General features: G+C 42.1%; 135 protein-coding genes (3 of these 135 running past the window's edge). 81 read left to right on the plus strand and 54 right to left on the minus strand.

Translation table 11 applies throughout. The features are described 5' to 3' along the window. From TERMP_RS01670 to TERMP_RS01680, 3 genes are all read left to right on the plus strand, one after another. On the plus strand, nt 1–752 hold the end of the coding sequence (locus tag TERMP_RS01670; protein WP_013466605.1) for a DUF4350 domain-containing protein. 1,312 nt of this gene lie to the left of the window's left edge; only the last 752 of its 2,064 coding nucleotides appear in the window; its start codon lies beyond the left edge, outside the window; the stop codon is at nt 750–752. A 104-nt stretch (nt 753–856) separates the two neighbouring features. Further along, entirely contained in the window at nt 857–2,275 is a 1,419-nt protein-coding gene (locus TERMP_RS01675) for a TldD/PmbA family protein (RefSeq protein WP_013466606.1), read from the plus strand. A 4-nt stretch (nt 2,276–2,279) separates the two neighbouring features. Beyond that, nucleotides 2,280–3,605, plus strand: coding sequence for a TldD/PmbA family protein (locus TERMP_RS01680; RefSeq protein WP_013466607.1), 1,326 nt, complete (start codon nt 2,280–2,282; stop codon nt 3,603–3,605). Nucleotides 3,606–3,620: 15 nt separating this feature from the next. Here the strand turns inward: TERMP_RS01680 and TERMP_RS01685 are convergent, their stop codons facing one another. From TERMP_RS01685 to cobB, 4 genes are read right to left on the minus strand one after another with little or no spacing between them, the layout of a single operon-like run. After that, nucleotides 3,621–4,163: an ASCH domain-containing protein gene (locus TERMP_RS01685; protein ID WP_048159886.1), complete on the minus strand. Its 543-nt coding sequence runs from the start codon at nt 4,161–4,163 to the stop codon at nt 3,621–3,623. Further along, nucleotides 4,150–4,878, minus strand: coding sequence for a TIGR02253 family HAD-type hydrolase (locus tag TERMP_RS01690; protein ID WP_013466609.1), 729 nt, complete (start codon nt 4,876–4,878; stop codon nt 4,150–4,152). The genes TERMP_RS01685 and TERMP_RS01690 overlap by 14 nt, the downstream gene beginning before the upstream one ends. 34 nt (nt 4,879–4,912) lie before the next feature. After that, complete coding sequence (locus TERMP_RS01695) at nt 4,913–5,308, minus strand: DUF3783 domain-containing protein (protein WP_013466610.1); 396 nt, start codon at nt 5,306–5,308, stop codon at nt 4,913–4,915. Next, nucleotides 5,305–6,060 carry an NAD-dependent protein deacetylase gene (gene cobB / locus TERMP_RS01700; RefSeq protein ID WP_048159712.1) on the minus strand — a complete coding sequence of 252 codons (756 nt, stop codon included), beginning with the start codon at nt 6,058–6,060 and terminating at the stop codon, nt 5,305–5,307. The genes TERMP_RS01695 and cobB overlap by 4 nt, the downstream gene beginning before the upstream one ends. Nucleotides 6,061–6,196: 136 nt before the next feature. Between cobB and glyA the strand changes: the two genes are divergently transcribed. The 9 genes from glyA (at nt 6,197) to TERMP_RS01740 (ending at nt 13,120) form a co-directional block, all read left to right on the plus strand. Then, nucleotides 6,197–7,474, plus strand: coding sequence for a serine hydroxymethyltransferase (glyA, locus tag TERMP_RS01705; protein ID WP_013466612.1), 1,278 nt, complete (start codon nt 6,197–6,199; stop codon nt 7,472–7,474). Nucleotides 7,475–7,565: 91 nt separating this feature from the next. Beyond that, nucleotides 7,566–8,078 carry a hypothetical protein gene (locus TERMP_RS01710; RefSeq protein ID WP_048159713.1) on the plus strand — a complete coding sequence of 171 codons (513 nt, stop codon included), beginning with the start codon at nt 7,566–7,568 and terminating at the stop codon, nt 8,076–8,078. A gap of 26 nt (nt 8,079–8,104) precedes the next feature. Continuing rightward, nucleotides 8,105–8,368 carry an immunoglobulin-like domain-containing protein gene (locus TERMP_RS01715; RefSeq protein WP_308735481.1) on the plus strand — a complete coding sequence of 88 codons (264 nt, stop codon included), beginning with the start codon at nt 8,105–8,107 and terminating at the stop codon, nt 8,366–8,368. A gap of 137 nt (nt 8,369–8,505) precedes the next feature. Further along, the gene (locus TERMP_RS01720) at nt 8,506–8,835 is read left to right on the plus strand and encodes a transcription factor S (RefSeq protein ID WP_013466615.1); all 330 of its coding nucleotides are present in this window, start codon (nt 8,506–8,508) and stop codon (nt 8,833–8,835) included. After that, nucleotides 8,832–9,008, plus strand: coding sequence for a hypothetical protein (locus TERMP_RS11505; protein WP_158304564.1), 177 nt, complete (start codon nt 8,832–8,834; stop codon nt 9,006–9,008). The genes TERMP_RS01720 and TERMP_RS11505 overlap by 4 nt, the downstream gene beginning before the upstream one ends. Before the next feature lie 2 nt (nt 9,009–9,010). Beyond that, nucleotides 9,011–9,763: a DNA polymerase sliding clamp gene (locus TERMP_RS01725; protein ID WP_013466617.1), complete on the plus strand. Its 753-nt coding sequence runs from the start codon at nt 9,011–9,013 to the stop codon at nt 9,761–9,763. A 31-nt stretch (nt 9,764–9,794) separates the two neighbouring features. Then, nucleotides 9,795–10,367, plus strand: a complete 573-nt coding sequence (locus TERMP_RS01730; protein WP_013466618.1) for a DNA replication complex subunit Gins51 — start codon at nt 9,795–9,797, stop codon at nt 10,365–10,367. 6 nt (nt 10,368–10,373) lie between these two features. Then, nucleotides 10,374–12,281: a molybdopterin-dependent oxidoreductase gene (locus TERMP_RS01735; RefSeq protein WP_048159714.1), complete on the plus strand. Its 1,908-nt coding sequence runs from the start codon at nt 10,374–10,376 to the stop codon at nt 12,279–12,281. 161 nt (nt 12,282–12,442) lie between these two features. Then, nucleotides 12,443–13,120: a peroxiredoxin gene (locus TERMP_RS01740; RefSeq protein ID WP_013466620.1), complete on the plus strand. Its 678-nt coding sequence runs from the start codon at nt 12,443–12,445 to the stop codon at nt 13,118–13,120. A gap of 62 nt (nt 13,121–13,182) precedes the next feature. Here TERMP_RS01740 and TERMP_RS01745 read toward each other — a convergent pair whose 3' ends face one another. After that, nucleotides 13,183–13,707, minus strand: a complete 525-nt coding sequence (locus tag TERMP_RS01745; RefSeq protein WP_013466621.1) for a ferritin-like domain-containing protein — start codon at nt 13,705–13,707, stop codon at nt 13,183–13,185. Between the two features lie 254 nt (nt 13,708–13,961). Between TERMP_RS01745 and TERMP_RS01750 the strand changes: the two genes are divergently transcribed. The 12 genes from TERMP_RS01750 (at nt 13,962) to TERMP_RS01805 (ending at nt 22,929) form a co-directional block, all read left to right on the plus strand. Further along, nucleotides 13,962–15,674: a 2-oxoacid:acceptor oxidoreductase subunit alpha gene (locus TERMP_RS01750; RefSeq protein ID WP_013466622.1), complete on the plus strand. Its 1,713-nt coding sequence runs from the start codon at nt 13,962–13,964 to the stop codon at nt 15,672–15,674. After that, nucleotides 15,671–16,546: a thiamine pyrophosphate-dependent enzyme gene (locus TERMP_RS01755; RefSeq protein ID WP_013466623.1), complete on the plus strand. Its 876-nt coding sequence runs from the start codon at nt 15,671–15,673 to the stop codon at nt 16,544–16,546. Before TERMP_RS01750 ends, TERMP_RS01755 begins: the two co-directional genes overlap by 4 nt. Before the next feature lie 297 nt (nt 16,547–16,843). Then, entirely contained in the window at nt 16,844–17,347 is a 504-nt protein-coding gene (locus TERMP_RS01760) for a peroxiredoxin (RefSeq protein WP_013466624.1), read from the plus strand. Between the two features lie 45 nt (nt 17,348–17,392). Continuing rightward, the gene (locus TERMP_RS01765) at nt 17,393–18,625 is read left to right on the plus strand and encodes an FprA family A-type flavoprotein (protein WP_013466625.1); all 1,233 of its coding nucleotides are present in this window, start codon (nt 17,393–17,395) and stop codon (nt 18,623–18,625) included. Nucleotides 18,626–18,757: 132 nt separating this feature from the next. Continuing rightward, nucleotides 18,758–19,309 (plus strand): ferritin-like domain-containing protein, encoded by a 552-nt coding sequence (locus TERMP_RS01770; RefSeq protein WP_237702843.1) that lies wholly within the window; start codon nt 18,758–18,760, stop codon nt 19,307–19,309. A gap of 9 nt (nt 19,310–19,318) precedes the next feature. Next, nucleotides 19,319–20,416, plus strand: coding sequence for an NAD(P)/FAD-dependent oxidoreductase (locus TERMP_RS01775; RefSeq protein WP_013466627.1), 1,098 nt, complete (start codon nt 19,319–19,321; stop codon nt 20,414–20,416). Between the two features lie 86 nt (nt 20,417–20,502). Next, nucleotides 20,503–21,018, plus strand: coding sequence for a rubrerythrin family protein (locus tag TERMP_RS01780; RefSeq protein ID WP_013466628.1), 516 nt, complete (start codon nt 20,503–20,505; stop codon nt 21,016–21,018). 82 nt (nt 21,019–21,100) lie between these two features. After that, entirely contained in the window at nt 21,101–21,262 is a 162-nt protein-coding gene (rd, locus tag TERMP_RS01785) for a rubredoxin (protein ID WP_013466629.1), read from the plus strand. Between the two features lie 10 nt (nt 21,263–21,272). Continuing rightward, nucleotides 21,273–21,620 carry a class II SORL domain-containing protein gene (locus TERMP_RS01790; protein ID WP_013466630.1) on the plus strand — a complete coding sequence of 116 codons (348 nt, stop codon included), beginning with the start codon at nt 21,273–21,275 and terminating at the stop codon, nt 21,618–21,620. Between the two features lie 76 nt (nt 21,621–21,696). Beyond that, nucleotides 21,697–22,050 (plus strand): iron-sulfur cluster assembly protein, encoded by a 354-nt coding sequence (locus TERMP_RS01795; RefSeq protein WP_013466631.1) that lies wholly within the window; start codon nt 21,697–21,699, stop codon nt 22,048–22,050. Between the two features lie 45 nt (nt 22,051–22,095). Further along, nucleotides 22,096–22,401 (plus strand): iron-sulfur cluster assembly protein, encoded by a 306-nt coding sequence (locus TERMP_RS01800; RefSeq protein WP_308735121.1) that lies wholly within the window; start codon nt 22,096–22,098, stop codon nt 22,399–22,401. Between the two features lie 3 nt (nt 22,402–22,404). Beyond that, nucleotides 22,405–22,929, plus strand: a complete 525-nt coding sequence (locus TERMP_RS01805) for a ferritin family protein (RefSeq protein ID WP_013466633.1) — start codon at nt 22,405–22,407, stop codon at nt 22,927–22,929. A 47-nt stretch (nt 22,930–22,976) separates the two neighbouring features. Here the strand turns inward: TERMP_RS01805 and TERMP_RS01810 are convergent, their stop codons facing one another. Both TERMP_RS01810 and dps read right to left on the minus strand, forming a co-directional pair. After that, nucleotides 22,977–23,279, minus strand: a complete 303-nt coding sequence (locus TERMP_RS01810) for a ferritin family protein (RefSeq protein WP_013466634.1) — start codon at nt 23,277–23,279, stop codon at nt 22,977–22,979. A gap of 42 nt (nt 23,280–23,321) precedes the next feature. After that, nucleotides 23,322–23,873, minus strand: coding sequence for a DNA protection during starvation protein (gene dps / locus TERMP_RS01815; protein WP_013466635.1), 552 nt, complete (start codon nt 23,871–23,873; stop codon nt 23,322–23,324). 104 nt (nt 23,874–23,977) lie between these two features. On the opposite strand from dps, the gene TERMP_RS01820 reads away from it, so the two are divergent. Continuing rightward, complete coding sequence (locus TERMP_RS01820; RefSeq protein ID WP_013466636.1) at nt 23,978–24,355, plus strand: Fur family transcriptional regulator; 378 nt, start codon at nt 23,978–23,980, stop codon at nt 24,353–24,355. On the opposite strand, the gene TERMP_RS01825 is transcribed toward TERMP_RS01820, so the two are convergent. After that, nucleotides 24,352–24,828 carry a ferritin-like domain-containing protein gene (locus TERMP_RS01825; protein ID WP_048159889.1) on the minus strand — a complete coding sequence of 159 codons (477 nt, stop codon included), beginning with the start codon at nt 24,826–24,828 and terminating at the stop codon, nt 24,352–24,354. The genes TERMP_RS01820 and TERMP_RS01825 overlap by 4 nt on opposite strands. A 60-nt stretch (nt 24,829–24,888) precedes the next feature. Between TERMP_RS01825 and TERMP_RS01830 the strand changes: the two genes are divergently transcribed. The 8 genes from TERMP_RS01830 to TERMP_RS01865 all read left to right on the plus strand — a co-directional run bounded on the left by TERMP_RS01830 (nt 24,889) and on the right by TERMP_RS01865 (nt 29,191). After that, the gene (locus TERMP_RS01830) at nt 24,889–25,419 is read left to right on the plus strand and encodes a GNAT family N-acetyltransferase (RefSeq protein WP_013466638.1); all 531 of its coding nucleotides are present in this window, start codon (nt 24,889–24,891) and stop codon (nt 25,417–25,419) included. A gap of 190 nt (nt 25,420–25,609) precedes the next feature. Then, the gene (locus TERMP_RS01835; RefSeq protein WP_013466639.1) at nt 25,610–26,305 is read left to right on the plus strand and encodes an RAD55 family ATPase; all 696 of its coding nucleotides are present in this window, start codon (nt 25,610–25,612) and stop codon (nt 26,303–26,305) included. Nucleotides 26,306–26,316: 11 nt separating this feature from the next. Further along, nucleotides 26,317–26,919 (plus strand): hypothetical protein, encoded by a 603-nt coding sequence (locus tag TERMP_RS01840; protein WP_013466640.1) that lies wholly within the window; start codon nt 26,317–26,319, stop codon nt 26,917–26,919. Then, entirely contained in the window at nt 26,912–27,529 is a 618-nt protein-coding gene (locus TERMP_RS01845) for a hypothetical protein (protein ID WP_013466641.1), read from the plus strand. The genes TERMP_RS01840 and TERMP_RS01845 overlap by 8 nt, the downstream gene beginning before the upstream one ends. Then, complete coding sequence (locus tag TERMP_RS01850) at nt 27,529–28,083, plus strand: hypothetical protein (protein ID WP_013466642.1); 555 nt, start codon at nt 27,529–27,531, stop codon at nt 28,081–28,083. The genes TERMP_RS01845 and TERMP_RS01850 overlap by 1 nt, the downstream gene beginning before the upstream one ends. A 44-nt stretch (nt 28,084–28,127) precedes the next feature. Then, entirely contained in the window at nt 28,128–28,373 is a 246-nt protein-coding gene (locus TERMP_RS01855; RefSeq protein WP_048159716.1) for a LysO family transporter, read from the plus strand. Beyond that, a complete protein-coding gene (locus TERMP_RS01860; protein WP_013466644.1) occupies nt 28,370–28,951 on the plus strand; it encodes a lysine exporter LysO family protein in 582 nt (193 codons plus the stop codon). Before TERMP_RS01855 ends, TERMP_RS01860 begins: the two co-directional genes overlap by 4 nt. Nucleotides 28,952–29,011: 60 nt before the next feature. Further along, on the plus strand, nt 29,012–29,191 hold the full coding sequence (locus TERMP_RS01865) for a helix-turn-helix domain-containing protein (protein WP_013466645.1): 180 nt from the start codon (nt 29,012–29,014) through the stop codon (nt 29,189–29,191). On the opposite strand, the gene TERMP_RS01870 is transcribed toward TERMP_RS01865, so the two are convergent. Together TERMP_RS01870 and TERMP_RS01875 are read right to left on the minus strand one after the other, a co-directional pair. After that, entirely contained in the window at nt 29,192–29,782 is a 591-nt protein-coding gene (locus tag TERMP_RS01870) for a ferritin-like domain-containing protein (RefSeq protein ID WP_237702845.1), read from the minus strand. Nucleotides 29,783–29,868: 86 nt separating this feature from the next. Continuing rightward, a complete protein-coding gene (locus TERMP_RS01875; RefSeq protein WP_013466647.1) occupies nt 29,869–30,432 on the minus strand; it encodes a hypothetical protein in 564 nt (187 codons plus the stop codon). Nucleotides 30,433–30,596: 164 nt separating this feature from the next. On the opposite strand from TERMP_RS01875, the gene TERMP_RS01880 reads away from it, so the two are divergent. The 6 genes from TERMP_RS01880 to TERMP_RS01905 all read left to right on the plus strand — a co-directional run bounded on the left by TERMP_RS01880 (nt 30,597) and on the right by TERMP_RS01905 (nt 34,259). Then, nucleotides 30,597–30,881 (plus strand): 50S ribosomal protein L44e, encoded by a 285-nt coding sequence (locus tag TERMP_RS01880; protein ID WP_013466648.1) that lies wholly within the window; start codon nt 30,597–30,599, stop codon nt 30,879–30,881. Between the two features lie 2 nt (nt 30,882–30,883). Beyond that, nucleotides 30,884–31,081, plus strand: a complete 198-nt coding sequence (locus TERMP_RS01885; RefSeq protein ID WP_013466649.1) for a 30S ribosomal protein S27e — start codon at nt 30,884–30,886, stop codon at nt 31,079–31,081. Nucleotides 31,082–31,168: 87 nt separating this feature from the next. Next, nucleotides 31,169–31,996: a translation initiation factor IF-2 subunit alpha gene (locus TERMP_RS01890; protein WP_013466651.1), complete on the plus strand. Its 828-nt coding sequence runs from the start codon at nt 31,169–31,171 to the stop codon at nt 31,994–31,996. Beyond that, on the plus strand, nt 31,993–32,175 hold the full coding sequence (locus TERMP_RS01895; RefSeq protein WP_013466652.1) for an RNA-protein complex protein Nop10: 183 nt from the start codon (nt 31,993–31,995) through the stop codon (nt 32,173–32,175). Before TERMP_RS01890 ends, TERMP_RS01895 begins: the two co-directional genes overlap by 4 nt. After that, nucleotides 32,172–32,966, plus strand: a complete 795-nt coding sequence (locus TERMP_RS01900; protein ID WP_013466653.1) for a proteasome assembly chaperone family protein — start codon at nt 32,172–32,174, stop codon at nt 32,964–32,966. The genes TERMP_RS01895 and TERMP_RS01900 overlap by 4 nt, the downstream gene beginning before the upstream one ends. A 27-nt stretch (nt 32,967–32,993) precedes the next feature. Next, nucleotides 32,994–34,259: a TIGR00375 family protein gene (locus TERMP_RS01905; RefSeq protein ID WP_013466654.1), complete on the plus strand. Its 1,266-nt coding sequence runs from the start codon at nt 32,994–32,996 to the stop codon at nt 34,257–34,259. 2 nt (nt 34,260–34,261) lie between these two features. On the opposite strand, the gene TERMP_RS01910 is transcribed toward TERMP_RS01905, so the two are convergent. After that, complete coding sequence (locus TERMP_RS01910; RefSeq protein WP_013466655.1) at nt 34,262–34,867, minus strand: diacylglycerol/polyprenol kinase family protein; 606 nt, start codon at nt 34,865–34,867, stop codon at nt 34,262–34,264. Nucleotides 34,868–35,017: 150 nt separating this feature from the next. On the opposite strand from TERMP_RS01910, the gene TERMP_RS01915 reads away from it, so the two are divergent. The 9 genes from TERMP_RS01915 (at nt 35,018) to TERMP_RS01950 (ending at nt 41,932) form a co-directional block, all read left to right on the plus strand. Then, entirely contained in the window at nt 35,018–35,953 is a 936-nt protein-coding gene (locus TERMP_RS01915; RefSeq protein ID WP_013466656.1) for a thiamine-phosphate kinase, read from the plus strand. Nucleotides 35,954–36,009: 56 nt separating this feature from the next. Further along, nucleotides 36,010–36,423, plus strand: coding sequence for a nucleotidyltransferase domain-containing protein (locus TERMP_RS01920; RefSeq protein ID WP_013466657.1), 414 nt, complete (start codon nt 36,010–36,012; stop codon nt 36,421–36,423). Then, nucleotides 36,392–36,790 carry a type VII toxin-antitoxin system HepT family RNase toxin gene (hepT, locus tag TERMP_RS01925; protein ID WP_013466658.1) on the plus strand — a complete coding sequence of 133 codons (399 nt, stop codon included), beginning with the start codon at nt 36,392–36,394 and terminating at the stop codon, nt 36,788–36,790. The genes TERMP_RS01920 and hepT overlap by 32 nt, the downstream gene beginning before the upstream one ends. Before the next feature lie 63 nt (nt 36,791–36,853). Continuing rightward, entirely contained in the window at nt 36,854–37,111 is a 258-nt protein-coding gene (locus TERMP_RS11230; RefSeq protein WP_013466659.1) for a hypothetical protein, read from the plus strand. A gap of 1 nt (nt 37,112) precedes the next feature. After that, the gene (locus TERMP_RS11235) at nt 37,113–37,334 is read left to right on the plus strand and encodes a hypothetical protein (RefSeq protein WP_013466660.1); all 222 of its coding nucleotides are present in this window, start codon (nt 37,113–37,115) and stop codon (nt 37,332–37,334) included. Nucleotides 37,335–37,396: 62 nt separating this feature from the next. Then, complete coding sequence (gene amrS, locus TERMP_RS01935) at nt 37,397–38,443, plus strand: AmmeMemoRadiSam system radical SAM enzyme (protein WP_013466661.1); 1,047 nt, start codon at nt 37,397–37,399, stop codon at nt 38,441–38,443. A 2-nt stretch (nt 38,444–38,445) separates the two neighbouring features. Beyond that, on the plus strand, nt 38,446–39,273 hold the full coding sequence (locus TERMP_RS01940) for a hypothetical protein (RefSeq protein WP_013466662.1): 828 nt from the start codon (nt 38,446–38,448) through the stop codon (nt 39,271–39,273). Nucleotides 39,274–39,504: 231 nt separating this feature from the next. Then, nucleotides 39,505–41,223 (plus strand): S-layer protein, encoded by a 1,719-nt coding sequence (locus tag TERMP_RS01945; protein ID WP_013466663.1) that lies wholly within the window; start codon nt 39,505–39,507, stop codon nt 41,221–41,223. 43 nt (nt 41,224–41,266) lie between these two features. Next, nucleotides 41,267–41,932, plus strand: coding sequence for a hypothetical protein (locus TERMP_RS01950; RefSeq protein ID WP_013466664.1), 666 nt, complete (start codon nt 41,267–41,269; stop codon nt 41,930–41,932). On the opposite strand, the gene TERMP_RS01955 is transcribed toward TERMP_RS01950, so the two are convergent. The 6 genes from TERMP_RS01955 to TERMP_RS01980 form a co-directional block, all read right to left on the minus strand. Beyond that, nucleotides 41,925–43,670, minus strand: coding sequence for a radical SAM protein (locus TERMP_RS01955; RefSeq protein WP_013466665.1), 1,746 nt, complete (start codon nt 43,668–43,670; stop codon nt 41,925–41,927). The genes TERMP_RS01950 and TERMP_RS01955 overlap by 8 nt on opposite strands. 52 nt (nt 43,671–43,722) lie before the next feature. Further along, complete coding sequence (gene rsmA / locus TERMP_RS01960; protein ID WP_013466666.1) at nt 43,723–44,565, minus strand: 16S rRNA (adenine(1518)-N(6)/adenine(1519)-N(6))-dimethyltransferase RsmA; 843 nt, start codon at nt 44,563–44,565, stop codon at nt 43,723–43,725. Nucleotides 44,566–44,567: 2 nt separating this feature from the next. Beyond that, nucleotides 44,568–45,191 carry a DUF655 domain-containing protein gene (locus tag TERMP_RS01965; RefSeq protein ID WP_013466667.1) on the minus strand — a complete coding sequence of 208 codons (624 nt, stop codon included), beginning with the start codon at nt 45,189–45,191 and terminating at the stop codon, nt 44,568–44,570. 93 nt (nt 45,192–45,284) lie between these two features. After that, on the minus strand, nt 45,285–45,647 hold the full coding sequence (locus TERMP_RS01970) for an RNA polymerase Rpb4 family protein (RefSeq protein WP_013466668.1): 363 nt from the start codon (nt 45,645–45,647) through the stop codon (nt 45,285–45,287). A gap of 6 nt (nt 45,648–45,653) precedes the next feature. Then, nucleotides 45,654–45,947: a 50S ribosomal protein L21e gene (locus TERMP_RS01975; protein ID WP_013466669.1), complete on the minus strand. Its 294-nt coding sequence runs from the start codon at nt 45,945–45,947 to the stop codon at nt 45,654–45,656. A gap of 134 nt (nt 45,948–46,081) precedes the next feature. Further along, the gene (locus tag TERMP_RS01980; protein WP_013466670.1) at nt 46,082–47,251 is read right to left on the minus strand and encodes a tRNA pseudouridine(54/55) synthase Pus10; all 1,170 of its coding nucleotides are present in this window, start codon (nt 47,249–47,251) and stop codon (nt 46,082–46,084) included. Nucleotides 47,252–47,360: 109 nt separating this feature from the next. Here TERMP_RS01980 and TERMP_RS01985 point away from each other — a divergent pair, with 109 nt between their 5' ends. From TERMP_RS01985 to TERMP_RS02005, 5 genes are all read left to right on the plus strand, one after another. Then, nucleotides 47,361–47,654 carry a transcriptional regulator gene (locus tag TERMP_RS01985; RefSeq protein ID WP_048159717.1) on the plus strand — a complete coding sequence of 98 codons (294 nt, stop codon included), beginning with the start codon at nt 47,361–47,363 and terminating at the stop codon, nt 47,652–47,654. Nucleotides 47,655–47,658: 4 nt separating this feature from the next. Continuing rightward, nucleotides 47,659–48,978 (plus strand): Glu-tRNA(Gln) amidotransferase subunit GatD, encoded by a 1,320-nt coding sequence (gatD, locus tag TERMP_RS01990; RefSeq protein WP_013466672.1) that lies wholly within the window; start codon nt 47,659–47,661, stop codon nt 48,976–48,978. Next, the gene (gene gatE, locus TERMP_RS01995) at nt 48,978–50,867 is read left to right on the plus strand and encodes a Glu-tRNA(Gln) amidotransferase subunit GatE (RefSeq protein WP_048159718.1); all 1,890 of its coding nucleotides are present in this window, start codon (nt 48,978–48,980) and stop codon (nt 50,865–50,867) included. Before gatD ends, gatE begins: the two co-directional genes overlap by 1 nt. Nucleotides 50,868–50,925: 58 nt before the next feature. Continuing rightward, nucleotides 50,926–51,549 (plus strand): hypothetical protein, encoded by a 624-nt coding sequence (locus tag TERMP_RS02000; protein WP_013466674.1) that lies wholly within the window; start codon nt 50,926–50,928, stop codon nt 51,547–51,549. A gap of 104 nt (nt 51,550–51,653) precedes the next feature. Then, nucleotides 51,654–52,295, plus strand: a complete 642-nt coding sequence (locus TERMP_RS02005) for a hypothetical protein (RefSeq protein WP_013466675.1) — start codon at nt 51,654–51,656, stop codon at nt 52,293–52,295. A 6-nt stretch (nt 52,296–52,301) separates the two neighbouring features. Here the strand turns inward: TERMP_RS02005 and hmgA are convergent, their stop codons facing one another. From hmgA to TERMP_RS02020, 3 genes are all read right to left on the minus strand, one after another. After that, nucleotides 52,302–53,528 (minus strand): hydroxymethylglutaryl-CoA reductase (NADPH), encoded by a 1,227-nt coding sequence (gene hmgA / locus TERMP_RS02010; protein WP_013466676.1) that lies wholly within the window; start codon nt 53,526–53,528, stop codon nt 52,302–52,304. A 21-nt stretch (nt 53,529–53,549) separates the two neighbouring features. Then, nucleotides 53,550–54,302: a MinD/ParA family ATP-binding protein gene (locus tag TERMP_RS02015; protein ID WP_013466677.1), complete on the minus strand. Its 753-nt coding sequence runs from the start codon at nt 54,300–54,302 to the stop codon at nt 53,550–53,552. Between the two features lie 145 nt (nt 54,303–54,447). Next, nucleotides 54,448–54,690: a TRAM domain-containing protein gene (locus TERMP_RS02020; RefSeq protein ID WP_013466678.1), complete on the minus strand. Its 243-nt coding sequence runs from the start codon at nt 54,688–54,690 to the stop codon at nt 54,448–54,450. Between the two features lie 294 nt (nt 54,691–54,984). On the opposite strand from TERMP_RS02020, the gene tdh reads away from it, so the two are divergent. From tdh to truA, 5 genes are all read left to right on the plus strand, one after another. Next, nucleotides 54,985–56,037, plus strand: a complete 1,053-nt coding sequence (gene tdh, locus TERMP_RS02025) for an L-threonine 3-dehydrogenase (RefSeq protein WP_013466679.1) — start codon at nt 54,985–54,987, stop codon at nt 56,035–56,037. A gap of 74 nt (nt 56,038–56,111) precedes the next feature. Continuing rightward, a complete protein-coding gene (gene pheS, locus TERMP_RS02030) occupies nt 56,112–57,623 on the plus strand; it encodes a phenylalanine--tRNA ligase subunit alpha (RefSeq protein ID WP_013466680.1) in 1,512 nt (503 codons plus the stop codon). A gap of 10 nt (nt 57,624–57,633) precedes the next feature. Further along, nucleotides 57,634–59,313 (plus strand): phenylalanine--tRNA ligase subunit beta, encoded by a 1,680-nt coding sequence (gene pheT / locus TERMP_RS02035; protein ID WP_013466681.1) that lies wholly within the window; start codon nt 57,634–57,636, stop codon nt 59,311–59,313. A 20-nt stretch (nt 59,314–59,333) separates the two neighbouring features. Further along, nucleotides 59,334–59,744, plus strand: coding sequence for a hypothetical protein (locus TERMP_RS02040; RefSeq protein WP_013466682.1), 411 nt, complete (start codon nt 59,334–59,336; stop codon nt 59,742–59,744). A gap of 411 nt (nt 59,745–60,155) precedes the next feature. Beyond that, nucleotides 60,156–60,956: a tRNA pseudouridine(38-40) synthase TruA gene (gene truA / locus TERMP_RS02045; protein ID WP_013466684.1), complete on the plus strand. Its 801-nt coding sequence runs from the start codon at nt 60,156–60,158 to the stop codon at nt 60,954–60,956. On the opposite strand, the gene TERMP_RS02050 is transcribed toward truA, so the two are convergent. Next, a complete protein-coding gene (locus TERMP_RS02050; protein ID WP_013466685.1) occupies nt 60,951–62,315 on the minus strand; it encodes a DEAD/DEAH box helicase in 1,365 nt (454 codons plus the stop codon). The two genes, truA and TERMP_RS02050, sit on opposite strands and share 6 nt — an antisense overlap. A 111-nt stretch (nt 62,316–62,426) precedes the next feature. Here TERMP_RS02050 and TERMP_RS02055 point away from each other — a divergent pair, with 111 nt between their 5' ends. Continuing rightward, entirely contained in the window at nt 62,427–63,695 is a 1,269-nt protein-coding gene (locus TERMP_RS02055) for a UbiD family decarboxylase (RefSeq protein ID WP_013466686.1), read from the plus strand. A 21-nt stretch (nt 63,696–63,716) separates the two neighbouring features. Here the strand turns inward: TERMP_RS02055 and proC are convergent, their stop codons facing one another. From proC to TERMP_RS02080, 5 genes are read right to left on the minus strand one after another with little or no spacing between them, the layout of a single operon-like run. Continuing rightward, nucleotides 63,717–64,499: a pyrroline-5-carboxylate reductase gene (gene proC / locus TERMP_RS02060; protein WP_013466687.1), complete on the minus strand. Its 783-nt coding sequence runs from the start codon at nt 64,497–64,499 to the stop codon at nt 63,717–63,719. Then, nucleotides 64,496–65,482: an aspartate-semialdehyde dehydrogenase gene (gene asd, locus TERMP_RS02065; protein ID WP_013466688.1), complete on the minus strand. Its 987-nt coding sequence runs from the start codon at nt 65,480–65,482 to the stop codon at nt 64,496–64,498. The genes proC and asd overlap by 4 nt, the downstream gene beginning before the upstream one ends. Further along, nucleotides 65,482–66,657, minus strand: a complete 1,176-nt coding sequence (gene thrC, locus TERMP_RS02070) for a threonine synthase (protein WP_013466689.1) — start codon at nt 66,655–66,657, stop codon at nt 65,482–65,484. The genes asd and thrC overlap by 1 nt, the downstream gene beginning before the upstream one ends. Continuing rightward, complete coding sequence (locus tag TERMP_RS02075; protein ID WP_013466690.1) at nt 66,642–67,529, minus strand: homoserine kinase; 888 nt, start codon at nt 67,527–67,529, stop codon at nt 66,642–66,644. Before TERMP_RS02075 ends, thrC begins: the two co-directional genes overlap by 16 nt. Then, nucleotides 67,480–68,577: an aspartate kinase gene (locus TERMP_RS02080; protein WP_013466691.1), complete on the minus strand. Its 1,098-nt coding sequence runs from the start codon at nt 68,575–68,577 to the stop codon at nt 67,480–67,482. The genes TERMP_RS02075 and TERMP_RS02080 overlap by 50 nt, the downstream gene beginning before the upstream one ends. A 283-nt stretch (nt 68,578–68,860) precedes the next feature. Here TERMP_RS02080 and TERMP_RS02085 point away from each other — a divergent pair, with 283 nt between their 5' ends. The 14 genes from TERMP_RS02085 to TERMP_RS11240 all read left to right on the plus strand — a co-directional run bounded on the left by TERMP_RS02085 (nt 68,861) and on the right by TERMP_RS11240 (nt 79,713). Beyond that, entirely contained in the window at nt 68,861–69,145 is a 285-nt protein-coding gene (locus tag TERMP_RS02085) for a hypothetical protein (RefSeq protein ID WP_193385911.1), read from the plus strand. After that, nucleotides 69,142–69,807: a 1-deoxy-D-xylulose-5-phosphate synthase N-terminal domain-containing protein gene (locus tag TERMP_RS02090; protein WP_013466693.1), complete on the plus strand. Its 666-nt coding sequence runs from the start codon at nt 69,142–69,144 to the stop codon at nt 69,805–69,807. The genes TERMP_RS02085 and TERMP_RS02090 overlap by 4 nt, the downstream gene beginning before the upstream one ends. Nucleotides 69,808–69,813: 6 nt before the next feature. After that, a complete protein-coding gene (locus tag TERMP_RS02095) occupies nt 69,814–70,740 on the plus strand; it encodes a transketolase family protein (RefSeq protein ID WP_013466694.1) in 927 nt (308 codons plus the stop codon). A 4-nt stretch (nt 70,741–70,744) separates the two neighbouring features. Next, nucleotides 70,745–71,530, plus strand: a complete 786-nt coding sequence (gene aroF, locus TERMP_RS02100) for a 3-deoxy-7-phosphoheptulonate synthase (RefSeq protein ID WP_013466695.1) — start codon at nt 70,745–70,747, stop codon at nt 71,528–71,530. Further along, the gene (gene aroB, locus TERMP_RS02105) at nt 71,518–72,516 is read left to right on the plus strand and encodes a 3-dehydroquinate synthase (protein ID WP_013466696.1); all 999 of its coding nucleotides are present in this window, start codon (nt 71,518–71,520) and stop codon (nt 72,514–72,516) included. Before aroF ends, aroB begins: the two co-directional genes overlap by 13 nt. Continuing rightward, the gene (gene aroD, locus TERMP_RS02110; protein ID WP_013466697.1) at nt 72,497–73,147 is read left to right on the plus strand and encodes a type I 3-dehydroquinate dehydratase; all 651 of its coding nucleotides are present in this window, start codon (nt 72,497–72,499) and stop codon (nt 73,145–73,147) included. Before aroB ends, aroD begins: the two co-directional genes overlap by 20 nt. After that, entirely contained in the window at nt 73,140–73,958 is an 819-nt protein-coding gene (locus tag TERMP_RS02115; RefSeq protein ID WP_013466698.1) for a shikimate dehydrogenase, read from the plus strand. Before aroD ends, TERMP_RS02115 begins: the two co-directional genes overlap by 8 nt. After that, entirely contained in the window at nt 73,939–74,754 is an 816-nt protein-coding gene (locus TERMP_RS02120; RefSeq protein ID WP_013466699.1) for a shikimate kinase, read from the plus strand. The genes TERMP_RS02115 and TERMP_RS02120 overlap by 20 nt, the downstream gene beginning before the upstream one ends. A 4-nt stretch (nt 74,755–74,758) precedes the next feature. Beyond that, on the plus strand, nt 74,759–75,970 hold the full coding sequence (aroA, locus tag TERMP_RS02125) for a 3-phosphoshikimate 1-carboxyvinyltransferase (protein ID WP_013466700.1): 1,212 nt from the start codon (nt 74,759–74,761) through the stop codon (nt 75,968–75,970). Further along, complete coding sequence (aroC, locus tag TERMP_RS02130; protein WP_013466701.1) at nt 75,967–77,049, plus strand: chorismate synthase; 1,083 nt, start codon at nt 75,967–75,969, stop codon at nt 77,047–77,049. Before aroA ends, aroC begins: the two co-directional genes overlap by 4 nt. Further along, nucleotides 77,007–77,246: a chorismate mutase gene (locus TERMP_RS02135; protein ID WP_237702847.1), complete on the plus strand. Its 240-nt coding sequence runs from the start codon at nt 77,007–77,009 to the stop codon at nt 77,244–77,246. The genes aroC and TERMP_RS02135 overlap by 43 nt, the downstream gene beginning before the upstream one ends. Then, the gene (locus tag TERMP_RS02140; RefSeq protein WP_013466703.1) at nt 77,230–78,267 is read left to right on the plus strand and encodes a pyridoxal phosphate-dependent aminotransferase; all 1,038 of its coding nucleotides are present in this window, start codon (nt 77,230–77,232) and stop codon (nt 78,265–78,267) included. The genes TERMP_RS02135 and TERMP_RS02140 overlap by 17 nt, the downstream gene beginning before the upstream one ends. Continuing rightward, complete coding sequence (locus tag TERMP_RS02145; protein WP_013466704.1) at nt 78,252–79,037, plus strand: prephenate dehydrogenase; 786 nt, start codon at nt 78,252–78,254, stop codon at nt 79,035–79,037. Before TERMP_RS02140 ends, TERMP_RS02145 begins: the two co-directional genes overlap by 16 nt. A gap of 85 nt (nt 79,038–79,122) precedes the next feature. Further along, nucleotides 79,123–79,713, plus strand: coding sequence for an HAD family hydrolase (locus TERMP_RS11240; RefSeq protein ID WP_013466705.1), 591 nt, complete (start codon nt 79,123–79,125; stop codon nt 79,711–79,713). Between the two features lie 35 nt (nt 79,714–79,748). Here the strand turns inward: TERMP_RS11240 and TERMP_RS02155 are convergent, their stop codons facing one another. The 13 genes from TERMP_RS02155 to TERMP_RS02215 all read right to left on the minus strand — a co-directional run bounded on the left by TERMP_RS02155 (nt 79,749) and on the right by TERMP_RS02215 (nt 89,559). Beyond that, the gene (locus tag TERMP_RS02155) at nt 79,749–80,477 is read right to left on the minus strand and encodes an HAD family hydrolase (RefSeq protein WP_013466706.1); all 729 of its coding nucleotides are present in this window, start codon (nt 80,475–80,477) and stop codon (nt 79,749–79,751) included. A gap of 35 nt (nt 80,478–80,512) precedes the next feature. Next, nucleotides 80,513–81,526, minus strand: coding sequence for a histidinol-phosphate transaminase (gene hisC / locus TERMP_RS02160; RefSeq protein ID WP_013466707.1), 1,014 nt, complete (start codon nt 81,524–81,526; stop codon nt 80,513–80,515). Next, complete coding sequence (gene hisIE / locus TERMP_RS02165) at nt 81,523–82,149, minus strand: bifunctional phosphoribosyl-AMP cyclohydrolase/phosphoribosyl-ATP diphosphatase HisIE (RefSeq protein ID WP_013466708.1); 627 nt, start codon at nt 82,147–82,149, stop codon at nt 81,523–81,525. The genes hisC and hisIE overlap by 4 nt, the downstream gene beginning before the upstream one ends. A gap of 5 nt (nt 82,150–82,154) precedes the next feature. Beyond that, complete coding sequence (gene hisF, locus TERMP_RS02170) at nt 82,155–82,910, minus strand: imidazole glycerol phosphate synthase subunit HisF (RefSeq protein ID WP_048159721.1); 756 nt, start codon at nt 82,908–82,910, stop codon at nt 82,155–82,157. Nucleotide 82,911: 1 nt separating this feature from the next. Next, nucleotides 82,912–83,601 (minus strand): 1-(5-phosphoribosyl)-5-((5-phosphoribosylamino)methylideneamino)imidazole-4-carboxamide isomerase, encoded by a 690-nt coding sequence (gene hisA / locus TERMP_RS02175; protein WP_013466710.1) that lies wholly within the window; start codon nt 83,599–83,601, stop codon nt 82,912–82,914. Between the two features lies 1 nt (nt 83,602). Next, entirely contained in the window at nt 83,603–84,193 is a 591-nt protein-coding gene (gene hisH, locus TERMP_RS02180; RefSeq protein WP_013466711.1) for an imidazole glycerol phosphate synthase subunit HisH, read from the minus strand. Continuing rightward, nucleotides 84,193–84,372 carry a hypothetical protein gene (locus TERMP_RS02185; protein WP_048159722.1) on the minus strand — a complete coding sequence of 60 codons (180 nt, stop codon included), beginning with the start codon at nt 84,370–84,372 and terminating at the stop codon, nt 84,193–84,195. The genes hisH and TERMP_RS02185 overlap by 1 nt, the downstream gene beginning before the upstream one ends. Then, entirely contained in the window at nt 84,373–84,903 is a 531-nt protein-coding gene (gene hisB, locus TERMP_RS02190; RefSeq protein ID WP_013466712.1) for an imidazoleglycerol-phosphate dehydratase HisB, read from the minus strand. Beyond that, nucleotides 84,900–86,033 (minus strand): histidinol dehydrogenase, encoded by a 1,134-nt coding sequence (hisD, locus tag TERMP_RS02195; RefSeq protein ID WP_013466713.1) that lies wholly within the window; start codon nt 86,031–86,033, stop codon nt 84,900–84,902. Before hisD ends, hisB begins: the two co-directional genes overlap by 4 nt. Then, nucleotides 86,023–86,640 (minus strand): ATP phosphoribosyltransferase, encoded by a 618-nt coding sequence (hisG, locus tag TERMP_RS02200; RefSeq protein ID WP_013466714.1) that lies wholly within the window; start codon nt 86,638–86,640, stop codon nt 86,023–86,025. The genes hisD and hisG overlap by 11 nt, the downstream gene beginning before the upstream one ends. Beyond that, nucleotides 86,637–87,527: an ATP phosphoribosyltransferase regulatory subunit gene (locus TERMP_RS02205; protein WP_013466715.1), complete on the minus strand. Its 891-nt coding sequence runs from the start codon at nt 87,525–87,527 to the stop codon at nt 86,637–86,639. Before TERMP_RS02205 ends, hisG begins: the two co-directional genes overlap by 4 nt. A gap of 263 nt (nt 87,528–87,790) precedes the next feature. Continuing rightward, nucleotides 87,791–88,585 carry an N-glycosylase/DNA lyase gene (locus TERMP_RS02210; RefSeq protein ID WP_013466717.1) on the minus strand — a complete coding sequence of 265 codons (795 nt, stop codon included), beginning with the start codon at nt 88,583–88,585 and terminating at the stop codon, nt 87,791–87,793. Between the two features lie 2 nt (nt 88,586–88,587). Continuing rightward, nucleotides 88,588–89,559, minus strand: a complete 972-nt coding sequence (locus TERMP_RS02215) for a beta-ribofuranosylaminobenzene 5'-phosphate synthase family protein (protein ID WP_013466718.1) — start codon at nt 89,557–89,559, stop codon at nt 88,588–88,590. Nucleotides 89,560–89,663: 104 nt separating this feature from the next. Between TERMP_RS02215 and TERMP_RS02220 the strand changes: the two genes are divergently transcribed. Together TERMP_RS02220 and folP are read left to right on the plus strand one after the other, a co-directional pair. Then, a complete protein-coding gene (locus TERMP_RS02220) occupies nt 89,664–90,473 on the plus strand; it encodes an alpha/beta fold hydrolase (protein ID WP_013466719.1) in 810 nt (269 codons plus the stop codon). A 14-nt stretch (nt 90,474–90,487) separates the two neighbouring features. Further along, nucleotides 90,488–91,312 carry a dihydropteroate synthase gene (gene folP / locus TERMP_RS02225; RefSeq protein ID WP_013466720.1) on the plus strand — a complete coding sequence of 275 codons (825 nt, stop codon included), beginning with the start codon at nt 90,488–90,490 and terminating at the stop codon, nt 91,310–91,312. A 6-nt stretch (nt 91,313–91,318) separates the two neighbouring features. Here folP and TERMP_RS02230 read toward each other — a convergent pair whose 3' ends face one another. Next, entirely contained in the window at nt 91,319–92,116 is a 798-nt protein-coding gene (locus TERMP_RS02230) for a class II glutamine amidotransferase (RefSeq protein WP_013466721.1), read from the minus strand. Nucleotides 92,117–92,170: 54 nt separating this feature from the next. Here TERMP_RS02230 and TERMP_RS02235 point away from each other — a divergent pair, with 54 nt between their 5' ends. Both TERMP_RS02235 and TERMP_RS02240 read left to right on the plus strand, forming a co-directional pair. Beyond that, nucleotides 92,171–92,923 (plus strand): Rossmann-like domain-containing protein, encoded by a 753-nt coding sequence (locus TERMP_RS02235; RefSeq protein WP_013466722.1) that lies wholly within the window; start codon nt 92,171–92,173, stop codon nt 92,921–92,923. Next, the gene (locus tag TERMP_RS02240; protein WP_013466723.1) at nt 92,916–93,785 is read left to right on the plus strand and encodes a type I restriction enzyme HsdR N-terminal domain-containing protein; all 870 of its coding nucleotides are present in this window, start codon (nt 92,916–92,918) and stop codon (nt 93,783–93,785) included. The genes TERMP_RS02235 and TERMP_RS02240 overlap by 8 nt, the downstream gene beginning before the upstream one ends. Here the strand turns inward: TERMP_RS02240 and TERMP_RS02245 are convergent. From TERMP_RS02245 to TERMP_RS02260, 4 genes are all read right to left on the minus strand, one after another. Continuing rightward, on the minus strand, nt 93,782–95,305 hold the full coding sequence (locus TERMP_RS02245) for a metallophosphoesterase family protein (RefSeq protein ID WP_013466724.1): 1,524 nt from the start codon (nt 95,303–95,305) through the stop codon (nt 93,782–93,784). The two genes, TERMP_RS02240 and TERMP_RS02245, sit on opposite strands and share 4 nt — an antisense overlap. Before the next feature lie 5 nt (nt 95,306–95,310). Further along, the gene (locus tag TERMP_RS02250) at nt 95,311–95,718 is read right to left on the minus strand and encodes a CBS domain-containing protein (RefSeq protein ID WP_013466725.1); all 408 of its coding nucleotides are present in this window, start codon (nt 95,716–95,718) and stop codon (nt 95,311–95,313) included. 117 nt (nt 95,719–95,835) lie between these two features. After that, nucleotides 95,836–96,735 (minus strand): 2-phosphoglycerate kinase, encoded by a 900-nt coding sequence (locus TERMP_RS02255; protein WP_013466726.1) that lies wholly within the window; start codon nt 96,733–96,735, stop codon nt 95,836–95,838. Then, nucleotides 96,732–98,033 (minus strand): 2,3-phosphoglycerate synthetase, encoded by a 1,302-nt coding sequence (locus TERMP_RS02260; RefSeq protein ID WP_013466727.1) that lies wholly within the window; start codon nt 98,031–98,033, stop codon nt 96,732–96,734. Before TERMP_RS02260 ends, TERMP_RS02255 begins: the two co-directional genes overlap by 4 nt. 238 nt (nt 98,034–98,271) lie before the next feature. On the opposite strand from TERMP_RS02260, the gene TERMP_RS02265 reads away from it, so the two are divergent. Then, entirely contained in the window at nt 98,272–99,375 is a 1,104-nt protein-coding gene (locus tag TERMP_RS02265) for an aromatic amino acid transport family protein (protein WP_013466728.1), read from the plus strand. A gap of 168 nt (nt 99,376–99,543) precedes the next feature. Here TERMP_RS02265 and TERMP_RS02270 read toward each other — a convergent pair whose 3' ends face one another. After that, nucleotides 99,544–100,548: a phosphorylating glyceraldehyde-3-phosphate dehydrogenase gene (locus TERMP_RS02270; RefSeq protein ID WP_013466729.1), complete on the minus strand. Its 1,005-nt coding sequence runs from the start codon at nt 100,546–100,548 to the stop codon at nt 99,544–99,546. 258 nt (nt 100,549–100,806) lie between these two features. On the opposite strand from TERMP_RS02270, the gene TERMP_RS02275 reads away from it, so the two are divergent. Together TERMP_RS02275 and TERMP_RS02280 are read left to right on the plus strand one after the other, a co-directional pair. Then, nucleotides 100,807–101,565 (plus strand): molybdopterin-binding protein, encoded by a 759-nt coding sequence (locus tag TERMP_RS02275; protein ID WP_013466730.1) that lies wholly within the window; start codon nt 100,807–100,809, stop codon nt 101,563–101,565. 4 nt (nt 101,566–101,569) lie between these two features. Then, complete coding sequence (locus TERMP_RS02280) at nt 101,570–102,397, plus strand: translation initiation factor eIF-2B alpha/beta/delta subunit family protein (protein ID WP_013466731.1); 828 nt, start codon at nt 101,570–101,572, stop codon at nt 102,395–102,397. A gap of 100 nt (nt 102,398–102,497) precedes the next feature. Here TERMP_RS02280 and TERMP_RS11380 read toward each other — a convergent pair whose 3' ends face one another. The 3 genes from TERMP_RS11380 to coaBC form a co-directional block, all read right to left on the minus strand. Beyond that, nucleotides 102,498–102,893, minus strand: a complete 396-nt coding sequence (locus TERMP_RS11380) for a DUF5615 family PIN-like protein (protein ID WP_013466732.1) — start codon at nt 102,891–102,893, stop codon at nt 102,498–102,500. 96 nt (nt 102,894–102,989) lie between these two features. Further along, on the minus strand, nt 102,990–103,670 hold the full coding sequence (locus tag TERMP_RS02290; RefSeq protein WP_013466733.1) for an aspartate/glutamate racemase family protein: 681 nt from the start codon (nt 103,668–103,670) through the stop codon (nt 102,990–102,992). 77 nt (nt 103,671–103,747) lie between these two features. Then, entirely contained in the window at nt 103,748–104,962 is a 1,215-nt protein-coding gene (gene coaBC, locus TERMP_RS02295) for a bifunctional phosphopantothenoylcysteine decarboxylase/phosphopantothenate--cysteine ligase CoaBC (RefSeq protein ID WP_013466734.1), read from the minus strand. Between the two features lie 143 nt (nt 104,963–105,105). On the opposite strand from coaBC, the gene fdhF reads away from it, so the two are divergent. After that, nucleotides 105,106–107,088, plus strand: coding sequence for a formate dehydrogenase subunit alpha (gene fdhF / locus TERMP_RS02300; protein ID WP_013466735.1), 1,983 nt, complete (start codon nt 105,106–105,108; stop codon nt 107,086–107,088). On the opposite strand, the gene TERMP_RS02305 is transcribed toward fdhF, so the two are convergent. Next, nucleotides 107,085–107,465, minus strand: a complete 381-nt coding sequence (locus TERMP_RS02305; RefSeq protein WP_013466736.1) for a DUF190 domain-containing protein — start codon at nt 107,463–107,465, stop codon at nt 107,085–107,087. The two genes, fdhF and TERMP_RS02305, sit on opposite strands and share 4 nt — an antisense overlap. 5 nt (nt 107,466–107,470) lie before the next feature. Then, nucleotides 107,471–107,842, minus strand: coding sequence for a fluoride efflux transporter CrcB (crcB, locus tag TERMP_RS02310; RefSeq protein WP_048159723.1), 372 nt, complete (start codon nt 107,840–107,842; stop codon nt 107,471–107,473). After that, the gene (locus TERMP_RS02315) at nt 107,839–108,075 is read right to left on the minus strand and encodes a hypothetical protein (protein WP_013466738.1); all 237 of its coding nucleotides are present in this window, start codon (nt 108,073–108,075) and stop codon (nt 107,839–107,841) included. The genes crcB and TERMP_RS02315 overlap by 4 nt, the downstream gene beginning before the upstream one ends. After that, nucleotides 108,041–108,205 (minus strand): hypothetical protein, encoded by a 165-nt coding sequence (locus TERMP_RS11510; RefSeq protein WP_013466739.1) that lies wholly within the window; start codon nt 108,203–108,205, stop codon nt 108,041–108,043. The genes TERMP_RS02315 and TERMP_RS11510 overlap by 35 nt, the downstream gene beginning before the upstream one ends. A gap of 1 nt (nt 108,206) precedes the next feature. After that, nucleotides 108,207–108,611 carry the 3' portion of a hypothetical protein gene (locus TERMP_RS02320; protein ID WP_013466740.1) on the minus strand. 9 nt of this gene lie beyond the right edge of the window, so the window shows 405 of its 414 coding nt (coding positions 10–414); the start codon falls outside the window, past its right edge; its stop codon occupies nt 108,207–108,209. Beyond that, nucleotides 108,598–108,611, minus strand: partial view of a hypothetical protein gene (locus TERMP_RS02325; protein ID WP_013466741.1) — the 3' end only. Its footprint extends 307 nt past the window's final position; only the last 14 of its 321 coding nucleotides appear in the window; its start codon lies off the right edge, out of view — the gene reads right to left on this strand; it ends in the stop codon at nt 108,598–108,600. Before TERMP_RS02325 ends, TERMP_RS02320 begins: the two co-directional genes overlap by 23 nt.

Consider the following 108,611-nt stretch of genomic DNA (forward strand, 5'->3'; position numbering starts at 1 on the left):
CTGGTGGAAATGAAACGACAGTGCAGAATGTTACTGTGACAGTTCCAAAGCTTGTTAAGGTTCTCATAGACTCGGGACACAACCAGTACTATAATGACGAAAAAATGAGCAGTTTGATAAACAAAATTGAAGAAGAGCTTGGCTGGAAAGTTGAAATCAACCGTGGAACACTAACAAGCGAAAAGCTCCAAGGGTACAACATTCTCATTATAACAAACCCAAGGACTGACATAACTGATGAGGAGGCACAGGCAATTAAAGAATTCGTTAAGAACGGGGGAGGGCTGCTGATACTTGGAGACTGGTACAAATACGTGAACACAAAGAGCTTGAACAAAGTTGTTGAAGAATTTGGGATCAGATTCAATAAGGATGAGCTCATGGATAATGACCGCAACACCGGAAGGCCGTACTTCCCACTTGTTGGTGAATTCAACTTTGAGCACCCAGCAACTAAATTCCTCAACGAGACATCAGAACTCTATTACAACGGTGACACGCTTGATGTCTCTGGAGATGTGGTCTGGCTCATCAGAGGCTATGACAGCTCATATGCCGTTGATCAGACAGGAAAGGTTACAAAGGAAAAAGGATCAAAGCCGATAGTTGCAGCGGCAGTTGAAGTTGGAGAGGGCAGAATTGTAGCTTATGGCTCAAGCAAGGCAATAAGTGATGACTACTACGGCAGATATATTACAACAAACTGGCCGTTCATTAAGGGAGTCCTTCTCTGGCTTGCAGGGGAGATTTGATTCTTTTACTTTTATTTTTGTTTTTCATTTCAACATTCATCGAAGCGAAATGATTTTATACTTAAGGATTGTACTTTTCTATGCATGGATGAGAGGTGAAGGCTATGCATGAACTTGTTGAGTTTGCTGTTGAAAAAGCTTTGGAGCTTGGAGCAGAATATGCAGAGGCAAGGTTTGAGGAGCATAGTGGGGTAAATATCGTTATGAAGAACGGCAATCCAGAAGGAGTAGGTATAAGAGCCGACAGGGGAATTGGAGTCAGGGTTCTTGTAAATGGGGGAATGGGATTTGCATCAACAAATGTTCTGAGAAAAGAAAGTGTAAACGAAGCTGTTAAGAAAGCCGTTAAGCTTGCAAAGGCTGCTTCAAAAGTTAGAAACATACCAATAAAGTTCAGCGAAGAGAGGTTTCATGAGGTTTACTATGAAGTAAGAATGAAGAAGGACTTCAGGGACTATTCCGGGGAGGAAAAGATGGAGTACCTAAGGCTCATTGAGGAGGAAGTCCTGAACAGTGGGATCAAAGTCCCAATGAGATTCTTGAGCTACCAAGACTGGATTGCCCACAAGTATTTCGTCAACAATGAAGGGGCAAAAGTTGAGAGTGTCATTCCAAGGGTTTCAATAACATACAATTTGGTTGTTTTTGAGGAGGGCCAAGTTGAGCAGGCTCCATTCGTTCAGACTGCTTTCACAGGCGGTCTTGAGCTTATTGAGAGAGCAGAACCATGGAAGAAAGCATTAAATGATGTTAAAGCCTTGCAAAGGCTAATAAAAGAAGGAAAGAAGCCACCAGAAGGGAAGGTTGATGTTGTTATAAGCCCAGAAGTTGCAGGAATAGCTGTTCATGAGAGCGTTGGACATCCATATGAAGCGGATAGGATTTTTGGGAGGGAAGCAGCACAAGCTGGAGAAAGCTTTGTTAAGCCAGATATGTTAGGAGAGAGAATTGGAAGCGAGGCAGTAACTGTTATTGAAGACCCAACGATACCAAACAGCTGGGGTTTCTACTTGTATGATGATGAAGGCATCAAAGCCCGTCCGAGATACTTAATCAAAGATGGAATCATTACTGAGTTCTTAATGAACAGGGAATATGCTTATTACTTAGATACTAATTCTAATGCTGCAGCAAGGGCGATAAACTACGACAGAGAGCCCATAGTGAGAATGGCTAACACCTACTTGGCTCCGGGCGATTATTCCTTTGAGGAGCTGATTGAAGATGTAAAGCTTGGTGTTTACATGGTCTCTTTTAACGAATGGAACATTGACGACAGGAGGTACCAGCAGAGATATATTGGCAGAGAAGCTTACCTGATTGAAAATGGTGAGATAAAGCATCCAGTAAGGAGACCTATTCTTGAGATTACAACAAAAGGTCTGTGGAGCAGTGTTGACGCGGTAGGAAAAGAGGTTGAATTCTATCCTGGAACATGCGGAAAAGGTGAACCTGGTCAAGGAGTTCCAGTATGGATGGGAGGAGCAAGCGCAAGACTTAGGGACGTTGTATTGAGGAGGTGAGAGGATGTTTGATGTTAATGAGCTCATTTTAAAGAAGGCCAAAGAGATTGGCTTTGGAGACGTTGTTGTTCTATCATATGAGACACAGAGAAGACAGGTCAGATTTGCAAACAACGAGATAACGGTAGCAAAAAACTGGCACTATCAGAAATCTGCAATTTTCGCTGAATATGAAAAGAGGCTTGTCTCAACAGAGCTCACATCCCTTGATGAAAAAACAATCGAAAAGACATTAAAAATGCTCTTCAAGACGGCAAAGGCGATGGAGCCGAAGAAGGACTATTACGGCATAGCAGAAGGTCCATTTGAATATAAGGACATTCCAGAGACTTTTGACAAAAAGATTGTCGAACTTGATGAGCCGAATGAATACGTTGAGATTGCCATAAACTCAGCATTGGAAGAAGGTGCTGAGAGGGTTGCTGGAGTTCTCTATACGGATTACAATAAGCTCTACTTAACGACGAGCAACAATGTTGAGGCTTTTGACGAGGGGACGGGCATAGAAATCAGTGTTAGGGCTTTCGTTGATGAGCTATCAAGCGGACATGGAACGAACTCAGTTAGAGTTTTGAAAAAGTTCGACCCAGAAAGAGCTGGAAGAAAGGCTGGAGAGATAGCGAAGCTTGCCGTTAATCCGGAAGAGGGGGAGGCTGGCAAGTACGACGTCATTTTTGACCCCTTAGCCTTTGCAAATCTGCTTTCATACATGAGCTTCATGACATCAGCTTTTGCTGTTGAAGCAGGATTCAGCTTTTTAGTTGGCAAGCTTGGACAAAAGGTTGCGAGTGAGGACATCGTTTTGAAGGATGTAGGAAACATGCCAAACGCTTATGGAACGAGGAAGTTTGATGACGAGGGTGTTCCAACTCAAGAAACAACGATAATCGAAAACGGGGTTTTAAAGACCTATCTCCTCAACACAAGCCTTGCGAGAAAATACAACACTAAAACAACAGCTAACGCAGGTCTAACAATGCCAAGAGCTTGGAACATCTACCTTGAGGCTGGGGACTACTCAAAAGAAGAGCTCTTCAGCGAGATCAGGAGGGGAATTTACATAACAAACGTTTGGTACACTCGCTTCCAGAACTATGTTGCCGGTGATTTCTCGACGATTCCAAGGGATGGAGCGTTCTTAATTGAAAATGGTGAGATCGTTAAGCCGATAAGGAACATCCGCGTAAGCGACAACTTCCAGCGCATCTTGGGGAGCATAGCTGCCTTAGGAAAAGAACTCTACCATATCCACTGGTGGGAAGTTAGAACGCCGGTATTCACTCCTTATGTTCTGGTTAAAGATGTTGGCATAACGAAGGCTACAAAGTGATCTCTTTTCTTTTCCTTAAATTATCCCTTTAGCATAAAGCTCATGATAAGCTTTCAGCAATGCGCCCCTAACCCTCTTTGGCCCATATCTCTTCACTGCAGCTTTTAATCCTTCCTCATGGACTTTTTTCACAATCAAATCAACATCTGGAGAAATTTTCAGGTTGTTTTCGACATAAAGCTTGGCTATCTCATAGGGGTCTCTGTAATTCAAGCCCTTGAGCCATTTTAGGGGTACTCCCTCTTTGAACTGTTTTATAACTTCGAACTCGATGATCGTGATTTCATCATCTCCGTAAAGCTCTCCGTAAATTTTGTTTAAGACCCTTAAAAGCTCTCTAACGTCTTTAAAACCATCCCTCTTTGCATCCTCGTTGGTGAGCTCTTTGACCTTCTTTTTTGTGATACCTTTTATCTTAGCTTTAGCTATTGCCGTATCGCTTGGGGTTATAACTATGTAAACTTCACTCCCAGGTTTTGCTTCATATTTTCCATATCTAATCGTTGTAACTTTCTTCCCCCTCAAAATGCGCTCTTTGTATGCATTATCTATCAGCATGAACTTTCTTATTTGAATCGTCTTTGCCACTGTTCAGCACCTCTATTATTTTCAGAACATCAAGCAGATCGGTGATTTCATGGTCTGCGTATTCTCTGTATTCCTCTTCTCTGTTTGCATACTTTCCATAGCGGAACCAGACTGTATGCATGCCCACGCTTTTTGCTCCATAGATGTCTGAATAAAGCCTGTCTCCAACCATTACAGCTTCTTGAGCTTTAACCCCAAATATTCTAAGTGCTTTCTGGAAAATCTTTGGATGCGGCTTCTTAACTCCTTCAAAGTCGGATATAACAACATGCTCAAAGAAATCGTCTAAATCCAAGCGCAGAATTTTTTCCCACTGCTTTATTGGGTCTCCGTCTGTTATTATGCCGAGCCTCAAACCCATTTCCCGAAGCTTAAGGAGAGTTTTCCTTACATGTCTCACCTCTCTTAGATAAGCAAATTTTGTGTTGTGGTAAGCAATTACCCCAGCAGCAACCCACTTTGGATTGTACCTCAAGTCTAAACGTCTGAGAAGGTAGTCAAAGTGCCTTGGGAAGTTGCTTCCATACTCATTAATGAGTTCTAAAAGCTCATTATACGCAGTATCAAAATCAACTGGCATGCCATGTCGGATCATGTTTTCTATTGCATTTTTCCTTGCCATTTCAGCAAGTCTTGTAGTATCAGCTATCGTATCATCTAAATCAAAGAATACAACCTTAATCATACCCCTCCCCGTTTCGTTTTTGACAACGATATATTTAACCTTTCCCAATGTCCAGATACAGTCTCTTTTGCTGTGCTTCTTTTCTCTTCAATTCTTGGAAGTATTCGTCTTCACGAATAAGCTCTTCAAGCAGATCTTCAAGCTTCCATGTGAGTGAAGTTGGCGTCGTGGTTGCAAAGATTATCTTTCCGAGGTTTAAGGACTTTATTCTGGCTAAAACTTCTCTAATTTGGGGATTTTTAAGATCGTGCATTAAAATGAACTTTTTAAGATGCCAGTCACACGAGCCTTCAAGCTCTTCCGCTTTCTCCACTATGCTCTGCACACTCCAGTCCCTGCAGTACTGGGGAATTTCATAGACTTTCAGCTCACTAAGCATTTCTCTGATTTTCTTAACTTCATTCTTGTCAAATCCAATCAAAAATATCATCCTCTCAGCTCCTCAACTTTTTTCAAAAGCTCATCCATAACCTCCCCAGCTTTTCCCCTTATGAAGATGTCAGCTATCGGAGTAATTCCGCTTTGGCTTGGATTTATTTCAATCACATAACCGCCATTATCTTTGACTATATAGGGTATGTATGCCGCTGGAAATACCTGTCCGCTCGTGCCTACAACTAAACACACATCGGCTCTCCTCGCTAAGCTGAATGCTTTACTCAAAGCACTCTCAGGCAAAGCCTCTCCGAACCAAACGACATCTGGTCTTAAAAGAGAGCCGCACTTTGGACATTTGGGTAAATCTTCATCTTCAAGGAACTTTTCAAGTCTTCCGCTTTCTTTGAGATTCTCTCTGTAATCACAACGTATGCACTTGACCCTAAAGATGTTACCATGCAACTCGATGATGTTTTTGTTCCCAGCTTCTCTGTGCAGATCATCAACATTCTGGGTTATCACGGCTTTGAGAATCCCCATTCTCTCAAGTTCAGCCAGAACTAAGTGGGCTTTGTTTGGTTTAGCTTTTGATATAATCTTCATCCTCCATCTGTAAAACTCCCACACAAGCTTTGGATTTCTGGCAAAAGCTTCAGGTGTGGCGAGTTCTTCCGGGCGGTGCCGTTTCCACAGTCCGTTCCTCCCTCTAAACGTAGGGATTCCGCTCTCAGCACTTATTCCCGCCCCAGTGAAAGCTATTAAAAACCTTGAACGTGCAATTATTTTTGCAGCCTCCTCTATCATCCCGTTCCCCAATATTTTTCGTATTTTTGGCTTTAAAATCTTAACATACGTAATGTCCATCATCAGGGTTGTCTAAAGCAACCTTTAAATTACATGGCGGTGAAATATTTCATGCATAAACCTTTGGGGTGATACTATGAGCTATACAGAATATAAGGATAAGGTTCTGGAGTTTGTTGAGATGCACGAAAAGTGGAGGGCATCAACGATTAATTTGATTGCAAGCGAAAACGTAACTTCTCCAAGTGTCACAAGGGCTGTGGCGAGTGGTTTCATGCATAAATACGCCGAAGGCTGGCCGAGGCAGAGATATTATCAGGGATGTAAGTACGTTGATGAAGTTGAGCTCATTGGTGTTGACCTCTTCTGCAAGCTCTTCAAGAGTGATTTTGCAGATCTGAGACCGATTTCGGGTACAAACGCAAACCAAGCCGCATTCTTTGGCCTCACACAGCCTGGAGACAACGTTATAGTCCTTCACACTTCCCACGGTGGGCACATAAGCCACATGCCCTTTGGTGCAGCTGGTATGAGGGGTCTCAACGTTTTCACATGGCCATTTGATAATGAAAGCTTTAACATTGACGTTGACAAAGCAGCTCAGCTCATCAGAGAGAAGGAGCCAAAGCTTGTAGTCTTCGGCGGGTCACTGTTCCCGTTCCCACACCCAGTCAAAGAGCTCGCTCCAGTAGCTAAAGAGGTCGGGGCTTATGTTATGTACGATGCTGCCCACGTTCTCGGATTGATTGCTGGAGGAGAATTCCAGGACCCGCTTAGAGAAGGTGCTGATATAATAACCTCCTCAACCCACAAGACATTCCCAGGCCCACAGGGCGGCGTGATCCTCTACAAGAACTTTGGTGAGGATGTTGCAAAGCTCCAGTGGGCGATCTTCCCAGGTGTTCTCAGCAACCACCACCTCCACCACATGGCCGGAAAAGTCATCACAGCGGCGGAGATGCTTGAGTATGGTGAAGCTTACGCAAAGCAGATTGTAAAGAACGCAAAAGCTTTAGCTGAGGCTTTGGCCGAAGAAGGATTCAACGTCATCGGTGAAGACCAAGGCTACACCAAGAGCCACCAGGTTATAGTTGATGTTAGCGATCTTCACGAGGCAGCTGGCGGATGGGCGGCGCCGCTCTTAGAGGAAGCAGGGATAATCCTCAACAAGAACCTCTTACCGTGGGATCCGCTTGAAAAGGTCAACACGCCGAGTGGTCTCAGGATAGGTGTCCAGGAGATGACAAGAGTTGGAATGATGGAAGACGACATGAAGGAGATTGCAAGGTTCATGAGGCGTGTACTGATTGACAAAGAGGATCCAAAGAAGGTCGAGAAGGAAGTATTCGAGTTCAGAAAGCAGTTCCAGAAGGTCTACTACTCCTTCGACTATGGTTTGCCAATGAAGGAGTGATTTTTCTCTTCTTCTCTTTTAGTTCCAATTTGGATTGAAGCTGTCGAGAGGTTTATATTGTGTGGCATCATAACTTTGTAATGGGTAAATCATGAAAACAATTATTTATACCGTATTTCTGTCCCTTATGGTTGCATTTGCTTATCTAACTATTTCACCCGATGATACGCAGGAATATGGTCAAAAAATGCTCCCCTGTGAGATTCCTTCAGAGCCTTTATCCCCTTCCTATAACCATTCCTTCTTCTGTTGTCCTGGAAAGGTAGGCTACTGGATAAGTGCGAGCTACAAACCTCCAGGAGAAATCATTGGATTTCGGGCTCAGAATGTCCCCTTAGGCTACAATGAAACAGTGGTCTTTGTTGTCTACAAGAAAACTAAGGATGGCTGGAAAGTTATCTACACTGAAAATGACTGGCATGCTGAATTTATCCTCCCACCTGAACAGAACGTTACCTATGCTCTATCTGTGTATGTTTTTGACAAGGACTGCAACTTGATTGACAGCTTATACTCCACAGTTTTTGTTCCAATTCAAGATTTTAATGCTGAGATGTACCTTGACAAGGAGGTTTACAAACTGGAGAAACCGCAAAGCTGGTAGTTAAAAATACAGGCAAAACTCCGATACTGTTAGGAAATCCATATGTGATTTATAGGCTTAAGAATGGAAATTGGGAAAAAGTGAAACTGGGGATATTCTTCACCTTAGAGGGTTATGAGATTATGCCAGGAGAATCTTGGACTCAGGAAATTAGGCTGGTGTATTTTGATGAGAGCACTTGGAACTCATATCCTTTACCTCCTGGAAGATATAAAATAATAAAGGAAGCACTCGGGATAGGAGTTGAAGGAAAACTAACCCTTGAGGTGGAGTTTGAGATTAGAGAATAGTCCTGTATATCCTGGTTCTATTAACTTCAATGTCGAAGTTTTTACTCATCATCAGTGTTCCATAAGATTATTTCAAGTTGGCAAAACTTTTTATCCTCTTTTACCATACCTAACCCTCGGCTGAAGGGGTGAGAAAAATGGTGAAGTTCTGCCCAAAGTGTGGAAGCATAATGCTCCCTGATAGAAAGAGAGAAGTCTTTGTTTGCAGGAAGTGCGGCTATGAAGAGCCTCTAAACCCAGAGGCTGCTAAGGCTTACCGTCTAACCCAGAAAGTTGAGCATAAGGTTGAAGATATACCGATTATTGAACAAGATCTTGCAACACTGCCGAAGGTGAAAATAACCTGTCCAAAGTGCGGAAATGACGAAGCCTACTGGTGGGAGCTGCAGACAAGGGCTGGGGATGAGCCCTCAACTATATTCTACAGATGCACAAAGTGTGGCTATACATGGAGGAGCTATGAGTGATGAGCATGAAAGAGGAAGTTGAAGTCTTAAGAAGGCTCGCAGAAAAGGCTTTAAAGGAGTTGGATGAAGCATATAAAAGGATACCTGATGTGAACAATGGAAAAACTTATCTACTTCGTGGAAAAGAAAGGGTTAGATTGATGCTCAAAATTCTCAACGATATGGAGGTGTGAAGATGCCGTTTGAGATTGTTTTTGATGGGGCAAAGGATTTTGCAACTTTGATAGCAACAGCAAGCAATTTGATTGATGAAGCAGCCTTCAAGGTTACTGAAGATGGTATAAGCATGAGGGCAATGGATCCAAGCAGAGTCGTTCTTATTGACCTCAACCTGCCGGCTGGAATTTTCTCAAAATATGAGGTTGATGGAGAAGAAACAATCGGCGTTAATATGGACCACTTCAAGAAAATCCTCAAAAGAGGAAAGAGCAAGGACATTCTTATCCTTAAAAAAGGTGAGGAGAACTTCCTTGAGGTAACCCTTCAGGGAACAGCAACAAGGACATTCAGACTGCCGCTCATCGAGGTGGAAGAGCTTGAGCTTGAACTCCCAGAGCTGCCCTTCACAGCAAAAGCAGTTGTTCTGGGGGAGGTTCTCAAGGAAGCTGTTAAGGACGCTTCGCTCGTCAGCGACAGTCTGAAGTTCATCGCAAGAGAGAATGAATTCATAATGAAGGCTGAAGGAGAGACTAATGAGGTTGAGATAAAGCTCACACTTGAAGACGAAGGCTTGCTTGACCTTGAAGTTCAGGAGGAAACAAAGAGCGCCTATGGAATCAGCTATCTTGCTGATATGGTCAAGGGAATTGGTAAGGCAGATGAAGTCATCATTCAGTTTGGAAACGACATGCCCCTTCAGATGGACTATCCAGTAAGAGATGAAGGAAAGCTGACCTTCCTCCTTGCACCAAGAGTTGAAGAGGAGTGATTTTCTTATTCTTTTTTTGTAGGTGATTCCTTTGGACATAGTGAAACTCAGGGAGCTCCTTGAAAGAGAGCTTTCATCAAATGATCTCTCTCCCCTTGATGAGGAATTCTACAGGGAGTTTGATAGCTTAGTTCGGGCGTTAAAGCTCAGAGCAGAGAGTTCAAAGGAAAGGGGAGAAACCGTTGAAGAGAGGCTTTATCTGGCTGAACTTAATATTGCAGAGCATTTAATGAAGGAAATAATCAAAATAAGGCTTCACAAGATAGTAGATTTGGCTTTTGAGGGAAGACCTCAAAGTTTGGTAAGTGAAGAAAAGAAGATATTTGCAATTCTTATGGCGTTTATAAACCGCGAACCTCTGCCTCTCTCAGAGGATGTGGAATTTAAAGAAACCCTTGAAGAGAAGAGCGGGATTGAAGTACCTGTTGGCAAACGTGCTATCTGGGAAGCTTATCTAATCAAAGTCGATATCCCCAGAGTTCTTGATGAAAAGCTCAGGGAGTATGGACCATTCAAGGCTGGTGACCTTGTAACACTCCCAAAGAGCATTGGAAAAATCCTTGTGGAGAGAGACGCTGCGAAGCTTATAGACATAAACCCGTGATGGAAAATGTTTTCCGTGTGCATGAGAGATTGCTATGATACCTGCTCGATCATAAGTGAAATTAGGAGGGGTAAACTTTTTGTTAGGGGAAATCCCAAACATCCGATAACTCAAGGCTTTTTATGCCCCAAAGGAGCTTTGCTGCCAAAGTGGTTCTACGGTGAAGAGCGATTAAGAGTTCCTCTTATAAGAGAAGGCAAAAGAGGGGCAGGAAAATTCAGAGAAGCAACTTGGAGTGAAGCCATAAGCTTAGTTGCGGATAAGATTAAAGAAACAATAGAGAAATATGGAAGCGAAAGCATATTGGTTTACAACTATGCTGGTGATAGAGGCATTGTTAACTTCTACTTTCCAATGAGGCTCTTCCACTATTTGAATGCAAGCTTTTTGGACTACGGAATATGTGATAGGGCTGGACAGGAAGCTTTGAAAGATGTCTATGGAACAGCTGTGGGCTTAGACCCAGAAGAGCTGAAAAATCAAAAGCTAATTGTTTATTGGGGAATAAATGCTTTTTGGACGAATCTTCACGGTTTCATGCTTGCCAAAAAGTATGGCTTGGAGATTTGGGCAGTTGATGTTTTAAAGACGGAGACTGCAAAAAGAAGCAACAAATTCTTCCAAATAAAGCCCAACACAGATGTTCTCTTTGCTTTGGGAATTGCGAGAATCATAATCGAGAATGAGCTGTATGATGTGGACTTTATTAGAAAGAATGTTTATGGATTTGATGAATTCAAGAATTATGTAAAAAAGATTGACCTGGACTTTGTCAGCAGGGAAACTGGGGTTGAGAAAGAGCAGATTGAAGAGTTTGCTTTTGAATACGCAGAAAAAAGAGGGGTTATTCATATAGGCTACGGCTTCCAGCGTTCTTTGGCTGGGGGAGAAGCAGTTAGGACAATTTCTCTTTTGCCAGCTTTAGTTGGTCATGAGTTTGGCTTCATCTATGATATGAAAACCATTGACAAGAGTTATGCTGAAGGTGCTTTTCTGAGAACCAAGCCCGTAAAAAGGATTCCACAGATGAAGCTGGCGGAATATATTGAAATGGGGGAAATCAAGTTTCTCTACGTCTACAACTCAAACCCTTTGGCTTCTCTCCCAAATCAGAATCGCCTAAGGAAGGCATTAAAAGAGAGTGACATCTTTGTTGTTGTTCATGACATCTTTTTAACGGATACAGCTCTTTTTGCGGATGTTGTTCTGCCAGCAAACACATTTTTCGAGCGCTTGGATATAGCGGATTCCTACTATCACCGCTATGTCGCACTAAATGAGCCGGTTACAAGGCTTTATGGGAAGAGCAACAGGGAAGTGACTGTAATGCTGGCAAAAGCCCTTGGGATTGATAATCCCTATCTTTACGAAACTGAGGAGGCTATTATTAGAAAAATCCTTCAGCAAAATGATTTAAGCTGGGAAGAGCTTAGAAAGAAAGGATTTCTAAAAGTACCTGAAAAGCCAAGAAAATATTACACCCCAAGCGGAAAGATTGAGTTCTACTCTCAAAGAGCAGTTAAGAGAGGGCTTTCGCCATTCCCACAATACACGCCACTCAAAAGAGATTACCCTTTGCAGCTTCTCAGCCCAACATACAGAATGACAATAACAAGTCAGTACCATAACACCTATGGAATTATAGACCCCTACTTGTACATGAATCCTAAAGATGCCGAGGAGAGAGGAATTAAAAATGGTGACTTGGTGGAGGTTTACAACGAATATGGAAGAATAAAAACCGCAGTAAAATTAACTGAAGATGTTCCTAAAGGAGTTGTTGTCCTATACAAAGCCTTTTGGATCTCAAAGCTTGGATGGAACGTCAATGTACTCACTGCTGACAGCACTGTTGAAAAATATGGAAATGCATCGGCGTATCATTCAACTTGGGTAGATGTAAGGAAAATTTAAGCAATACAGGTCCTCGCCTTTAACTCTTCTGCTGGAATTTCAGCTTGATAGTTTTAGTTTTCGTTCAGGATCTCAACTCTTTAAGATTGCTTTGGATATTAAACATGCTAATAATGTTAGGTAAACCAAAAAATTTATATATTCGAACCATTTAGGTTATGATGAAAAAACAAACAAGGGTGATTGAAATGGTTGTGATAGGGGAAAAGTTTCCGGAAGTTGAAGTTAAGACCACCCATGGGGTAATTAAACTTCCAGACTACTTTGCGGAAAAGGGCAAGTGGTTCATATTATTTAGCCACCCAGCCGACTTTACACCAGTGTGTACAACCGAATTCTACGCAATGCAGAAAAGACTTGATGAATTTAAAAAGCTTGGTGTTGAGCCCATTGGACTCAGCGTTGACCAAGTTTTCAGCCACATCAAGTGGATGGAGTGGATAAAGGAAAACCTTGGCGTTGAGATTGAGTTCCCGGTTATTGCAGATGACCGCGGTGAGCTCGCTGACAAGCTTGGCATGATACCAAGCGGTGCAACAATTACAGCAAGGGCAGTCTTCATCGTTGATGACAAGGGAATCATAAGGGCAATTGTCTACTATCCAGCCGAAGTTGGAAGGGACTGGGATGAGATACTCAGATTAGTTAAGGCACTCAAGATAAGCACAGAGAAAGGCGTAGCACTTCCACACAAGTGGCCAAACAACGAACTTATCGGCGATAAGGTAATCATCCCACCGGCATCAACAATTGAAGAAAAGAAGCAGAGAGAAGAAGCAAAGGCTAAGGGAGAAATCGAGTGTTACGACTGGTGGTTCTGCTACAAGAAGCTTGATTGATTTTTCTCTGACTTTTCTCTTCTCTTAACCTTGGGATAATTTTGAAATAAAACTAAAGATGATCAGAAATTGAAGTTTATATCCTTCATAAGCTGGTCGTAGAATTCTTCCTTGTAAATCTCCGGATAGCGTGTTATGTACTCGTACTGTTTTTTGAGGATATTATAATGGTTTTTCTCCATATCAGCAAGCATTTCAAGAAGAAGCTTGGTTTTTTCGGTGGCAGCATATCTGGCAAGCTCCTTGTAGAGTTTTTCACTAACAAGCTCAGCCTGCATAGCAATTTCGTAAACCTCAGTGATCTCTGTATCCTGTTTTTGAATGGCATCGCCCATTTTTTCTGCAATGACTTTAAACTCGTCTATAATTTCAATATCGATTTTTTTGGGTTCTGTTTCTTCACTTCCTAATTTTTCTCTGATTTTTTCAACTATTCTGCGATGCTTGTCCTCTTCATTGGCTAAGAACATGAGTTCGTCCTTTATGAGGTCACTTTTAACTAAGGAAGCGAGTTTTTCATACATCTCCTTGGTTCTTATTTCGGAGTTAACAGCTATCTCAAAAACCTCCTTGTCTGTGATTTTCATAGCTATCACCACATTCAATTTTATTGTTTGATGTTATTAATGTTTCTACTTTAAACTATTAAGGATTTCAGCAGTTTACCTCTGGAAATTATCCAAGAAGTTACTTACCATTGTGCAGTTTTTGGATTCTCTATATATTTGCTAAGTTAGAACAGTCCAGCAACGTTTTCAAAAATTGATAAAATAAAACTATATATACCCCATAGAGAAAACTTAACTATACGAAAATCAAACTTATTTGAGAGGGATTTAGTATGCCGAAGTTTATAAAGGATGTTTCTATTGTTTTGGGTGGTGCAGCTGGACAGGGGATACAGACTGTTGAAGAAACCCTTACCAGAGTTCTAAAGCTCTCTGGTTACAACGTTTATGCAAACAAAGAGTACATGTCCCGAGTAAGGGGAGGGGTGAACACCACGGAGATAAGGGTTTCATCAGAAAAAGTTAGGGCATTTGTCAGAAGAATAGATATCTTAATACCTTTTAAGCGTGGGGTTTTGCCATGGGTTGAAAAGAGAATATCAAAGAATACGGTTGTCCTTGGTGAAAAAGAAAACGTTGAAGAGGAATTCTTAGAAAATGTAACCTTTATTGAGGTTCCATTGAGCAAAATATCTAAGGAGGTTGGAGGCTCTCTTTATCTAAACACTGTTGCTGCGGGTGTAATAGCGGGCCTTTTCCACGCTGACATCAAAGTTTTGGAGGAATATCTAAGAAAAAGATTTGGAGGCAAAGGGGAGGAAGTTGTTGAGAAGAATATTGAAGCAGCCATAAGAGGATACAATCTGGGCAGAAAGCTGTGTGAGGAGAAAAAAGTGGAAATTGAAGTGTCCAAAGATGAGAGCGTCAAAGATGATATTCTTCTCAGCGGAAGTGAGGCAGTTGCTTTAGGAGCTTTAGCTGGGGGAATGAACTTTCTCAGCTTCTACCCAATGTCACCCTCAACTGGAGTAGCTGTTTTCTTAGCGCAGCATGCAGAGGATTTTGAAATAATTGTTGAGCAGGTTGAAGATGAGATTTCTGCTATAAATATGGCTTTGGGTGCATGGTTTGCTGGAGCAAGGGCTATGGTAACAACATCTGGTGGTGGCTTTGCTTTAATGACGGAGGCAATAAGCTTAGCAGGCATGGCCGAGAACCCCGTAGTTGTTCATCTTGCCCAAAGACCCGGCCCTGCCACTGGTCTGCCAACAAGAACAATGCAGGGCGACCTCAATCTGGCTTTGCATGCAGGTCACGGTGAATTTCCAAGAATCATCTTAGCACCGGGTACCATTGAGGAGGCATTCTACCTCACGGCAGAAGCGTTCAACTTAGCCGATAAATATCAAGTTCCCGTTATAATAATGACCGATGAGTATCTTGTGGACACTTACTACAACATCCCCGACATCGAATTTGACAGAATTAAAGTGGAAAAGTATGTGGTGGAGGCAGAAGAAGACTACAAAAGGTACAAGCTTACAGAGGATGGTATTTCTCCAAGGGCTATTCCAGGATATGGAAAGGGTGTAGTAGTTGCCAATGGAAATGAGCACGATGAGTATGGAGATATAACTGAGGATGAAGAACTTTCAAGGATAATGCAGGAGAAGAGAGCCATAAGAAAGCTTGAAACCATTAAGAAAAGCGCAAAACTTCCAAAACTTATCGGGGATGAAAACGCCAGATATCTTGTAATAGGCTGGGGATCAACATTCCATGTAATAAGGGAAGCACTTGAGCAGCTTAATATAGATGATATTGCGTTTCTGCACTTCTCATGGGTGTATCCTCTCAGAGAGGATATCAGGGAAATGTTTGATGGAAAAGTGATTATTGACATTGAAGGTAATGTAACGGGTCAGTTTGCCCAGCTCCTGAAGAGAGAGCTCGGTGTTGAGGTTGATTATAAGATCCTTAAGTATGATGGAAGACCCTTTTCTGTTGAAGAAATCTGCGATGCCCTTAAGGGGGTGTTAAAATGAATTTAGACCCAAAAATTTTTGAGCCTAAAAGACCGGGGAGTCAAGATGTTGCGTGGTGTCCCGGGTGTGGAAACTTTGGAATTAGGAATATCCTGAAGAGAGCTTTTGTTGAGCTTGGGCTAAATCCCTGGGAGGTTGTTATCATCAGTGGTATAGGGCAGGCAGCCAAGATGCCTCACTACATCAATGTTCATGGCTACCATACCCTCCATGGAAGGGCAATCCCAATCGCAACTGCAGTTAAGGCATCAAACCCCGAGCTTACGGTCATAGCTGAAGGCGGAGATGGAGATATGTATGCTGAAGGCGGGAACCACTTGATTCATGCAATAAGAAGAAACCCAAACATAACTGTCCTCATACACGACAACCAGATTTATGGTTTGACAAAGGGGCAGGCATCCCCAACTACAATGCTCGGAATGAAAACCCCGACACAGCCCTGGGGTGTTTTTGAAGAACCCTTCAACCCAATTGCCCTCGCTGTGGCGCTCAATGCTTCGTTTGTTGCAAGAACGTTCATGGGGTACTTCAAGGAAAGCGTGGAAATTATAAAGGAGGCAATTCAGCATAAAGGTCTTGCCATAGTTGATATACTCCATCCATGTGTGAGCTTCAATAAATTAAACACCTACACTTGGTACAGAGAGCATACATACTGGATGAAAGATCATGATCCGTATGATAGAGAGGAGGCTTTTAAGCGGGCAGTTGAAAAAGATCTCTTACCTCTGGGCATCTTTTATATAAATGAAAGACCAACGTTTGAGGAAATGTCCCCTGCATATAAAAGGGATAAAACCCCGCTGTGGAAGAGGGTTCCGAAGGTTGAAGAAATAAAAAGAATTTTGGATTTAAAGAGGAGGTTTTGAAATGCTGACCTCCTCCTTGCCGGTTCACGGCGGGGAGGTTTGCGGGTTCATAGCCTACTCCCGTTGCCGGTTTCAGCTCAGCCCGCAGGCCCGGTCTCAGGCCCATTACCCCTACCGCAGAGCGGATCGGGGTTATCGTCTCCCAAACTCTAACTGCCCAAGAGGGCAGTTTTCGAAGGACGCCTGCCGGCGTCCGTTTCAGGGGCACGGTGAAAGCCCTCCAAGAGGGCTGTCCTGACAAGGACTCTTTCAGAGTCCATTACCACTCCAAAACTTAAAAGGCTTTCGGTGATTTGAATGGCAGACTCAAGAATATTACACCCCCGCCCTGAAGGGCGAGACTTTCGGAAGGTAAAAGTTGGTGACACTGCTCCAGATTTTAGTTTAAAGGATCAAAATGGAGAAGAATTTAAGCTATCAGACTATAGGGGAAAGAAAGTTCTGCTTTCCTTTCACCCCCTTGCATGGACGAGCATCTGTGCTCAGCAGATGAAAGACTTAGAGAGAAATTACAGGCGTTTTGAAGAGCTAAATGTGGTCCCAGTAGGAATAAGTGTTGATTCAGTTCCATGTAAGAAAGCATGGGCTGATCACTTGGGACTAAGAAAACTGAGGATTTTATCGGACTTCTGGCCTCATGGGAAAGTTGCTAAGCTTTACGGAGTCTTTAGAGAGAGCAATGGCTTTTCTGAGAGAGCAAATATAATAGTGGACGAAGAGGGGAAGGTAGTGTTCGTCAAGGTATACCCTATCAGGGAGTTGCCTGACATTGAGGAGATATTAAAGTTCCTTGAGAAATGATATTTTTAAATGCAAGATCTTGAATGAAAAATGAGGTGACGGGGAATGCCAAAGGTCTGGATTGAAAAGATTCTTGATAAACCCGAGCTTTATCTGCTTAGAGTTGACGACAACCAAATAAAATACTTTGAAGCAACCTGGGAAATTCCTGAGGGGATAACATACAATGCCTATCTTTTGAAGCTTGAAAATGCTGTTGTGCTGTTTGATGCCTGGAAGAAGGACTATACAAAAGAATTTATTGAGGCGCTTTCAAAACTTGTTGATCCCAAGGAGATAACGCATATAGTAGTTCACCACACTGAGCCTGATCACAGCGGTGCTCTTTCTGAAGTGCTTAGGCTCAATTGCTATAGGGCTCAGATTATAGGAACAAGCTTTGCAAAAAGACTTCTTGAGGCTTTCTATGGGTCAAAAGCTGTTGAGAACTTTTACACAATTAAAGATGGCGAAGAAATGAAAATAGGTGGAAAAACCTTCCGCTTTATCACAGTTCCATGGCTTCATTGGCCCGACACAATGATAACTTACATAGTTGAGGAAGGTTTAATGTTCAGCTGTGATGCTGGCGGTGGGTATTCTATTCCAAAGACCATAGATGACAGTGATGAGGAAGTTGTTCAAGAGTACCTACCTTATGTCACCAAGTACATAGTCACCGTCATAGGTCATTATCACAAGTACATAGTTCAGAATATTGAAAAGCTCAAAAAGCTTGGCATAATCGAAAAAACAAAAATGATTCTGCCAGGTCATGGCTTGATCTGGCGGAAGAATCCAAAGAGGATTTTTGAGCATTATGAAGCAGTTGGAGCTGGAGTTCCAAAGAGAGGCAAAGTACTTGTGATATATGACTCAATGTATGGCTTTGTTGAAAAAGCTATTGAGATAGCCTTAGATGAACTGAAAAAACATGGTTACATCCCAGTTGTATATCGGTTCACTGATAAAGAAGCTCCAGCAGTTAGTGATATCCTTGGTGAGGTTCCAGACAGCGAGGCACTTATAATTGGGGCATCAACATATGAAGCGAACATCCATCCACGGGTTAGGTATGTCCTCTACGAAATAGTTGATAAGGCAAACTATGAGAAACCTGTGTTAATCCTTGGTGCCTACGGCTGGGCTGGAGTTGCTGGAAGGGAAATCGAGACCATGATAATGAGGAGCAAATTTGACCATGTTGACACAATCGAAGCCAGAGGAAACGCCACTGAGGAAGACGAAGAGAGGATAAGGGAGAGCGTCAGGAAGCTCATCCAGAAGCTCGGGAAATGATTTTATCTTCAACTTTTAAATTTCTTGGATCCCATGTCTAAGGTTCCCCACTACTCGCTTTTGGATTAAAGCTTTATTTGGTATCATTGCTTGGATACCCTTAAATAGAAGCTAAGTGAAGATATTAGTGAGATGATACCGATGGAAGAGGAGATTGTTAAGAAGTTGGAAAAACTGTCTGAAAGGGAAATTTTGGGATACGCGATTGCATCTGAGGAGGACGCAATACAGTTCTACCTTAAGCTTTCCGAAGGAAGAGGGGAGCTAATAGCTGAATTCTTTAAAGATCTCGCAAAGGCTGAGCAAGCACATAAAACACTCCTTCTAAACCTGCATGAGAACCTTTTCGGAAGCAGAGAGTATACAGTTCCGGAAGATGTCCCATTTGCGGAAAGCACAGTCAATATTGTAACTCTGGGAAACCTTGTGGAGGCTCTAAAGACTGCCCTTATGAACGAGAAGACCGCTGAAAGGGTTTATACCCTTTTAGCCAAAAAACTTCCCGAGCATAGGATTCTTTTTGATTTCTTGGCTGCACAGGAGAGGGCTCATTATAGGGCTATTGAAGCTCATGAGGAGTATCTTGAGGGATTAATGAGGGGAAAACCTGAATACGTTGAAGCACCTCCCCATGTGATATTCAATCAAGTTGAGATATACTACAAACCCAGAACCCAGCCATGAGGGACTTTTATGAAACTTTTAATAGTCGGAAACGGCATTGCCGGAGTCACGCTGGCAAAAGAGCTGTCTAATGACTTCGATATTACAATAATCGACAGAGAAAACATACCATATTACAGCAAGCCCATGCTGAGTCATTACATAGCTGGTTTTGTTGATGAAAAGTCGCTCTTTCCCTATTCTTTTGACTGGTATGAAAAGAAGAGCATAGAGCTGAAGCTGGGAGCTGACGCCAAGGTGATAGACAGGGCAAGGAAAAGGGTGATGACCTCAGAGGGAGAACTTGACTATGACATTCTTGTTCTTGCAACGGGAGCAAGGGCAAGGGAGCCCATGGTAGAAGGCAGGGAGCACTTAAATGTATTGAGAACACTTGAAGATGCAAGGGCAATAAAAGAGATCCTTGAGCGAGAAGGAGATGCAGTAATTCTGGGGGGAGGATTTATAGCACTTGAGCTTGCTGGAAATCTTGCGAAAGCAGGTTATGATGTAAAGCTCATTCACAGGAGGAATACCCTCCTTGGTCTCGATGAAGAGCTGAGCAGAATATTGAAAAAAAGGCTTGAAGATGTGGGGGTTGAGTTTTATCTCAACACGAATTTGGTAAAGGCTGACGAGCGTGGAATCCTTACAGATAGAGGATACGTAGAAGGGAAGCTCAAAGTGTGTGCTTTTGGTATAATACCAAATAGAGAAATTGCAGTGAGGAGTGGAATACACGCTGGAAGGGGTATTCTGATAGATGATAGATTCAGAACATCCGCAAAAGACATCTATGCAATAGGGGACTGTGCAGAGTACAACGGCATAATTTGCGGAACTGCCAGAGCTTCCATGGAACATGCAAAGGTTCTGGCAAACCTGCTTCGTGGAAGAGATGACAAGTATGACTTTGAATTTCGTTCCTCAATTTTCAAGCTTGCCGGCTTTTCCGTGGCAATCATTGGTAAGATTGGTGGTTATGGCAGATGGATAGATGAAAACATCAAACTCTTCATTGATCATCGAGAGAAAATCATTGGGGCAGTAGTTCTTGACGACTTAAGATCCGCTACGAAGCTTGAGAAACTCATCAAGAGTGGGGCAGAGTATAATGACCTCCTGTGAAGGTTATAGCAACTTAATAGGTTGAGAAAGCCTTTTATATTTCACATTCGAAAAATATACTGAAACAATTCGATGGGGGGAATGACATGGTTGTGAAAAGGGAAATGACAAAGAAGTTTTTGAGCGAAGCCTATGCGGGTGAAAGCCAGGCACACATGAGGTACATGATTTTTGCGGAGGTTGCCGAAAAAGAGGGATTCCCAAACATCGCAAAGCTTTTTAGAGCCATTGCATTTGCCGAACTGGTTCATGCAAGGAACCATCTTAAAGCCCTTGGAGGAGTGAAAGACACCGTGGAGAACCTGCAAGTGGCAATAGATGGGGAAACTTTCGAAGTTGAGGAAATGTACCCAGCATACAAAGCTGTCGCGGAATTACAAGGAGAGAACGAAGCTGTTAGGAGCACCACATATGCCTTAGAGGCGGAGAAAATACATGCTGAGCTATACAGAAAAGCCAAGGAGCTTGCAAAAGAGAAGAAAGATATAGAGATTAAGAAGGTTTACATATGCCCTGTCTGTGGTTATACGGCGGTTGATGAAGCCCCGGAGAAGTGTCCTGTCTGCGGTGTTCCAAAAGAGAAGTTTGTTGTCTTCGAATGAATCTTTCTTTTTTCCAACTTTATAAGTTTGAAACGCAAACTTTATAAGGCTGCCCTAAGAATATTAGAGTGAGGTATGTATTATGGCAAAGTGGAAGTGTTTAGTCTGTGGATACATATATGATGAAGAGGAAGGAGATCCAGATGCCGGTATAGCCCCGGGAACAAAATTTGAAGAGCTCCCAGATGACTGGGTTTGTCCCCTCTGCGGAGCCGGAAAAGACATGTTTGAGAAAATAGAATGAGGTGATGGAGATGCTGAGCAAAACTATAGCCTCTGGAGACTGGAAGGGAGAAAAACATGTTCCGGTTATAGAGTACAAGAAGGATGGAGATTTGCTTGAGATTGAGGTTAGCGTTGGAAAGGAAATTCCTCATCCCAATACACCGGAGCACCACATAGCTTGGATTGAGCTCTACTTCCACCCCGAGGGGGAGAAGTTCCCAGTTATGGTTGGTAGAGTAGCCTTTACAAACCATGGGGATCCCCTAACAGAGCCAAAGGCAAAGTTCTACATTAGAACGAGCAAGAAGGGCAAGCTCTATGCTTTGAGCTACTGCAACATTCACGGACTCTGGGAAAACAGTGTTGACGTTGAGTGATTTTTCTCTCTTTTATCCATTTTTGTCCAGGCAATGTTTTTTAATTCATTGGCTAACTACAAACTGGTGAAGAGCAATGAAAATTTACAGTCCAGACAGGGAGTATCCTCCAGAATATCGTGAGGTTCTTGAGGAGCTTAAGAAAATCATTGATCCTGTAACTGGTGGAGACATACTTGATTCTGGTGTCGTTGCTGGCTTAGAGGTTACCAAAGATACCTTGAAGATATGGCTCAGGTTTGAAAGCCACGCTGAGTACAACATCATAGGGGAGTCCCCAATAGCGTACTCAAAGATAATCGGTGACATAATGGAGCGTTTTGCACTTGTTAAATTTGATAATGTTTATGTTTACGATCTGGGAAACAAAATAGTAGGGAAATTTGAAAATAAAGGCAGATATAAGCCAGAGGATCTAAGAGAGGGCTAAGTAATGCGGCTGTTTGGCTTTTTAAAGCGAAAGGATACAAGAGATGTGAAGAGAAAGGAGCTACCCGAGGATGTTAAGCGCGTTGTTGAAATACTAAAGAGAGTCAGGGACCCGGAAACGGATCTAAATATAGTTGATGAGGGTCTTGTTTATGGAGTTACGATTGAAGGCAAAAAAGCCCAGATTTTTCTCTTCATGGCTCGATCAACTCCAGAGTGTCATTTCTGTCAGATGATGGCAATAAACGTGCAGAGAAGAATTCTCAGGGATATAATCAATGTGTTAAAACAGGAAGGCTTTAATAAGGTGGAAGTATACAATGAAATTGGACTGCTGCTTGAGGAGGGGTAATTTATGAGTTTGCAGGAGTTTGAAGAAAGATATCCTTTTGAAAAAATTAAGAACTTTTCTCTTAAGGAGCTGCTGGAGATGGCTATAACTTCTGAAATTGGAGCAAGAGAGTTCTATGAAAGTCTTGCCAGCAATATTGAAATTAAACCCTTAAAGGAGAAAATAAGCTGGCTTGCGGAAGAAGAAAGAAAGCATGAAGAGCTTCTTAGAAGGATACATTCCGAAATGTTTTCTGGAGAGGAGATTAAAACTCCAAAAGAACACATAGGACCTGAGCTGAAGCCAGTTGCAAAGAAACTCCAAGATGTGAAGGATATAATAGATCTCATCAGGTGGGCTATGAAAGCTGAGGAAATGGCGGCTCAATTCTATGAGGAGCTTGAAAAGCTTGTTGAGGGTGAAGAGAAGAAAAAACTGATGAGATATTTAAGTGACATGGAGAAGAGCCATTACTATGCACTAAGAGCTGAATACGAGCTCCTCTTAGACTGGTCCATGTACAGCCAGATGATGCATATTGGTCCATGATAAAAAGAATTAAAAGCAGAAAACAGCAAGAAAAAGGAATGAAGAGGTCACAGTTCGACCTTTATGCCGGTCTCTTCCTCAACTTCCTCGAAGCCTTCTTTCATGTACTTCACGAGCTCCTCATCAACTTCAAGGAGCGCCGCCAGGAACTCCCCAACGTGCTCCTTCTCCTCGTTGGCAACGTCGTAGAAGATGTGCTTTATCCTCTCGTCCTCTATGAGCTCCGCCAGCTGTTCGTAGAAGCTTATCGCATCTAACTCAGCCTCGATGGCCCAGCGCAAAGCTTGGGCTATTTCCCTCTTTGAGAGGGGCTTCTCTCTTCCCAGGAGATAGGGCTTTTCAGCGAGCATGGTATCACCACAAGATAATACGTCCGGAGGTTAATAACCCTTTCACCTCAGGAACTTCGAGACGAAGGGGCTCTCCCCGGGTTTTGTTCTCCTGAAGTGGCCGCTCGGCTTGCCGGTGAGGAGTTCCTCAAACCATGCCTCGTGCTCGATCTCCTCATGGAGTATTGCCAGAGCCAGGTCGTACGTCCTCGGGTCTTTCCCAAAGGTGTACTTGCATATCTCGGTGTACACTCCAACGGCACAGCGCTCTGCCTCAAGGAGGACCTTAAGGATGTTCTCAACGGTCGGCTCCTCGGGGAGGTAAGCGTCGCGGCACCAGGCCATCTTGGAGAAGTCAACGATGTCCCTCGGGAGCTCACCGCCAAGCTCGTATATCCTCGGGACTAAAGCTTCAAAGTGGTTCCTGTCCTCAAGGCGTGCATCTTCGATTATCTCCTTTATCGTCTCGCCTTCCATGCCAGCAGCATGGTTCCTCAAGACGGTATAGTAGTAATAGGTCGTAAACTCCGCGGCTGCAGCCTTCAGCAGCATATCCAAAAGTTTTTCCACGTCTATTCCAGCTTTTTCAACAAGTCTTCGGTTGTGTTCAGACACATGTTTTCACCGAAAACTGTTGGAATTTCTACTTAATAAATCTTTCTATCTCGAAATTGATTCTAATTAGAAAAACTTATAAACTTCACAGCATAATCTGAACCATGTGGAAGAAAAATGCCCTTAAAAGGCTCAAAGAAAAAGGTTACAAGCTCACACCTCAGAGGCTCAAATTGGTGGAGATACTCGATAGGATCGGGAGCGAACACCCGTCTCTTAAAGAGGTTCTCGATGAAATCAGGGAGGAATTTCCGACCGTGAGCTTCTCAACTCTGTACTCCAACGTCCTTACTTTGAAAGAGCTCGGCCTGCTCGAACTCTTTTCTCTGGATGGAGAGACGAGGGTTGAGCTCAACACTGAACCCCATATCAACCTGATAAGTGGTGGTAAAGTCATTGACTTCAACGACCCCGAGATAATTGAAAGAATAAGGGAGAAAACGGGCAGAAAAGTTAAGCTCGTCAACGTTATCCTTGATTAATCCACCTCAAGGCTGAAGTCCTGGTAGTCCATCCAGATCCCGGTCTTCATCACCGAGTCGTATTGAGCTTTGAGCAGTTCATAGTGTGCCTCTTCTATTTTTGCCAATCTGCGGAAAAGTTCTCTTACCTTCTTATCCTCAGCTTCTTCAGCTGCTTTTTCATAAAATTCCCAAGTTGCCTTCTCCTGTTGCATTCCAAGCTCAACTGCTTTAATCTCACTCAATGTTCCTTCATACTTTGGAGTCAGCTCTTCTACAATTTCCCTTATGGCAGCTGGTATTTCTCCTGTTTCTGCAACCTTCCGGATCAGATTCTCCTCAAATATGTCCCAATGCTCTGCCTCTTCCCTTGCCAGAAAAAGGAACATGTTCTTAGCTTTTTCATTTTTTGCTTTTGTTGCCATTTGGATGTAAAATCTGAGCTCTGCCTTTTCAATTTCCAGTGCAGATGCCAGTGCCTGCAACTCATTAATTTTCATAACACCACCAAAATTTATTAGGGTCTTGGGCTATTAATTGTTTTGGTGAAGAAAATGGAGATTGTAAAGGTTCAAAATCCTGTGGAACTTAAGGACAAGCTTTTGGAGTTCGTCTTTAGGGTTTATAGGGGAACAAATGGTGCCTATCCGGCACTTGAGTGGGTGGAAAAAAAGCCGAGTCAAGATGATTTTAAAGGTTTTAAGAAGGTTTATGAACCTTTTCTTGAATTCAGGCTTGAAAAAGAGTTTGATGAGCTTTACATTCTCAAGGAAGGGGAAAAGATAGTCGGCACAGTTGCACTTGTATACAATCTTAAAGGCAAAGATGTGTGGTGGGTACCTGAGGATATAAAAAGCGAAGAAACAGGCTTGATAGAGTTCTTCATGGTCGATCCGGAATATAGGGGCAAGGGATACGGATCAAAGCTTTTAGAGTTCGCTGTTGAGAGGCTGAAGGAGCTTGGAAAAGATGTTTATATAATTACATTCCCGCACTTGGAAGCATATTCTTACTATCTCAGGAAGGGCTTTGTTAAGGTTATGGACTACAAGGAGTTCGTGGTTTTAAAATTGCCCACCTCCTGAAGTTTAAGAACTGTTTTGTTGTTTTCACTTTTATGGCATGTTGTGGACTATATATCCAGCAAAAATGCCTTATTTCTCCCGTAATTCCTTTGAAAGTATCCCCAACTGTAAAGAATAATTTTTCATTCTATGCCGCATAAAGTTTATATAAGTCAAAAAGGAAAAACGGATGTAGATAGGAGGGAATAACATGACTCGCATCTCTACTGGAGTGAAAGGTCTTGATAAAATGCTTAATGGTGGGCTTATACCTGGAAGGGCTTATCTTGTTAAAGGCGGTCCCGGGAGTGGAAAGACAACTCTCTGTATTCACTTCCTCATGGAGGGAGTTAAGAGGGGAGAGAAAGTACTTTATATAACCCTTGAAGAGCCGATTGACATTTTGAAAGAGGATATGAGAGAGATGGGCTTTGATGTTGACAATCCCCTCTTTGTAGGCATCGATGCCACCCCTGTGAAGGAGAAGAGGAGCTTCTTCGAGGGAATGCACTATGAGGAATTTGCAAAAGGCTTTAATGAGCTTATAAGAGCCATAAAAGAGAGGCTTGAAGGGGAGGAATTCACGAGGGTTGTTATTGATCCCATCACGATGATTAAGCTGACGATGAAGGATGAGCTTGAGTATAGAAGGACTTTTCTTGGGTTTTTAAAGGAGATTGCCAAGTACAACGTAACCCTGCTGATAACCTCTGAGATCTATGAAATGGGGATTGAGGACTATCTTGTCAGTGGTGTCATAGAGCTGAGAACATTTGAAGTCGGAGGAAAAACTGTCAGGGGCATTAAGGTGGTTAAGTTCAGGGGAAGCGACTTTGATGAAACCATAAGACCCTACAAGATAACCGGCAACGGGATTGAGGTGTACAGCGAAGAGACGATCATGTGAGAGTGGTTTGAATGAAGTTTGGCATCCCCAAGCTTGATGAACTACTTGGGGAAATTCCTGAGGGAAGTGTTGTGCTTATCGAGACACTCGGAAATCTTGGGGAGGAGATAGTGGTAGAAGCGCTCAAAGAAAACAGTGACAAAAGCATTGCATTTGTAACAAAGAGGCTTAAAGAAGAGTTTGAGAAGATCCCCGAGCTCAAAAATATGAAATACATAGTGTTTGGAGAGGACTTTGCCCCTCAAGAGCTCTTCAAGATAACCTATAAGCTGAGGCAGATTTTGAGCGGCTACCTCGTTGGACTTTTCTTCCTCCAGCCTTTGCTTGTTTTCCATCCGCAGGAAACGGTCTATAAGTTCTTTTCTGAGGTGTCATCAATAACCCACGACAACAAGCTTGTGCTCATTGCAATACTTGACAAGAGGCTTGTAGATGAAAGAACCCTTGCAATGTTTGAAAATGTGTCAACCCATGTGATTGAAATTGCTGAAGAGCTTGAAAAGTTTAGGGTCATAAGGGGGATACGCGTTAAAAAATCGCCTAAGGGATCTTCGGGGTTTTATGAGCTGATAATTAAGGATGGAAAGATCACCATAGGTGAGCCTCTTGGATGAGTATCTCCTAATTAGGGGTTTGGTAAGCCTAATATTGATACTCAGCGTTTTCTACACTGGAATGGTATTCAAGATGCTTGGGCAGTATATGGAAAAAGGTAAACGGGTTGTTTTTGTCCAGATGATCGGTTCCCTTCTTGTTGTTTTGGCATCCGTTGTTATGGGTCTTGCTGGAAATTCTCTAAAAAGCGTGTTTGCTATTTTTGCAGGTATTATAGGAGCATTTTTGATAATTCATCCGCTGTTTAGGTACAGGCTTATAAAGTTCTCTAAGATAAACGTGACACAGGTTGTGCTGGTGCTTCTTTCAAGTGCCTTCGGACACTTTATGGGACTTCACGGCATAGCAGTTCTCAAGACGACTGGCATTCTCTCTCTCCTTTTGCTGGTTCAGTCTTTGAGGTCAATAAAACTTGCTGATCCATTGTTGAAAATCCTGCTTGATGTATCTCTGTGGCTTCTTGTTGTATATGCATGGCTGTACCATCTGGCTATTAGATACATTGGTTCATGCAACTACTACCTGATATATCTCATATACTTCACAGCACTCCTCCTGTGGTTCTTCTCGGCGGTTATTACCTATGAACATCTCAGGAGGTGGCTGTAGTGATCTGCCCCATAATAAGGGAGGTTGTTGAGATAGTGATTGGATTCTCCGTTATTTCCCTATATTTCTCCAAAAGGTTCCCTTTAATGTACAAATCTCACCTCGCGCTCGCTATAGGGGCGTTCTTCCTATCAGAGCCTATTCTGGATTATCTTTTTGGCATGGACTCAACGATTCTTGAGTTTATCGGTGCATTGCTCCTCCTCTGGGTTGTGGAGAGGTTCATCGCAGTAAATAAAAACTCACGGATTAGTTTTTACACCCTGATAATTGGAGGCTTTGCTGGTGTGCTCGGGTTTGCGCTGAATAAAAATCTGGCTTATTTCCATATCGGCACGCTAACGGCTTTTGCCTTTATCTCCCTGAGGATGGGAAAAGCGGTTGAAGTTGTCAGATGGGAGCACAGGGATGTATTCCTAATCTCATCCATTTTCCTCTTTGCTGGGGCGATAGCATTTGCTTCAGCTCTTTTTATGTTGAGCCTTTTCCTATACTACGGGGGCATCTTCATATTCATGCTTGCTGTGATGGAGATAATGCATGGGATAATGTAATTTGAAACGTTAAGTTTATTATCTCAAAGGCGCAATGAGAGCTCATGAACATATTCATCCCTTTAATAGCTGGTATCGTGTTTGGGTACATATTCAGGGAGAGAATTAAAATAAACCTTGACAAGCCTATGAGCATAGCCTTACTGCTGCTGATTTTCTTTATGGGGGTTGAGGCTGGGAGAGTCAAAATAAATGCCGCTGAGCTGTTTGCAACATCAGTGACATTTGCCGTGCTGACGATCTTGGGAAGCTTGCTGTTTGCAGTGCTCTTAGGGGGCAGGCTGAGATGAGCTTTCTGTACTTGGTTCTCGTTGCACTGTCTGCCGGCATTTTGGTTGGTAAGTACACGGGCTTTCAGTTCGGCAACTCCTATGAGATCATGCTGTACGCTTTGATCTTCATCATAGGGGTCGATCTTGGGAAGAGCAGAGGGCTTAAGGAGATCAGAGAGCTTGGAAAGATTGCATTGATCCTGCCCCTTGCCACTGTAGTCGGCTCTCTGCTGGGAGGACTTCTGGCATCGTTTCTGCTCAATGTCCCTGTGAAATGGGCATTAGCGATTTCAGCGGGCTTTGGGTGGTATTCGTTGACTGGTCCTCTGCTGGCACAATATTCCCCTGTCTATGGTGTAGTTGGCTTCCTGGCAAACCTTACGAGAGAGATTTTGACCATCCTCTTCTACCCAGTCGCCATTAGGAAGATCCCAAAGGAGCTTGCGGTTTCAATGGGGGGTGCAACAACCATGGACTCTACACTGCCAGTTATAGTTAAATTCGGGGGGAGTGAAATTACGGTGATAGCTTTTGTCCACGGCTTCATCCTGACAGCGATAGCTCCATTTTTAATTCCCCTTATACTTCAGCTTTGAACCATTAAATTTATAAGTTCGAACATATTAGTTCTATTTGCAAACTATGGGGGGATTGAAATGAGCAATGAGGAAGTTGTTTTGGAGGTCATGAAAAAAGCCGGAAAGCCGCTCAAAAGCGCCGAAATTGCTGAGATGACTGGCATACCGAAGAAAGAAGTTGATAAGATAATCAAAAAGCTCAAAAAGGAAGGAAAGATAGTATCTCCAAAGCGCTGCTATTATGCTCCAGCTGAGTGATCACGCTCTCTTTTTATCTTTCATGAGCTCTTTAATGAGCTCCTGGAAGTCCTGTTCTGCTTTCGCCTTCTCGTAAGTTTCATATTCCTGCTTTAAGAATTCGTAATGATCATGCTCATCCTTTGCAAGTTCAATAAAGAGACCCTTATACTCTGGGTTTGGTATGTGCTTCGACACGTACAGATAAACCTCTTCAGCAAGTCTCTCAGACTTCATCGCAACTTCCAGAATGTCGAGATAATCTCTAAGCGTCTTGATCTTAAATTCCCTGTCCTTAAAAACATTGGTCCAGCTTTCAAAGGGGACATCAGAAGGTTCCTCATTTGGATATAAGGTGTTAAAAATTTCTGTGACTTTCTTATCGTGGGAAATTTCCACCTCCATAAACTGCCTGAACTTCTCCTTAAGATATCTGCTTGGGACGTTCTCATAAAGAAAAGTGTACAAGTCGGTTGCATCTTTTTCTCCTTTGATAATGTAACTTAGAATATCCTTAAGTGGCATTTTTGAGACTTCTCTCAGAACTTCCTTAACCTTCTCTTCAATCTCAGCCTTCTTCATGTAAACCTCCAAAGGGCTCTCCATCTTCATACACCGATACATGTAGCTCTTTTCACTTAAAAAACATTTCCTTTCACTTTTTGCAGAATTTTCAAAAACAAAGAGAATTTGAACGTTCAGTTTCCATATTTCTGGGCGAGCTTCTTCAGCAGCTTTTCATGCTGCTTTTCATTGTTTTCTGTGCTCTCCATGAGCGTCTTTAAGATTGGGTGAGTCACTTTCTCCTTGAGCTTGCCATATAAAGTCGCCATTTCCTCTTGGAGCCTCAGGTATTCCTTTATGATGTCCCTTATTTCGTTCAGCTTTTCTTCGGGAATCACAGCAGTTTCTGGGAATTCTTTGAAGTACTCCTCAAGGATTTCTTCTGGAGGAATTCTTGCACCTAACGTTCCGAAGTCGAGGGGCATAGCTATCATCGGCACCCCAGGTATTAGAACGGTGTTGTCCGCTATTTCCTCCCCTTCAAATTCTTCGATCAGCTTTAGAGCATCTTCGTAAGATTTCTTCACAGCCTCCAGCATGTTTTTGTGGAGTATTGTGTCTATGGTGATTCTGAGGAGAAGATTTTTTATATCAGCATATTCTGGCTCCTTCAGCTTTTTTAGGCTTTTTCGGTATTCTTTTTCAGCCTTCTCCTCGAGCTTTCTTGTTTTTTCAACTATTCCTATGAGTCCCTCCATTTCCTCCCACCTCCAAGAGTTTTTAGTAACATAATGTATTTAAAATTTTCTGAAAGCAAAAATATTTTAAAGGGTTCAAGCCTATGGAGGCATGCAGGATAATACTTCACGGCTCGGGGGTGTCCGAGAAAGAACCCACCGGGCCTCTGCGAGGGGGTGGAAAAATGAAGTATCCAAAGCAGATAAGGACTTACTGTCCGTTCTGTAAGAAGCACACCATTCACAAGGTCGAGAAAGTAAAGAAGAGACCAAGGAGTGAGCTCAGTGCAGGTCAGAGAAGATTCAGGAGAATACTCAAGGGTTACAAGGGCTTTCCAAGACCAAAGCCAGAGGGCAGGGAAAAGCCAGTTAAAAAGCTTGACTTAAGGTTTAGATGCACTGTCTGTGGAAAGGCTCACACGAGAGGACAGGGCTTCAGGGTAAAGAAGTTTGAGCTTGTGGAGGTGTGAAAATGGCACTTCCAAAGGGATTAATCCCAATGCCGAGATCAAGATTCCTTAGGGTTAAATGCATTGACTGCGGCAACGAGCAGATTGTCTTCAGCAATCCGGCGACAAAAGTGAGATGCCTTGTGTGTGGAGCAACGCTTGTTGAGCCAACGGGCGGTAAGGGAATTATAAAAGCCAAGATATTAGAGGTTCTTGAGTGAGCCTTTCTTTTCCTCTTTTCTCCGAAACATTAAAAACCTCTTTTGCCAACAATCAAGGGGTAAAAACAATTTTAGGAGATGGTGGAAATGCCAAGGAGAGCAAGAGAATTTCCTGAAGAGGGGGAGTTTGTAATTGCAACCGTTAAGAGCATCCATCCTTACGGAGCATTCCTCACGCTTGACGAGTATCCCGGAAAGGAGGGTTTTATGCATATAAGTGAAGTTGCATCAACTTGGGTGAAGAACATAAGGGACTACCTAAAAGAGGGGCAGAAGGTTGTTGCGAAGGTTATAAGGGTTGATCCGAGAAAAGGGCATATTGACCTCAGTCTAAAACGTGTAACCCAGCAGCAGAGAAAAGCTAAAATTCAAGAGTTTAAGAGAGCACAAAAAGCCGAAAACCTCTTAAAAATGGCGGCTGAAAAGATCGGCAAAGACTTTGAAACTGCATGGAGAGAAGTTTGGGTGCCGCTTGAAGAGGAGTATGGAGAAGTTTATGCGGCTTTTGAAGATGCAGCTCAAAATGGGATTGAAGTGCTTAAAGACCTTGTCCCCGAGGAGTGGCTTCCAGTTCTTGAGGAGATAATCAAGAGCTATGTTGAAATCCCGACTGTTACAATTGATGCTGAATTTGAAATCACAGTTCCAAAGCCGAACGGCATTGAAATAATTAAGGAAGCATTGATAAGGGCAAGGGATAGGGCAAACAAAGAAAAGGACATTGAGGTCAAGTTCACATACCAGGGTGCGCCAAGATATAGAATTGACATCACTGCCCCTGATTATTACAAAGCCGAGGAAGTTCTTGAGGATATAGCGGAGGAGATACTGAGAGTTATCAAAAAGGCTGGTGGAGAGGCAACACTGATCAGGAAGGAGAAGAGGATTAAGAAAATTAAGAGGAGAGGCAAATGAGGTTCCGCATAAGGAAATGTCCTAAATGCGGGAGGTATACCCTAAAAGAGACATGTCCAGCATGTGGTGAAAAGACTAAAGTGGCACATCCTCCGAGGTTTTCACCTGAGGATCCGTATGGGGAGTACAGGAGAAAGCTCAAGAGGGAGCTTTTAGGTATTGGGAGGCGCTCAGAATGAAAGAAACCGTTGTAGTTGTGTATGAAAAACCCGAAATCTACGATCCAATCTTTATTGAAGGTCTGCCCGGAATAGGACTGGTCGGAAAACTTGCAGCTGAGCATCTAATTCAGGAGCTCAATGCTAAAAAGTTTGCCGAGCTTTATTCACCCCACTTCATGCATCAGGTATTAATCAAGAAAGATTCAACCGTTGATCTTATGAAAAACGAGTTCTACTACTGGAAGAGCCCAGATGAAGAGCACAGAGATTTAATAATAATCACAGGAGACACTCAGGTTCCTCCAACAGACAGCTATGGTCACTTTGAAGTGGTCGGCAAGATGCTTGACTTTGTTGAGCAGTTTGGCACAAGGGAGATAATAACAATGGGCGGCTATCAAGTCCCAGAGCTTCAGGGTGAGCCTAAGGTTTTGGCATCATTCACTGATTTAGAGACGAAGGAGAGATATAAGCAGATTCTTGGTGACATGGTGGTATTCAGAGAAGATGAAGGGGGAGCAATTGTCGGAGCGGCTGGACTTCTGCTTGGGATAGGGAAGCTTAGGGGAATGAGAGGGGCATGCTTCCTTGGCGAGAGTCTTGGATACATAGTCGATGCTAAAGCAGCTAAGTCAGTGTTGACAGTTGTAGCAAAGGTTCTTAACCTCGAAATTGATATGACCGCACTTGAGGAGAGGGCAAAAGAAACTGAAGAGATTCTTAGAAAAGTACAGGAAATGCAGAGGGCAATGTTTGAACAACAGCTGCCTCAGCCAAGTCATGAGGAGGAAGACAGGGGGTATCTCTGACTCTTATTCTCCTTTTTTGGTGGTTTTATGCACGTAGATGCTGATTTGCACATACACTCCCGGTACTCAAAAGCAGTCTCAAAATTGATGGTTTTTCCAGTTCTTGCTGAGTATGCCAAACTTAAAGGACTTAACGTTGTTGGCACGGGGGATATTCTGAATCATAGATGGGAAGAGGAGCTTTTAAAACATGCAGAAAAAGTTGATGAAGGTACATATGAGATTAAAGGTGTTAGATTTCTCCTCACCGCCGAAGTTGAAGACAGCAGAAGGGTTCACCATGTCTTAATTTTCCCAAGCATTGATGCGGTTAGGGAGATGCGAGAGTGTTTGAGGAAGCATTCTAAAGACATAGACAGTGAGGGCAGACCTCACCTGAACTTAAGGGGAGCAGAAATAGCGGATCTGGCTAATGAATTCGATGTTCTGATTGGCCCGGCGCATGCATTCACCCCGTGGACAGCTTTGTATAAGGAATATGACAGCCTAAAAGAATGTTATGAAAATGCTGAGGTACATTTCCTTGAGCTCGGGCTTTCAGCTGATTCACAAATGGCAGACATGATAAAAGCCCACCATAGGCTAACCTATCTATCAAATTCAGATGCTCACTCTCCCCAGCCCCACCGCTTGGGAAGGGAGTTTAACCGTTTTGAGGTTAAAGATGCAACTTTTGAAGAAATTAGGAAGGCGATTCTAAAAAGAGGCGGAAGAAAAATAATTCTCAATGCGGGCTTAGATCCAAGATTGGGTAAGTATCACTTAACTGCCTGTTCCAAATGTTATGCAAAATATAAACTTGAGGATGCCAAAAGGCTAAACTGGAAATGCGAGCGCTGTGGAGGAGCTATAAAAAAGGGCGTGAGGGATAGGATTTTAGAGCTTGCTGATACAAGGGGGAGACCAAAAGATAGGCCTCCCTACCTTCATCTTGCCCCTTTAGCAGAGATAATCTCAATGGTGACTGGGAAGGGTATTGAAACTAAGAGCGTAAAGGCAGTTTGGGAAAGGCTTTTGAGGGAATTTGGCAGTGAGATTAAGGTTTTAGTTGATGTTCCAATTGAAAGTATAGCACAGCTTATTGGCGAAGACATAGCTAAAGCTATTTGGGCTTTCCGCAATGAAAAGCTCATAATTATTCCGGGTGGTGGAGGTAAGTACGGCGAGATTAAGTTGCCCGATGAAATAAAAAGGGCAAAAATTCAGGATTTGAACAGCATTGAGATAAAACAAGAGGAAGTCTATTATAAGCCAAAGCAGGCTTCAATTCTGAGTTTTTTGAAAAAGAAATAGGATCACAGGAAAAGAGGTTTTATCAAAACAGCAACTACTGGCACAGCTACATTGTCATCGATTACTTTTTGGTACTCGGCAAGCATTAAAATTATGGACCATGCAATTTTCATTAGGAAATTCAACTGAGGCAGTATGAGAAAAGCGATGATAACTGCACTTACGATGTAGCCAACGCTCCCTATCCAGTGCTTTCTGAGCTTGACGTTAAAGCCATTCTTTTTGAAGTAGTAGAACCTTAGAACACCGGTTATTCCATCGCTTACTGCCATTACAAGCATTATTGCTGACGCATAGTTAACATCCATGAAGAGAGCCATGGCTGAGAACATTATGCAGTAAAACACTTCCCCGTAGTTGTTTTTTATCTGGTACCATGAAAGCTCTTTGTTCATGAGATGGGTAAGCAACTGTCCAAATGCAAAGAGCATAACCACTGCGGCAAGCTCCTTTCCAGTTACCAACCCTTCCCTAAAGAACAATATTGCAGGAACGCTGCTGAAGTGTATTATTTTTCTATTTATCCAGGCGTATTCCTCTCCAAGATACTTCGTAAATAGAATTGCCAGCACAGGGAACATGACACCAACTGCCAGATATTTCAGCATCTTATTCCCTCCAGTATTTCTGAATTATTGGATATTTTTCAACAGCCGTTTATAAGTTTTCCGCATTCGCTGGAAGTTTCTTCGATAATCGTCGGTAAAAGGTGTGGGCAATCCTAATAAACAATTGCCCGTCATATTTAGCTGAGGAGTATGGAGCGGGAAATAATAAAAGTCTTTATGAGGCATTTCAAGCTTCAGGGAGATCTGCCGTTAGGAGATGATGCAGGAGCGGTAAAAATTGGCAGGGAATGGCTGGTTGCTACAAACGACATGCTTGTTAAAACAACGGATGTACCAGAGATAATGACGCCAGAACAAGTTGGATTTAAAGCCGTGACAATGAACGTGAGTGACTTAGCCGCCATGGGCGCTAAACCAATGGGGTTTCTATTTTCCCTTGGCATTCCAAAGAATCCTGATATGAAATACTTGGAAGGAATTGCAAAAGGAATTGCAAGAGCATCTGAGTTCTATAAGATACCCATAATAAGTGCTGACACAAATGAAGCCTGTGATTTGATAATCGATGGAATTGCACTGGGAAAAACAGAGAGACTTCTGCTTAGAAGCAATTCAAAACCTGGCGATTTGGTTTGTGTCACTGGGGACGTTGGAAGAGCCTTAGCTGGACTTAAGGTATATTTTGGAAAGCTTGAGATTGAGGAAAGAATTCAAAAAGCCCTTTACGAGAAGCTCCTCGAGCCAAATGCCAGGATTAATGAGGGAATTGCGCTAAGTAGATATGCCAATGCCACAATAGACATAAGCGACGGTATGAGCAAAGAGCTACACTTAATTGCGGAGATGAGCAATGTTAAGATTGTGATTGAGTCTGAAAAATTGCCAATTAGAGGAGAAGTTTTTGAAGTGGCTGAGATTTTGGGATTAGACCCAATTGAAATTGCTTTAGCGTCTGGAGAGGAGTTTGAACTCATCTTTACAATTCCTGAGGAGCACTTGAACAAGCTCAATTTTGATTTCACTGTGATTGGAAAGGTTGAGAAGGGAGAAGGGGTTTATCTGAAGCGTGAAGATAAACTGGAAAAAATGCCGATTTTAGGGTGGGAGCATCTGACGAAATCTTAAAACCCTAAACCAAAATTCTTATCTTTCTTCATTCCTATTATCAGTACGGTGATGGGATGGATATTATTACTCAACTGAAAAAGGACTTCAAAGAGTTCAAAGACTTTTGCCTTGGGATAGTTCTCTATGGCTCCTACGCTAAGGGGAGTCAAACAGGAAGAAGTGATATTGATGTATGTTTAATCAAACCTGAAAAAGGCATTTATGAGAGGGTACTGGAGAAGCTTGGGGGAAAATATGATGTAAAGATTTTTGAGGAACTACCCCTTTACATTAAGATTGACATAATAAAAAACCACAGGATAATTTATGGAGATGAGCTTGAGATTTCCGAATATTTTTACCACTTCAGGAAACTTTGGAAAGACATGGAGCACCGCATAAAGGAAAATCAGTTTTCAAGTATTAGAGAAAAAGTAGCTTTGAGGAGGAGGGCAAATGAGAAGGCAAAGATACTTGGAAAAGCTTGAGAAGTTTGAGGAGGAGTACGAATTTATCAAGAGACACGAAATGAAAGATGAAGTAACTCAAAGGGCACTCTTGTATTCCCTTCAGCTCTGTGTCGATATAGCTATGGATGTTGTTGCCATGTTAACCAAGGATCTTGGAATAACTGTTGAGGATGACTATACTAACATCGAAAGGCTTCTGGAAAAGGGAGTTATCTCGAAGAATGAAGCAGAGCTTCTTAAAAGGTTTAACGGTCTCAGAAATGCCATTGTCCATAAATATGATAGACTGAATTTAACTGTTGTTAAAGAGGGCTTACACAAGATTGATGAGCTCTATAAAGTAGTTGTAAAACTGATTGAAAAATATGAAGCTTTGAGTTCTTAAGCATATTAAGCAACTCGACAAAACCCTAATAATTTTTTCTTGCCAAATTTTTTAGGATGTACCATGAAAAGGATAAAGTTCAAAGTTCCACTCAATCAAGAAATGTTTGAAATGTTTAGGGGATTTCCTGAAGCCGTAGAGTGGGGTTACGGGGACACCTACTTCATACTCGACGATGAGGTCGTTAAAATAACGGAGGTAAAGTTCAGAGAAGATGTCAGTCCGGAAGAGATCATTGGAAGCCTTAGGAAACTCCATTATATAAAAAGAGCTCAAGATCATACCAAAGAACGACCACCACATAATTTACAGCAGGATTGACGTGAAAGGCACCCCTTTCCCAACGGAGCAGGTTGGTAAAATTCTCGGCCTTCAGAGGAAGGGGCTTGTGGTATTTGAGAAGGGAACTTTTGATGGGGATTCGATTGTTCTCTACGTTCTCTGTGAGGATTCTCTCCCAAGTGAAGTTATTTCCACCGTCAGGGAAGTGTACAGGGGGAGTATTTTTTCACTGGTTTTATTGTTTAAGAGGAAGATTCTCTAACCTTTTCTCTTTTTAACCAAAAGTTTAAACTATCATGAGCCCTATTCTCTTATGGTGAGAATATGAGAGAGGCAATGTATTGGGAGCCTTTGGAGAGTAATCGGGTGAGATGTCATTTATGTCCACTGAACTGCATCATTGATGAAGGCAAGAGAGGTTCTTGTAGGGTGAGGGAGAACATAGGCGGGAGGCTTTATACATTAAACTATGGCATGATTTCTTCAATGGCTGCTGATCCTGTTGAGAAAAAGCCCCTCTTTCACTTTTATCCCGGTTCGTGCGCTTTTTCAATAGGTACAGTTGGATGCAACATGCACTGCAAGCACTGTCAGAACTGGGAAATAAGCCAAGCCGATGAGAGATTTCCCTATCTCCAAAATGCCACACCAGAAGGAATAGTAAGCTTGGCAAAACATTATGAATGTGAGAGCATAGCATACACCTATAATGAGCCGACAATATGGTACGAGTTCGTTCTTGATACGGCGAAGATTGCTAAAAAAGCCGGGCTGAACAATATTCTGGTCACCAACGGCTACATAAATGAGGAGCCTTTCCGTGAATTGGCACCATATATAGATGCAATGAACATAGATATCAAAGCCTTTGATGACAAATTCTACATGAAAATAGCGAGTGTGCCAACTGGAGAGCCCAGCAGAAGAATAGCCAAAATAGCAAAAAAGGAATTTGGGATTCATGTTGAGCTGACTTATCTCATAATTCCCACGCTTAATGACAAAGAGGATGAAATTCGAGCATTTGCAAGGTGGGTTGTTGAAGAGATTGGAGATGATACTCCTGTGCACTTCTCACGGTTTTTCCCTCACTATAAGCTTCTTAATTTGCCTCCCACTCCAATCAAAACAATTGAAATGGCATATAGGGTTGCAAAAGAAGAGGGACTTAAGTTTGTCTATGTGGGCAACATACCGGGACATTTTGGAGAGCACACATACTGCCCAAAATGTGGAAAACCTTTAATAGTGAGATGGGGCTTTACAATTGAAGAGTACCACATTAAGGATGGAAAATGTGAATACTGTGGTGAACCAATTCCAATAATTGGAGAATATAAGAAAAGACATTATAGGGGAATGTGGTGGTAAAATTGGCTGATATTGGTGTGATTTTTTATATTGAAGGGCTTGGAAACGACAGGAAAGCTTTAGAAAGAGCTATAGAACAAGTTGTTAAAGAGCTTAAGGAAGAAACTGCTATAGACGTTAAACGGGTTAACACTGAGGATATCATAGAGAATCAAGAGGAGGATTTGCTCAGATATTCAGCAATGGTAGAAGTGGAGCTTGAGGGATCACTTAGAGATGTCGTGGATGCAACAATGAAATACTCCCCGGTTGTGGTTGAGGTGCTAAAACCCGGAAGATTGGAGATCACGGCCAAAGAACTGATGAAAATTTTGGGAGATGTGTCCCTGTTTATGGGGAAATTAATGGATCAGTTTGGGGGTTTGGCTGCCTATCCTCCACTTGACCAGCTCCCCAAACCGAAGATTGGCTATACTGAGGATGAGATTGAAGAGTTTATAGTTGATGAGAGGAACATCAGGTATCAGTTTGTAATTGAAACTTATGGAAAAGATAAGGAGACAGTAGAAGAGACCATAATGAAGGCATTCTACCTTGAGGGATGCAAGATCAACAAGTTTGTTGTCCAAGTGCAGGAGGAAAGGGAAGACAAGGTTTATGCATTAGTGGCAGCTGAATTGCTATCTTCATTTGAAACCCTCATGCAGCTTACGGCAAAGTATGCCCCCGTTGCAATATCAATCCTTGAGCCGGAGATTATTGACGTGACAGCGTCAGAACTTCAAAATGTGCTGACGGATTTGGCTGGATTCGTACATGAGCTCGTCCATAGACCTTTGAAGAAGAGGCTTATTGAGCATGACACAATAAAGTTTGAAATTTCCAAATAACCCCAAGTTAGTGCCCCGTAATATAGACAGATATTATCGGCAAAAGGCGAAGGCATTGTAGGCATTTAGTAAAGCTTCTTTTAATTTTTACGGCAATTAGCGAGCTTATTTAATCGTTAGAAAGGGTCTGAAAGCGAAAAGTATATATACCCCAAGTTTATAGTTAGGTATTGACAACACATTAGAAAACACTTTAGGGCTCTATGCCCAAAACTATGGAGGTGTTGCGAAATGAAAGTTAGAAAGATTGCGGCACTTGCAGTTGGTGCCGCAATGGTTGGAGCAACCATGGGCTTTGCAAGTGCTCAAGCGAACCTTCCAGGGAAGGACTTCTTCGTTAAGGACGGACAGCCAAATGTTAAAATCGTCGTTGGCAGCCAAGCTGCTGCAATGGACGTTGCAAGCGCAGCTGACATTGCCGTTGCATTAGGAAGCCTCCTCTACACTGAGAAGGAAGCAGAGGCAGCTGGTGTCAGTGTCGTTGTTAAGAAAGACCTTACTCCTGACTACACATACTACATCCCAGTTTTCAGCAACTACTATGAAGACACCGGTACTAACCCAAGTGCAACCGCATGGGATCAGCTAACAGACAACTGGTGGAACGGAAGTGCCTACAACGGCTCCTACACAGACTGGACATCATGGACACCAAAGTTTGTTGACGAAGTTGAGAACATGGATGCAATAAACGGCGACTACCAAGTTGATTGGGACTTCACAATCAGCAACATTGAGCTCAGTGACCCAGAGCAAAACACAATCGTATATGTTCCAAGGAGCGCTGACCTGACAATCCCAGCAGGCGACTTCACAGTTCTGCTCAACTACACAATTGCAAACTGGACATACAGTGCAACTGAACCAGACAGCATTTGGGGCACCCTCAACCCATCAACAGTTTACGATGAGGTTCACGATGACGACAACCCAGGAGGATACACATTCTCAGGCTATATATATGATGGTGTTGGTGCAGGCGATACATTCACAGTACTTGGAAACACCTACTACATCTTGGATGTATTGGCAGATGGAATTAAGTACGGTCACGACCACGGACAGGTATGGTTCCACGTTGGTGACGTTAAGGAGTTTGACGGATACAAGATAAAAGCCGTTGACATCAGCGTCAGCCCAAGCAACAAGGCACTCTTTGAGATTACAGCCCCAGATGGGAGAAGCGACCTTGTTATTATAAGCACAGATGAGGGAGATGTTGACATCAGCACAAAGTCAGACAAGTTCAACCCAGGAGAAGTTGTCCTTAAGCTTGACGACACATTCGTTGGTATCGATGGCAACTTAATCGCACAGCTTGAAGTTAGAACAAACGTTGTCGAAGTCCACACCGGCGATGAGCTTGTTTCAGGATGGGTAGTCAACTTCACCATCGAGAACAACAAAGTTAAGTGGCTTACACTCACAAACGCCAACGATCTCTCAGGATCAACCCTTGACATCCTTGGTAAATACAAGATGTACTATGAGGTTGACAGCCACACCTTGGAGACAGATGACACAACATACTACGCTGCAAAAGCATACATAGTGGTTAAGCCATCAGAACCAATCATTCAGACCGAAGAGCTCAAAGTCGGCGACGAAGTAAGCGACACTGGATGGGTTGTTGACCAGATCAAGGGCGGCACATACACCGAAGTTACAGTTATGCACCCAACAGAGCCAATCACATACCTTGACACTGAGATTGACCCAGAAAACATCGACAGCAACCTCATCCTTGTTGGTGGACCAGTTGCAAACGCCGTCACCAAGTACCTTGTTGACAACGGCTACAGCACAGTTGACTGGTACAACAGTGCTGGTGACATCGAGTACATCGAGGACTACAACGGATTCGGAATCCTCATTGTTGCAGGTAAGGACAGGTACGCCACAAGAGAGGCAGCCAAGCAGCTCATGGAGTACCTTGCAAACCTTAGCTGATTTCTTTTCTCTCTTTTAATTAACTTTTCTGGAGGTTTCTGGATTGAATAAGCGTCTTCTTGCTCTTGTGCTGACAATTATATTGATTGTAGTTCCCCTCGCTGTTGCTTTCTATGGGTATAATAATTACACAAAAGTGATTGAGCCTCAGAGGAAGCCACTGGCAGTTAAACCTGTTGCGGTTCCCTTTGAGGGAAGGACATATCCAATTTTGCTTGAAAGTTATATCACCGGTGACCCATTGGTGGATATAAACATGACATTGAGGAGCCCCTATGAAAGGGCGACTATAATCTTAGGAGACCCAAGTTTTAAAGACTGTAAAGGAAGCGAAGCCTGTATCTGGAGGGTTAGAACAGTTTCGGAGCTTGGAGCCACTATTGGGGCAGTATTTGGGGTTAAGTACTATGTTGAGGACATAATGAAAAGCGGCAGCAACAAAACGGCGGCATATAAAGCCGCCAAAGAGACTACTGAAAGAATTGATAACCGCTATCTTGCATTTATCCCCAAGGCCGAAATAGGGCTTGGACTTATAGGAAACAAAAAGCATCTCTTGGTAATTTTAAAAGGCCCAAGAGAAGGTGCTGAAAAGAACAGAATTTACTGTCCAAAACCCGGAATTTTGGTAATTGAAGGGACAACAGAAGACACATTGTTTGTTGAAGTTTTGCTCATAAAAACGATAATCTCATCTCAAGTTAAGTGACCACTATTTCCCTGTACATTTCTTTCAGGTCTTTGTCCAATAGTGCTAAAAATTCCTCTTTGCTTTTAAATGGTCTTTTTGTGAGAATTTTTGTAACTCGTTTCCTGCCTATCCCCGGCAAATAACTGAGGACTTTTGAGCTTTCCTTATTGACATTGATGGGGATGGGGATTCCAGTTATGCTCCTGAATCCATGATCGACAATCAAAACGTCGTAGAATTTATTGAGTTTTATCTGCTTGGGAATGCCGACAATCAGTGGATAACTCCCGATCTGCCTTCCGTAGGTCAGTCCATTCTCGTAGACTTCGGCTCTAACATCTCTTAATATTGTCCCAACCGGAGCAACCCGCTTGAGCATAGGTAAATCAATCTCATGCCTGATTTTGTACTTGTAATGTTTAATCAAATGCTTGTGTTTTTCTGTCTTAACTTTGTCTTTCATAAACCACAAAGGGGTTCCAGGAAACACAACCACCTGCCGAATGTTTATCCTCCTGACCATCAATCCATCATCAACCAATCTCTTAAGAAACTGAAAGGTTATCTCATAGCTTTTCTTAGTTTCCCCAGGCAATCCGAAGATAATATTTATCCCGGGCAGAAGCCAAGGCATGCCATTATATCCTCTCTTAGCTCCGATTTCATTGAGGATTTTTACAGCTTCGTAGGTTTCTTCGGCTGTAGTATTGAGGTTGTTTCTTTTAGCAACCTTTGGATCAGCCGTCTCTAATCCAAACGCAACCACATTCCCGGGGGTTCCATATTTTATCAGCGCTTTTGCAATTTTGATACTTTCTTCAGGATAATTTGCTATTACAGCTGGATTGGCATTATCAACGTGGAGCGTCTTTATATTTGGTGCAGCTTCCCTAATCCCCTTGAAGAGCTTTTCAACTGCCTCTGGATTTGGAACTGGAACTCTTCCATTGGGTTCTGCCATGTATGAGAAGATACAGCTCTGTCTTCCAACGCGGAAGTGCCTAACACCAAGATCATATAGGACTTTAATCTCCTCAACTATATCTCCGATAGGCCTGTCTTCAACTCTTTTATATCTCACGGGCTCTGTACAAAAGCTGCACCCTCCAATTCCCATAGCTTTTGGACAGCCTCTCTGGGTCTCTATCTCGACTATTACGAATTCAGGATAATCTGGAAACTGCTTAACTACTTCAGCACCAAGCAGAGCATAATCTCTAAGCTCACCATAAGTTCTGAATCTAAAGGGGTCAGCATCTTTAGGGGTGGTCAAGAGATCATACAGAAAAGCCTCTAAATCTCCATAAACTATATGGTCAAAAATCTGGTCTGCAAGCATCAACTCGCGGGAGCTTATCCTTGTTCCTCCCTCATGAGCGGAACCCATGAAAGCGGGCCCGCCAAGGATTTTTGTGCCGTTAAAATGTTTCAAGAATCTGGCTACCTCTTCCACCTGTGATGGAACTGCGGAGAGGTATTTCCCTGGAGTGTGCAGACCACCGATGTAAACTATTAAATCTGCTTTTGAGAGTATTTCCCTGACCTTGAAGACGTTAGGGGTCTTGTTTTTTGTTTTTATCCCCTGCTCTCCCTCAAAGGTGAAGCGTAAATCATCAATGGTTAGATAGAAGATTTGAGCATCCTTTCTTGCTTTCTTAATTGCCCCATATGCATAACGGGGATATATTCCTAAATAGGGAGGCACTCCAAGACCCGCTGGCTCATCAGTGTATCCATCAACTATTGCAACTATCATGTTCGTGAGTTTAAGTGGAAGGTTTAAAAATTCACCGAAAGCTAAATGCTCTCTATGTGCCGGTTATAGAGCAGCCCAAAATTCCTTCTTTTCTCAAAAATTCTTCAATGTCTTTTATCTCCCAAATTGAAAGCTGAAAAACTCTCTTTTCGGCATGCGGGATCTTATCAAAGATCCTCCTAATCTCTTTGAATTTTTCCTTTGTTAATTCCAGCATGTGATATGAGTCTTTCAGGGCTTTTGAAGCCTTTTTTCTCCGGTGCTGGAACAATGCCTTAACTAAGCTGTCATCAAGTTCGATCTGCTCTTCTTTGGGCTTTGGATTCAAGATTATCACTGCAGAATCGACTTTTGGTTTTGGATAGAATGCTCCCCTCCCGATTCTCTCAACAAGCTCAACATCTGCCTTTGCTTGAACCATAACTGATAGGCGAGAGTAGTTCTTGTCACCGGGCTTAGCAGTCATCCTCTGAGCAAATTCAAGCTGGTAAATAAGAACTGCCTTCTTAAAATCATATCTCAGAAATTTGAAGGTTATCGGAGATGATATCTGGTAAGGTAGATTTGAAACTATTTTATCGAATTCAGGAAATTCGACTTTAAGCGCATCTCCACGAATTATTTCAACATTTTTCCAAGAGTATTCTTTTTGAAGGATCTCAACAAGACGAGAATCCTTCTCAACTGCATAGACTTTCTTTGCATACTTACTCAATTCATCTGTCAGAAATCCCAATCCGGGACCAATTTCAAGAACGGTTTCATTTGCTTTTATTTCTGCCCTTTCAACTTCTCTTTTGATGATGTCATCAACTATTAAAAAATTCTGCCCCAAATCAGAATTTATTCTCAAATTGTATTTTGAAAGAAGAGAAAAAAGACGAGATTTAAGCATCTCTACTCCCTGAATAGTCTGTTATGTCCAACAAAGAGTCTGTATCTATCTTTGCCCTGAAGTTCATCGAGGATTCTTTTGGCTATCATTTTGACTGGATCAGGAAGACCTTTGACTCTGTGTCTCAAGTCCTCAAAGCTTTCAAATGGTTGTCTTTGCCTCTCTTCAATAATCTCCCACATGTGCTTTTTTCCAATTCCTGGTAAAAGCTCCAAGCTGTGCAGTCTATTCGTTATAGGTGGGGCGATATTAAAAAACCTTATAAATCTATGCTCGTTGTTTTTCACGATTTCTTCGACAACATACGGCAACTCAGCTTTTGCAGTCGGTGTCAGGTCTTCATATCTGAGCTTTCTGTTTATCATGAGGATTTTATCCCTCTGACCTTTTCCTATGAAGACTCTCTCATATAGCATTAAATCCGCTTTTGGAACAACCTCAAGAAGCGTAAAAGCCTTCTCTCCTATGACTTGAGCAACGGGCTTATTGTCTCTCTTCATTCTAAAGTGTTCCATATCGATGTAACCAGTGGGCAAGTAGTCCAATACATAGGCATACTCTTCATACTCTGTGTTTCTTTTCTTTTTTATGCTCTGCATATATGAGTGCTTCCTATAATAATCCATTTTCTCTCCCCCAGAAAATATACACATAGGAGGTTTTTATACTTTTGTCTGCTTTCTCGTAGAAAAGTATAGGGCAGAAAAGATTAAAAAAGATCACTCTCTGTATTCGTCGAGTATCTTAATTATCTCTTCAGCTTCTTCCTTGGTTGGCATGTAGTCCTCTTTGGCAAATATGACTCTGATGTCTATGTAGTCTTCTGGCATTATATCAACTATTTTTGCTGCCAGTCTTTCGTCCATCCACTCAAATGCAGAAATGAGCCTGTCTTTGAGCTCTTTTGCCTGTTCTGAAGTGACTTTTGCAAATCTTTCTGCATGTTCAAGGCTTATCCTCGCTTCATAAAACATCGGTTCCTCTGGGTTCTCCTTTAATCCTTCCTCTCTCCTTTTCAGTAGTATCTCTTTTGTTTCTGCAATTGTTAAATAGTGCTCTTCAAGCTTTTTCCTTCCTATCATTTTAGGTCACTTCTGGGGTCTTAAGTGAACTGGATGGATAAAGAACGTCTTAACCTTTCCACCATCGGTTATCTGGACGATATATGCATCGCCCCTCTTTCCTACGACGGTTCCTGTTCTTCCATGGAATCTTGGATCCGGCATGCCTTTGTGATAGCTTGGCTCAATTACGATATGGACTTTCTGCCCGACCTCAAACTCTTGGAGGAATCTCGTGAGTGGGGGGAGTCCTCTTCTCCTCGGGTGTTTGCTAAGCTTACCTCTTGTCTTCCTCCTAAAGCTGTGTGCTTTTTGGACCATATCAATCACCTCTTAGAGTTTTAATTAAATTTCGAGGATTTAGGAATTTACAATTTTAGGTTTGCTTTTCAGCGAAAGGGTCTTTCCCCAAGTGTCATAAGCTCATTTACATAAGCGTTTATAAAGTTTTCACCTTAATCATCCAGGATGTTCAGCACATCTAACTTTTCACACCATGCTTTCTTTCCCAGGATTTCTGAGACTGAAGGAGTTGTTCTACCATTATCCCCAGAGATAAGTTCCTTAATATACAAACCGCCATCTGTGATTAATCTAAGCTTGAGGTGTTTTTTATCAACAATTTCTGCTTTAACATCATAAACTTTTCTAACCCTTACAATGTCAGCTCTTCTTCTGAGAACTCTTCTTGGAGTTCTTTGGTAAATTGTGCAATTTTGGAGCTTTTCTACAACTCTCTTCACATCTTCTTCTGTTATGCCTTCTTCAACATAAACAAGAGCTTCGTATTCTTTTTTGTGATTGCTCGTAAGTATCTTCTCCATTTCTTCTCTTGTTATGAATTTTAAATCTAACACCTCAACCTTTTTGCTCTGATTAATTTCTTGGGCAATCTTTTCCAAGTCAATTTTCCTCTTTATTGGCTTTTTTATTTCCACAACAAAAGGTCTCCCATTACCAAGCATTCTAACGTCAACATCCTCTCTCCCAGCTCCATGGAAGATGCACTTACCTTTTGTTGCTTTTGAAAATGGTCTGCAGATTATCGAAGCAACACTCTCTTTAAATCCCTTTAGTGGCGTCTGGGGAATGCCTCTTACAAGCTTTCTATACCTTCCATAAATGTATAGGGGCTTTATCTGGAGTTCAGTCCTCTCATTATATGGGTCAATAATAAAGACCACATCAGGATCTTCTTTATTAACGGGCTTTTGAAGTAGAACTTCAAGAAACTTTCCCACTTCCCGGTTAAGCTCTCTATTAATTGGCTCGGCAAATTCTAACCCGAATTCCTCCCAGAGCTGCTTTTCTTTTTCCAGAATTTCTTTTGGAAATCTTGAGCCCACAAGAAAGCTTTCAAACTCAAGCCCAAGTTTTTGAGCCTTATCATAGCACAACCTCGCAAGATATTCAGTCTTTTTGAATATATTTCCACAGAGCTCGCATTTTTCTGGCTCCCCAAAAGTAGGCAACCCTTCTGCTTCTCGCTTCATATTGAGTACTAATCTAATTGATTTACCCCTGATATAGTTGGTGCTCTTTCCTAACCTCCCAAATAACCTTCCAAGGCAGTTGTTGCACAGGCTGTGCTTTTCTAAGATTTTTTCTGATTTTTCAAGTATCACTCTCATCACCTGTCAAATGTTCAATATGAAAGGGTTTTTCAGCTTTTAATATGTCATCTGTCTAACCTTAATCTTTATATTTTAATGCCTTCAATTAGCTTTGATGCCAATGATGACTCGAAGGCAGAAAATAATAAAGCTTTTGGAGGAAAGGGATTACAGCGTTAGCGAATTAGCCACGATGCTCGATATGAGAGGAAAAGGTAGTAAAAAGGCAGTTCTTGAAGATTTAAAAGCGGTTGCTAAAATTGTTAGAAGGGAGGGGAAAGTTCTGCTTATCCAGCCTGCAATTTGCAGAAAGTGTGGCTTTGTATTTAGGGCTGAAATAAACATTCCCTCTAAATGCCCAAAATGCAAGTCTCAATGGATTGAGGAACCGAGGTTCAAGATAGAGGTGAGGTGATACCATGAAAAAAGTGGAGGTCTTTATGAAGAAAAGGGGAATAAATCCAGGAGATTACGTCGAAGTTGTTGAGAAAGAAAATGGGAATCACAGCATTTATAGAGGCTTAGTAATGCCTCCTTATGAACTTTCAGAGGGAGAAACACTCACATTAAAGCTCGACAATGGCTACAACATCGGGATTCTTGTTGATCAGATAGTTGAGATTAAAGTTCTTGAGAAAGCTAAGCCACGAGAAGTGAGAGAGTTCAAAGCTCTTTTGCCTAAGAAGCCAAACCTGCCAAATGTCACTATCTTTGGAACAGGTGGGACCATCGCATCAAAAATTGATTATAAAACCGGTGCTGTCCATCCAGCGTTTACAGCTGAGGAATTAGCTTTAGCTGTTCCAGAGATATTTGAAATTGCAAACATAACACCAAAGCTCATCATGAACATCCTTAGTGAAGATATGAAACCAGAATATTGGGTTAAAATCGCTCATGAAGTTGCCAAGGCTTTGAATGAAGGCGAGGATGGAGTGATTATTGGACATGGAACAGATACAATGGGATACACTGCGGCGGCATTGAGCTTCATGCTGAGAGATTTGGGAAAGCCCGTTATTTTAGTTGGTGCACAGAGGAGCAGTGATAGACCCTCAAGTGATGCTGCTATGAACCTTATCTGCTCTGTCAGAATGGCCACTGCCGATTTTGGAGAGGTAGCAGTGGTCATGCACGGAGAAACGGGCGATACCTATTGCTTGGCTCACAGGGGCACAAAGGTTAGGAAGATGCACACCTCAAGAAGAGATGCGTTTAGGAGCATAAACGATATTCCAATAGCAAAGATTTGGAGCAATGGAAGGATTGAGTTTCTCAGGGATGACTATAGGAAAAGAACCGAGACCGATGTGTGGGTGGATGATAAGATTGAGGAGAAAGTTGCTCTCATAAAGTCGTTTCCAGGAATGCAGAGTGAAATCATTGATTTCCTCGTTGATAAGGGATACAAGGGCATTGTTATTGAGGGCACGGGTTTGGGACACACTCCAACTCACATAATTCCAAGTATTGAAAGGGCAGTCCAGGAGGGGGTTGCTGTCTGCATGACAAGCCAGTGTCTTTACGGAAGGGTCAACCTGAATGTCTATTCAACTGGTAGAAAGCTTCTCAAAGCTGGAGTTATCCCATGTGAAGATATGCTCCCAGAAACTGCCTATGTGAAGCTAATTTGGGTTCTTGGACACACTCAGAACCTCGAGGAAGTCAGAAAGATGATGCTAACGAACTATGCAGGTGAGATTACACCTTACACAAGATTTGATACATATCTGAGGTGATGACAATGGAACTTAATTACAAAGAGATTGGTCTTAAAGTAGGTTTGGAAATTCACAGACAGCTTGACACTAAAAAACTGTTTTCACCTGTACCAAGTGAGCTTCATGAAGAAGTTGATTTTACATTTCAGAGAAGGTTGAGGCCAACGATGAGCGAGCTTGGCGAGATTGACCAGGCAGCTTTGGAAGAATTCAAAAAGGGAAAGACTTACGTTTACGAAGGAAACTACAAGTTCAGCGATCTGGTTTACATGGATGAGGAGCCTCCCCACATGCCGGACGAAGAAGCCTTAAGAGTTGCTCTTCAAATTGCATATCTTCTCAACGCTACCCCAGTTGATGAGGTTCACTTCATGCGTAAAATCGTCATTGATGGTTCCAACGTTTCGGGCTTCCAGAGAACTGCGATAATAGCAATGAATGGAAAGGTTGACACTCCATGGGGAAGCGTTGGAATTCCGACAATCTGTCTGGAGGAAGATGCTGCAAGGATAATTGAGAGAAAAGATGGTAAAGTGATTTACAGGATAGACCGTTTGGGAATCCCATTAGTTGAAATTGCAACAACTCCGGACATTCACCACCCAGAACAAGCAAAGGTGGTTGCCAAATATATTGGTGATGCCTTGAGGGCAACAAGGAAAGTCAAAAGAGGACTCGGAACAATCAGACAGGACCTGAACGTTTCAATTAAAGGCGGTGCAAGGATTGAGATTAAAGGCGTTCAAGAGCTGGACATGATACCTATCATAATTGAGCGCGAAGTTATAAGGCAGTTAAACCTTCTCAGGATTCGTGATGAACTCAAAAAGAGAGGTGTAAATGAGGAAGAGCTGAAGGAAGAATTCTATGATGTTACCGATATATTCGAGAACACCCAATCAAAGATTATTGCGAGGGCAATTAAGAAGGGTGGAAAGGTTTTGGCATTAAAGCTTCCAAAGTTCAGAGGGTTAATCGGCTATGAAATTCAGCCGGGAAGGAGATTAGGAACGGAAATGGCAGATAGGGCGAAGAAATACGTTAAGGGAATATTCCACATTGATGAACTGCCCAATTATGGGATTACGCAGGAAGAAGTTGATGCAATCATTGAGAGACTTGGCTTAGGAGAGCAGGATGCTTTTGTTTTAGTTGCAGCTGAGGAGGAAATAGCCAAGAAGGCTTTGAGAGAAGTCCTTCAGAGGGCTAAGGAAGCACTGTATGGCGTTCCTGAGGAGACAAGGAGAGCCCTGCCAGATGGGAACACCCAATACATGCGTCCACTGCCGGGTAAAGCAAGAATGTATCCAGAGACAGATATTCCACCTATACTCATAACGAAAGAGATGAAGGAGGAAATTCTTGCAAATCTTCCAGAGCTTCCACAGGCTAAGGTTGAGCGCTATGTCAGGGAGTTCAAGATTGACAAGAGCTTAGCTAAAACGCTGGTCGATGATGAAAGGGATGAGCTGTTTGAGGAGCTTATTGGAATGGGGGTTAAGCCTTCATTAGCTGCGTCAATCCTTGTGGTTGTCCTCAAAGGTCTGAAGAAAGAAGTTCCAATTGATAACATAACTGATGAGCATATCAAGGAGGCATTTAAGCTTTACCTTGACAACAAGATTGCCAAAGAGGCATTTGAAGAGATATTCAAGGAATTAGCTTTGCATCCGGAGAAATCACCATTCCAAGTTGCTGAAGAAAAAGGACTTACCCTTCTCAGCCCCGAGGAAGTGGAAAAGATAATTGACGAAATAATCCAACAGAACATTGATGTTATCAAAGCTAAGGGAATGGGAGCAATGGGTATGATAATGGGAAGGGCCATGGCAAAGCTCAGGGGTAAGGCTGACGGTAAGCTTGTCAGCCAACTGGTCAGGAAAAAGATTCAGGAACTGAGTTCTTAGCTTTTCCTTTCTTCAATAAATTTTTAAATACCAATATCTAAAGTAATTTGGTGAGCAAATGCCAATTCCGACGCCTTCAACTGTACCTGCCTTTAGAAAAAAGATTGAAAGCATCCAAAATGAACAACCCAAGAAGAAAAAACCGAAAAAGAAGGAGTTTAGATTAGTTTATATTAAAATTGAGACAAAAGAGAGTAAAACCGTAGGTGAAGCTGCCAAAGAACTCGAGATAAATTTCAAGGGATTTTCCCCAGCGAGGCTTATTGAACCAGACGAAACAAATTTGCTCTTAGCGGTTGAGAAGTTCTTGAAAAATAATCCACCAAGGATTTACATTGTTGAGCTGACCGATGGAATCAGCAGATGGTTTTATGTGTTTCCGAGTGTCGAGAAGATAAAATTTGAGGAGAAGAGAGCTTATCGAGTGTTTGTCGTAAAAAAGAAAGATGCTGTTAAGGAGATTCTTAGAAGGATCGTTAGCGGTGAGTTCTCAGGGAGATTTAAGCTCGACTTTTTAACACTCCTTCAAATCTTAATTGGGTTTGTGCCTTTTATATTCGCATATATGGCAGGACAAAATTCCCTTCAGGATTTATTTAACTATCTCCTCTGGGCAGTTGCTGTTATTTCTGCAATTCAAGGGATTAAGAGGGGATACAAAGAGAAAAGCTGGGAGGAGTAGTCAGTGCATCGGCTCCTCATCACAGCTCAGAGTGAGGGAAAAAGTCATCATCCTCAATTATCTACATTACATGTTGTTTTTAAACTCTGCGGAGGTATTCTGTCATGCCAGTGCTTGGGAAGATTAAGGGAATGTTTCAAGTGATGACAGAGGGAAAAATTTTCAAGTATGCCAGCATTAGATGCGAGGTTCTTTCAGAATGCATGAGACGAATGGAGGACTATTTCCAATTTAGGAGAATGCACTACACCCGGCTGATCGATCCAGACCCGTACCTGCTGGAGACTATGGCGGATTCCCTATACGAAAGAGGGCAATTTCTCGGAGTGGTGGAGCTAAAAGCGGAACTAAGCCGCGCTTTTTATTTTCTCGACTCAGATGTCCCAATAGAACTTAAGGATATCCCCGGACTGGAGTTTACTCTAACTTTTAGAGTTCGGAAAAAGGAGGGACTACAGGAGCTTCTCGGAATCATTGGGAAGGAAAAGGCTGGAAGAATAAGGCACAAACATCGCTCGACGCTGAACTTTCTGATAAGTCTTCTGAGTGGCACTGTTTTCTCCTCGGTAATGGAGTTTAGGAGCTACTGGTCAAATCTTCTTGTCACAATCTTTTTTGCCCTAATCCTTTACCTGGTGCTCGACTATCCTTTTTCGTTGCTCTATTTCAAGGGTGTTGAAGTCATGTCAACGGGAGAAGTTCACACGAAAGTCTTTGTTGTCAAAGTTAGGATGGGAAGGAAGTAAGAAGAGCTAACGGCCAAGCTCCTTATGGGCTTTAGCCAGGTGCTTTGCAGCTATTGCTGCCAAGAGTGAAAGCTCTCCAGCCAAAACTGCTCCCGCTATTATTTCCGCGAACTTCTTTGCATTTGTTCCAGCCGGTTCTCCCCCTCCAGCAACACCCATAATGCTCAACGCTTCTCTCTGAGGTGGGACCCTTGTTCCACCGCCGACTGTTCCTATTTCAAGGCTTGGCATTGTTATGCTTATGTATAAATCTCCCTCCGGAGTTACCTCTGCTAACGTTATTCCATGGGCACCTTCCGTAATTTGTGCTTCATCTTGACCTGTTGCCAAGAAAATAGCACCAACGATGTTTGCAAAATGAGCATTGAAGCCGTAACTTCCAGCCTGCGCAGAGCCAACTAAGTTCTTGCGGTAATTGACCTCTGCTATTAACTCTGGCGTTGTTTTAAGCTTTTTCTCAACAATTTCTCTTGGAATAACAGCCTCAGCTATGACGGTTTTTCCCCTGCCTAAAATGAAGTTAAGTGCGTTGGGCTTCTTATCGACACATAGGTTTCCAGACAGAGCGAGATACTTAACATCTGGGAACTTTTCTTCAATGACTTTCATTATTTCCTCGCTCGCTATCGTTACCATATTCATGCCCATAGCATCGCCAGTTTCAAATTCAAATCTTAAATAGAGGTTGTTGCCCACTATAAATGGCTTAACATCTTTAAGCTTTCCATGTCTTGTAACCTTTGAAACAGCAACTTCTTGCAGATAGTCTATATTCTCTTTTACCCACTCTGCAACTTCTCTCGCCCTTCTTGCATCTGGGCACTTTAGGAGAGGTGCTCTTGTCATTTTGTCACCGATAATTGTTGTCTTCACTCCTCCAGCGGCAGTTAAAGCCGAACATCCTCTATTCACTGATGCAACCAGTGCTCCTTCTGTTGTAGCTAATGGAATGTAAAATTCTCCTTTGGCATATTCGCCGTTTATCCTGAGCGGCCCGGCAACACCCATCGGGATCTGAACGACGCCAATCATGTTCTCTATATTCTTTCCAATAACCTGATTTGGATCGATTGAGTAGTGTCCTATGTGTTCTAAACTTATCCCGAATTTTTTCTCAAGTGCCTTTCTTCTGATTTCTGTTGCAAGTTTTTTGTCTCCATTGGTGTATTTCTCAACCTGATGGAGCTTAATTTCGCCACTCACGACTTTTTCAATGATTTCATCAATGTTCATGAGAATACACCTCCAAAATAGTCACTTCACTTTTTCGAAGATCCATTCTTCGACAAGCTGTCCGCTTTCGTAAAATGCGAGGGATGCATCGCTTCTTGGCTTATATGCCAAGATTGGAATTCCCACATTAACCGATTCGGGGACATCTTCATCAAATGGGATTACACCGAGAACTGGAACGCCAATGTCATCTTCAACAGTTTCAATAATTTTGTCCACAACATCTTGGGATTCTCTCACTTTATTTAATATTACTCCCACCTTTAACCCATATTCATCTCCAAGGGCTTTGAGCTTCTCAACTTCATTTTCTACCATAATTTCAAATGAATATATAGGAGAACGCTCGATTTCGACCACTATAATTTGATAATTCGCCACCTCAAAAGTGGGTAGAGTATCAAAAGGTATTCCGGTTGGAGAATCCACAAAAACAAGACCAAATTTGTACCTCATTTGATCGACGATATCCCTAAGCCTCCTTGCAGAGATGCCGAGAACATCTTGAAGGTTCGTGCTTCCTGGCATAACATAGACACCAGTATGAGAATGCTTGTAAATTGCCCATTCTGGATCGAGGTTTGGATTTTTCAAAATTGAATGAACTGTATATTTTACATTTTCCAGCCCAAAGTGAAATCCAAGATTGGGGAGATATAAATCCCCATCAATTGCGAGAACTCTGTACTCTCTCTGAGCAAAATATGTGCTTAAATTAGCGGTTGTTGTAGTCTTACCGGCCCCGCCTCTCCCTGTGACGATTACAACGGCCATAGATTATGCACGCCCCATAATTTAATTTCAAGTGACCCTGATAAATTGAATCACACTTTAACTTTCATTTTATAAAAATATAAGGTTTTCTAAATTCATAATCTGATAGCGTGTAAAAAGAGATAGAAGAATTTGGAGATTTGAATTATCCAATCACTTCCCCAAAAGCGAACTTCTGCTTTACGGAGTTGATCACAATTTCTACCTCATCTCCGATTTTAGTTTGGGGAACAAATACAACAAAACCTTTAATTCTTGCTATGCCATCTCCACCTTTGCCAAGGGCTTCAATTTTGACCTTATACCTTTCGCCAACTTTAACTGGAGGTTGTCTGCCCCTTGATCTGCTTCTATCAAACTTCTTTCCACCAAACTTCCTATTTTCCAACTCAGACACCACCGCAGGGATGTGTGCACTTAAAGCTTCTTTTGATGCTATTTAAATTTTTTGGTTTTTCTTTATGTTTTTCAAAACTTTTGTTGCTAAAATTCATAGCACTGATTTTCATACATCTGTAAACTTTTCTTAAAAATATCAGTAACCCATTATCATATTTTTACTTGACATAACTTTTGAATTGGGGTTTTACTGTATGACAGGAATCAGATATCCTTTTGCACAAAAAGTTTATATCGCTTCTCATTTAGATACTCATGTAAGCGTTTTATGGAGATGATAAAGATGGCTGATAAGATGATTGCTATTATGAAGAGCAAGCCTGCTTATGGTGCTGAGCTCGTTGAAGTTGATGTCCCCAAGCCAAAAGAGGGAGAGGTTCTCATTAAGGTTTTAGCAACCAGCATCTGTGGAACCGATCTCCATATCTATGAATGGAATGAATGGGCTCAGAGCAGAATTAAGCCACCCCAAATTATGGGACATGAAGTTGCTGGAGAAGTCGTGGAAGTTGGCCCGGGGGTTGAGGACATACAGGTTGGTGACTATATATCTGCAGAGACGCACATAGTATGTGGCAAGTGTTATCAGTGTAGGACTGGCAATTATCATGTCTGTCAAAATACAAAGATTTTCGGTGTTGATACAGATGGTGTTTTTGCCGAATATGCAATAGTCCCGGCTCAGAACGCATGGAAGAATCCAAAGAATATCCCTCCAGAATATGCAACCCTTCAAGAGCCATTAGGGAATGCTGTTGATACGGTCTTAGCTGAACCTGTTGCTGGAAAAACAGTACTCATAACGGGAGCTGGGCCTCTTGGGCTACTTGGTATTACAGTTGCAAAAGCTGCGGGGGCTTCTCTTGTAATAGTAAGTGAGCCAAGCGACTTCAGGAGAGAATTAGCAAGAAAAGTTGGGGCAGATGTTGTCATTAACCCATTTGAGGAAGACGTTGTTAAGGAGGTCAGGGATTTAACAGACGGCAATGGTGTTGATGTATTTCTTGAATTCAGCGGTGCTCCAAAGGCCCTTGAACAGGGATTGCAGGCAGTAACTCCAGCGGGAAGAGTTTCTCTACTTGGACTCTTTCCAAGGGATGTCTCAATTGACTTTAACAACTTGATAATATTCAAATCACTCACAGTTTATGGAATAACTGGAAGACATCTCTGGCAGACTTGGTACACTGTTTCAAGATTACTCCAGAGCGGAAAACTCAACCTTGATCCAATAATTACCCACAAGTATAAAGGCTTTGACAAGTTTGAAGAGGCATTTGAGCTTATGCGTGCAGGAAAGACTGGAAAGGTTGTGTTCTTCCCACACAGGAAGTGAACCTCCTCTTCTCTATTTATTTCCTAACCGCAATTTTTAAGTAAATGCTCGCTAATTTTCTGCGGGGGTTTAAGATGGAACTAAGTTATCATGAAAAATTAACTCTCATTAAGCTTAAGGACTTAAGAAAGGCAAAATTTGAGGATCTTGTTAAGGAAACAGGACTTGACCAAGTTGCAGTAATGAGAGCAGTACTATGGCTTCAAAGCAAAGGGCTTGCAAAGCTTCACGAAAAGAAGAAGAAAGTTGTAAAGCTAACGGAAACAGGCAAAAAATACGCTGAAATTGGACTTCCTGAGAGAAGAGCTCTAATGCTTCTTGCTGAGAGGGGTAGAGTGACTCTTAAGGATTTAACGGAAGTTCTTAGTGAGGATGAGCTTAAGCCGATAATTGGAATTCTGAGAAAAGAGGGATGGGCAACAGTCAAAAAGGAGGATGGTAAACTTGTTCTTGAGGTTACAGAGAAGGGCAGAGAAGCACTGAATTTGGATAGGCCCATAGATAAAGCCCTCAAAATTCTTGCTGAAAATGGTGAAGTTGAAGCTAAAGAAATTGAGGACTTAATCTCACTAAATGAGCTTAAACGAAGAAAAGTTGCAGAGGATGAGCTTAAAACAGAGAGGGAAGTTGAGATAACCGAAAAGGGGCTTAAGTTAGCAGAAAAGGGCTTAGAACTCAAGGAAGAAATCTCAATACTTACACCAGAGCTTATAAAAAGCGGTAAGTGGAGAAACGTTGAATTCAAGCGTTTTAATATTAAGGCACCAGTTAAGAGAATTTATCCTGGTAAAAAGCAGCCTTACAGAGCTTTTCTTGATAAGATTAGAAGAAAGCTCATTGAGATGGGTTTCATTGAGATGACAGTTGAAAGTTTAATTGAAACCCAATTCTGGAACTTTGATGCTCTGTTCCAGCCCCAAAATCATCCAGCAAGGGACTGGACGGACACTTACCAGCTTAAATATCCAAAGTATGGATTTTTGCCGGAGGAAGAGCTCGTTGAGAGAGTAAAAGCCTCTCACGAGCATGGGTGGATAACTGGTTCAAGGGGTTGGGGCTACAGATGGGATCCAAGAATGGCCATGATGCTGATGCCAAGGGCTCATGGAACAGCACTGAGTGCTCGTCAGTTGGCTAAAGATGTTCAAATTCCGGGGAAGTATTTTGCCATCCAGAGGGTCTTCAGACCAGATGTTTTGGATAGAACTCACTTGATAGAGTTCAACCAAGTTGAAGGATTTGTTATTGGAGAAGATTTAACATTTAAGCACCTTCTTGGAATACTCAAGCGCTTTGCTACCGAGGTTGCAGGAGCAAAGAAAGTAAAGTTTTTACCTGACTATTATCCGTTCACAGAGCCCAGTGTTCAGATGAGCGCTAAACATCCAGAGCTTGGCTGGGTTGAGTTTGGAGGTGCTGGGATTTTTAGAGAGGAGATGACCAAGCCTCTCGGAATCGATGTTCCAGTTATTGCATGGGGAATTGGAATTGATAGGTTAGCAATGTTTAAGCTCGGAATTGACGACATAAGGTACCTCTTCAGCTATGATCTAAAGTGGCTTAGAGAGGCTAAGATAATTTGGTGAGGTGAGCAAAATGCCAAAGTTCGATGTTGCTAAGGAGGATTTGGAAAGGCTCATAGGAAAGTCCTTCACGGTTGAGGAGTGGGAAGACTTATTCCTTTATGCTAAATGTGAGCTCGACGATATCTGGGAGGAAAACGGCAAAATTTACTTTAAAGCTGATGCAAAAGACACAAACAGACCAGACTTATGGAGTGCCGAGGGAATTGCGAGACAGATAAAGTGGGCACTGGGAATGAAAAAGGGCTTGCCAGAATACGAAGTTGAGAAGAGCGACATTGTTGTTTACGTTGATGAGAAGCTTAAGGATATTAGACCCTATGGAGTCTATGCAGTTGTTGAAAACATTAGGCTTGATGAGGAAGCCCTTAAACAGCTGATTCAGCTTCAGGAGAAAATTGCTTTAACCTTCGGAAGGAAGAGAAGGGAAGTTGCAATTGGGACTTTTGACTTTGATAAACTCAAGCCCCCCTTTTACTACAAGGCAGTTGAGCCAGATAAGATAAAATTCATCCCTTTGAACTGTGAGGAAGAGATGACCGCTGATGAAATCCTCGAGAAGCACGAGAAAGGACAGGAATATGGGCATCTTATTAAAGGAAAGCCATATTATCCTCTTTTGATTGACAGCGAGGGCAATGTTCTTTCTATGCCTCCGGTTATAAACTCAGAAACTCACGGAAAAGTCACTGAAAAAACAAGAAACATATTCATAGACATCACTGGCTGGAACTTAAACAAGATAATGCTCGCTTTAAATGTTCTTGTAACGGCTTTAGCAGAGCGCGGCGGAAAGATAAAAAGCGTGAAAGTTGTTTACAAAGACTTTGAAATAGAGACGCCTGACTTAACTCCAAAAGAATTTGAAGTTGAGCTGAGCTATATCAAAAAGCTTGCTGGAATTGAATTAAGCGATGAGCAGATTAAGGAGCTTTTAGAAAGAATGTTCTATGAAGTTGATCTTAAGGATGGAAAAGCCAAACTCAAGTACCCAGCGTTTAGAGACGACATAATGCATGCAAGGGATGTATTGGAGGATGTGCTCATCGCTTATGGATACAACAACATTGAACCAGAGGAGCCAAAATTGGCTGTTCAAGGAAAGGGAAACGACTTCATCGAGTTTGAGAATGCCATTAGAGAACTGATGATCGGTTTTGGGCTCCAAGAGGTCATGACGTTTAACCTGACAAACAAAGAAGCCCAGTTCACTAAAATGAATATCCCAGAGGAGGAGATAGTTGAAATCGAAAATCCAGTGAGTTTGAGATGGAGCGCATTGAGAAAATGGCTTCTCCCATCACTGATGGAATTCCTCAGCTTAAACACACACGAAGAGTATCCACAAAAGATTTTCGAAGTTGGCAAGGCGACACTCATTGATGAAACAAGGGAAACAAAAACGGTAAGCGAGAGCAAATTAGCAGTTGTGATAGCGCATCCCAGAGTTACATTTACAGAGGTTAAAGAAATTCTTGACAGCATTATGCACCATTTAGGCTTTGAATACGAGCTTGAAGAGACAGAGCACGGCTCATTTATTCCGGGCAGGGTTGGAAAGATAGTCGTTGAGGGCAAAGAAGTCGGGATAATTGGGGAGATCCACCCGCAGGTTTTGGAGAACTGGGGTATCGAAATGCCCGTTGCAGCTTTTGAGATATTTCTGAGACCTCTCTACAAACCCTCTTCCTAACTTAATTTTTGGTGAGTGCAATGAACTTGGGAGTTGTATTTGCAATTGTCATAGGGCTTTTAATCGGAATGTTTATCCCAAAACTTATGGAAAGGCACAGGGAATGGGGAAGATTTGTTATATTGCTAATGATGGTTGGCATAGCCCTGGCTAACTGGAAAGCTGGGAGTGTGAGAGATGCGTATATATACTTTGAAATAGTTGTGTGGCTCCTTTTTGGCTTAGTTTCTTATGTCGAAGAGTTTGGTATAAAAGTGATGATGACACTTCTTCTTATAGCAGTTGGAATTTTGGGATTAACCCTATACAGACTTGAGGCAACCATAACGGATATTTTAGGACTGGTCGTTAGTACAGTTGTTGCATTGTATGGGTTTGCATATCTGGGTGATTTAGTTAATCAAAGAAGGGCTGAGAAGCCTAAAAATTAAAAAACTAAACTTTAAGTTTTTTCTTCTTGATCTTTTCCAATATCTTAATCAACTGAGTGAGCATTATCTCAAAGTTTTCAACAGCGCTTAATACTTCATTATCCCTAATACATTTGTTCTCCACTCTCTTCACCCCCAGTAATAATAACCATCCATGTGCATTTAAACTTTGTCTCAGTTTTATTGTCAATGTTTCGAAAAATTTAAGACATATTTGGCTAAATTTGAACATTTTTCCTTTACATTTATAAAGATTTACATAACAAAAGACACCAATGTTTGGAGAAAAACTTGGAAGGTAATTATTGTACAGCAATGTATAAGATTTTCAAATTCAAAAAACAAGATAAAAGTTTTATTTCCAAAAGTCTTTTATAACTAAAGCTTATTATCCAATTGTAGGCGAAAAAGATGAGGATTGCGTTGAAAATAGCATATGATGGAAGTAAATTTTATGGATTCCAGCGACAGCCAGGGTTAAGAACCGTGGAAGGCGAAATAATTAGGGTTCTTCAAAAGCTTGATGTAATTGAGTCTCCAGAAAATGCTAATTTTAAAGGGGCATCAAGGACAGATAGGGGAGTTAGTGCCTTGGGAAATGTGATTGCATTTAACACGGAAAATCCAAAATTAGCCCAGCCCAGAGTTTTAAATCATCATTTAAGAGATATTTGGGTTTTAGGAGTTGCTCAAGTTTCAGATGACTTCCACCCGAGGTTCTGGGCAAAGAGCAAAATTTACCGGTACTACTTGGTTGATGAAGGGTTTGATGTAAATGCAATGAAAGAATGTGCCAGACTTTTCGTTGGCACCCATGATTTTTCTGCCTTTGCCAGGGTAGAAAAGTTTAAAGACCCCATAAGAGAAGTTAACAGACTTGAAATTATCCCAAGGGGAGATTTGATCATAATTGAAATTGAAGGAAAGAGCTTTCTCTGGGAAATGGTGAGGAGAATTGTAACTGCATTGAAACTGTGTGGTTTTGGTATTGTTGAAACTGAAGATATACGAAAAATGCTGGAAGGAAGAACTGATAAAAAGCTTCCTCCTTCCCCTCCAGAAAATCTTGTTCTGTGGGAAATAAAATATGAAAATATCATCTTTCAAATTGATGAATACTCACTCAGAAAGATTAAACAGGAGTTTTTCGAAAGGTTTAGTAGCTTTTTGGTCAAAGCTGGCATGTTTAAGGATTGGTTATCTTATTTATGATTTTTGTTTGACCTTGGTTGAAATACCATTATCGTAAAATTTTCCGTAATAATGCTTCAAAGCTTTCTCCCTTTCGATAAAGTGTGTGAATAATAGCGGATCATCATCCTGCACATCAACTATTACCGCTTCCCTTCCATCCTTTGGTCTCAAGGCTCTTCCTATGGTCTGGATTGTCATTATGTCACTCTTTCCCCCGCCAGCTAAAATTATAGCAGAAATTTCTGGTATGTCAACTCCCTCTTTAAGCAGAGTTGAAACCAAGACTTGAATTTCCCCTTTTTTAAATTTCTCAAAAATTTCCCATCTATTGGGGCTTTGAGAGCTTAAAAACTCAGCGTTAACCCCTCTCTCCTTGAGCATCTTCACCAAGATTTCCCCGTGATCAATTCTCCTGACATCAATCAAGACCCTGTGTCCTTCTTTTGCAAGTTCAATAGCTTTTTCAACTATAGCCTTATTTCTTTCCTCATTTTCCATGATCATTTCTTCGTAGAGCTCCTTGTATCTCTCAGCTAATGCTGGCATTTTTGACTTGTATTGTATAATTTCGAATTTTGGTTTTGCCAAGAATCCTTCTCTAATCAGCTCATCTGCCTTAACCTCATAGATTATAGGCCCTATTGCTCCTTCGATCTTTATCTCTTCCCCTCTAATCCGTCTCCATGGTGTAGCTGAGAGCCCAAAGCGGTAGACTTGGGGGAGAGACATACCAAGCTGGTAGAACTTTTCAGCCGCTGAAGTTCTGTGACACTCATCAAAAATTACAATAGCATATGGGAGCTCAAGTTTATCAGCACCTCTTGAAAGAAGCGTCTGAATCATTGCCACAGTTACGGGTTTTTCATTCCATTTGTTATCCCCCACAATGCCAGCTTCGACTCCGAGAACTTCTTCAACTTTTTCTTTCCACTGATAGAGGAGTTCCTTAGTGTGAACGACTATAAGGGCAGAAAGATCGAGTTCGTGGACTATCCTCAAGCCAACAACTGTTTTTCCACTACCAACAGGTAACGCAAGAACACCCATCTTTGCCTTTATTGCCTTTCTAACGGCTTTCTGCTGATATCTCCTTAGTTTGTACTTCTCGTTCCATTCTGAGTTCAGATTGATGCCTTCCACTTTCCTTTCATCTATAATCCTAACCCGGTAACCTTTGGAATTCAAAAGTCTCTTAACTCTCGGAATCAGACCTACGGGAAAAGACTTCTCATATGGATCATATAAGCTTTCAGGCTTCTCCCATTTACCGAAATCTCTCTTGTAGCTTAAGGCTTCATAAATCATAAAGTACACTTTCGGTTCTGCCTTCTCTATGATGACCTTTGCACTTTTATCTGGGATTCGTAACGTTACCATGGCCATCGTCAATCAAAAGACAGTTTTGGAAAAAACTCTTTATAGACTTTTTGCCTCAAATTTGTACAGAAAGGATAAAAGTGGGTTAGCATAATTTGGAATGGTGGTGTTATGCTGAGGGAAATCATCGAAAAATTTGAAGATGAAGTTGTCACTATTGAAAAGCCCATTAGCAAAAGCCTTGAGATAACGAAATATTTGCTTAAATACAAAACAAAGCCTGTTCTCTTCAAAGATGTTGATGGATGGGAGGTCGTTGGTAATCTCTGGTCAACGAGGGAGAGAATAGCAAAATACTTGGGCATTAAAAAAGAGGATATTCTGCATGTTATGGAGTGCGCAATGGATAATCTTCACGATTACAAATTAATTGAGAAAGCAGAGTTCATGGAAAACATCACTAAAGATTTCTCCCTTAAAGAACTCCCGATTCCAAAGTACTACCCAAAAGATGGAGGGGAATATTTCACGTCTGCTGTTGTAGTTGCGAAAGACGAAAACGGCTTTGTGAACATGTCTTTCCACAGAATGATGGTGATTGATGATAAAAGGACAGCAATAAGAATTGTTCCCCGTCACTTGTATGCAATGTGGAAAGAGAAAGCAGAGAGAGGAGAAGAGCTTGATGTCAGAATAATTGTTGGTAATCCAATCTATGTTTTGCTTGCCGCTGCTACAAGCGTAGAATACGGCAAGAGTGAGCTTAACATTGCTTCTGCAATAAAGGAGAAAACCTTAGGGTCGCCTTTAGAGGTTGTCAATGTCAACGGTATTGAAGTTCCAGCGGAGAGTGAGCTTGTTTTTGAGGCAAAGATTCTGCCGGAGCTGACTGATGAAGGTCCTTTCGTTGACATAACGGGAACTTATGATCACATCAGAAAGCAGCCCGTCGTAGTTTTTGAGAAGATGTACCACGTTGACAATCCAATTTTCCATGTCCTTCTGCCAGGAGGCTATGAGCACTACATGCTCATGGGCCTTCCAAAAGAGCCTCAAATCTACAAGAGCGTGAAAAGGGTTGTCCCTAAAGTGCATGGAGTAAGGCTGACGGAAGGAGGCTGCATGTGGCTTCATGCCGTTGTTTCAATTACAAAGCACCACGATGGCGATGGAAAGAACGCTATATTGGCGGCATTTGCAGGACATCCATCATTAAAGCACGTTGTAGTTGTTGATGAGGATGTAAACATCTATGATGACAGGGAAGTGGAGTGGGCTATAGCAACAAGATTTCAAGCTGATAGGGATTTGGTGGTAATTCCAAATGCAAGGGGCTCTTCGCTTGACCCTTCAGCCGATAAAAGCCTGACAGCAAAGTGGGGCATTGATGCCACGAAGCCTTTGGATAAAAAGGAAGAGTTTGAGAGGGCTAAATTATGACCTTTCCTTTTCAACCTTATTTTACCGATTAATCTCAAGCGACAGAATCTTCGACTTCTTCGTCGCGGCATCCACAGCTTTCATTATCGCCGTTCTTACCCTGCTGTCTTCAAGCTCAAAAATACCATCTATCGTTGTTCCTCCTGGGGTTATCACCATATCTCTAATTTGGGCCGGGTGTAAATTTGTCTCCAAGAGGAGCTTTGCTGTGCCCAGAAGGGTCTGAGCAGCTGCGAGTAGGGCAACATCCCTTGGTAATCCAACTTTTAAACCTCCATATATGAGAGATTCTAAAAAGACGGAAGCATAAGCTGGTCCAGAGCCGCTCAGACCTGTTATTGCGTCCATGTATTCCTCTTCAATTTTAATGCACTTTCCAAAGGTTTCAAAAATCTCCTCAACAAGCTTTATTTCTTCATCGCTCAGATCATTTGTGGCATAAGCTGTGAACGATTCTTTCACGAGAATTGCTATATTCGGCATAGCTCTAACAAACTTTGCATCAGCTGAGCTTTTAAGAACCTTTAAAGGAATGCCAGCGGCAAATGAAATGACGATTTTCCCTTTAACGACTTCTCTAATTTCTTCAAGAACTTTTCTAACTTTATTTGGCTTTACAGTGAGTATAATGACATCTGCTACTTCAGCTGCAGCCTTATTGTCCTTCATGAGCTTAACGCCATGTTTTTCGAGCCATCTGACCTTTTCAATTCTTCTCCTTGTGGCTATGACTTCATATTTCTCTGAGAGCGCTTTGGCAACAGCACTTCCAACTGTTCCAGCCCCGATTACAGCTATTTTCATTTTATCACCCCTAACCTATAAGATAGCTCTGCATTCAGAATCGAACCTCCAGCAGCTCCTCTAACTAAATTGTGTCCTAAAGTGACGTATTTGAACTTTTTCTTCCCGATTTTTTCTAATCTTCCAACTGTAACTGTCATTCCATTGCCGAGTTTTCTGTGAAGTTTTGGCTGGGGAATTTCCTTATAAACGATTGGCTTTGCATATGAAGGAAGCTTAAGCTTTTTCAATGGATCAAATGAGTCAAAAGCTTTTCTAAGTTCTTCTACACTGATGTCTTCACTAAGTTCAACAAAAACTGCCTCTGTGTGTCCATGAGATACTGGAACCCTCGTTGTAATGGCTGACATCTCAAAGTCAAAGCCAAGGATCTTCCTTGATTCATTCTCGATTTTCCACTCCTCTTTTTCAATGTAGGGAATTACGTTGTCAAAGATCTGCAGAGCCGATAAGCCCTTAAATCCAGCTCCACTTATTGCCTGCATCGTTGCAACGTTGACCTTTTTGAGTCCGAATTCTGAAAGAACTTTCAGCGAAAGCATTAAAATGGCTGTGGAACAGTTTGGGTTTGTAACTATAAACCCCTCCCACCCTCTTTGCTCTTGCTGAAATTCGATAAGCTTTAACTGGTCCGCGTTAACCTCTGGAACTAAAATGGGCACATCATCTTCATATCTATGGGACGAAGCGTTGCTGAACACGGGAATTTTCTCGGCAAGCTTTTCCTCAACTTTACCGGCTATTGAAGAGGGCAAAGCTGAGAAGACTAAGTCCACGTCTGGATTCTTCAGGAAATCTTCCAAGCTCTCTACCTCTATATCCCCAGTATCATCACTGACCCATTCTGCAATCTCTCTGTACTTTTTTCCCTTTGATCTCTCTGAGGCTACCAATCTTTCAATTTTAAACCAGGGGTGATTTTCTAAGAGCCTTACAAATATCTGTCCAACTAAACCTGTAGCACCTAAAATTGCAACCTCCATCAGAGAACCTCCTTAAACGCTTCCAAACTCGGCTCTATCGGCTCCGGAAGCTTAAAGTTCTCAATAATTATGTTCGGGTCTTTCAGTCCATGTCCCGTTGTAATTAAAACATAGCTTTCATCTGGCTCAATTAGGTTAAGTTCTTTCAGCTTAATTAGACCAGCCAAGGAAGATGCCGATGCTGGTTCGACAAAAATTCCCTCCTTTGATGCGAGCAGTTTTTGAGCTTTCAGGATCTCTTCATCACTCACGCTTTCAAACAATCCGCCTGATTCTTCAACAGCTCTCCAAGCTTTCTTCCAGTTAGCTGGATTTCCAATCCTTATGGCTGTTGCTACAGTTTCGGGTTTCTCTTCAGGCTTGAACTCTCTCTTCTTCTTCCAGGCTTTAGCCAGTGGAGATGCTCCTTCAGCCTGAATACCAATCATCCTTGGTAGCTTATCGATAAATCCTGCCTCGTAAAGCTCTTTAAAACCCTTCCAGATTGCTGAAATGTTGCCAGCGTTTCCTACGGGCAGAATAACGTTATCTGGAACAGAGCCAAGTTGGTCAAATATTTCAAAAGCTATCGTTTTCTGTCCCTCAAGGCGGAATGGATTTATAGAGTTGAGCATGTAAACTCCCAATTCCCTGCTTGCCTCCACTACAACCCTTAAAGCATTGTCAAAGTTTCCCCTAACTGGAACAACCTTTGCACCATAAACTATCGCTTGGGCAAGCTTTCCTAAGGCTATCTTTCCGCTTGGTACTAAAACATAGCTCTTTATCCCGGCTTTTGCTGAATATGCAGCTAAAGATGCTGAAGTATTCCCCGTTGAGGCGCATATAACTTTGTCCATGCCCAGCTCAATTGCCTTTGAGACACCGACCGTCATTCCCCTGTCTTTGAAAGAACCTGTTGGATTTGCACCTTCGTTCTTGACGTAAAGCTCTCTCATCTCAAGCTCTTTCTGAAGGTTTTCCAAACGATAGAGAGGTGTCCCTCCTTCCTTGAGAGAAACTCTTTTTTCAACTGGAATAAAGCTCTTGTACTTCCAGAGTGTCATGTTTTTTCCATCAAAAACATTTTCAACTTTATCCAAATCTATAATTATCTCCAGTAAGCCACCGCATTCACATCTATATCTAACTTCATCTTCCGAGTATTCTTTGCCGCACTCTATACATCTGAGCATTTCGCTCCTCCTCCAACTTTGGTTATGAAATATTCCGCTCCAATTCCCTCATTCTCAAAGGCTTCAACCATAGCCTTTCCAATATCCCCTAAATCCTCCCCCAAAGCAAACATTGCTGGACCCGAACCCGACAGAGAAACACCATAAGCCCCGCTTTCCAGTGCAGCTCTTCTAACATTATCGAACCATGGTATGAGCGGTTTTCTGTAAGGAATAGCCAAGTAGTCATCCAGAAGTTTTCCGGCTTTTTCTATATCACCTTCTTTCAAAGCTGAGATTAAGGCACTTGCAAGGGCTAAATTTCTGACAGCATCGCTTAGAGGAACATATCTTGGTAACACTGCTCTTGCTCTTTTTGTGCTAACTTCAACTTTTGGAAGAACTATGACGAGTTTAAAGCTGACATCGAGCTTAAACACTTCAAGAGGTGAGAGGGATTTTAATATTGTAAACCCGCCAAAGAGTGAGGGAACAATGTTATCTCCATGAGCACTTCCAGATGCAGCTTTTTCTCCCTCAAGAGCGGCCTTTATTATGAGTTCCCTATTTTCAACTCCAAGGAGCTTTGCTAATGCTAATGCCCCACCTAAAGCTGATGCTCCAGAACTTCCAAGCCCGCTTTTGGGTCTTATCCCCTTTATAATCTTCATCCTAAATCCCATTTCCGCTTTAAGCATCTTCAAGAGTGCAAGGGCAGATATTGAAGCAACGTTCTTTTCTGGGTCTTCTGGCACGTTGAATCCCTCGACCTCTACCATAACCTCATCGCTTTCTTTGACTTTGATGACATCTCTTGGTTCATCAAGGCACAAACCAAACACATCAAATCCGGGTCCAAAGTTCGCTATCGTCGCTGGTGCTGAGACTTTCATTTAAAACCACCTCATGGATCTCGTTTAAAGCAGCTTCAAGATTATCTCTTTCAACGAGAAAGCATACAAAGTTCCTGCCATGTTCGACAATGGGATATTCTACATCAACATGAAAAGCTCCAACAACTCCTATCTCCGCAGTATCTCTGAAAGTTTTGTAGGTTATTATTGGCATTTTAAAGCTGATATCCGAAACCAATGTTCCTAATCTCCATTCACTTGTCTTTCCAAGGATTAGCGGAACTCTATCTTTTATCGGTTCAATTGTTCTCTCATGTAATGCCTTCATTCCAAGTCTTGAAGCTGTTAAAGCCTCTTCGTAGGATATAAATGGGATAATTCTGGCATTTTTGACTATCCTTGGATCGGCGGTGTAGATCCCTTTAACATCACTCATTATTAAGACAGCCCTGGCGTTCAGCAGATATCCCAAAACTGAGGCGGTGTAATCACTTCCCCCTCTTCCCAATGTAGTTCTGATGCCATTAAAATTCCCAAGAAATCCTGTAACAACTGGAATCTTACCCTTTTCCAGTAGACGCTCTATTGTCCAAATATTGCCTTTTGTTTTTTCCAAATCAACTCTGGCGTTGCCAAAGTTTCCATCCGTTTCTATTAGATAAAAAGCATCAACTGGAGAGCTTTTGATCCCTTCATCTTCTAAGGCTTTTGAAAAAATCTTTACTGACAGTCTTTCCCCAAATGATAGAACATAATCCACATACGCCTTTCTGTTTGGGAATCTCTTCTCATTTTCCAGGATAAATCTAAGTTCTTTGATTTCATTTTCAATACTTAGTTCGATTCCAAGCTTCTCAATTGCCCCTAAATGTATTTCCTCCAACTCTTCAAGAATCTCCGGACTCCTGGTTTCTGCTAACTTTAGTAGTAAATCTGTAACACCTTTCAATGCGGATAGAACAATTACAACTTCATTGCCCTCATGAAACTTTTGAACAAGTTCTAACGCTTCACTAAAAGAGTCTCTAACTGAACTTCCTCCAAATTTAATAATTACCCTTGACTTAGCGGAGAGTTTGTAAATCACCGATAGTGCATCACCTTATCCGTAGAGTTTTTAATATTCTTATAAATTTTTTCGAAAATTTTCTGTCTTTTTGTCGAGATTTGTAAAATTCGCCTGAAAACGATTGTCAAAATGACATATTTTCATGCAATAATCTTTAAGTTAGTTCAACTAACTGCGGTTTAAAATACCATAATGATAGGCTGGCTGGCTTTTCCTGACCAAAAATTTAAATAGTAATAAAGAGTCTTCAAAGTTCGGTGATGGTGATGCCCCGCCAATATCTGTAACCCCAAACCCAAGGATTGAAAAAGAAGAATTAGCTGTTTTTAGAAAGCTCTTTTTAAGGGCTTTGAATGAAAATCAGATGCTAATTCTAAGGAGCATAAATGGGAAGCATCGTTCCCTAAATGCCCTTTTAGAAGAGATTAGCAAGGATACCAAGAAGCCAATCTCAACATTAAAGCTCAATGCCAGGATTCTGAAAGAGCTCGGCTTAATTGACTACGGCGAAAAGAACAATCCAAAGCCCGTTGAACTGACAAAACATGGAAAGCTCGTTCTAAAAATTCTCGAGGTGGTAGAATGAGCGAAAGCTTGATTCACTTGGTCTTAAGTGACAAGCTCAAAGAAATGCTCTCAGGAGTGAACAACTTCCACCTCAACTCCTCTATGACGTGCCTTGAGATTTTAAAGGCTGTGATAGCAAAGAAAAGAGAAAATGACGTAATAATCTTAAGCAAAGGACACTCGGCGCCAGCATTTTACGTAATCCTTTCAGGGCTTGGACTTTTAAGTGAAGATGAGCTGAAAAGCTTTGCCAATTTAGATGGACTGCCGAGCCACGTTATCAGGGGTTTCCCATTCATTGAGGTCTCAAGCGGTTCATTGGGACAGGGATTATCAGTTGCCAACGGAATTGCACTGGCATCAAAGCTCGAAGGAGAAGAAAGGAATGTTTATGTGATCTTAGGCGATGGAGAACTGGATGAAGGACAAATCTGGGAAGCAGCAATGACTTCTTCGCATTATAGGCTTGACAATGTTATAGCCATTGTCGATAGGAACTTTAGGCAGTTAACAGGAATGACAGAGGAGATAATGTCAAAAGAACCCTTGGCAGAGAAGTGGAATTCCTTTGGCTGGGAAGTGTTTGAGGTTGAAAACAATGCCGAGAAACTCCTAAAGTTGCTCTTTGAGCTCGATAAAGTAAAGGGAAAGCCGAAAGTAATAATAGCTAAATGGGAGTGAAAGGCTATGGATAAAATCATCGAAAGCTTTAGGGAAGCCTTTGGAAGGGCTTTAGTTGAGATGGGAAAGGAGAACGAAAACGTTGTAGTTCTCGATGCGGATGTAAAGGGCTCAACAAAAACGATTTACTTTGAAAAAGCTTTCCCCGGTAGATTCTTCCAGATAGGCATAAGTGAGCAGGATTTAATTTCAACGGCGGCAGGCTTCGCGATAGCTGGCAAAATTCCAATAGCTTCTGCTTTTGCAGCTTTTATGATGAGAGCATGGGAACAGATAAGAAACACAGTGGCAAGGGATAACCTAAACGTCAAAATTGTTACGACTCATTCGGGTTTTTCCGATTTCATGGATGGCTCATCGCATCAATGCTTAGAGGACATAGCTTTGATGAGGGTTTTGCCGAACATGAGAGTCCTTGTACCGGCAGATGCTTATGCAACCAGAGTTCTCCTTGAGCAGATGGTTGAAAGCGAAGGGCCCTTTTACATGCGTCTGGGAAGGGATTACACGGTAAAGGTTTACGATGGAGAAGAGCTCAAAGTTGGCAAGGCAGAAATCCTAAGGGAAGGGGAGGATGTTTTTTTGATTGCCTGTGGATTCATGGTTTCAGTGGCTTTAGAAGTCGCTGAAAAGCTTAAAGACCTGAGCGTTGGAGTGGCGGATTTTCACACGATAAAGCCCCTTGATGAGAACACATTGCTCAAAATAGCTAAAAAAGTCAGCTTAATAGTCACCTTGGAAGAGCACAGCATTTTTGGAGGGCTTGGAGGAGCTGTAGCAGAAGTTTTGAGCGAAAAGATACCAAAGAGGGTCATTAGAATTGGAGCAGAAGAGTTTGGCAGAAGCTCGAGGGACTACTTAGCGTTACTGGATTTCTACGGCTTAAGTGCTGATAAAATTGCAAAGAGAATAGTCAAAGCAGTTGGGGGGTAATTTGATGTTTAAATTCAGCAAAGAATACAAAGCTAAGACCGTTGTCAAAGTTGATGGGGTCAAATTTGGGGAAGGATTTACCATAATTGCCGGACCGTGTTCCGTTGAAACAGAGGAGCAGATAATGAAAACTGCAGAATTTTTGAGCGGGCTTGGTGTTAAAGTCCTGAGAGGAGGAACATTTAAGCCCCGCACAAGCCCCTACTCTTTCCAAGGGCATGGAGAAAAGGCTTTGAGATGGCTCAAAAAAGCTGGAGAAGAGTTTGGCTTAGTTACGGTCAGTGAAGTTATGGATACAGGGAAAGTTGAACTCGTGTCTAAATACGTTGATATTCTGCAAATCGGGACGAGAAACGCTCAAAACTTTGATCTTCTGAAAGAGGTCGGCAAAAGGGATAAGCCGGTCATTTTAAAGAGAGGCTTTGCCAATACGATTCAAGAGTGGCTCTATTCGGCAGAATACATCTTAGCTGAGGGAAATGAAAACGTCATTCTCTGTGAGAGAGGTATTAGAACATTTGAAACATCAACGCGCTTTACCCTTGACATCTCAGCGGTTCCAGTCGTTAAAGAGCTGTCCCATCTTCCAATAATAGTTGACCCCTCCCACGCTGCTGGAAAGAGGAGCTTAGTTAAACCCCTGTCCAGAGCAGCACTTGCCGTCGGAGCGGACGGAATCATGGTTGAAGTACATCCAAAGCCCGAAAAAGCCATGTCGGATTCAAAGCAGCAGCTGAACTTCGAGGAATTCAAAGAACTCCTGGAGGACTTGAGAAAATGGAGATTATAATCAAGAAAGGTAGCATTAAAAAGCTAAAAAGCATTGTTGATGAGCTTTCTCCCTACAAAACCGCCGTAATAACCAACACAACTCTCGAAAAGCTCTGGTTGGATAAGATATTGGATCAGATAAACGCTGTTCCAATCGTCATTCCCGATGGGGAGGAGTTCAAAAGCTTAGAGACGGCTCAGCAGATATGGAAAAAGCTAATTGAGATCAGCTTCACAAGAAGATCCTTGATAATTGGACTTGGTGGTGGGGTTATGACGGATTTAGCTGCTTTTGCTGCCTCTACTTTTATGAGGGGAACCTATTTGGGCTTGATTCCAACGACCCTTTTAGCTCAAGTTGATGCCGCTATAGGGGGGAAGACTGGGGTTAATTTTGAGGGCAAAAACATCATTGGAACTTTTTACTTGCCTAACTTTGTTCTAATTGATCCAGAAACCCTGAAAACACTTCCCGAGGTTGAAATAGTGAACGGCTTTGGCGAGGTCGTTAAGTACGGGATTCTTGATTCAAGAGTCTACAAGAAGCTCAAGTCTTTCAGGAAAATCGATGAAGAGCTGATTAGAGAATGCGTAAACGTAAAGCTCAGAATCGTTGAAGAGGACTTAAGGGAAAGCGGGAAGAGGAGGATTTTAAATTTAGGCCACACCGCTGGGCATGCAGTAGAGAAAGCTTCAAATTACAGGGTAAAGCACGGCTTTGCCGTCGCTATCGGCTTGATGGCGAGCGCACTAATAGCGGAAAAGGTCAACGGTTTCGATTCTGGAAAAGTCGAGGAATTATTAGATAAGTTTAGCCTTCCAAAGAGGCACAGCTTTGAACCAAAGGAGCTTTTAGAAGCCATGAAAATAGATAAAAAAGCCTGGTATGGGAGGTTAGTTTTCATACTTCCAGAGGAGATTGGAAAAGTTACCATAAGGGAAGTTGAGGAAAAAATAGTTTTAGCTGTTCTTGAGGCGATGAAAAATGATAGCAGGGACAATTAAAGCTAAAGGCATTGATGAAGTAATAAAAATAATTGAAAGAGGAGAAGCTGATCTCTATGAACTTAGAGTTGATGCCATGGAAAGCTTTGAGGGAATTGAAAAGCTGAAGCCCTTTGCTGGGAAGCTGATAATCACAGTGCGTTCTAAGGAGGAAGGAGGATTCAGAGAGATTAGGGATGAAGAGAGACTAAAACTCTTCAAAGAGTTCCTGGAGATTAACCCAGCGTTCGTTGATGTTGAGTTCAAATCAAAGATTGCTGAAGATGTAATAAGATTGGCAAGAGAGAAAAAAGTTAGGGTTATTATTTCATATCACGATTTTGAGAAAACGCCAAGCTTTGAAGAACTCAAAGCACTCTTGGAGGAAATGAAAAAGCTCAAAGCTGACGTCATAAAAGTAGTCACCTTTGCCAAGCACCACATTGATAATGTAAGGATTGTAAGGCTCTATGAATACGAAAAAAACCTCATTGCTTTTTGCATGGGGGAAAAAGGGAAGATTTCAAGGGCTCTCAGCTTGATTTTAAGCCCATTTACTTACGCTTCTCTGGACGAAGCAGCTGCACCTGGACAGCTAAGCGCTGAAGACATGAAGCTGCTCTTAGCTCTAATTGGTGATGGAAATGATTAACGCCAAAACGAGACTCTACGGATTAATCGGGAAGCCCGTTGAGCACTCGCTAAGTCCAGTTATCCACAACGCCCTGTTCAAAAGATACAACATCAACGCGGTTTATTTAGCCTTTGACGTTGATGATTTGGAATCAGCGGTTAAAGGGGTTAAAGCTCTTGGGATTTCTGGATTGAATGTTACAATGCCCTACAAAGAGCAAATTTTGGAGTTTTTAGATGAGCTTTCAGAAGAAGCCAGAGCGATTGGAAGCGTGAATACAGTAGTAAACAGAGAAGGGAAGCTCATTGGATACAACACTGACGGTATTGGTGCGTTAAAAGCTCTAAAGCGCTTTACGGAAGTTGAGGGGAAAAGGGTCTTGCTTTTGGGAGCTGGAGGTGCCGGGAAGGCAATAGCCTACACTCTCTCCAGGTTAGCCAAAGTTGTGGTTTTGAATAGAACTGAGAGAAAAGCAAAAGAGCTTGAAAAGTTTGGCGTCAAAGGGGGTAAGCTGAGCAAGGAGAATTTGAAGCGTTACTTAAGCTGGGCTGACATCGTGATAAATGCCACATCCCTTGGCATGAACGAAGATAGGAGTCCAATTCCAAAGGGGCTTTTGAGAGAAAATCTGGTTGTTTTTGATATCGTTTACTCCCCCTTGGAAACCAATCTCTTAAGGGAAGCCAGAGAAGTTGGCTGTTTGACTATTGACGGCCTGTGGATGCTAATCCACCAAGGAGCCGAGAGCTTCAGGCTGTGGACTGGAGTCAAGCCAGACGTTGAGTTTATGCGTCGGGAGGCGCTTAAAGGTGAAAAGCGAAGCATTTAGCGCGGTAACGGTAATCAATGCCTTTGCCACCGGGAAGGGGGGAGCAATTGGAATAGATTTGAAGGTTAGCGTTGGGGTTAAGCTGACTGGTGAAGGGGTTAGCGGTGAAATCTTCGTTAGAGGGGAAAAGTTTGAGGACTTTTCGTTAGTTGGAACAGTTGTGGAGACAATTAAAGATAAATTCGGCTTAGATTTTGGCGTTAAAGTTAAGATAGACTCGGAGATTCCAGTTGGAAAGGGCTTGAAGAGCAGTTCAGCGGTAGCTAACGCTTTAACAGATGCAATCTTAAAAGAGCTTAAAATTGAGTTGTCCGATATTGAAGTTGTTAAGCTCGGAGTTGAGGCATCGAAAAGAGCTGGTGTAACTTTAACGGGAGCATTTGACGATGCCTGTGCCTCGTACTTTGGTGGTCTATGTTTGACAGACAACTTAAAGCTTGAGCTCTTGAAGAAAGAGGAAGTGGAGAAACTACCCGTCGTTTTGCTAATTCCCAAAGAAATCCTCCTGACGTCAAGTCTGAGGGGGAGAAACTTCAAAGTCCTCGCTCCATATGTCGAGGAAGCCTTTAAGTTGGCACTAAGAGGGGAGTGGAAAAAAGCTCTGGTTTTGAACGGGTTGATATACGGGTCTTTCTTGGGATATAATCTCGAACCCATTGTTGAGGCTCTAAGAGCCGGAGTGGTTGCCGGACTTTCAGGAAAAGGTCCTGCAATGTTTGCAATAACTGAAGAGCCCGAAAAAATTGTAGAAACTTGGAGAGACTATGGGGAAGTTTTGACAACAAGGCTGAGGTGAGCCGATGATAGAAATCACGCCGGTGAAAACTTTAGATGGAAAAATTAGGGCTCCCCCCTCAAAGAGCTACACGCATAGGGCATTATTTTTGGGATTGCTCTCGGAAGGGAAAACAAAAATAGAGAACCCGCTAATCTGCACTGATACGCTTGCAACGCTGAACGCCGTGAGAGCATTTGGAGCCAGAGCAGATTGGAATTTTGTCGAAAGCTCTGGAGAGGTTGAGCCAGCCAAAATTAACGCTTTTGAATCAGGAACAACCGCGAGGTTGGCCATAGGCATTGGTGCCTTAGCAGATGGGAGAAGCGTGATAGACGGAAAGGAATCTTTGAGGAAACGCCCCATGGAACCTCTGCTCAGAGCTTTGAATGATTTGGGCGTAAAAACCCAATCAAATGGCTTTCTGCCGGTGAGGGTTTTTGGTGGGGAGATAAGAGAGGATTACGTGAGAGTTGATGGAAGCATTTCATCGCAGTTCATCACTGCTCTGCTTATCTTGGGGGCCAAAGTTGGGTTGAGCATAGAGGTGCTGAACCCGGTTTCAAAGCCCTACCTTGAGATAACGCTTAGAACGCTGAAGTGGGCCAATGTTAAGGTTGAAAGAGATGATGGCATTTTCCACGTTCACCAAGGTGTAAAGGCTGATCACTTCTCAATCCCCGGTGATTACTCCTCGGCTTCATTCTTTTTAGTGGCTGGAGCAATATTCGGTAAGGTTAGGGTTGAGGGATTAGATAAAGAGGATGTTCAAGCTGATAAACTAATTCTTGACCTTTTGAGGGAGTTTGGGGCAGAAATAAGAACGGGCAAAGACTACGTTGAAGTTGAGAGGGATGAATTAGTAGGGCAAGAAGTTGATTGCAGGGACTTTCCTGACCTCTTTCCAATTTTAGCGGTTTTAGGAGCTTACTCGGAAGGAAAAACAGTTTTGAGGGCGAAGCATTTGCGCTACAAAGAGAGCGACAGGATAAGGACTATGGCTTTGAACCTGGCAAAGATGGGTGCAAAAGTAAAAGAACTCGATGATGGTCTAATAATAAGCAAGAGCGAGCTTAGAGGCACTGTATTGAATCCGCAGAATGACCACAGGATTGCGATGGCACTCACAATTGCCGCTTTGGGCGCAAAAGGAAAAAGTCTTATCTTAAACGAAAGATGCGTTGAAAAGTCCTACCCAAACTTCTTCAAAGATTTGCGGGGGTTGATTGACCAATGATGGGAAGAATGCTCAGATTTTCGCTCTTTGGAGAGAGCCATGGAAGAGTCGTTGGAGTTTTAATTGAAGGAGTTCCACCAGGAATTAAAGTCAACTTAGAAAAGATGAAAGCTGAGCTTGAGAGGAGAAAGGGCATTAGGAGGTTTTCAACTAAAAGAAGAGAGAACGACGAGCCAGTAATCCTCTCGGGAGTTTTCAATGGCTTTACGACCGGCTTCCCTATAGCTGTAATCATTGAGAACAAAGATGTTGATTCATCTTATTATGAGGAAATAAAAAACACTCCAAGGCCCGGGCACAGTGATTACACAGCTAAAATCAAATATTTTGGATTCAACGATTACAGAGGAGGTGGATTTTTCTCCGGCAGATTGACAGCTGGAATAGTAATAGCCGGCTACTTTGCGAAGGAAATTCTAGCAAAAGCTGGAATAGAAGTGAAAGCCTACATAAAATCCATTGGAAATATAAAAGCAAAGGATTTGAGCGTTGAAGAAATCTTTATCTCAAAAAACAGCTTTTGCCCAGATGAAGAAGCGTTTCAAAAAATGCTCGAAGAGATGGAAAGAGCAAGGAAAGAGGGAGACAGCGTCGGAGGTGTTGTGGAAGTTGTTGCTATAAACGTTCCTCCCGGCATTGGTGGGCCTTACGATGAAGATTTGGAAGGGGATTTAGCTAAAGCTTTCTTTGCAATTCCAGCTGTCAAAGGGGTTGAATTTGGTTTAGGCTTTAAGCTAGCCGAGCTTAGAGGAAGTGAGGCAAACGATCCCTTTGTTGTCAAAGATGGGAAAATTATGACAGAGACCAACAACTGCGGCGGCATCTTAGGGGGGATAAGCAACGGAATGCCAATAGTTGCGAGAATTGCATTCAAACCAACACCCTCAATTTACAAGCCACAAAGAACGGTTGACTTGGAAAAGATGGAAGAAACCGAGATAAAGCTCAGAGGTCGCTTTGATTCCTGCATAGTGCCAAAAGCTCTGCCAGTTATTGAAGCAATGATGGCGTTGATTTTGGCAGATCATTTGCTGAGGTGGTTGAGTTGGAAAGGCTTAATGAGCTTAGGAAAAAGATAGATGAGATTGATAAACAAATAATTGAGCTCTTGGAAGAGAGGGTTAGAATTGCTAAGGAAATAGGAGAAATAAAGAGAGAGTTAAACTTGCCCATAAGGGATGAAAAAAGAGAGGAAGAAGTCCTTAGGAGAGCTGGTAAGTTTAAGGAGGTTTTTGAGAAGATAGTGGAGGTCTGTAGAGATGTTCAACGTTTATGAATTTTTTAACAAGATCTCCTCCATCAACCCTGAGATAAGGCTGGATGCGGGACAGCCAGATATAAAGGTAGATGAAAGGATAATAGAAGAGGCTGTGAATTCGTTAAAGAGATATGAAACGGGTTATACTAAAACTCCTGGCTTAGATGAGCTCAGAGAGAAGATAGCAGAGGTTGAGGGCGTTGAAAAGGAGAATGTAATAGTTGGCAACGGCTCAAAGATTTTAATTGCTTCGCAAATCTTAAGGGCTAAGCGGATAGGAATAATTTCCCCTCACTGGCAGGCGTATGAGAGCCCAGCTAAGATGTTCGGAAAAGAGCTCAGAATTTTTAAAACTTCCCTTGAAGAAGGCTGGGAGCCAAAAATAGAAAGATTAAATGTTGACTTACTCATCTTAAACTATCCAAACAATCCAACGGGAAAAATTCTACCAAGGGAAAAGCTTAAAGAAATCCTTGAGATCGCTGAGGATGAAAATGTAAAAGTTTTAGCCGATGAAATTTACTCTGACATAACTTTTAAACCCTTTACACCAGCGAGGGAGCTTTATGACAACGTTGTGACCGTTAAAGGCTTCTCAAAGCTCTTCTCCATGACGGGATTTAGAGTAGGATATGCAATAGCGCAAAGGGAGGATATTAAAGCTATGCAGAAGTTTCTTGAAGTAACAACAACTTGTGTCCCCATCTTTATTCAAAGGGCGGGAGTTAAAGCGCTGGAAATTAGGGATGAGATCAAAAAGAGGGTTGTAAGGATCTACGAGGAGAGAGCAAGACTTGCTTCAAGAATCCTGAAAGGGACATTTGAATTTTACAAACCCGATGGGACATTTTACCTCTTTGTTAAAACAGGGGTTGATGGGCTCAGCTTTGCCGAGAAGCTTTTGGAAAAGGGTGTCTCTGTTTTTCCCGGGATAGCCTTCGGAGATTATAGAGATTTTATCAGAATTTCGTTGGTAAGTTCGAGGCTTGAAGAAGGACTCAAAATAATCAAGGAGGTTAAGCTATGCGCATTGGGGTAATCGGCTATGGAAAAATGGGGAAGCTGTTTGCCAGAGAGTTTAGCACAAAGCATGAAGTTGGAATTTACTCAAGGCATGCAAAGGGAATTGAGTTTAAGCTGTTTGGTTCAATAGATGAGCTTTTTAAATGGGCAGATGTGATTATTGTTGCAAAATCTCTTGAAGAGATCCCTCAAGTTTTGGAAACGCTTGCAAAATTAAGTGAAAAAAGCCAAGGAAAGGCTATTTTTGACATATCAACATTCAAGAGAGATGTGATAGAGATTTACAAAAGATTTCCGGAGAGCGTTAATGTATGTAGTGTTCATCCGATGTTTGGTGCTGGAGCTGAGAACTTTGAAGGCAGAAGGTTCATAGTAATTCCAGTTGAGGGAAGGGAAGGGGATATAACTCCAGTGATAAATCTTTTCAAGGAATTTAAAGCCGAAGTCTTCATTGCAGATGCAAAAACTCACGATGAAATGATGAAACTTGTCATTGGGATTCCGTATTTCATTGGCATCTCATTCCTGAGCTTTCTCTCGGAATTTGAAGGAGTTGAAAACTTCGGAGGCACGTCCTTTGAATATTTAGCCACTTACGCAAAGGCTGTGCTCAATGACTCACCAGAGTTTATTAAAGAGGTTTTGGAGTTCTCAAAGGATAAACTTAGAGAATTCCTCAGATTTGCTGAAAAAGGAGAATTTGATATTGAAATGCTGAGGAAGAAGTTTGAACATGAAATTGAGGAGAGATATAAGAGATTTTACAAAGTGTTAAGCGAAACATAATTAAATTGACAAATTCTGTCTAAATGACATTATCTCCCCGAAAAACTTTTTATCGCTTAAGGATTTCAAAAGGAAAGTGTTGAAAATGGAGAAGATAGCATTCATAGACGTTGAAGGAACTTTGACTGACTTTGAGTTCTGGAATGAGATAGCGAATTACGTAGAGAATGGAGACGAGATTAGGGCTTTGCTTCATCTTGGACTTACGGGAAAAATTAATTGGCTTCAGGGGTTTTTGATGAGAATTGATCTAATTAGAGGGCTCGAGATTTCTACAGTCAAAAAAGTCTCTGAGAAGTTTAAACTTAAAAATAGGACAATAAAAACAATTTCTTACCTCAAACAAGATGGGTTTAAGATTATTCTTATAAGTGGAATGTTTAAGGAGGTTATTGGAAAAGAACTCTCAAAATCAAAAGCAGATATAATTTCAAACAATTTAATAGTCAAAAATGGTATCGTAGTTGGAGCAAATTTAAATTTTATTGACAAAGGAAGCGTTGTTAAAAGATATCGGCGCCAAAACGTATTTGTGTTGGCTGTTGGAGACGGAGCAAATGATTTGCCGATGTTTAGATGGGCTGACATTAAAATATGCGTTGGAGGAAATCCAGTTCTCAGAAGGGAAGCTGATTTTTGCATTAATGATTTCACTGAGATTATTAATGTGATCTAAATATTATTGTGGCTGTTAATGGAGAGCTAAAAAGTTCACAAAAGAGACTGTAAAAGTTCATTCACGTCCTTGATATCTCTACCCACCATAAGGAAGTTGAAATCTTTTCCGTAAGCTTTTTTGTAATTCTTCACAAGCAGTTCGTCGTTTATTGTATCCCCAATGTAAATTCCTTTCTCACCTTTTGTGAGATGCCAGAGGGCTTTTGGATCAGGCTTGACATAAAGTTCTCTTGTCACAGCATTTTTGAAGTGAAACCCAACTATTTTCTCCGCCAACTCAAGCTCTAAGGCACTTCTCCCTGTTATAATCCCAAGCTTGAATCTTTCGTTGGCTTTTTCTAAGAGCTCTTTTTTCACTATTGGCTTTTCCTTCTTCCAAAGCCCCTCAAAGTCGAAAGCTCTCTCTTTGTAGTGCTCACCAAGGTAGAATGTGTTGAAAATCCTCTCAATGGTTTTGGGATCTATTACTACTCCAAACTGCTTTCTAACCCAACTTATCCCTTCTCCGGCTGGAAAGTTTTGCACAAAGCTCCTTAGGTCTCCAGTCAAGACTCCGATTATCAAAGCTTCACTAACTTTGAAGTCATCTCCAAATGCGCCTTTCCTTCGTAGAGTCCTTATTAAATCTAATTCGATTTCAATGCTTTTGTCGAGCTTTTTTAGAAAATACTCAACAGTCAGCTTTGTCGCCAGGTCGTAGCTCTCGCTCACGTCAATTAAAACGCCGTCAACGTCAAAAATCAGCCATTTTAGCTCTGTCATTAATTAACCCCCCGAATCATGGCCCATGCAGGAAATTAGTAATCTCCCTCCAAAAACTCCTTTAATGCGTTAATCAACTCGTCGTTTTCCTCTCTCTTGCCGATGGTAACTCTTATGTGTTCCTTTAATTGTCCACCGAGCTTTCTCACCACAATGCCTTTCTCAAGAAGGAATTCATAGGCATCTAAGCGCATAAGCAGAAAGTTTGCCTCGCTTGGATAAGCGTAATCTTTGAATTTTTTATAGATGCGCTCACGCTCTTTAATTATGTAATTAACTCTTTCCATAACTACATCATAGTGATTTAGCATGACTTTTGCCGTGATCATTGTTAAGGAGTTGAGGCTGAATGGAGATTTAATTCTGTAGAAAGCATTGATAATCTCTTCATCTGCCAGAAGGTAACCTGCCCTTGCTCCAGCCAAACTGAAAGCCTTTGAAAATGTCCTCAAAATTATGAGGTTCTCATATTTATCAAGCAGATCAATACAGCTCTTTCCTGAAAATTCTGCATAGGCTTCATCCAGAACAACCGTAACACCAGTATCGAGGACTTTAAGTATCTCTTCCCTTGGCTGGGTATTACCTGTTGGGTTGTTTGGAGAGGTTATGAAAACAATGCTCGCTTTTTTAGCTTTCTCTGCGATCATATCGCCGTTTATGGTAAAGCTTTCGTCCAGAGGTACTTCTACGACGGGAATTTCATTCAGCTTTGCATAGAAATAGTACATACCAAAAGTCGGAGGCGTTGTAACTATGTAGTCCCCTTTAAAAAGTCTGGTCAAATAGCTCAGCAGCTCATCTCCTCCGTTTCCTACAGCAACATTCTCTGGATTGAGTCCATAAAACTCCGCTATAGCCTCCCTCAGAGGCATGGCTGTTATGTGTGGGTAGCGATTGAAGGGAGTTTTCCGGAGCTCTTCAAAAATCTCTTCTTTTATTTCTGGCGGCAGGTCGAAGGGATTCTCGTTCTTGTCAAGCCAAATCTTGTAGTTGCCCTCCAAAACCCTGTAAGGCTCAAAACTTTTAACTAATCCTCGAATCTTCACTTTCTCCGCCTCCTCAATTCCTCCATAACTTTCCCTAAGCTGATTTCATTGTAGGCAAGCAAAACCAGCAGATGATAAAGCAAATCGGCAGTCTCGTATATTATTCTCTCCCTTCCTTCAGCGACTAAAACCTCAATTGCCTCCTCTCCAAACTTCTTGTAGATTTTCTCCTTCCCCTCTTTGAACAGCCTTGACGTGTAAGAATCTTCTTTTGGATTTTCTTTCCGCTGCTTTATCAACTCTTCAAGCTCCCTCAAAATTGTCAGCGAGTAATCTATCCCACCAACGGCTTTTTCAGGCTCTCCTAACTTTCTGTAAAAGCATGAATAATTGCCAGTGTGGCATGCAACACCAACTTGCTCAACAATTAAAAGCAAAGCGTCATTGTCGCAGTCTATCCTAATCTCCTTTACTTTTTGAACGTTTCCACTAACCTCACCTTTCATCCTAATTCTCTTTTGACTCCTTGAATAGTAGTGGGCATAACCCGTTTCAAGCGTCTTCATTAAAGCTTCTTTGTTCATGTAAGCCAATGTTAGAACTTCCCCCTTTGTATCCTGGACAATTACTGGAACAATCCCATTGTTCCTCTCCCAGTTGACTTTTTCAATAAGCTCCTTCATTTTCATCACTCCAATCTTATAGGAACGCCTTTCTTAGCAAGATACTCTTTCAGCTCTCTAACCGTGTATTTTCCATAGTGGAATATCGAAGCTGCCAAAGCTGCCTCAGCACCTATTTTAAACGCTTCATAAAAGTGCTCCGGACTTCCAGCACCTCCAGAGGCTATAACTGGAATATCCACGGCTTCAACGATCGCTTTAGTCAGCGGAATATCAAAGCCTTGCTGAGTTCCATCTGTGTCCATTGATGTCAGGAGTATTTCTCCAGCACCTAAGCGCTCAACTTCCTTTGCCCACTCTATAGCATCAAGTCCTCTTGCTTTTCTTCCTCCGTGAGTATAAACCTCCCAGTATTTGCTGTTCCACTTTGCATCAATCGCTATGACCAAATTTGCAGAGCCAACAACTTTTGCAGCTTCGCTTACAAGCTTTGGATTCTCAACGGCCGCTGTATTTAGGAAAACCTTATCAGCACCGCTTTTGATAATCTCCCTTATCTCTTCGACGCTTCTAATTCCTCCACCAACTGTAAATGGGACGTAAATCTCCTCTGCAATGCGCTTTACTAAGTCGAGGAGAATTCTCCTCTTTTCAAACGATGCTGTGATGTCAAGAAAGACTATCTCGTCTATTCCTTCTTCCTCATAGCGCTTCGCTAATTCTATTGGATCCCCAGCATCTCTGATGTTTTGAAACTTTATTCCCTTGACCACTCTACCTTCCTTTATATCCAAGGCTGCGATAATCCTCTTAGCTAACATCTCAATCACCCAAGACATTTAACAGCTCTTCTAAAGTAACCTTACCTTCGTAGAGGGCTTTTCCCACTATAGCTCCAGAGAATCCAATCTCTCTAAGCTTGATCACATCATTCACGCTTGAAACTCCTCCAGCATAAATGAATTCCTCATTGTTCCAAAAGCGCTCTATGCTCCCTATCCCAGTTAAAGTGCCATCTTTTTCGATTGCCGTGTAAATAAATCTTTTGACGTATTTTCTAAGCATTTCGTAGGCTTCCTCAACACTTATTGAGCTCTCCTCAAGCCAGCCCTTCACCGCTATCTTTCCGCCCTTGGCATCTAAGCTAACAGTAATTCCTTCAAAATCTTGTGTTACTCTTTCTAAAAACTCCAAGTCAAAGGCTTTCGTGCCAATTATGACGTTTTCGACGCCGATTTCATAAGCCTTTGCTATGCTCTCATAATCTCTAAAGCCACCCCCAAGCTGAATTCTCAGTCCTGTTTTCTCTATTATTCGTCCAACAACACCAAGATTTTGAGGCTTTCCGCTAAAAGCCCCATCCAAGTCCACTATGTGAATTTTGTCAACGTATTCGGCGAAGCCCTTGGCTATCTCCACCGGGTCACCGTAAACTTTCACTTTATCCTTTCTCCCCTTGTAGAGGCGAACGGCATTTCCATTCATTAAATCTATAGCGGGGTAAATCTTCATCTCACAACCTCCTGAAGTTCGCTAAGAGCTTTAACCCAACTCTGCTCGACTTTTCTGGGTGGAACTGAACCGCGTAGACGTTGTCCTTGCATACTGCAGAGGTAAAAATCACTTCGTTGCCCTTCGACTGATAGTCTGTAACCCCTGCGACTATGTTCTCATCTTGGGGATCTGCGTAGTAGGAGTGGACAAAGTAGAAATATGCTCCATCCTTTATGCCTTCAAAGAGCCTGCATTCTTTCTTCTGCCACACCTGATTCCATCCGATGTGCGGCGTTCTGACTCCTCTAAAGCGCACAACTTTGCCTTCAAACACGCCAAGCCCTCTGCTTCCCGGGCTTTCCTCGCTCTCTTCAAAGAGCAGCTGAAGTCCAAGGCATATGCCGAGGAACGGCTTCCCGTCGTTTATGGCATCTAAGATGACTCCTCTCAAAGGCTCAAGCTTCTCCATCACAGCTCCAAAGTTCCCAACGCCGGGCAAAACTATTTTCTCAGCTTTCTCTATTTCATAAGGGTCGCTCGTAATGACTCCACCTAAAGCTTTTCTCACGTTGGCTAAGTTGCCGATTCCCAAATCAACTATCGCAATCACTACAGCACCCCCTCAGCCCTTTGCTTCGCATGTTGGGACAAAGTCCCAACACGTCGGGAAGCTTCGCTTCCCACGAAGCGCTGGTGGAAATTTTCCATCTGCCAAAGGCTTGTCCCACAGTTGGTGTTCCAATATGCCTTTTGAGTACATTTTAGGTTGCTCTCTATGGAATTCCTCATTCACAACACCCCTTTTGTGCTCTCCAAACGCTCACTTTCGCTTAAAGCCTGCCTCAGAGCAACACCGAGTCCCTTAAACGCAGCCTCAATTATGTGGTGTGCATTCACTCCAGCCAGCTGCTTCATGTGGATTGTGGCATTTAATGTCCTTGCTAAAGCCCAGAGAAATTCCCTAACTAACGTAACCTCGAAGCCTTTCTCGCTCTCCTTTATATCGAGCTCAAGGTTGAGGTAAGGCCTTGAGATATCGACAGCGACCAGAACCAGTGCATCGTCCATCGGCATTATCGCACTTCCAAAGCGGGCTATCTTTCTGCCTTTAATTTTCTCTCTAAGCTCTTCACCCAGGACTATACCCAAGTCCTCCCACAGGTGGTGCCTTAAATCATAGCTCGCCTTGATGCTGACATTTTGTTGCATGTAAAAGAATAAAGCAGTAAGGAGGTGGTCAAATACTCTATCTCCTGTTTCTATGCCTCCATCAACGCCAATCTCTACAATAATATCAGTCTCTTTCGTTTTGCGCCTCATCTTCTAACCTCCATCGATTTCCTGTGCATCTCCATTCCCTCTATCTCTGCAAGCCGAATTCCAAGATAGCGCTCGCTTAGAAATTCTTCTCTGCTTACGTAGGCTAAGCTTATTCTCTTCATGAAGTCCATGACTGTTAAAACCCCACTGAACTTTGCTGCTCCCCCTGTAGGCAGAACGTGGTTAACTCCAAGGAAATAGTCAGCAGCTGGCACCGGTGTGTATTCTCCCAAGTAGATAGCTCCAGCATTTTCAATTAAATCTACGAGCTTCAGCGGTTCCTTCGTGATTATCTCCAAGTGTTCTGGAGCTATCTCGTTAGCTTTTTCGGCGCACTCCTCCAAGCTTTCACACACGACAACTTCAATTCCATTCTTTCTGCAGTACTCCGCTAATTCCTTTGAAGTCGTTAAAAGCCAAGCTTTGCTGCCTTTTCCGTGCTCCAGCTGGGAAAGCAAATCGTATAAAACATACTCCTTATTTGCCGTCTCGTCGGCTATAACAGCTATCTCCGATGGTCCAGCTAAGCTGTCAATTCCTACAACACCAAAGACCTGCCTCTTTGCTTCATTCACGAACCTATTGCCTGGACCGAAGATTTTGTCTACCTTCTTCATTCCAATGCCGTAAGCCATTGCCCCAATCGCTTGAATTCCACCGAGCTTGTAAACCTCTTCGATGCCGAGAAGCTTTGCAACATACAGGATGTACGGATTGATTTTGCCGTTTTTAGGTGGTGTTGTAACCGCTATCTCCTTAACACCTGCTACTTTTGCTGGAACTCCAGCCATGATGAGCGTTGAAGGCAGAGGTTTTCCTCCGGGGACATAGATACCGATTCTCCTTATCGGCTTGTAGATTATGCCGTAAAGCGAAGCGTTCTTTATGTAGAGCTTATCGCTCTCAAGCTGTTTCTCGTGGTAAAAGCGGATTCTTTCTATTGTGCGCTTGATTATCTCTTTATCTTTCTCTGGAATCTGCCTCTCCGCTTCTTCAAACTCCTTCTCACTAACAAGGAATTCCCCGTCATAGCCGTCAAACTTCCTTGAGTATTCCTTTACAGCTTCAATACCCCTTTCCCTTATGTCTTTCAAAATTTGAGCCACATAGCTTTCTAACTCAAGATTCATCTTTGATAACCTCCTTAATTTTTAAAACAAGCTCGTTAATCTCCTTAAACTTCGTTTTCTGGGAAATTCTGTTCACCAAAAGCAAAGCCGAAACATCCATAATCTTCTCAACCTCAACTAATCCATTGGCTCTCAATGTGTTTCCCGTCTCGACGATATCAACGATGGCATCTGCAATCCCAATTTTTGGAGCAAGCTCGATGCTTCCGTGAAGCTTTATCACCTCAACTTCAACTCCTCTTTTCTCAAAGAACTTCCTTGCAAGGTTTGGGTATTTGGTGGCTATTCTAAAACCGTCCATCTCTTCAACGCTGACTACATTTTCCTTGGGCATCGCCAAGCTTAAGCGGCATTTTCCGAAAGGCAGCTCAAGAGGGACGAGGACGTCACTTTCCCTTTCCTCAACAACGTCGCTTCCAGCTATCCCAACATCTACACCGTACTCTACATAAACAGGCACATCGAATGCCCTGGCAAGAAGAAGCTCATACCTGCCGTTTTTCACAATCAGTTCTCTGTTCTCTGGTGGCTTAAGCTCAATCCCGGCTTTTTGCAGAATTTCAAGCGAACCCTTGAATAGCCGTCCTTTTGGCAGAACAAACCTCATTCTTCCACCTCCACCGGAATGCCAAGCTTTACGAGTTCTCTTGCAAGCTTGTATGCTTCTTTCATCTTCCCTCTGATCCTCTTTCTGCTCTTCTCTATTTTCCCGTCAAAGAGCTTTGAGAGGGCATTTAAGTCGAATGCGAATCCAAAAGCGCTGGCTCCCTTGAAAGTGTATTCCCCTCCGCCTCCGAGCGGCTTTCCGATTCTTGGAGAGTAGACCTCAAAGATTATGTCGCTGTAGTAAGGCAGGGGTCTTATTGTGCCGAAGTCTATGAAGACTCTCTCATCATCCACTGCCTCGATAATTTTGTTAAGCTTTTCATATTCACAGCTCTTCCCTCTGAAGTTGAACAGCTGCCAGAGCTCTTCTTTCTTCTCCTCGTTTATAGGTAATCTCTCGATGATTTCGAAGTTTCTTCTTGTTAATGCCCTGAAAATTTCTGCTTTGAATTCTTCAATTCCCTCAATTGCTCTCTCCCAGACCTTCAAGCTGCCGACATCGATGTAGAAATCCTCGATGCCGAGCGCTTCCAAGGAAGTTATAACAGTTAAAAGAACCTCGACCTGCATTTTAATGTCATCTCCTCCGATGAACTCAACTCCAGCCTGCCAGTCTCCTTTAATTCCACCGTTCAGCACTTCACTGATGTAGTAGATCTTAAGTCTCCTTGGCTCTTTGAGGTTTGCAAGGATCTGGGATGTTAGGTCGGGCTTTATTACATAAAATTCATTGTTGTAGACAAATTTTGTCCCTTTCCTAAGCTGCCCACTGAACTCTTCTATTGTCGGCAAGAATATCTCCCTATAACCCCAAAGCTCGAAGGTTCGTCTTAAATACTTTGTAATGTCTGCTAACCTCTCTGATTCGGAAAATAAATCCTTCTTCAAGAGAATCCCCCCAGAAATTTCTTGATGAAAACCCTTCTGAATAAGGGAGCATCCGGAATTAATACGTTAGAATAGTCAATGATGATGGCAGTAGCTCACCAGAAGAGCGATTGAAAATTCAACCTCTCCCTCAAGGCTTATGCTTCTTTTGCTGTTTACTCTCAACTCTCTCATTTTTAGACACCTCAACCTCCAATGTTCCGTGCCCTATATAAGTTTAACCTATGGAAGTTTGCCAATATGACAAAGATTTGCGAAAAATATTAGGTCTGAAGGGAAGCCAGCTCAAAGATAAGCTCAGCTCTGGGGCAGTATTTTTTCAATCTTTCTTTAACTTCTGCGTGCTTCCCGAGAACGGGCCAGAGAATTGAATCTATGTGAAGAGGTGGGATATCAACGTCTCTTGCAATTCTTGACCAGAAAACTGTGGGAGGTTCGTTTGTGAATCTCTTTGTATATGCATTTATTCTCACATCATCTGGAATTTCAATTTCCATTGGATAGGGGATGAATTCCCTAAATGCTATTCTGCCCGCATACCCAAACATCTTCACAGCAAAGACTATTGTTTTGGCATTTCGTTTGGAATTCAGCACTTTTGCAAGGTCGTTCCTTAGAGATGTCATTGAATAGTAGTAATTTTTGAGGTCTTTAAGTTTAAGCTCAGCCAAGAAAGGCTCAAGCTTTTCAAGCCTTTTAATTTTTGCAGCTGTCAGCCTTCTGTTAGTCTTTGACTCTGATAGAAACCTTGAATAAGCATCAGCAATACCTTTTTCTGAAGGGTTCGATGAGAAATACTCGGCAAATTCCCACCACCACTCTTCTCCAGTGGCTGTCAGCTGATAGCTGACTACTGCGTTGGCAATTACGAGCTTTATAAACAGCTCATCGTTTTTGAGATTTTTGTAAAGATGTTCTAAAGCCGAAAACTGCAGATCAACTTTCTCCTCGATAGTTCTGGCACATTCTATGCCCAACTCTCTAAGGATTCCCTTTAATCTTTCGATTTTTGGCTTGTTCTCCTTGTATTTGACTGTGATGAAGCGGTCAAGGGTCATATTTATCCCTTCGCTACGCTGTTTATCAGCCTCAGCAGATAGGCATTTTCCATCACAATTTCTGCTCCTTTGTTCCTTGGAATTCCGAGCTCTATCTCGGCTTTGAGGCCGTAATCCTTCAGAAAGTCATGCAGCTTTGCCTTCAGCATGGAGTATTCGTTTTTCTGTATTAGCCCGTAAACAGTTGGACCCCACGAGCTCTGTCCGTATCCATAAGTGTTCTCCCTCAAAAACTCCATGATTAGCTTGACATCTTCCCTGAATTCCCCTCCCTGGTAATCCTCAAAATGCTTTCCAACCAGCCTTTGAATTTCACTCAAATGTTTTCCAAAGGTCTTAATGTCCCTTTCTTTTAGAGATGGTAGAAGTCCAAGCAGAATTCTGTGGCTTATTTCCTTTGCAATTTCGGATTTGCCTCTAATGCTTGCCATTATAGGCTTTTCCTCTTCTTCATTAAATCCTCTCTTAACTTGAGGAATCACTAAAAGAAAAGCCCAGTTCTTAGGAAACTCCTCTCTAAAAATCAGAGGTGGTATTCCTTCCTTAACTCCCCCATCAATAACAAAGCCGCCGTATTTGAAGGTGTAAATCCCAGCACCGCTGTTCTTTCCTCTTCCAAAAATTTCAGCCAGCTCTTCAAGTTCAGCATTTATGTTGTTCAGCTTTGCTATTCCTACACCAACAGCTAAAGAGAGCTGAGTTGTTGATCCTAAGCCAATATGTCTTGGGATTGCTTTTCTAACTTCAACGAGATAATTGAAGCCCGTGCTAAAATGTTTGTTCATCCTTCCAATGATGAATTTAATTGTTTCTTTGTCTTCTCTTTCAGCCCTAATTTCGAGTTTTTCATGTGGCATGAGCTTTATCTCGTAGCCTTCTTCAAGGGCAACACCTAAGCTTCCAAATCTTCTTCCCAAAGAACCGGAGGGGTCAATTAAACCTAAATGCAGTCTTCTTGGTGTTTTGATTATCATAACCACCACCATATTGGACTCGAGAGCTGCCTTTTTAATTCATTTGCTATTGCATGACAAAAATGATTTAACAACGAAAGTCAAAATGCAGTTGGTGAAGGAGTGTGCCGTTTATTAAAGTAGATGGGATTAAGATCCATTTCTATGACTCGGGAAAGGCAGTGGAGGAGAATTTGCCGGCTCTCCTATTTCTTCATGGCTCTCCGGGTCAGATTAGCAACTGGAAACATATTCTACCGTGTTTTGAAGGGAGTTATAGAGTTGTTGCAGTGGATTTGAGAGGGTATGGAAAATCGGATAAGCCATTAAATGTTGCACTTGAGGACTACATCAGGGATATTGACGCGATAAGATCTGAACTCGGACTTGAAAACATTGTTCTAATTGGGCACAGCTTTGGAGCGATGATAGCAATCGAATACGCTGCTCGGAGGCATGTTAATGGAGTTGTGTTGATAGGTCCAGTTGCGTATTTAAAAACTGATGCTATTGACAAGATTATAATGCATTTGCCTCCTGCAATTTGGAAACCGATTCTCTTCAAAAGCAACCTCCTCACAAGGCGGATGTATAGGAAGATGTTTTTCAGTCCATCAACGCCAGATGAAGTGTTCTTAGAGTTCATGAAGGATAATAAAGATTACATAGAATCCTTACCCCCACAAAGCTTCAGATATTTAATTCATCTGGCAGGATATAACGCCAAACCTTCTGCAGAGAGAGTAAAAGTTCCTACTTTAATAATAGTTGGAGAAGATGATGTTGTGACACCGCCCGAACATGCAAAGCTGATACATAAGTGGGTTGAAAATTCAAAGCTTGTAATTATACCAAAAGCTGGGCATTTGGTACTCTATGAAAAGCCTGGAGAAATATGCAGGCTGATTAAGGAGTTTATCAAAGGGGCAGATTAGGGAGGTGAACGGAAATGAAGTTTGCCGGTGTTAATCTTGAGGAACCGAAAATTATGGGGGTTATTAATGTTTCCCCGGAAAGCTTTTACAAGGGAAGTGTCAAGCAGAGTGAGGATGAGCTGATTAGAACAGCTTTAAAAATGGTTGAGGATGGAGCCTCTTTTATTGATATTGGGGCAAAATCTACAGCTCCTTATTTAGAAACCCAAATTCCAGTTGAAGAGGAAATCAGAAGGGCAGTCTGGGCAATCTCAACACTAAGGGATTATGTCAATGTTCCAATCAGCATAGATACAACAAATGCAAAGGTTGCTGAGGAAGCAATAAAAGCTGGAGCAGATATCATCAACGACGTTTCTGGACTTAAAGGGGATTCAGAAATGGTTAAAGTTGCAAAGGAATATGGCGTTCCTGTGATAATCTGCGCCCATGGAGAAGTTAGGGACTTCATGGAGCCTGTTCACACTGTAATCAGCTTCCTCCAAGAAAGTCTCCAGATTGCATACAAAAACGGAATTGAGAAAGAAAAGATTGCAATCGATCCGGCAATTGGCTTTTTAAGGCCAAGCTATCCCCCTTGGTATGAGTGGGATTCAAAAGTTATAGCGAATCTGAACATGCTCAAGATGTTTGGGCTTCCTATTTTGGTGGGTGTTTCCAGAAAGTCCTTTATTGGCGCAATAACAGGAAGAAAAGACCCAGGTGAAAGGCTGCCAGGCTCACTGGCAACAACGGCAATAGCTGTTTGGAATGGGGCGAATATCATAAGAACCCATGATGTTAAAGAAACATTTGATGCAGTTAGGCTTGCATGGTTTATTAAGAGGTTTCGGGCATGAGCATCGTTATAATCTGACCTCTTCAATTTCAAATCTTTCTGTTTTTGGATAAATTTTGACGTAGAATGCCGTTCCGTTTTCAACTTCTTCGAATGGGATGTATGAATAATGCTCGAAAGTTGAAGATACAGTTGCAAAGACATCAGCACCTTCAAAATATAGCAACCTGCCATAGTAGTAGTTCAAAGTGTCTGAAGCATATACATCGGTCATATATGCAGTTATAAACGCTCGAATTTCCTTTTTATTGTTCATGAGCAGTGTTGCTGTGTTCATAAGGGATCTTGTTGCCGTTTTAATCTCTATAAACCTTCTCAATAGATGTTCCTTTTCAATTCCTTCTAAAAAGCGGCAGAGGTAAGCCCCCATTACATAGCTGTCTGAAGCCCCTTTTAATTCTTCTGGATTAAGCTCTCCCATCTCTATCAGCTGTTTTTTGTTCAAATCTCCGTTATGCAGCGTCCAGAATATAAAGCCCCTTCTCGTTGAAAAGCCAAAAGGCTGGACATTAAACAGATTTTTCTCCCCCTGGCTTGCAGCTCTGGTATGGGCCATAAATATTACGAAGCCGTCCAGTTTTTCCATTGCTTCTTTTACTTTTTTCCTGTCTTCAAAAATTGCACTTTCACTGCGATAGTGTTCGATGTAGCCATCTTTCAGCAGGAGATAGCCCCAGCCATCCCTATGTTGGCTTCCCTTTTTGCGGGCGAGTTTGTAAGGGTCATGTTCTGAAGATTTAAGCAGCGCCTCAAGAAGAGGTCTTACCCTTTTTCCATCACCTACAGCGAACAGTATTCTGCACATTAAGACCACCAAAGGTTTTTAGCTTTTCATAGTATAAAAATTTGGGGATCGAGAATGATACTTAGAAAGTTGAAGAAGGAAGCACTTCGAATCATTGACGAAGACTTCACGATCGTAGATTTTTCATTTGCTCTTCCATACACTTATGTTGTTATCGAAGGGAAGAGGGGGAAGTCTTTGGGAGTTGCAATGACGCTTCCAGAAGAGATTCAAATGTATTCAAATGAAATCGAAGATGTGGACGTTAGAAAATTCATTGAAAAATTGGACAGCTTAAACATAATTGAGCGTACTTTGGCAATAGCGACAATAAATGCAGTCTCTCAATACTACATAGATTTAAGCAGAACCAAAAATGAAGATGCTGTAGAGCTCTTAGATGACAGCATTGAAAAAGTTGCAGTAATTGGGAATATGCATCCCATAGTGAAGACGCTAAAAGAGAGGGGTTTTGATGTGTATGTATTTGAAAGAAACCTCAAACTTTGGGATAGGGAAACTCTAAGCGATTCTTTGGAACACTGGCTTCTTCCAGAGATGGATGCTGTTATTGTGAGCGGATCTGCATTGGTGAACGCTACTTTAGACATGATCCTTGAAAGATCCAAGAAAGCCAAACTGATTGTTTTAACTGGTCCAACAGCTCAACTTTTGCCTGAGCTTCTCAGAGGTTCAGGTGTTACTCATCTGGCATCAATGAAGGTTCTAAACATCGAAAGAGCCCTTACAAAGCTTAAACTCGGAACCTTCAGAGGCTTTGAGAAAGAAAATAAAAAGTACATCATTGAGGTGCCGGAGGATGGATAAGATAGAGAGGGCAATACTCGATGTTCTCAAAAAAGTAAATGAGCACAGGAAATTGTACGAAAGAAACGAGGAAGCAGTAAAACAGCATTTAATTGGTGAGGTATTCCAAGCCCTTGGCTGGGAGTGGAACAATCCCAAGGAAGTGCGCCCAGAGGAGAGAACTGATGAGGGAAGGGCAGATTATGCATTAATCACTGGTAACAGAGTGGTTGCGTTTGTTGAGGCTAAGAATCTTAGTATAAACGTTCTCAAAAAGGAAAAACCACTGAGACAGCTTGGGAGATACTGCTTCAATAATGGGGTTAAATATGGTATTCTGACGAATGGAGTTGCATGGGTGGTTATTAAAGCATTTGAGGAAGGCTCCCGCCTGGAGGACAGGATTATTTTAAGTGTGGACATAGAAAATGAACCAATTGAGAGAACGACCCTCAAATTAAGCCTCTTATCAAAAAGTAGAATAGAAAAACTTGAAAGATTTGCAACCCTTCTAAGAGCCTTAGAGTTCAGCTTTGATGAGCTTAAGCGGGAAGGTATCAGCGAGAGGAAGCTAATAGAGTTTTTAACTGCTTCAAAGAAGAGATTGCTCACTTTGGAAAAGTTAAGAGGGGATGAGCTTCCAAGGGCTCTCTACATCTATGATAATGGCTGGAAGATCGTTCCTCTTGTAGAGCGGAGTATTAAGGGGATTTTGCTGTCCCTCCTTCTCTATCTCAGCGAGAAAAGTGAAGGTGAAGAAAAAGCTCAGATTAAAAAGGCTTATGCGTATCTCAAGGAAATGCCAATTGACACTCAAAAAATTCTAAGGCTTCTGCATGAAATAGAAAAGGAGAAGGGGATCAGAATAGGAATTGAAATTTAGCCGTTGTTTTTCCATGGAACCTCTGTTTTGATTTTCCAGATGCCCAAAAGCTTTCTTGAGCCCCAGGTTGCCTGAATTTCAAAAGCAACGATCATGTCTTCATATATGTCAATCAAGTTGAATGAGTTTCCAAATGGATCTCTCTGCAGCTCCCAGCTCACTGATCCAGCGTTTACTATTGGTGTTCTTTCAATCCTGACTCCAAAGGCGTTGCCCCCATGTCCTGTCATTACAAGTTCTGTCCTTTCCTCAGTGAGTATTTTTAGGACATTTCCAGCATCCTCCAAAAATCCAAGCTCCCTGCTCCTTGGAATTGGTATGAGGTTATGATGCATCACAACTGCCGTAAACTTCTCTTTGTGCTCTTCAAGAAGGGACTTCAAAAGCCTTTGACCCATCCTGCCAACTACCCCTATGGGCGTTTCGTATTGTGCCGTCAGCAGGGGAATGAATACGAAATCCCCGAATTCTTTAATCTCAGGTTCCCCAAAGTACTCTTTGAATAAGTCATAGCCAAGGTATGTTATGTCATTGTGTCCAGGAACGATCATTTTTTCAGCTTTAATCTTCTCGTAGTACCCTGCTGCCGCTTCATAGTATCTCTCAATTCCAACATCAACGATGTCACCGCAGTGTATAACCAGATCAGGTTTGTATTTCTCATTTATTGCCCTTATTGCATTTTCAAGAACGCGTTTTCTGAAATAAATCCTGTCAGAAACATTGCTCTCGCTCATCTGAACTATTCTCAATAAGTGTTTTCCTTTTGGGATGAAAAGTTTGGGCTTTACGGATTTGTAGCTCTTTTTCTCTTCATCTCCAGTTACCCTTCTTATGGTTACGTCTATTCTTCCGTCTCCATTCAGCTTGATGATGTTGTAGCTGTTCACGTCACCTTTTCTTGTCTTTCTGCATGATGTGCACCCAGCGTTCACCACAACCAGGTCTTCGATGCTGTAAACATTTGGAACATGCTTGTGTCCGCAGAGATAGAGATTAACCTCATGCCTTAAAAGCAGATCTAAAACGTCGCCTGCATTGTACAGAACATTCCTCTCTCTGCCTGTATCCGGTAGAGGAACGAGATGGTGATGAGCGGCCACGATTTTAAATTTTTTGTGCGAATACTCTTCAAGCTTTTCTTTCAGCCAACGGAACTTGTATCCCCCAACTCTCCCATCGCTTAAGTCAGGTATCGTTGAATCTATCCAGATTATCACAAGATCATCTCGTTCATAAACCCCGTATAGTGGACCAATGTACTTCTCGAACAGCTCATATCCAACATTTCTGGCGTCGTGATTTCCGGGAAGCACAATTAGAGGCTTTTCAATTTTTCTAATCAGATAGCTGGCATGCTCGTATTCTTCTTTGAGACCCTGATTTGTCACATCTCCGGTATGAATTACTAAGTCAAAATCACTGCGGTTTACTTCGTTCACTATTAGATCATAGGCATAGGACTTGAAAGCTGGGTCCTGCGTTATATGGGTGTCGCTTATGTGTGCTATCCTAATCATTAGCATCACTCCACGGAGATTGATGTTTCAAGCTTTCTCCTTGTTGCTTCAAGCAGATCGCTCAGCGTGAAAATACCGACTATCTTCCCCTCCTCTTCAATCAGGATGTGCTTAATTCTATGATATGCCATTGTCTTGAGAACTTCTCTCACTGGGGTGTTCGCATCCGTAGTTATCAACTCCCGGGTCATTATTTCCTTTACAGGGGTGGTGTATGGCAAGCCAGGTACAATAACCCTTCTTATGATGTCCGATTTTGTGAAGAAGCCAACAACCCTGTCATTCTCAATAACAACCAAAGAGCCTATGTCAAACTTTACCATAATCCTGCAGGCTTCCTGAATGGTATCATCAGGGTTTACTCCAATGAGTTTTCTTGTCATGTAAACCTTAATTGGTGCATTTCTTTCCATAACTACCACCACATTATCAATAATGAATATTGATATTCATCTTTAAAATAAACTTTTTTCGGCAAATAAATAAGGACACCATATTGACGCATCTGAACTAAAATTGAATAACGGATATCACTCCCAAATTTCAATGCCCCGCTCCTTCAATCGCCCCAAGACTTCTTCCATAAGACGCTCCATTATTGCGTTCACTGTTTTTTCAAGCTCCACGTTTTCAATAATCGGTATCCCATGCTCCTTAGCTTTCTCAATTAAAAACTCTTGAATTTCCATTATCTCATCGAGGTTCTTTAAGTAGTATTCAGCTGGTCTGAGGCTGTATCTTGTCCTCTCATAAAATCGCGCTTTGAGGGAGTCCTTGTCTTTAACCACTATCAAATACATGAAGCTCCTGTCGTTGAGCTTAATGTAGCCAGGAACAAGATGGATGCCTTCAATTATTGTGTTGAAGCCTTCAGTGTATGAACGCTCTATTACAGCATTTACCCCAACTGCTACATGCCTAACTTGTGTTTCAAAACCATATATTAGAGGGGATACTCCCTTGGGGAAATTTTCTATTTCCTTCCACGCCAGGAAGGACGATGTATGAATTGCCGGAATTAACTCCTTTGCTATTATCTTCCTCATGACCTCTCTGACGGTATCAGTTCCTATGATCGTTCTCATGCCCAACCTAAAAGCTAACTCAGTCGAAATCGTCGATTTTCCAACACCAGTTGTCCCACCGATAAGGATTATCATGGGGAACTTCAGCTTTTTAAGCCGACGCCAGAAAAGATAGCGTTTTGCCTCTTCTTTTAAGCCGTGTTCCACCAGCTTCTCATATGTGATCTCCCGAATGTCATCTTTTGTAACCTTCTTTTTTCTCATCTCCATAAAGTGTTTCATGACCTCGGTTGCTATTGAGTATGCTATTCCGACCTCTACCCCTGCTGAGGTTATTGATCTCGTTAGTATTCCTCTGGAAAAGGGAAGCTCCGTTTTTCTTTCTTTGTCAATGACTATTATCATCTTCTCCCCTCCAGTAGCTCTTTTCCGAGCTTAAGCACGGCTTCCCTCAGGTTTTTGCCATCAACATTCACGGGCTCGTTATCAAGATAGACAATCTTTTTCCCTCCTTTGAGGGCTTCTCTCGTTACGACATCAACTGCTGCAGCTTTAAGCTCAACCAAAACTGTGTCATAGTTCCTAAATGTTTTTAGATCATTTCTAAGCTTAGATCTGTTGGCAAGGTTTGGGCTTATTCCGACGATTTCTATTCCATATTGTTCTTCGATGTAGTTAGCTGCCCTTTTTACAGCTTTTCTTGGTGCTGTCATAATGAGAACAGCTCTCCCCTCTGCTTTTCCAAGAAGCTTTGGCCTAAATGCCGTGAGGTGAACATCTGCATCTGGGTTTATCCTCTCTATTGCCTTCTCTACAGCATTAATCTTTCTTTTGCTAACCATGTCTGCCATTGTAACAACGACCAAATCCGCCAGGCCAACCCTAAAGGGTCCAAAGTACCCTTTAATAAAGGAAAGCTTTTGTGTAGCACCAACAACAGTTATGTACTTATCTGCTCTAAACGCTGGAAAAGTGGCACCACTTCCCTCGAGGATTATCACATCTCCTTCAAGCTTCTCAGCTATTTTAATTCCCTCTTCAACAATATCAAAGAATGAAAACCCTGCCATTCCCCCACCACATCTCCTGCATCCTACTGTTGTAACTCTCGCAGTTAGGGCATCTTCAAAATGATCTGAAGCTGCATGCTTTCCTTTTTCAGCCATTTTAAGCAAAAATTCTGGCGTAATTTCAAATTTATCTCCATAAATAATTTCTGGCGTTTCTGGCCCTCCCCTCCCCATTGTTACAATTATTGGCTTTGCAACCTCCTTTAGAGTTCTTGCCACAAATCCGCTTACAGCGGTCTTTCCAACTCTCTTGCCAGTCCCTATTACTGCTAAGCTTGGCTTTTTAATCCCTCTCATCTTCTTAGGCTTAAATTCAAAGTCTGCTCCTCTATATGTAATGCCGTATTTCATGAGAAGGGAGGCTATTCTGAAACGGTCTTCATAATTTAAAATTGGCTCATCACTTAAGTCAACAACCTCTCTGACTGGATTCTCTATTATAGCTCTTTCGAGAGCCTTTAAATAATCTGCATCGTGATAAAGGGGAATTCCTATTACCCTCTCCAAATCTTCAAGCTTTCCAATTTTCTCACTCCCTCCCAGAAACACGGCACAGCACACATTTCCAATCTTTTTTATTGCCCACCTGATTACATCTGGATAATGCTCCCCATCAATTAAGACAAGTCTCATGAGAACCCACCCAAAACTACCTCTGCTTTATAGTGTTTTAAGTTTGTGGTTTCTCCAAACACGGATTCCATATTTGTATTATTATGCTGAAACATTAAGCTTTAAAGCAACGGCAATCCATGTACTTTAATGCATCTATGTGTCTGTTGGTGCATTTCTTTGATATTTGATGAGCTCGACTTTACATATAGCAAGATTTTAAAGGTGAATTTTCATTCATGAATCTGGTGATGCTAAAATGAAGAAGCTGAGCTTAGCAGAGGCGAGCGCGATCTTAATCGGAACTCAAATCGGAGCGGGAGTTTTGGGATTGCCTTATGCTCTGAAGGATACTGGGCTTTTGGGGATCATCATCGTTATTGCAACAGGACTGCTAACATTGCTCACAGCGCTGTTTGTTCTTGATTTAGCCGCTCACAGTGACGGAACTCTCTCTAAGATTGCTGAGGCTTATTTGGGAAAAATTGGCGGATATCTTATGTTTTTGAGCATCTCTGTGCTAAGCTATGGAGCTTTGATCGCTTACATAGCTGGAAGTGGAGACATTCTGTCCTCCCTTTTTGGGATTAATGAAAAAACCGGAGCCCTGATATTCTGGTTTGTAATGAGCTTAATAGTCTTTCTTGGTTTAAAAGCATCTGGAGAAGCCGAGCTTCTGCTGAACTTCCTTTTGTTGGGCGCTCTAACCCTCGCAATAGCACTTGTTATGCCCAAAGCCGATGTCTCAAACTTAACGAAGATTGATTATTCAGCTATAACAAAAGGTATTGGTGTTGCTGTATTTGCCTATGTAAGTCATATGGTTGTTCCAGAGATGCTAAAAGGTTTGGGAGATGTGAAGAAGACCACAAAAGCCGTCCTTATTGGATATCTTGTCCCTATGGTGTTCTACGCTTTCTTTGTACTGGCATTTGTTGGCACTTTTGGATCAAAGACTCCAGAATTGGCAACTTCAGCCCTTGAGCAGCTCTATGGGAGATTGGGCAGCGTTTTGGGCTTAATTCTTCCTTTGGCAGCAATAAGCACCAGTTACATTGGAATTGGTCTGGCACAGATGGACAACATGAAGGAGATATTTGGCATTAAAAGGTCTCATGCATGGCTTTTAACCGTGATTCCACCACTGCTTGTATACTTTGCTGGGCTGAACAGCTTCGTCAACGCTCTCTGGATGGCCGGAACCTTCGGCGGCTTGCTTTATGCGGGCATTCTGCCAACAGTAATGTATATAAAAGCGAAAAAGATTCATAGAAAGCTGCATCTTCCAATCCCTCATAGTTTTGTTTACCTTTCAGGCTTGGTGTTCTTTTTGGTGTTCATTTACTCGATTTTATCTGTGTAATGTTTTTACCATTTAACGTTCCACACTACTTGGCATCCAGTGGATGCTAACAAAGAATTAAGTAATAGAAAATCAATAGAAAATCAAAAAATCAAGGGAATTCTCTGGATTTTCTGCTTTGTGTGGCAGGACATCCAAATTCGACAAACTTGCACAGTAAAGTTTACTTCACTTCAAAATTCCCAAGCTATTGTTCGTCTTCTTTATACTCTCCCACTTATCAGCTAATTCAAACATTGCTCTGATTGCGTCGATGTTCTCTGGTACAACGTCGCTCTCCTGATGAACTGCTTGAATGTAGAACAGCCTGTTGCCCTTAACGTTTATGCTCTCCTTCCAGACAGCTATTTCGTAGAGGTTGTTCCATTCTCTGTGTAAATCCCTTGCAAATTCTATCAGCTGGGCAGTGCTATCAAACCCTTTCTCTTTTTCAAAGAGCAGAACCCTCGTGGTGTTCTCAAAGATATCGATTACATCTTTCTTGGTGATTGGCTTCTTCAGCTCAACCATTATTGAGTGGACGTGCATTATCGTCGTTGGCACAACAAAAGCTGTCGTCTCAATGTTTATTGGAATAACTGTTTGAACATCTGGCCCGTGATGGGATGGAACTTCAACGGTTGGCTTTATTGCGTTGATTGGACCCCTCTTGATGTCATTAGGATCAGCAGCTCTCCTAATCATCACAGCGTAAACGTAGTCAATGTACTCTTGAATCGCACTTAGCGTCCTTGTTAATCCGGTTGTGTTGCACGAAACCACTCTAACGTAGCTCTTTCCGAGAGCTTTCTCATAATTTGCCTGAGCAACGAAGGAAACCTCCGCAACATCAGCCTTTTCTCCACCTTGAAACACTGCCTTAACCCCATACTTTTCATAAATCGGCTTATTCTTCGCCCCCATTCCCCCTGGAGTTGCATCAACGATAACATCAACTTTTTGAAGCAAATCTTCTAAAGTTCCGGCAACTTCAAAGCCGGCTTTTTCAAACCTTGGCAAAAATTCCTCTGATGCCGCATATACTGGAATGCCGAGCTCCTTTGCCCTGTAAGCTTCGAAGTCTGGCTTTGTCTTTGTTACACCTATAAGTGCCATATCATCTTGCTTTGTGATAGCGTAAGCTACTCTCTTCCCTATTGTCCCGTAACCGTTAATTCCCACCTTAACTTTCACAGAAACCACCTCCAAAGATTATTTTAACAAGTTGATACTTAAACGTTGCTTTCACTGGAGGTGTTATTCTTGATAACTTTGCCTAAAATAACTCCAAAATTTTCAGGGTGGTTGAAAGAAGATTAGACTAACCATAATGCAACAATTCGCAAAATGAGGAAGTGCTTTTATGGTGTTTGAAGTAGATGGGCTGTTTGAGGTAAAATGATGGAAAACTCCAAAAAGATCAAGTGCTAAAGAGTTCTATGGGTGGTGCAAGTGTTCGCTGAAGTCCTCACGATTGGTGATGAGCTCTTAACTGGGCACACCGTTGACAGCAACTCCGCTTACATTGCTCAGAGATTAACAGAGAAAGGTTACTGGGTGAGGAGAAAAACGACTGTAGGAGACGATGTTGAGGAGATAAAAACTGTAATCAGGGAGATACTCTCAAGAAAGCCCTCTGTACTGATTATCTCCGGAGGATTGGGACCGACACATGATGATGTTACAATGCTTGCCGTGGCAGAGGCTTTGGGCAGAAAGCTCATTTTGAGGGAAGACTGTCTGAAGAGAATTGAGGAATTCTACCGTGAGCTTTATGAGAAAGGCCTCATAGATGATCCAAAGCTAAATGAAGCACGTAAAAAGATGGCTTACCTTCCTGAGGGCGCTGAGCCTTTGAAAAATACAGAAGGCGCTGCTCCGGGAGCTTACATCGAGCACGAAGGCGTTAAAATCTTTGTTCTGCCCGGGATGCCGAGGGAAATGAAAGCTATGCTTGAGAACGAAGTTCTTCCAAAGCTTGGTGAAAGGAAGTTCATTCAGAGAAAGCTGCTGGCAGAAATTACAGATGAGTCAAAACTTGCCCCAATTTTGAATGAAACTTTAAAGCGTTTTCCTGTGAAGATTCACTCCTCACCGAAGGGCTTTGGAAAATATATAGGTATAATTCTCTTTGGTGAGGATGAAGAGAGCATAGAAAAGGCTAAAAAGTTCATGGAGGAAAAAGGGATAAGGTTTGAGGAAGGCTGGTGATCTCATGCTTCCCCGAGAGGTCCAGGCAATCATAGAGGAAATGAAAGCTGAGCGAATTCGAGGGGCAAGCTACTTAGCCAAAAGAGGTGCCGAGGCTTACCTAAAGCTTGCTGAGGTTTTGACTGGAGAAGAGCTTTTTGAGGCTTTGAAGGAAATGCGCAATGAAATTATTAGTGTAAATCCCACGATGGCTTCTCTCTACAACTTGGTTCGTTTTATTCCTTTGACAAACAATCCGGAGTTCATTAGAGCGAAAGCTGAGGAGTTCATAAAGCTTAGTGAAGAAGCAAAAAGGGAGATCGGCAATATCGGAAGCGAGCTGATTGATGAAAACGAGGTAATAATCACACACTCCTTTTCTTCAACAGTTTTTGAGATTTTAAAGGCAGCAAAGATGAAGGGTAAGCGCTTTAAGGTGATTCTCACGGAGAGTGCTCCGGATTATGAGGGTTTAGCTTTAGCTAAAGAGCTTGAGAAGCTCGATATTTCATTTGAGGTTATCACAGATGCCCAGCTCGGGCTCTTTGCAAAGAAAGCGACTTTAGCGTTAGTTGGGGCTGACAACATAACCCGAGATGGCTGTGTGATAAACAAAGCTGGCACGTATCTTTTGGCATTGGCTTGTCATGATAACGCTGTTCCTTTTTACGTTGCGGCTGAGAGCTTTAAGGTTCATCCGGAGCTTAAGGCTGATGACGTTGAGATTGTGGAAAGAAAATTCAAGAGAAATCACTTTCTGATAAGGAACTATCTCTTTGATATAACACCTTGGAAATATGTCAGGGGAATTATTACGGAGCTTGGGATTTTGGTGCCGCCGAAGGAGGTTTAGGGTCAAACTTCAATAACTTTGAATCCCTCTTTTGTTGCAATAACCAGTTTTCCTTTAAACTCTTCTTTGAGATTTTCAAGGACAAATTCTAAGCTTTCAATCATGTCTTTTGGGATCGGAGGATGTGTTTTAAGAAGAATGATCCCAGGGAACTCGTGCGGGGATACATTAGAGTGTTGGCAAAATCAGAATCACGAGTCAGAAGGATTGAATTTGTACTCTTAGCTATTTTTGCAACTTCTGAATCTTTGGCTCCTTTAGGGACATGCACTGCATGAAGTAGAAACCTTAACGACATTATATTCTCCCGTATGAGCCTTGCTGCGTATTCAATAGCCTCTCTTATCATTTCCTCGCTTAGCTGTGGATACTCTTTAAGTATTTCCTCAATGCTCATACCAGCAGCTATCATCTCAAGTACATCACTAACCAGTATCCTTGTTCCTTTAAAAACAGGTTTTCCATGACAGATTTCGGGATCAACAACTATCCACATTCATGCTTTAGTTTTAGTCTGGAAAGTGTTATAAGTATATTTGGTCATTAGAAACTAAAGTGAAGGGAGTAACTAAAAAGAATCCAAAATGGCAATTCATCCCAAAGCTTTTTCAATCAGTGCTCTAACGTGGATTTCAGCGGTATCAAGAACTTCAGCACTAACATCCTCTGGTTTTATAGCCAATGGAAGCTCTGTGCATCCTAAGATAACGCCTTCGATTTCTCTTCTCTCTACATACCTTTCAATCAGCTCAATGAGCCATAGTTTGCTGTTTAAGTTCTCAAACATAAGCTCTTCAAATATGATCCTGTTTATTTCCTCAATCTCATTTTCACTTGGCACTATTACATCAAAGCCCTTCTCTTTGAGAGCTTCCTTGTAGAAAGACATTGTCATTGTGGTTTTGGTTCCTAAAAGAAGAAGCTTTCTTAACCCTCTTCTTTTAGCTTCCTCAGCAACTGCATCAATTATGCTGACCATTTCAACGTTTACGGCTCTTTGAACATCGGGAAACACTATGTGGGAAGTGTTTGCTGAAATCCCAATTACCTCAGCACCAGCACGTTCTAATGCTTTTGCCGCGTTTATTAGGATTTTCTTTCTCCCTTCCCAGCCCTCGGGATTATCCTTAAACTCCCTGAAGTTGATGCTGTAAATTATCAGCTCCGGATAAAAATATGGCTCAAACTTTTCTCTTGAGATTTCGATGAACTTTTTGTAATAGTAGAGAGTTGATTCTGGACTCATTCCACCGATTATCCCTATCTTTTTCATGCTTACACCTCTAGGAAAAATTAGGAAAGTGAGTTTATGAGGCTTTTTAATGAAAAAGTCTTCACAAAAACAAAAAATCAAAGCATCTCAACAATTTTGTCCCAGATCTTTTCAGCCAATTCTCTCTTGTTCATTCTCGGGAACTTTTCGACTTTATCCTTTGTAACCCAGTAAACCTCATTTTCTTCGCTGCCAAAGGCGATCTCGCCTTTGTTGGCAATCACAACATCGCTTTTGGCTTTCTCAATCTGGTTTCTTGCTTGAGCAATAAGCTCTTCCTCACTAACACCATATTCAGCCTTAAATCCAACCAAGAACACATCTGGCTGAATTTCTTTTACCCTCTGGATTATCTTTGGGGTTGGGACTAATTCCAAAATGAGTGTCTGTCCGCTCTTTATCTTCTTTTCAGCCTTTTCTTTTGGCTTGAAATCGCTGACAGCGGCAGCTAAGATTACGACATCGTATTTTTTACTCATCAGCTCATTTTCTATTGCATGCAGCATTTCTTCAACGGTCTCAACCTCAATTTGATTCCCTACAAAGCTTGGCACACTCCCCTTAGTTTTGATTAAAGTCACCTCAGCTCCTCTGAAGTCAGCTTCTTCCGCCAGAGCAACGCCCATTTTTCCAGAGCTTTTGTTTGTGATGAACCTTATTGGATCAATGTATTCCCTTGTGGCCCCTGCTGTTACTAAAACTCTCTTACCTTTCAAATCTTTCTTGTGGAGCTTTTTAATAACGCGGTAAACGATTTCGTCAATGCTGGCAACTTTTGCTTTCCCCTCCTCGAATTTTGGTCCTATGAACTCGACACCAAGCTTTTTGAGCTTCTCTATGTTCTCCTTTACTATTGGATGTTCATACATGCTTGAATGCATAGCAGGAGCTATCATTATTGGTGTGTGGGCAAAAGCTGTTGTAACAACTGTTGTTACTGGAGTGTCATCAATGCCGCATGCTATCTTTGAAATTGTGTTTGCAGTTGCTGGGCACACTAAAACTAAATCCGCTTTGTTCTCATGCTCACCACAAAGCTCAACATGCTCTATAAATCCGGTAATCTCAGTAACTACAGGATTTCCAGTTGCAAACTCCATTGCATAGGGATGAATTATTTTCTGGGCGCTTTCGCTCATGACAGCATGAACCTCTGCTCCATGCCTTATCAGCTCTCTCGCCAGCTTTACACACTCAACTGCTGCTATGCTCCCAGGAATTGCGAGAACAATTTTCCTGCCAACAAGCTTTCTGCTTTTGGTCGCATAAATCAGCTTGACGTGATGGAGCATTTTTATCCACCTCCAAATAATTCTCTACTTAATCCTTAAAGCTTTTAGGACGTGTATTTTATTTGGCACAATTAACATAAATTCGTAAAAAATATCAAGGAAAATCTTAAATTTTAACTGAAATATTTAAATGCGGTGATTGAATGAAAAGCGTGATCTGTCCTTATTGTGGCTTTGGATGCAGACTTCGGGTTAATCCTGAGACCCTCACAGTCATTCCAGATAAAACATCTCCAGTGAACAGAGGTAGAATATGTCCAAAAGGGTTGAGAGCCACTGAGTTTGCTGTTCATAGAGATCGCTTGAAGAAGCCCCTCAAGGCAGTTGGTAGAAAGTTTATTCCAATTTCATGGTCCCAGGCTATTGGGGAAATTTCTCACAAACTTTTAGAGATCAGAGAGCTGTATGGGCCAGATGCTGTTGCATTCATAGCCTCTTCAAAGTGCTCGAATGAGGAGAATTATCTCCTTCAGAAAATTGCTCGACTTTTCGGAACAAATAATATTGACAATTGTGCTCGTCTTTGTCACGAAAGCTCTGTTCATGCATTAAAGGCAACCCTTGGAATGGGTGTTCAGACCAATCCTTATGAGGATCTGGAGAAATTCAATGCAATTTTAATTTGGGGCTACAATCCAGCGGAAACACATCCGGTAGTTATGCACTATATCTCTGAGGCAAAGAGGAGAAATGCTAAGGTCATAGTTGTTGATGTTAGAGAAACAATGAGCTCCGAATGGGCTGATTATTTCCTTAAAATAATTCCAGGAACCGATATTGTTTTGGCAAATGCGATTATGCATGTCATAATACGCGATGAACTCTATGATGAAGAATTCGTTGAGAATATGACAAAGGGATTCAATGAGATCAGAATGGCGGTAAGGAAATACACCCCAGAATACGCGGAGAGGATAACTGGAATACGCTCGGAGATAATAGAAGAAGTCGCAAAGGCATTTGCACTGGCAGGCAGTGGGGCGGTGATGTGGGGTATGGGAATCACACAGCATGTTAGCGGGGTCGACAATGTTCTTGCACTTATAGATCTGGCACTTCTGCTCGGGTATGTGGGTGAGAAGGGAGGACTCTATCCGATGAGAGGGCAGAATAATGTTCAAGGTGCTGCTTATATGGGAGCGTTAAGTGAGTATCTCCCTGGGTATGTTGAACTTACAGACATGGAGTTTAGGAGAAGAGTGACAAGAATCTGGAATACGGATAAGATACCGACGGAGAGAGGGCTTTATCTTACAGAATTCTTTGATGCAATTGCAAAGGGAGAAGTTCTCGCTTTATATGTCATGGGCGAGAATCCAGCCGTCAGTGAAGCAAACTCCAGAAAAGTTGTAGAAGCCCTGAAGAAACTTGAACTTCTGGTTGTACAGGATATATTCCCAACTAAAACATCCAGATATGCCCATTATATTCTTCCCGCGGCTGCATTTTGTGAAAAAGAGGGCAGTTACATGAACAGTGAAAGGAGAATTCAGTGGAGCTCTAAGGTCTGTGATCCTCCCGGAGACGCTAAACCCGACTGGGAGATTCTAACTCTGCTTGGAAAGGCACTTGGACTTCCTTCTTTCGACTATAAGATGGTGGAAGAAATAACGGCTGAGTACTTTAAACTCTTTCCGGAACTTGAGGATAGAGAGATTGAAGAACTGAAAACACCGGAAGGGGTGATTATACCGAAGAAGAGACTCCACACATGGAGCTTTGCGACTCCTGATGGGAAAGCTCATTTCAAAGCAGTGGAATATATATTACCATGGGAAACTCCAGATGACGAATATCCTTTTATTCTTGTGACAATGAGAACCATGAACAGCTATAACACTGGAGAAATGAGTTTAAGAAGCCCTTCTCTGGCAAAACTGATGAAGGCGCCCATGGCGGAAATCAGTAAGGAGGATGCAAAAAGGCTTGGGATTCGTGACGGTGAGCTTATTATTATAGAAACCAGAAGGGGCAGGATAAGAATAAAGGCGAAGATAGGGGATATTAAAAGTGGTGTTGTAGCTGTACCTTTCCATTCCAAGGTGAACAGAATAACAAGTGATGCTTTAAATAAAGCAGGAACTCCGGAGCTTAAATTCTCCGCATGCAAAGTTTATAAAGCCTAACTCTCTCTAACTGCATCATCTTCAAACTTTCTTACCTCTTCCTCTGTACCTACCCAGACCACTATTACCGGTTCAACTGTTATCATGCCGTCCTTTATCATTGGTTTTATTTTGCAGATTGCCTCCTCTATTTTGTATCCCCTATCAACAGCTTCTATTACTATGGGCAAATCGGTTGACAGTCTCAGCACGTCGGCAGAATGCATTTTGCTTTTCTTGCCAAATCCCAGAATCCCTCTGTATACAGTTGCTCCAGCAATTCCCATCTCTCTTAACCTCTCCACTATTGCTTTGTAGAGAGGTTTACCTTTGTAGGAATCATTTTCCCCGATGTATATCTTCAATCTAAGCGTGTTCCAGTGCTCTACCTCGACCAATTCATTCACCTCCTTGCGAGCATAAATCCCAAAAATACCAAGAGGAGCGTGAGAGATACGTTTGAAAAGACATTCAAAGATGCCTTTAAGTATTCTCCTTCTCTCAGAAGAACAAACGTTTCATATGAAAATGTGGAAAATGTACTCAGAGACCCGCAAAACCCAATTCCAAAAAACACCCTTGTCTTGGGTGAAATATCATAACCAAAGAACATAAGCCCTGAAATATAGCCGAGCAGAAAACTTGCTATACTGTTCACGATTAGTGTTCCTACTGGAAAATCTCTGTATACTGGCAGAAGTCCAGAGATGTAAAATCGAGCAAGTGCTCCCAATGCTCCCCCAAGGGCAATCTGAAGCACAAATTTGCTGCTCATTTTCTTCTACCCGGCCTAAGGTAGTAATCAATTATCTTTTCCACCTCTCTGCTCATCCCCTTTCCTCCGAGAGCAATATTCTCTGATGAATATCCGAGTATCTTTATTGCCAAGGCTCTGTTGGCTGTGTATACCTCATAGAGCTTGTAATTTAATGATGACATCTGTTTGGTCAGTTCTAACAATTCCAGCTGGACTTCATTTGTTGCTTCTCTCTTTTCGTAGCTTTTCATTTTCCTCCCTCAGCCTCTCAAGTTCCCTCAGCAGTATCTCCTGATCTTTTAAAGCTTTTTCATACCTCTCTTTCATCAGAGCAAGTTCCCGTTTAAGTTGCTTGATAAGCTCGCCTGGGGTTTCATCCATTTCATTCACCTTCAAAGCTCAAATAGTAGTGTATGAGCTTTTCTATATCCCCGTATTCTTTCTCCTCTTTCCCAAGCATCTCTCTCAGCCTCTTGTTCTCGGCTATCATACCTGAAAGCTGAATTGCGAGGTTCCTATTGTCCAGGGCTATACCATATGAGGAGAACTTTAAAGGTGACCATTTCCCTTCAAGCTCATAGAGTCTTTCTTCCAGTTCCTTAACTTCTTTTCTTAAAGCTTCCACGTCTTCTCCCGGATCGTAATCTAAGAATTCTCCCAAAAGAATAATTTTAATGCCTTCCTCAACTCTAAAACCATGTCTCATGCATATCTCCTTTATCTGGTTAAACATCTCATCCTCGATGTGAAAGGTGACCTTTCTCCACCCGACTTCAGGTTTTACCAC

The sequence above is a fragment of the Thermococcus barophilus MP genome (genome assembly GCF_000151105.2).
GTDB lineage: Archaea > Methanobacteriota_B > Thermococci > Thermococcales > Thermococcaceae > Thermococcus_B > Thermococcus_B barophilus.

What these genes read in the sequence shown, in the direction of transcription:
- TERMP_RS01915 (WP_013466656.1), top strand. Translation starts at nt 35,018, where the DNA reads ATGGAGCGGGAAATAATAAAAGTCTTTATGAGGCATTTCAAGCTTCAG.
- TERMP_RS01710 (WP_048159713.1), top strand. Translation starts at nt 7,566, where the DNA reads ATGAAAACAATTATTTATACCGTATTTCTGTCCCTTATGGTTGCATTT.
- TERMP_RS01790 (WP_013466630.1), top strand. Translation starts at nt 21,273, where the DNA reads ATGCTGAGCAAAACTATAGCCTCTGGAGACTGGAAGGGAGAAAAACAT.
- TERMP_RS01955 (WP_013466665.1), bottom strand. Translation starts at nt 43,670, where the DNA reads ATGATAGTTGCAATAGTTGATGGATACACTGATGAGCCAGCGGGTCTT.
- TERMP_RS01780 (WP_013466628.1), top strand. Translation starts at nt 20,503, where the DNA reads ATGGTTGTGAAAAGGGAAATGACAAAGAAGTTTTTGAGCGAAGCCTAT.
- TERMP_RS02140 (WP_013466703.1), top strand. Translation starts at nt 77,230, where the DNA reads ATGTTCAACGTTTATGAATTTTTTAACAAGATCTCCTCCATCAACCCT.
- TERMP_RS02005 (WP_013466675.1), top strand. Translation starts at nt 51,654, where the DNA reads ATGCCAGTGCTTGGGAAGATTAAGGGAATGTTTCAAGTGATGACAGAG.
- amrS (WP_013466661.1), top strand. Translation starts at nt 37,397, where the DNA reads ATGAGAGAGGCAATGTATTGGGAGCCTTTGGAGAGTAATCGGGTGAGA.
- TERMP_RS01970 (WP_013466668.1), bottom strand. Translation starts at nt 45,647, where the DNA reads ATGATAGGAAGGAAAAAGCTTGAAGAGCACTATTTAACAATTGCAGAA.
- TERMP_RS02255 (WP_013466726.1), bottom strand. Translation starts at nt 96,735, where the DNA reads ATGATAATAGTCATTGACAAAGAAAGAAAAACGGAGCTTCCCTTTTCC.
- TERMP_RS02245 (WP_013466724.1), bottom strand. Translation starts at nt 95,305, where the DNA reads ATGATTAGGATAGCACACATAAGCGACACCCATATAACGCAGGACCCA.
- rsmA (WP_013466666.1), bottom strand. Translation starts at nt 44,565, where the DNA reads ATGCTTAAATCTCGTCTTTTTTCTCTTCTTTCAAAATACAATTTGAGA.
- TERMP_RS01965 (WP_013466667.1), bottom strand. Translation starts at nt 45,191, where the DNA reads ATGGATTATTATAGGAAGCACTCATATATGCAGAGCATAAAAAAGAAA.
- asd (WP_013466688.1), bottom strand. Translation starts at nt 65,482, where the DNA reads ATGGAGGTTGCAATTTTAGGTGCTACAGGTTTAGTTGGACAGATATTT.
- thrC (WP_013466689.1), bottom strand. Translation starts at nt 66,657, where the DNA reads ATGCTCAGATGTATAGAGTGCGGCAAAGAATACTCGGAAGATGAAGTT.
- TERMP_RS01820 (WP_013466636.1), top strand. Translation starts at nt 23,978, where the DNA reads ATGTGGAAGAAAAATGCCCTTAAAAGGCTCAAAGAAAAAGGTTACAAG.
- TERMP_RS01735 (WP_048159714.1), top strand. Translation starts at nt 10,374, where the DNA reads ATGTTTTCCGTGTGCATGAGAGATTGCTATGATACCTGCTCGATCATA.
- TERMP_RS02075 (WP_013466690.1), bottom strand. Translation starts at nt 67,529, where the DNA reads ATGAAAGTCTCAGCACCAGCGACGATAGCGAACTTTGGACCCGGATTT.
- hisD (WP_013466713.1), bottom strand. Translation starts at nt 86,033, where the DNA reads ATGAATCTTGAGTTAGAAAGCTATGTGGCTCAAATTTTGAAAGACATA.
- hisF (WP_048159721.1), bottom strand. Translation starts at nt 82,910, where the DNA reads ATGTTAGCTAAGAGGATTATCGCAGCCTTGGATATAAAGGAAGGTAGA.
- hisIE (WP_013466708.1), bottom strand. Translation starts at nt 82,149, where the DNA reads ATGAAGGAGCTTATTGAAAAAGTCAACTGGGAGAGGAACAATGGGATT.
- TERMP_RS01675 (WP_013466606.1), top strand. Translation starts at nt 857, where the DNA reads ATGCATGAACTTGTTGAGTTTGCTGTTGAAAAAGCTTTGGAGCTTGGA.
- TERMP_RS11240 (WP_013466705.1), top strand. Translation starts at nt 79,123, where the DNA reads ATGGAGAAGATAGCATTCATAGACGTTGAAGGAACTTTGACTGACTTT.
- TERMP_RS01750 (WP_013466622.1), top strand. Translation starts at nt 13,962, where the DNA reads ATGCCGAAGTTTATAAAGGATGTTTCTATTGTTTTGGGTGGTGCAGCT.
- TERMP_RS01725 (WP_013466617.1), top strand. Translation starts at nt 9,011, where the DNA reads ATGCCGTTTGAGATTGTTTTTGATGGGGCAAAGGATTTTGCAACTTTG.
- gatD (WP_013466672.1), top strand. Translation starts at nt 47,659, where the DNA reads ATGAAAAAAGTGGAGGTCTTTATGAAGAAAAGGGGAATAAATCCAGGA.
- TERMP_RS01745 (WP_013466621.1), bottom strand. Translation starts at nt 13,707, where the DNA reads ATGAAAATCACAGACAAGGAGGTTTTTGAGATAGCTGTTAACTCCGAA.
- TERMP_RS01680 (WP_013466607.1), top strand. Translation starts at nt 2,280, where the DNA reads ATGTTTGATGTTAATGAGCTCATTTTAAAGAAGGCCAAAGAGATTGGC.
- TERMP_RS02230 (WP_013466721.1), bottom strand. Translation starts at nt 92,116, where the DNA reads ATGTGCAGAATACTGTTCGCTGTAGGTGATGGAAAAAGGGTAAGACCT.
- glyA (WP_013466612.1), top strand. Translation starts at nt 6,197, where the DNA reads ATGAGCTATACAGAATATAAGGATAAGGTTCTGGAGTTTGTTGAGATG.
- TERMP_RS01755 (WP_013466623.1), top strand. Translation starts at nt 15,671, where the DNA reads ATGAATTTAGACCCAAAAATTTTTGAGCCTAAAAGACCGGGGAGTCAA.
- TERMP_RS01985 (WP_048159717.1), top strand. Translation starts at nt 47,361, where the DNA reads ATGATGACTCGAAGGCAGAAAATAATAAAGCTTTTGGAGGAAAGGGAT.
- pheS (WP_013466680.1), top strand. Translation starts at nt 56,112, where the DNA reads ATGGAACTAAGTTATCATGAAAAATTAACTCTCATTAAGCTTAAGGAC.
- TERMP_RS01910 (WP_013466655.1), bottom strand. Translation starts at nt 34,867, where the DNA reads ATGCTGAAATATCTGGCAGTTGGTGTCATGTTCCCTGTGCTGGCAATT.
- TERMP_RS01920 (WP_013466657.1), top strand. Translation starts at nt 36,010, where the DNA reads ATGGATATTATTACTCAACTGAAAAAGGACTTCAAAGAGTTCAAAGAC.
- TERMP_RS01875 (WP_013466647.1), bottom strand. Translation starts at nt 30,432, where the DNA reads ATGGAGGGACTCATAGGAATAGTTGAAAAAACAAGAAAGCTCGAGGAG.
- aroD (WP_013466697.1), top strand. Translation starts at nt 72,497, where the DNA reads ATGATAGCAGGGACAATTAAAGCTAAAGGCATTGATGAAGTAATAAAA.
- TERMP_RS01740 (WP_013466620.1), top strand. Translation starts at nt 12,443, where the DNA reads ATGAAAAAACAAACAAGGGTGATTGAAATGGTTGTGATAGGGGAAAAG.
- TERMP_RS01840 (WP_013466640.1), top strand. Translation starts at nt 26,317, where the DNA reads ATGAAGTTTGGCATCCCCAAGCTTGATGAACTACTTGGGGAAATTCCT.
- TERMP_RS02315 (WP_013466738.1), bottom strand. Translation starts at nt 108,075, where the DNA reads ATGAAAAGCTACGAAAAGAGAGAAGCAACAAATGAAGTCCAGCTGGAA.
- hisB (WP_013466712.1), bottom strand. Translation starts at nt 84,903, where the DNA reads ATGAGGCGCAAAACGAAAGAGACTGATATTATTGTAGAGATTGGCGTT.
- TERMP_RS11510 (WP_013466739.1), bottom strand. Translation starts at nt 108,205, where the DNA reads ATGGATGAAACCCCAGGCGAGCTTATCAAGCAACTTAAACGGGAACTT.
- TERMP_RS02280 (WP_013466731.1), top strand. Translation starts at nt 101,570, where the DNA reads ATGCTTCCCCGAGAGGTCCAGGCAATCATAGAGGAAATGAAAGCTGAG.
- TERMP_RS02050 (WP_013466685.1), bottom strand. Translation starts at nt 62,315, where the DNA reads ATGGTAACGTTACGAATCCCAGATAAAAGTGCAAAGGTCATCATAGAG.
- TERMP_RS02185 (WP_048159722.1), bottom strand. Translation starts at nt 84,372, where the DNA reads ATGAGGAATTCCATAGAGAGCAACCTAAAATGTACTCAAAAGGCATAT.
- aroF (WP_013466695.1), top strand. Translation starts at nt 70,745, where the DNA reads ATGTTTAAATTCAGCAAAGAATACAAAGCTAAGACCGTTGTCAAAGTT.
- TERMP_RS01880 (WP_013466648.1), top strand. Translation starts at nt 30,597, where the DNA reads ATGAAGTATCCAAAGCAGATAAGGACTTACTGTCCGTTCTGTAAGAAG.
- aroC (WP_013466701.1), top strand. Translation starts at nt 75,967, where the DNA reads ATGATGGGAAGAATGCTCAGATTTTCGCTCTTTGGAGAGAGCCATGGA.
- truA (WP_013466684.1), top strand. Translation starts at nt 60,156, where the DNA reads ATGAGGATTGCGTTGAAAATAGCATATGATGGAAGTAAATTTTATGGA.
- TERMP_RS01905 (WP_013466654.1), top strand. Translation starts at nt 32,994, where the DNA reads ATGCACGTAGATGCTGATTTGCACATACACTCCCGGTACTCAAAAGCA.
- TERMP_RS01895 (WP_013466652.1), top strand. Translation starts at nt 31,993, where the DNA reads ATGAGGTTCCGCATAAGGAAATGTCCTAAATGCGGGAGGTATACCCTA.
- TERMP_RS02210 (WP_013466717.1), bottom strand. Translation starts at nt 88,585, where the DNA reads ATGACCCTTGACCGCTTCATCACAGTCAAATACAAGGAGAACAAGCCA.
- TERMP_RS01975 (WP_013466669.1), bottom strand. Translation starts at nt 45,947, where the DNA reads ATGGTCCAAAAAGCACACAGCTTTAGGAGGAAGACAAGAGGTAAGCTT.
- crcB (WP_048159723.1), bottom strand. Translation starts at nt 107,842, where the DNA reads ATGAGCAGCAAATTTGTGCTTCAGATTGCCCTTGGGGGAGCATTGGGA.
- TERMP_RS01870 (WP_237702845.1), bottom strand. Translation starts at nt 29,782, where the DNA reads ATGAAGATGGAGAGCCCTTTGGAGGTTTACATGAAGAAGGCTGAGATT.
- cobB (WP_048159712.1), bottom strand. Translation starts at nt 6,060, where the DNA reads ATGATAGAGGAGGCTGCAAAAATAATTGCACGTTCAAGGTTTTTAATA.
- TERMP_RS01775 (WP_013466627.1), top strand. Translation starts at nt 19,319, where the DNA reads ATGAAACTTTTAATAGTCGGAAACGGCATTGCCGGAGTCACGCTGGCA.
- TERMP_RS01885 (WP_013466649.1), top strand. Translation starts at nt 30,884, where the DNA reads ATGGCACTTCCAAAGGGATTAATCCCAATGCCGAGATCAAGATTCCTT.
- TERMP_RS01795 (WP_013466631.1), top strand. Translation starts at nt 21,697, where the DNA reads ATGAAAATTTACAGTCCAGACAGGGAGTATCCTCCAGAATATCGTGAG.
- TERMP_RS02265 (WP_013466728.1), top strand. Translation starts at nt 98,272, where the DNA reads ATGAAGAAGCTGAGCTTAGCAGAGGCGAGCGCGATCTTAATCGGAACT.
- rd (WP_013466629.1), top strand. Translation starts at nt 21,101, where the DNA reads ATGGCAAAGTGGAAGTGTTTAGTCTGTGGATACATATATGATGAAGAG.
- TERMP_RS02290 (WP_013466733.1), bottom strand. Translation starts at nt 103,670, where the DNA reads ATGAAAAAGATAGGGATAATCGGTGGAATGAGTCCAGAATCAACTCTC.
- hisA (WP_013466710.1), bottom strand. Translation starts at nt 83,601, where the DNA reads ATGAAGATTTACCCCGCTATAGATTTAATGAATGGAAATGCCGTTCGC.
- pheT (WP_013466681.1), top strand. Translation starts at nt 57,634, where the DNA reads ATGCCAAAGTTCGATGTTGCTAAGGAGGATTTGGAAAGGCTCATAGGA.
- TERMP_RS01860 (WP_013466644.1), top strand. Translation starts at nt 28,370, where the DNA reads ATGAGCTTTCTGTACTTGGTTCTCGTTGCACTGTCTGCCGGCATTTTG.
- TERMP_RS11230 (WP_013466659.1), top strand. Translation starts at nt 36,854, where the DNA reads ATGAAAAGGATAAAGTTCAAAGTTCCACTCAATCAAGAAATGTTTGAA.
- aroB (WP_013466696.1), top strand. Translation starts at nt 71,518, where the DNA reads ATGGAGATTATAATCAAGAAAGGTAGCATTAAAAAGCTAAAAAGCATT.
- gatE (WP_048159718.1), top strand. Translation starts at nt 48,978, where the DNA reads ATGACAATGGAACTTAATTACAAAGAGATTGGTCTTAAAGTAGGTTTG.
- TERMP_RS02040 (WP_013466682.1), top strand. Translation starts at nt 59,334, where the DNA reads ATGAACTTGGGAGTTGTATTTGCAATTGTCATAGGGCTTTTAATCGGA.
- folP (WP_013466720.1), top strand. Translation starts at nt 90,488, where the DNA reads ATGAAGTTTGCCGGTGTTAATCTTGAGGAACCGAAAATTATGGGGGTT.
- TERMP_RS02115 (WP_013466698.1), top strand. Translation starts at nt 73,140, where the DNA reads ATGATTAACGCCAAAACGAGACTCTACGGATTAATCGGGAAGCCCGTT.
- TERMP_RS02250 (WP_013466725.1), bottom strand. Translation starts at nt 95,718, where the DNA reads ATGGAAAGAAATGCACCAATTAAGGTTTACATGACAAGAAAACTCATT.
- hmgA (WP_013466676.1), bottom strand. Translation starts at nt 53,528, where the DNA reads ATGAACATTGATGAAATCATTGAAAAAGTCGTGAGTGGCGAAATTAAG.
- TERMP_RS02055 (WP_013466686.1), top strand. Translation starts at nt 62,427, where the DNA reads ATGCTGAGGGAAATCATCGAAAAATTTGAAGATGAAGTTGTCACTATT.
- TERMP_RS02155 (WP_013466706.1), bottom strand. Translation starts at nt 80,477, where the DNA reads ATGACAGAGCTAAAATGGCTGATTTTTGACGTTGACGGCGTTTTAATT.
- TERMP_RS02000 (WP_013466674.1), top strand. Translation starts at nt 50,926, where the DNA reads ATGCCAATTCCGACGCCTTCAACTGTACCTGCCTTTAGAAAAAAGATT.
- TERMP_RS01835 (WP_013466639.1), top strand. Translation starts at nt 25,610, where the DNA reads ATGACTCGCATCTCTACTGGAGTGAAAGGTCTTGATAAAATGCTTAAT.
- TERMP_RS01865 (WP_013466645.1), top strand. Translation starts at nt 29,012, where the DNA reads ATGAGCAATGAGGAAGTTGTTTTGGAGGTCATGAAAAAAGCCGGAAAG.
- coaBC (WP_013466734.1), bottom strand. Translation starts at nt 104,962, where the DNA reads ATGCTCCATCACGTCAAGCTGATTTATGCGACCAAAAGCAGAAAGCTT.
- TERMP_RS01805 (WP_013466633.1), top strand. Translation starts at nt 22,405, where the DNA reads ATGAGTTTGCAGGAGTTTGAAGAAAGATATCCTTTTGAAAAAATTAAG.
- TERMP_RS01945 (WP_013466663.1), top strand. Translation starts at nt 39,505, where the DNA reads ATGAAAGTTAGAAAGATTGCGGCACTTGCAGTTGGTGCCGCAATGGTT.
- TERMP_RS02015 (WP_013466677.1), bottom strand. Translation starts at nt 54,302, where the DNA reads ATGGCCGTTGTAATCGTCACAGGGAGAGGCGGGGCCGGTAAGACTACA.
- tdh (WP_013466679.1), top strand. Translation starts at nt 54,985, where the DNA reads ATGGCTGATAAGATGATTGCTATTATGAAGAGCAAGCCTGCTTATGGT.
- TERMP_RS01765 (WP_013466625.1), top strand. Translation starts at nt 17,393, where the DNA reads ATGCCAAAGGTCTGGATTGAAAAGATTCTTGATAAACCCGAGCTTTAT.
- hisG (WP_013466714.1), bottom strand. Translation starts at nt 86,640, where the DNA reads ATGAGGTTTGTTCTGCCAAAAGGACGGCTATTCAAGGGTTCGCTTGAA.
- TERMP_RS01770 (WP_237702843.1), top strand. Translation starts at nt 18,758, where the DNA reads ATGATACCGATGGAAGAGGAGATTGTTAAGAAGTTGGAAAAACTGTCT.
- TERMP_RS01830 (WP_013466638.1), top strand. Translation starts at nt 24,889, where the DNA reads ATGGAGATTGTAAAGGTTCAAAATCCTGTGGAACTTAAGGACAAGCTT.
- TERMP_RS01810 (WP_013466634.1), bottom strand. Translation starts at nt 23,279, where the DNA reads ATGCTCGCTGAAAAGCCCTATCTCCTGGGAAGAGAGAAGCCCCTCTCA.
- TERMP_RS02090 (WP_013466693.1), top strand. Translation starts at nt 69,142, where the DNA reads ATGAGCGAAAGCTTGATTCACTTGGTCTTAAGTGACAAGCTCAAAGAA.
- TERMP_RS01690 (WP_013466609.1), bottom strand. Translation starts at nt 4,878, where the DNA reads ATGATTAAGGTTGTATTCTTTGATTTAGATGATACGATAGCTGATACT.
- TERMP_RS01685 (WP_048159886.1), bottom strand. Translation starts at nt 4,163, where the DNA reads ATGCTGATAGATAATGCATACAAAGAGCGCATTTTGAGGGGGAAGAAA.
- TERMP_RS02215 (WP_013466718.1), bottom strand. Translation starts at nt 89,559, where the DNA reads ATGATAATCAAAACACCAAGAAGACTGCATTTAGGTTTAATTGACCCC.
- TERMP_RS02235 (WP_013466722.1), top strand. Translation starts at nt 92,171, where the DNA reads ATGATACTTAGAAAGTTGAAGAAGGAAGCACTTCGAATCATTGACGAA.
- TERMP_RS01720 (WP_013466615.1), top strand. Translation starts at nt 8,506, where the DNA reads ATGGTGAAGTTCTGCCCAAAGTGTGGAAGCATAATGCTCCCTGATAGA.
- hepT (WP_013466658.1), top strand. Translation starts at nt 36,392, where the DNA reads ATGAGAAGGCAAAGATACTTGGAAAAGCTTGAGAAGTTTGAGGAGGAG.
- TERMP_RS01855 (WP_048159716.1), top strand. Translation starts at nt 28,128, where the DNA reads ATGAACATATTCATCCCTTTAATAGCTGGTATCGTGTTTGGGTACATA.
- TERMP_RS01695 (WP_013466610.1), bottom strand. Translation starts at nt 5,308, where the DNA reads ATGATATTTTTGATTGGATTTGACAAGAATGAAGTTAAGAAAATCAGA.
- TERMP_RS01900 (WP_013466653.1), top strand. Translation starts at nt 32,172, where the DNA reads ATGAAAGAAACCGTTGTAGTTGTGTATGAAAAACCCGAAATCTACGAT.
- fdhF (WP_013466735.1), top strand. Translation starts at nt 105,106, where the DNA reads ATGAAAAGCGTGATCTGTCCTTATTGTGGCTTTGGATGCAGACTTCGG.
- proC (WP_013466687.1), bottom strand. Translation starts at nt 64,499, where the DNA reads ATGAAAATAGCTGTAATCGGGGCTGGAACAGTTGGAAGTGCTGTTGCC.
- TERMP_RS11380 (WP_013466732.1), bottom strand. Translation starts at nt 102,893, where the DNA reads ATGTGGATAGTTGTTGATCCCGAAATCTGTCATGGAAAACCTGTTTTT.
- TERMP_RS01890 (WP_013466651.1), top strand. Translation starts at nt 31,169, where the DNA reads ATGCCAAGGAGAGCAAGAGAATTTCCTGAAGAGGGGGAGTTTGTAATT.
- TERMP_RS02095 (WP_013466694.1), top strand. Translation starts at nt 69,814, where the DNA reads ATGGATAAAATCATCGAAAGCTTTAGGGAAGCCTTTGGAAGGGCTTTA.
- TERMP_RS02240 (WP_013466723.1), top strand. Translation starts at nt 92,916, where the DNA reads ATGGATAAGATAGAGAGGGCAATACTCGATGTTCTCAAAAAAGTAAAT.
- TERMP_RS02260 (WP_013466727.1), bottom strand. Translation starts at nt 98,033, where the DNA reads ATGAGACTTGTCTTAATTGATGGGGAGCATTATCCAGATGTAATCAGG.
- aroA (WP_013466700.1), top strand. Translation starts at nt 74,759, where the DNA reads ATGATAGAAATCACGCCGGTGAAAACTTTAGATGGAAAAATTAGGGCT.
- TERMP_RS02145 (WP_013466704.1), top strand. Translation starts at nt 78,252, where the DNA reads ATGCGCATTGGGGTAATCGGCTATGGAAAAATGGGGAAGCTGTTTGCC.
- TERMP_RS01760 (WP_013466624.1), top strand. Translation starts at nt 16,844, where the DNA reads ATGGCAGACTCAAGAATATTACACCCCCGCCCTGAAGGGCGAGACTTT.